Annotated in this window: 77 protein-coding genes, 5 tRNA genes, 3 rRNA genes, 2 pseudogenes and 1 other annotated feature (1 of these 88 only partly in view); of the genes and pseudogenes, 48 read left to right on the top strand and 39 right to left on the bottom strand. The window is 65.6% G+C overall.

From position 1 onward, the window contains the following. Positions 1-21: 21 nt before the first annotated feature. On the bottom strand, positions 22-1,599 hold the full coding sequence (locus tag U0177_RS06680; RefSeq protein ID WP_409569826.1) for a trehalase family glycosidase: 1,578 nt from the start codon (positions 1,597-1,599) through the stop codon (positions 22-24). 531 nt (positions 1,600-2,130) lie between these two features. On the opposite strand from U0177_RS06680, the gene U0177_RS06685 reads away from it, so the two are divergent. Beyond that, a complete protein-coding gene (locus U0177_RS06685) occupies positions 2,131-3,573 on the top strand; it encodes a hypothetical protein (RefSeq protein WP_409569827.1) in 1,443 nt (480 codons plus the stop codon). A gap of 205 nt (positions 3,574-3,778) precedes the next feature. Here the strand turns inward: U0177_RS06685 and U0177_RS06690 are convergent, their stop codons facing one another. Next, positions 3,779-4,339 carry a hypothetical protein gene (locus U0177_RS06690; RefSeq protein WP_409569828.1) on the bottom strand — a complete coding sequence of 187 codons (561 nt, stop codon included), beginning with the start codon at positions 4,337-4,339 and terminating at the stop codon, positions 3,779-3,781. A 298-nt stretch (positions 4,340-4,637) separates the two neighbouring features. Here U0177_RS06690 and U0177_RS06695 point away from each other — a divergent pair, with 298 nt between their 5' ends. The 3 genes from U0177_RS06695 (at position 4,638) to U0177_RS06705 (ending at position 7,562) form a co-directional block, all read left to right on the top strand. Beyond that, positions 4,638-5,378, top strand: coding sequence for a DUF5666 domain-containing protein (locus tag U0177_RS06695; RefSeq protein ID WP_409569829.1), 741 nt, complete (start codon positions 4,638-4,640; stop codon positions 5,376-5,378). Positions 5,379-5,580: 202 nt separating this feature from the next. Next, a complete protein-coding gene (locus U0177_RS06700; protein ID WP_409569830.1) occupies positions 5,581-6,123 on the top strand; it encodes an ECF subfamily RNA polymerase sigma factor, BldN family in 543 nt (180 codons plus the stop codon). Further along, positions 6,120-7,562: a DUF5666 domain-containing protein gene (locus tag U0177_RS06705; protein WP_409569831.1), complete on the top strand. Its 1,443-nt coding sequence runs from the start codon at positions 6,120-6,122 to the stop codon at positions 7,560-7,562. The genes U0177_RS06700 and U0177_RS06705 overlap by 4 nt, the downstream gene beginning before the upstream one ends. Before the next feature lie 243 nt (positions 7,563-7,805). Here U0177_RS06705 and U0177_RS06710 read toward each other — a convergent pair whose 3' ends face one another. From U0177_RS06710 to U0177_RS06735, 6 genes are all read right to left on the bottom strand, one after another. After that, the gene (locus U0177_RS06710) at positions 7,806-8,609 is read right to left on the bottom strand and encodes an HpcH/HpaI aldolase family protein (protein WP_409569832.1); all 804 of its coding nucleotides are present in this window, start codon (positions 8,607-8,609) and stop codon (positions 7,806-7,808) included. 109 nt (positions 8,610-8,718) lie between these two features. Further along, positions 8,719-9,702: a hydroxyacid dehydrogenase gene (locus U0177_RS06715; protein WP_409569833.1), complete on the bottom strand. Its 984-nt coding sequence runs from the start codon at positions 9,700-9,702 to the stop codon at positions 8,719-8,721. A gap of 187 nt (positions 9,703-9,889) precedes the next feature. Beyond that, positions 9,890-10,918, bottom strand: coding sequence for a hypothetical protein (locus tag U0177_RS06720; protein ID WP_409569834.1), 1,029 nt, complete (start codon positions 10,916-10,918; stop codon positions 9,890-9,892). 25 nt (positions 10,919-10,943) lie between these two features. Continuing rightward, positions 10,944-11,771: a PHP domain-containing protein gene (locus U0177_RS06725; RefSeq protein WP_409569835.1), complete on the bottom strand. Its 828-nt coding sequence runs from the start codon at positions 11,769-11,771 to the stop codon at positions 10,944-10,946. Between the two features lie 44 nt (positions 11,772-11,815). Next, positions 11,816-12,952 (bottom strand): patatin-like phospholipase family protein, encoded by a 1,137-nt coding sequence (locus tag U0177_RS06730; protein ID WP_409569836.1) that lies wholly within the window; start codon positions 12,950-12,952, stop codon positions 11,816-11,818. 200 nt (positions 12,953-13,152) lie between these two features. Further along, positions 13,153-14,106, bottom strand: a complete 954-nt coding sequence (locus U0177_RS06735) for an alpha/beta hydrolase fold domain-containing protein (RefSeq protein ID WP_409569837.1) — start codon at positions 14,104-14,106, stop codon at positions 13,153-13,155. Between the two features lie 121 nt (positions 14,107-14,227). Here U0177_RS06735 and U0177_RS06740 point away from each other — a divergent pair, with 121 nt between their 5' ends. Both U0177_RS06740 and U0177_RS06745 read left to right on the top strand, forming a co-directional pair. Further along, entirely contained in the window at positions 14,228-14,941 is a 714-nt protein-coding gene (locus tag U0177_RS06740; protein WP_409569838.1) for a response regulator, read from the top strand. Beyond that, on the top strand, positions 14,938-15,984 hold the full coding sequence (locus tag U0177_RS06745) for a sensor histidine kinase (protein WP_409569839.1): 1,047 nt from the start codon (positions 14,938-14,940) through the stop codon (positions 15,982-15,984). Before U0177_RS06740 ends, U0177_RS06745 begins: the two co-directional genes overlap by 4 nt. Positions 15,985-16,188: 204 nt before the next feature. On the opposite strand, the gene U0177_RS06750 is transcribed toward U0177_RS06745, so the two are convergent. After that, complete coding sequence (locus U0177_RS06750) at positions 16,189-18,426, bottom strand: lamin tail domain-containing protein (RefSeq protein WP_409569840.1); 2,238 nt, start codon at positions 18,424-18,426, stop codon at positions 16,189-16,191. Between the two features lie 387 nt (positions 18,427-18,813). Between U0177_RS06750 and U0177_RS06755 the strand changes: the two genes are divergently transcribed. From U0177_RS06755 to U0177_RS06770, 4 genes are all read left to right on the top strand, one after another. Next, positions 18,814-20,205 carry a glutamine synthetase family protein gene (locus U0177_RS06755; protein ID WP_409569841.1) on the top strand — a complete coding sequence of 464 codons (1,392 nt, stop codon included), beginning with the start codon at positions 18,814-18,816 and terminating at the stop codon, positions 20,203-20,205. A 173-nt stretch (positions 20,206-20,378) separates the two neighbouring features. Beyond that, positions 20,379-21,152 (top strand): glucose 1-dehydrogenase, encoded by a 774-nt coding sequence (locus tag U0177_RS06760; protein ID WP_409569842.1) that lies wholly within the window; start codon positions 20,379-20,381, stop codon positions 21,150-21,152. 56 nt (positions 21,153-21,208) lie between these two features. Next, positions 21,209-22,684: an FGGY family carbohydrate kinase gene (locus U0177_RS06765; RefSeq protein ID WP_409569843.1), complete on the top strand. Its 1,476-nt coding sequence runs from the start codon at positions 21,209-21,211 to the stop codon at positions 22,682-22,684. 53 nt (positions 22,685-22,737) lie between these two features. After that, positions 22,738-24,354: an amino acid permease gene (locus U0177_RS06770; RefSeq protein WP_409569844.1), complete on the top strand. Its 1,617-nt coding sequence runs from the start codon at positions 22,738-22,740 to the stop codon at positions 24,352-24,354. A 150-nt stretch (positions 24,355-24,504) separates the two neighbouring features. Here the strand turns inward: U0177_RS06770 and U0177_RS06775 are convergent, their stop codons facing one another. The 8 genes from U0177_RS06775 to U0177_RS06810 all read right to left on the bottom strand — a co-directional run bounded on the left by U0177_RS06775 (position 24,505) and on the right by U0177_RS06810 (position 42,694). After that, positions 24,505-25,905, bottom strand: a complete 1,401-nt coding sequence (locus U0177_RS06775; protein WP_409569845.1) for a malic enzyme-like NAD(P)-binding protein — start codon at positions 25,903-25,905, stop codon at positions 24,505-24,507. A gap of 354 nt (positions 25,906-26,259) precedes the next feature. Beyond that, positions 26,260-27,633, bottom strand: a complete 1,374-nt coding sequence (purB, locus tag U0177_RS06780) for an adenylosuccinate lyase (RefSeq protein WP_409569952.1) — start codon at positions 27,631-27,633, stop codon at positions 26,260-26,262. A gap of 215 nt (positions 27,634-27,848) precedes the next feature. Further along, positions 27,849-32,303, bottom strand: coding sequence for a hypothetical protein (locus U0177_RS06785; protein WP_409569846.1), 4,455 nt, complete (start codon positions 32,301-32,303; stop codon positions 27,849-27,851). After that, a complete protein-coding gene (locus U0177_RS06790; protein WP_409569847.1) occupies positions 32,300-34,363 on the bottom strand; it encodes a CHAT domain-containing protein in 2,064 nt (687 codons plus the stop codon). The genes U0177_RS06785 and U0177_RS06790 overlap by 4 nt, the downstream gene beginning before the upstream one ends. Before the next feature lie 143 nt (positions 34,364-34,506). Continuing rightward, positions 34,507-36,318 carry an McrB family protein gene (locus tag U0177_RS06795; RefSeq protein WP_409569848.1) on the bottom strand — a complete coding sequence of 604 codons (1,812 nt, stop codon included), beginning with the start codon at positions 36,316-36,318 and terminating at the stop codon, positions 34,507-34,509. Positions 36,319-36,325: 7 nt separating this feature from the next. After that, positions 36,326-38,980, bottom strand: coding sequence for a GAF domain-containing protein (locus tag U0177_RS06800; RefSeq protein ID WP_409569849.1), 2,655 nt, complete (start codon positions 38,978-38,980; stop codon positions 36,326-36,328). Between the two features lie 20 nt (positions 38,981-39,000). Then, positions 39,001-41,811: a CHASE3 domain-containing protein gene (locus U0177_RS06805; protein WP_409569850.1), complete on the bottom strand. Its 2,811-nt coding sequence runs from the start codon at positions 41,809-41,811 to the stop codon at positions 39,001-39,003. A gap of 187 nt (positions 41,812-41,998) precedes the next feature. Next, a complete protein-coding gene (locus U0177_RS06810; RefSeq protein ID WP_409569851.1) occupies positions 41,999-42,694 on the bottom strand; it encodes a hypothetical protein in 696 nt (231 codons plus the stop codon). A gap of 475 nt (positions 42,695-43,169) precedes the next feature. Here U0177_RS06810 and U0177_RS06815 point away from each other — a divergent pair, with 475 nt between their 5' ends. The 26 genes and pseudogenes from U0177_RS06815 (at position 43,170) to U0177_RS06940 (ending at position 75,041) form a co-directional block, all read left to right on the top strand. Further along, positions 43,170-44,192, top strand: coding sequence for a hypothetical protein (locus U0177_RS06815; protein WP_409569852.1), 1,023 nt, complete (start codon positions 43,170-43,172; stop codon positions 44,190-44,192). A 143-nt stretch (positions 44,193-44,335) separates the two neighbouring features. Further along, entirely contained in the window at positions 44,336-47,572 is a 3,237-nt protein-coding gene (gyrB, locus tag U0177_RS06820; RefSeq protein ID WP_409569853.1) for a DNA topoisomerase (ATP-hydrolyzing) subunit B, read from the top strand. A gap of 81 nt (positions 47,573-47,653) precedes the next feature. Further along, positions 47,654-48,490: a phytanoyl-CoA dioxygenase family protein gene (locus U0177_RS06825; RefSeq protein ID WP_409569854.1), complete on the top strand. Its 837-nt coding sequence runs from the start codon at positions 47,654-47,656 to the stop codon at positions 48,488-48,490. A gap of 48 nt (positions 48,491-48,538) precedes the next feature. After that, the gene (gene tnpC / locus U0177_RS06830; protein ID WP_409569855.1) at positions 48,539-49,927 is read left to right on the top strand and encodes an IS66 family transposase; all 1,389 of its coding nucleotides are present in this window, start codon (positions 48,539-48,541) and stop codon (positions 49,925-49,927) included. A 438-nt stretch (positions 49,928-50,365) separates the two neighbouring features. Further along, a 16S ribosomal RNA gene (locus U0177_RS06835) occupies positions 50,366-51,829 on the top strand. A gap of 205 nt (positions 51,830-52,034) precedes the next feature. Beyond that, positions 52,035-54,982: ribosomal RNA gene (locus U0177_RS06840) — 23S ribosomal RNA — on the top strand. Between the two features lie 68 nt (positions 54,983-55,050). Next, positions 55,051-55,166 (top strand): 5S ribosomal RNA (rrf, locus tag U0177_RS06845). Together the 16S, 23S and 5S rRNA genes with 2 tRNA genes alongside form the textbook arrangement of a ribosomal RNA operon. A gap of 5 nt (positions 55,167-55,171) precedes the next feature. Continuing rightward, a tRNA-Met gene (locus U0177_RS06850) sits at positions 55,172-55,246 on the top strand. A gap of 105 nt (positions 55,247-55,351) precedes the next feature. Next, positions 55,352-55,426: transfer RNA gene (locus U0177_RS06855), tRNA-Lys, on the top strand. 534 nt (positions 55,427-55,960) lie between these two features. Beyond that, a complete protein-coding gene (gene rho, locus U0177_RS06860) occupies positions 55,961-57,205 on the top strand; it encodes a transcription termination factor Rho (protein WP_409569953.1) in 1,245 nt (414 codons plus the stop codon). Between the two features lie 79 nt (positions 57,206-57,284). Next, a complete protein-coding gene (locus U0177_RS06865; RefSeq protein WP_409569856.1) occupies positions 57,285-58,229 on the top strand; it encodes a TIGR00266 family protein in 945 nt (314 codons plus the stop codon). 317 nt (positions 58,230-58,546) lie between these two features. Then, positions 58,547-59,278 (top strand): endonuclease III domain-containing protein, encoded by a 732-nt coding sequence (gene nth / locus U0177_RS06870; protein ID WP_409569857.1) that lies wholly within the window; start codon positions 58,547-58,549, stop codon positions 59,276-59,278. A 79-nt stretch (positions 59,279-59,357) separates the two neighbouring features. Then, positions 59,358-60,077 carry an FhaA domain-containing protein gene (locus U0177_RS06875; RefSeq protein ID WP_409569858.1) on the top strand — a complete coding sequence of 240 codons (720 nt, stop codon included), beginning with the start codon at positions 59,358-59,360 and terminating at the stop codon, positions 60,075-60,077. A gap of 20 nt (positions 60,078-60,097) precedes the next feature. Next, positions 60,098-60,556: an FHA domain-containing protein gene (locus U0177_RS06880; protein WP_409569859.1), complete on the top strand. Its 459-nt coding sequence runs from the start codon at positions 60,098-60,100 to the stop codon at positions 60,554-60,556. 467 nt (positions 60,557-61,023) lie between these two features. Further along, the gene (locus tag U0177_RS06885; RefSeq protein WP_409569860.1) at positions 61,024-61,380 is read left to right on the top strand and encodes an NADH-quinone oxidoreductase subunit A; all 357 of its coding nucleotides are present in this window, start codon (positions 61,024-61,026) and stop codon (positions 61,378-61,380) included. 66 nt (positions 61,381-61,446) lie between these two features. Continuing rightward, a complete protein-coding gene (locus U0177_RS06890) occupies positions 61,447-62,235 on the top strand; it encodes an NADH-quinone oxidoreductase subunit B (protein ID WP_409569861.1) in 789 nt (262 codons plus the stop codon). After that, positions 62,228-62,905, top strand: a complete 678-nt coding sequence (locus U0177_RS06895) for an NADH-quinone oxidoreductase subunit C (RefSeq protein ID WP_409569862.1) — start codon at positions 62,228-62,230, stop codon at positions 62,903-62,905. Before U0177_RS06890 ends, U0177_RS06895 begins: the two co-directional genes overlap by 8 nt. Continuing rightward, positions 62,899-64,013: pseudogene (locus U0177_RS06900) on the top strand (NADH-quinone oxidoreductase subunit D). Before U0177_RS06895 ends, U0177_RS06900 begins: the two are co-directional and overlap by 7 nt. A gap of 68 nt (positions 64,014-64,081) precedes the next feature. Then, positions 64,082-65,098: a 4Fe-4S dicluster domain-containing protein gene (locus U0177_RS06905; RefSeq protein WP_409569863.1), complete on the top strand. Its 1,017-nt coding sequence runs from the start codon at positions 64,082-64,084 to the stop codon at positions 65,096-65,098. Positions 65,099-65,158: 60 nt separating this feature from the next. Further along, entirely contained in the window at positions 65,159-66,496 is a 1,338-nt protein-coding gene (nuoH, locus tag U0177_RS06910; protein ID WP_409569864.1) for an NADH-quinone oxidoreductase subunit NuoH, read from the top strand. Between the two features lie 79 nt (positions 66,497-66,575). Next, positions 66,576-67,217: an NADH-quinone oxidoreductase subunit J gene (locus U0177_RS06915; protein ID WP_409569865.1), complete on the top strand. Its 642-nt coding sequence runs from the start codon at positions 66,576-66,578 to the stop codon at positions 67,215-67,217. A gap of 103 nt (positions 67,218-67,320) precedes the next feature. Continuing rightward, complete coding sequence (gene nuoK, locus U0177_RS06920) at positions 67,321-67,638, top strand: NADH-quinone oxidoreductase subunit NuoK (protein ID WP_409569954.1); 318 nt, start codon at positions 67,321-67,323, stop codon at positions 67,636-67,638. Between the two features lie 105 nt (positions 67,639-67,743). Then, a complete protein-coding gene (nuoL, locus tag U0177_RS06925) occupies positions 67,744-69,969 on the top strand; it encodes an NADH-quinone oxidoreductase subunit L (protein ID WP_409569866.1) in 2,226 nt (741 codons plus the stop codon). A gap of 52 nt (positions 69,970-70,021) precedes the next feature. Beyond that, positions 70,022-71,707: a NuoM family protein gene (locus U0177_RS06930; protein WP_409569867.1), complete on the top strand. Its 1,686-nt coding sequence runs from the start codon at positions 70,022-70,024 to the stop codon at positions 71,705-71,707. A 60-nt stretch (positions 71,708-71,767) separates the two neighbouring features. Beyond that, positions 71,768-73,288: a NuoM family protein gene (locus U0177_RS06935; protein ID WP_409569868.1), complete on the top strand. Its 1,521-nt coding sequence runs from the start codon at positions 71,768-71,770 to the stop codon at positions 73,286-73,288. Between the two features lie 169 nt (positions 73,289-73,457). Then, positions 73,458-75,041 (top strand): NADH-quinone oxidoreductase subunit N, encoded by a 1,584-nt coding sequence (locus tag U0177_RS06940; protein ID WP_409569955.1) that lies wholly within the window; start codon positions 73,458-73,460, stop codon positions 75,039-75,041. A gap of 217 nt (positions 75,042-75,258) precedes the next feature. Here U0177_RS06940 and U0177_RS06945 read toward each other — a convergent pair whose 3' ends face one another. From U0177_RS06945 to U0177_RS06960, 4 genes are all read right to left on the bottom strand, one after another. Next, positions 75,259-76,443, bottom strand: coding sequence for a M20 family metallopeptidase (locus U0177_RS06945; RefSeq protein ID WP_409569869.1), 1,185 nt, complete (start codon positions 76,441-76,443; stop codon positions 75,259-75,261). 15 nt (positions 76,444-76,458) lie between these two features. After that, complete coding sequence (locus U0177_RS06950) at positions 76,459-78,654, bottom strand: glycoside hydrolase family 2 protein (RefSeq protein WP_409569870.1); 2,196 nt, start codon at positions 78,652-78,654, stop codon at positions 76,459-76,461. 39 nt (positions 78,655-78,693) lie between these two features. After that, complete coding sequence (locus tag U0177_RS06955) at positions 78,694-79,464, bottom strand: alpha/beta fold hydrolase (RefSeq protein WP_409569871.1); 771 nt, start codon at positions 79,462-79,464, stop codon at positions 78,694-78,696. Positions 79,465-79,889: 425 nt separating this feature from the next. Beyond that, positions 79,890-81,245, bottom strand: a complete 1,356-nt coding sequence (locus U0177_RS06960; RefSeq protein WP_409569872.1) for an acetyl ornithine aminotransferase family protein — start codon at positions 81,243-81,245, stop codon at positions 79,890-79,892. A gap of 237 nt (positions 81,246-81,482) precedes the next feature. On the opposite strand from U0177_RS06960, the gene U0177_RS06965 reads away from it, so the two are divergent. From U0177_RS06965 to treZ, 5 genes are all read left to right on the top strand, one after another. Next, on the top strand, positions 81,483-82,076 hold the full coding sequence (locus U0177_RS06965; RefSeq protein WP_409569873.1) for a hypothetical protein: 594 nt from the start codon (positions 81,483-81,485) through the stop codon (positions 82,074-82,076). A 209-nt stretch (positions 82,077-82,285) separates the two neighbouring features. Further along, positions 82,286-85,351: a malto-oligosyltrehalose synthase gene (treY, locus tag U0177_RS06970; RefSeq protein ID WP_409569874.1), complete on the top strand. Its 3,066-nt coding sequence runs from the start codon at positions 82,286-82,288 to the stop codon at positions 85,349-85,351. A gap of 174 nt (positions 85,352-85,525) precedes the next feature. After that, positions 85,526-87,652 (top strand): glycogen debranching protein GlgX, encoded by a 2,127-nt coding sequence (gene glgX / locus U0177_RS06975; RefSeq protein ID WP_409569875.1) that lies wholly within the window; start codon positions 85,526-85,528, stop codon positions 87,650-87,652. Positions 87,653-87,661: 9 nt separating this feature from the next. Then, a complete protein-coding gene (locus U0177_RS06980; protein WP_409569876.1) occupies positions 87,662-88,072 on the top strand; it encodes a DUF2809 domain-containing protein in 411 nt (136 codons plus the stop codon). A 21-nt stretch (positions 88,073-88,093) separates the two neighbouring features. Further along, entirely contained in the window at positions 88,094-90,028 is a 1,935-nt protein-coding gene (treZ, locus tag U0177_RS06985; RefSeq protein WP_409569877.1) for a malto-oligosyltrehalose trehalohydrolase, read from the top strand. Between the two features lie 32 nt (positions 90,029-90,060). Here the strand turns inward: treZ and U0177_RS06990 are convergent, their stop codons facing one another. From U0177_RS06990 to U0177_RS07000, 3 genes are all read right to left on the bottom strand, one after another. Then, positions 90,061-92,769, bottom strand: a complete 2,709-nt coding sequence (locus U0177_RS06990; RefSeq protein WP_409569878.1) for a C25 family cysteine peptidase — start codon at positions 92,767-92,769, stop codon at positions 90,061-90,063. A 243-nt stretch (positions 92,770-93,012) separates the two neighbouring features. Beyond that, positions 93,013-93,088, bottom strand: a tRNA-Met gene (locus U0177_RS06995). A 69-nt stretch (positions 93,089-93,157) separates the two neighbouring features. After that, complete coding sequence (locus U0177_RS07000) at positions 93,158-94,498, bottom strand: M20/M25/M40 family metallo-hydrolase (RefSeq protein WP_409569879.1); 1,341 nt, start codon at positions 94,496-94,498, stop codon at positions 93,158-93,160. Between the two features lie 137 nt (positions 94,499-94,635). On the opposite strand from U0177_RS07000, the gene U0177_RS07005 reads away from it, so the two are divergent. The 3 genes from U0177_RS07005 (at position 94,636) to add (ending at position 98,061) form a co-directional block, all read left to right on the top strand. After that, positions 94,636-96,444, top strand: a complete 1,809-nt coding sequence (locus U0177_RS07005; protein ID WP_409569880.1) for a peptide ABC transporter substrate-binding protein — start codon at positions 94,636-94,638, stop codon at positions 96,442-96,444. 98 nt (positions 96,445-96,542) lie between these two features. Then, complete coding sequence (locus U0177_RS07010; protein ID WP_409569881.1) at positions 96,543-96,959, top strand: VanZ family protein; 417 nt, start codon at positions 96,543-96,545, stop codon at positions 96,957-96,959. A gap of 64 nt (positions 96,960-97,023) precedes the next feature. Further along, positions 97,024-98,061: an adenosine deaminase gene (add, locus tag U0177_RS07015; protein ID WP_409569882.1), complete on the top strand. Its 1,038-nt coding sequence runs from the start codon at positions 97,024-97,026 to the stop codon at positions 98,059-98,061. A gap of 18 nt (positions 98,062-98,079) precedes the next feature. Here add and U0177_RS07020 read toward each other — a convergent pair whose 3' ends face one another. Beyond that, positions 98,080-98,496 carry an OsmC family protein gene (locus U0177_RS07020; protein WP_409569883.1) on the bottom strand — a complete coding sequence of 139 codons (417 nt, stop codon included), beginning with the start codon at positions 98,494-98,496 and terminating at the stop codon, positions 98,080-98,082. A gap of 124 nt (positions 98,497-98,620) precedes the next feature. Then, complete coding sequence (locus U0177_RS07025; RefSeq protein ID WP_409569884.1) at positions 98,621-99,817, bottom strand: NAD(P)/FAD-dependent oxidoreductase; 1,197 nt, start codon at positions 99,815-99,817, stop codon at positions 98,621-98,623. A gap of 215 nt (positions 99,818-100,032) precedes the next feature. Here U0177_RS07025 and U0177_RS07030 point away from each other — a divergent pair, with 215 nt between their 5' ends. After that, positions 100,033-101,391, top strand: coding sequence for a M20/M25/M40 family metallo-hydrolase (locus U0177_RS07030; RefSeq protein WP_409569885.1), 1,359 nt, complete (start codon positions 100,033-100,035; stop codon positions 101,389-101,391). Between the two features lie 120 nt (positions 101,392-101,511). Further along, positions 101,512-102,621: a DNA-processing protein DprA gene (dprA, locus tag U0177_RS07035; protein WP_409569886.1), complete on the top strand. Its 1,110-nt coding sequence runs from the start codon at positions 101,512-101,514 to the stop codon at positions 102,619-102,621. Between the two features lie 8 nt (positions 102,622-102,629). On the opposite strand, the gene U0177_RS07040 is transcribed toward dprA, so the two are convergent. Beyond that, on the bottom strand, positions 102,630-104,039 hold the full coding sequence (locus U0177_RS07040) for a hypothetical protein (RefSeq protein ID WP_409569887.1): 1,410 nt from the start codon (positions 104,037-104,039) through the stop codon (positions 102,630-102,632). A gap of 403 nt (positions 104,040-104,442) precedes the next feature. Between U0177_RS07040 and U0177_RS07045 the strand changes: the two genes are divergently transcribed. Beyond that, positions 104,443-105,114: a hypothetical protein gene (locus tag U0177_RS07045; protein WP_409569888.1), complete on the top strand. Its 672-nt coding sequence runs from the start codon at positions 104,443-104,445 to the stop codon at positions 105,112-105,114. Between the two features lie 17 nt (positions 105,115-105,131). Here U0177_RS07045 and U0177_RS07050 read toward each other — a convergent pair whose 3' ends face one another. From U0177_RS07050 to U0177_RS07100, 11 genes and pseudogenes are all read right to left on the bottom strand, one after another. Beyond that, positions 105,132-106,418, bottom strand: a complete 1,287-nt coding sequence (locus U0177_RS07050; RefSeq protein WP_409569889.1) for a glycosyltransferase 87 family protein — start codon at positions 106,416-106,418, stop codon at positions 105,132-105,134. A gap of 195 nt (positions 106,419-106,613) precedes the next feature. Beyond that, entirely contained in the window at positions 106,614-107,021 is a 408-nt protein-coding gene (rplL, locus tag U0177_RS07055; protein WP_409569890.1) for a 50S ribosomal protein L7/L12, read from the bottom strand. Positions 107,022-107,067: 46 nt separating this feature from the next. Further along, the gene (gene rplJ, locus U0177_RS07060) at positions 107,068-107,607 is read right to left on the bottom strand and encodes a 50S ribosomal protein L10 (protein WP_409569891.1); all 540 of its coding nucleotides are present in this window, start codon (positions 107,605-107,607) and stop codon (positions 107,068-107,070) included. A 29-nt stretch (positions 107,608-107,636) separates the two neighbouring features. Beyond that, positions 107,637-107,781, bottom strand: a sequence feature (ribosomal protein L10 leader region). Positions 107,782-107,808: 27 nt separating this feature from the next. Next, a complete protein-coding gene (gene rplA, locus U0177_RS07065) occupies positions 107,809-108,540 on the bottom strand; it encodes a 50S ribosomal protein L1 (protein ID WP_409569892.1) in 732 nt (243 codons plus the stop codon). Positions 108,541-108,637: 97 nt separating this feature from the next. Beyond that, positions 108,638-109,063, bottom strand: a complete 426-nt coding sequence (gene rplK, locus U0177_RS07070) for a 50S ribosomal protein L11 (protein ID WP_409569893.1) — start codon at positions 109,061-109,063, stop codon at positions 108,638-108,640. A gap of 90 nt (positions 109,064-109,153) precedes the next feature. Next, positions 109,154-109,732, bottom strand: a complete 579-nt coding sequence (nusG, locus tag U0177_RS07075; RefSeq protein WP_409569894.1) for a transcription termination/antitermination protein NusG — start codon at positions 109,730-109,732, stop codon at positions 109,154-109,156. 18 nt (positions 109,733-109,750) lie between these two features. After that, positions 109,751-109,981: a preprotein translocase subunit SecE gene (gene secE / locus U0177_RS07080; protein WP_409569895.1), complete on the bottom strand. Its 231-nt coding sequence runs from the start codon at positions 109,979-109,981 to the stop codon at positions 109,751-109,753. 85 nt (positions 109,982-110,066) lie between these two features. Further along, positions 110,067-111,269 (bottom strand): annotated as a pseudogene (tuf, locus tag U0177_RS07085) (elongation factor Tu). Positions 111,270-111,359: 90 nt separating this feature from the next. Then, positions 111,360-111,435, bottom strand: a tRNA-Thr gene (locus tag U0177_RS07090). A 77-nt stretch (positions 111,436-111,512) separates the two neighbouring features. Beyond that, positions 111,513-111,598: transfer RNA gene (locus tag U0177_RS07095), tRNA-Tyr, on the bottom strand. A 190-nt stretch (positions 111,599-111,788) separates the two neighbouring features. Next, positions 111,789-113,234: a dihydrolipoyl dehydrogenase family protein gene (locus tag U0177_RS07100; RefSeq protein ID WP_409569896.1), complete on the bottom strand. Its 1,446-nt coding sequence runs from the start codon at positions 113,232-113,234 to the stop codon at positions 111,789-111,791. A gap of 445 nt (positions 113,235-113,679) precedes the next feature. On the opposite strand from U0177_RS07100, the gene U0177_RS07105 reads away from it, so the two are divergent. After that, positions 113,680-113,970: a DUF4258 domain-containing protein gene (locus U0177_RS07105; RefSeq protein ID WP_409569897.1), complete on the top strand. Its 291-nt coding sequence runs from the start codon at positions 113,680-113,682 to the stop codon at positions 113,968-113,970. 312 nt (positions 113,971-114,282) lie between these two features. Here the strand turns inward: U0177_RS07105 and U0177_RS07110 are convergent, their stop codons facing one another. Then, a protein-coding gene (locus U0177_RS07110) for a DUF58 domain-containing protein (protein ID WP_409569898.1) crosses the window boundary here: on the bottom strand, positions 114,283-115,343 show its 3' portion. It continues 268 nt past the right edge of the window; 1,061 of the gene's 1,329 nt are visible here — the last part of the coding sequence; its start codon lies beyond the right edge, outside the window; it ends in the stop codon at positions 114,283-114,285.

Genomic DNA, 115,343 nt, shown 5'->3' on the forward strand with positions numbered 1-115,343 from the left:
CGTAACTTCACAACAACGGCCTCAGCCCTCGGCAGCAGGTTGCGCTTCACGCAGCGATGCTGGCGCTTCGTAGTTCAGGCTCATCTCCTCAATTCGATTGGCTGGCAGCTCGGCGAGGAATTCCAGCACAACACTATTGGTCCATCCGAAGCCGACTACGTTGTACAGATAGCCAAACGTGGTGTGGCTACCGATCGACTGGTTGCTCAGGTCGTATTTTTCATAGATTGTGCCGTGGGCAAGGAAGCTCTTGATGACGAGCGAGACGAACTTGCTCGCAATCCGGTTCGCGTCCTCTTCGGCGCCGTATCGTCGCAATCCCTTGACGGCGATCATCTGAAGCGGTGCCCATCCGAAAGGCGCATCCCACTGGCATCCGCTCGTGGTGGTGCTGGTCAGCAGCCCACCCGGTGCCTCGAAGAGCTGCAGGTTCGCTACCACACGCTGTGCCTGTGATTCAGTAGCTATGCCAGCCCATAGCGGGTAGAAGGTCGTCAAGAAAGGGTACACACGCCGCGTACCATGGGTAAAGTTATAGTCGAAATACAATCCTGCATCCTCGTCCCACATGTACTGATTGATCGCTACTGCGCGCCGTGCAGCGCGTTCCTCCCACTCCGCTACCGCCGGGCGATGCCCCAAGCTATCGTGAATCGTGGCGAGGTCTCGCTCCATCAAAAACAGCAGTGTGTTGAGACACACTGGGTTCATGTCGATAACCCCAAGATTGAGGCTTCCAAAGCGATCGGATGGGTCGAAACCCGACTCGCGCATTGAACGGTCGGCGACATAGAAGAGCGGTGTCAGGCAATCTTGGGTGGCATCATAGAAGCGATCCGGCTCATAGCCATAGTCGTAGGGCGGGGCCGTGTGGGCGCGAAAGAATGCCTGCACGCGATCATAGTGCGTGCGTCCATGGGCATCACGCTCATCCGCAAGCGCTTCGGGAGCAGGGCCGAAACCATGATCATAGTAGCGCGACAGGCCGGTCGCAGGGGTATAGTGGGGCTCTGCCATCCAAAACTGGTAATACTGCTCAATAATTGGCACGGCGCTGCCGAGCCAGTCGGCGTCCTGGGTTTGCTGAAAAACTGCCAAGATCATGCCGGTGAGCAGCGGCGGATGTGAGCGTGTTAAGTAGTAGCTGCGGTTGGCGTTGAGAATCATGCCGTAGTGCGTAATCTGGTAAAGGAAGTTATCAACCATCTTTCTGGCTAACACAAGCTCGCCATCGCGTAGCAGGCCAAGCACGATCCAGTAAGAATCCCATCCGTATTGCTCGTTGAATCGCCCACCAGGCACCACATAGTCGTGCGGCAGGTAGAGTAGGCCATGCTCGGTGAGTGTGCTCAGATCCGCGGGTAGCTGGCGCAGGTCGATCTGCTCAAACTCGTCTCGTTTCATCTGCGCGATCAGCAGATTCCTCACAGCCTCCAGATTTTCTTTTGCAGACACGTACACTGGCCAGCGGTGATACTGTTTGCCAAGTTTGGGATCGATCGCCGCCGATAGTAGCTGGCGGTTGCCGCGCTCAAGTTGCCGCCATCCTTCTCGGATATACTGGCGTACGCGGTCAACTGCCTGCTCATGTGTGCTCATACCATCCTCCTTGAAAGATATGCAGATATTGCTGCGTAAGAGAAGCTGCGAATGCTCTATCAGCCTATCATGACAAGGAGCGATTAGGGAACGCAATACGAACGCAATCACGTGCCTGAAAGGAGCGCTTTTGCACTACTTGAGGATGCGTGTAATACCAAATTCGCTTGATTACTGACACTTTGGTGGGGTTTGGGGGCGGCGAAGCCGCCAAATTTCTTATTGTGTTGCACGACGTGGCGAAGCCACGTCGTGCAACACAATCGATACGTGTTCAATCGAACAGCGTGTAACACAATAAAGCGCTTGAGAGAAAGAACGCAAAAGAAACGCAACCGCCAAAGAGTTCTTGATTCCTAGAACTAGGCGATTATAATGGGTCTATCCATGTTTTTACCCGAGCAGGCTTCAAGGCACGTGTGGTCGACCTTTCTTGGAAGGTTGGTTTCCTCGATCGAACTTGATGCGTACAGGATACGATAACCCAGAGAATAGGCGAGTGAAAACTCTATAGTGCAGCGGAGGAAGGCCATGGAGAGTGGTGCAGATGATGGTGGTAATGGCGGCCTCCACACGGTTCACTTCGATCAGGCGAATCAACGGATTCGACTTGATGATGGCGGATGGCTTGATATCTCGCCGTCACAAACGAAACTCATTGCCAAATTATTGGAAGAACCAGTGCGGCTTCGAACGAAAGAAGAATTAACACAAGCCGTAAATGGGCATGTGATCATGCGCGATAAAACCGTAGATAATCACTTTTTCCACCTTAAAGAGAGGATCGATAAAGCCTACCCTGAGCTCGCTGGAACAGATACATTAATGTTCTGGAAGAATAAACCACGAGCTGGTTATATCCTTAGACCCGGATGGAAGTCTATGCCTGTTTTTGATGACTTTATCACTGATATTCTAACCGAGCATCTTAATCGAAGCCTGGCTGAAATATACTGGCGTATCAGGCAGCGGCCCGACATTAATATTCGCTCAACCTATGAAAAGCTTCAAAAGCTGGCAAAAGTCTGCCAGATGCTCATTATTCCAGATAATCTTGATGAGGCACGATGGAATTGGGTGAACTTTATCGTCAGGACGGCAATATACTTGAATGACCATGGCGTATTGCTAGATAAAAGGGAGTTTGTTGAATTGGCGCGCCAATTTGAGGAAATATATCACAGATGGCGCGGCGACCTCTGGGTCGCTGAATGGCGTGCTTTGTACCTGGAAATGATCGAGGATTTCGCAGGGGCTGGTCAGGCGTCCGAACAGGTTATTGCTCATGGCCTCAAGCACAGCTACCCAGTGGGCCTGCTCGCAGCACTGTATTCCCGTGCTGCCCAATGTTATGAGCAAGCACATGAAGGACGCAAAGCTGCTGAGTTTTTCATGAAGGCCGCCGAGATATTCGGCCGCGACGGGAGGGTTAGCCACAAAGCCCTAGAGTACTATCACAAAGCCACACGGCTCTATCCAGAGCTACTTACGGCCCAAGTAGCAGGCCAGATAACTCGGCTTCGCTGCGCTTTGGAGGCAATCAGCGCGACACATCGAGGTGTTGTTGCTATTGTCAGCAATAACTTTGACGATGATGTCGCGGATTTTCTCGTAGACCCGCTGTTTAAAGCAGGAATACAGTCCTGCTTTAAAGCATCTTCCGACGTTGAAGATCTGGCAGATCTATCTATGTATGACGCTATTGTTGTTGTCGGCAGTATTAAGGCGCGCGATACGGATTATCATGTCTATAAATACTTCTATACGATTAGCTCACAAGAAACGGGAATGACATGCCAAAATATCGATATTCATGCACTGCACCACTGTGAGACGTGGTATACCAATATTTTGGGCAAACCTACATACGTGCTCGCGGGCCTTTCTCGCGAGGATACCTGTAAAGCAGTGATGCATTTTGCCGATGGTGAGCTACTTGCCCAGCTTGGAACGAATAGTACTAAATTCGCTTGATTACTGACACTTTGGTGGGGGTTTGGGGGCGGTGAAGCCGCCCCCAAATTTATTATTGTGTTGCCCGACGGGGCGTCCCACGTCGTTCAACACAATCTATACGTGATCAAGCGAATAGCGTATCAGACGGGGTCTGACACCGCATGAAAACAATAATCTGCGGAGCGCTGCGCGTGCGGCGGCTGCACCAGCAGCGGAGAAGAGCTTAGCGGCGCCCGGGGTGGCGTATATCGGCGTCGCGCACGATCTCGAGCAGCAGCAGCACCAACATCACCACGTCGGCGCCGGCGACCCACCAGGCGATGCGGGGCGGCGCTGGCGACAGCAGGAAGAACGCGGCGAGCGCCACCAGGCCCGAGCCGACAAACAGCGCGATATTGACGGCGAGCTGCAGGATTTTGCGCCACAGGCGCCCCGGCTCGATCTGCGGCGTGAGCTCCCAGCCGAAGAATTGCGCATCCGGCGCTTGCGTGGCCGCGCGAAGGTTGCGCAGCAGCGCGCTGCGGATGTAGCGCCCGATCGACGAGATTTTGCGATCGTTGTTGAGGTATGTCCAGCCGAGCACGGCGCCCGCCAGCGGCAGCAGCAGCAGCGCGTAGATGTTGGATGGGCTGGCCAGGGCGAACGAGAGCAGGCCGCCGGTGGCCACCAGCGTGGCATAGATCAGGTTGTCGCGGAAGCCAATGCGCGCGATCTGCTCGTCCTTGAGCTTTTCGTACTCGCGCAGGTAGGCGTCGACCACCAGTGAGCGCGTGTCGTCGGGCATCGGCTATTCCTGTGTGCTGCAGGCAGAGGCAGCGCTGCGATGCGGTTGGGGGTATCTTCCTCGGGCAGCGGCGCCTATCATTGTTTTTGATGTTAGGGCTTACGCAGCCTGCTTCAAACGCCCGCTGCAATCGGCGCGAGGCGCTGACGCAAAGTATACAAACGGGTATCGATTTGTCAATTGGGCGCTGCAAAATTGCCTCAAAACTCCCCGTTACTTTTTCGGCCGCCGCGCGACTGTATCAGCGTATTCGCGATACACAACGGTTGTCCGGTTCGTAATAAAAGGAGATATATCAATGCAGCCCCGAACCAAGCCTGCTACGTCATTCGCTCGCGCAGCGCGGGCGCGGATCATTACAGCCCTCGCGCTGGCCACGCTGGCGCTCGCGGCATATGGCCAGACCGCCCACGCTGCTGTTGCCAATGTCGACCAAGGCTCGATCCACACGCTTGCTACGGCCGAGCCAACCGAGGCCGCTACGGCCGAGCCGACGGTCGAGCCAACCGAGGCCGCCACGCCCGAGCCGACCGAGGCGGCCACGCCCGAGCCGACCGAGGTGATCAGCACGACGCCCGAGCGCGAGGTGGAGTTTGCCGGCAAGGTGCTGGCGTTCAGCTCAAGCTCGATCACGATTGGCGCGCGCAGCGCGGCGATCGGGCCGAACACCGAGATCAACGGCCAGATCGTGGTAGGCGCGGTTGCGAAGGTGCACGCCCAGCTCGCCGCCGACGGCACGCTCGTCGCTCGCGAGGTGTCGCTGGTGACGGCGGCGCCCGCCGATGGCGGCAACGACGGCACCGCCGACGACCACGGCGGCGACAAGGGCAGCGAGCACCACGACGGCACCGCCGACGACCACGGTGGCGACAAGGGCAAAGACAGCGGCGGCGAGCACCACGACGGCACCACCGACGACCACGGCGGCGACAAGGGCGGCGAGCACAGCGGCGGCGGCGACCACGGCGGCGACAAGGGCGGCGAGCACAGCGGCGGTGGCGACCACAGCGGCGGTGGCAAACACGACGGCCATAAGTAAGGCTGCCAAACCGTTCGATGGTACAATGGAAAAGCGACCAGGGTTTGCCCGCCCTGGTCGCTGTTCGCCACCACATTATAGCCAAGAGCAGAGGCAGTGAAACTGTAGGGTAAACATGGAGCGCATCACGATGGCTGATTGTTCTTTGCTCTACGCTCAATTGCCCTGCGCTCTGCTTTAGCATTGCCGAAAGATCGCGAACGTGCAGGATGAAGTTGCGCTGCTGCAGCGCGCACGCCAATATGATACCGACGCGCTGGCCCAGATCCACGACACCTACTACGGGCCGCTGTTTCGCTACATCGCTTTTCGCGTGAGCGACCGCGACACCGCCGAGGATCTCACGAGCGAGGTGTTCGCTCGCTTCCTCGGCGCGCTTCGCCAGCGCAACCCGCCCGAGACCACCCTGCGTGGCTGGCTGTACGCAGTAGCGGCGAACGTCGTCAGCGACCATATGCGCAAGCGCTACCGCGCACCGCAGGTCGACCTCGACGAGGCGCTTGTCAGCCGCGACGACGGCCCGGCCGAGCTGGCGGAGGCGGCTATGACGCGCGCCGATTTGCGCCAGGCGCTGACGCACCTGACCGAAGAGCAGCAGCACGTGATTGCGCTGCGCTTTGGCCGCGAGCTGCCCATTCAAGAAGTCGCGCGGACGATCGGCAAAACCGAAGGTGCTGTGAAACAATTGCAGGCACGTGCGATCGCCGCGTTAGCGCGCAAGCTCATGCCAGGGACGGTGGAATGATGGACGCGCAGCTCGAGATAAAACTGATCGAGTGCCTGAGCTTGCTCGAAGATGGCGAGCCGATCGAGCGCGTGCTGTCGCGCTTCCCCGACGATGCGTATGCACTGCGCCCGCTGCTCGAGACCGCGCGCATGCTGCCGAGCCTGCGCCGCGAGCCCTCCGAGGCGGCGCGCCAGGCGTCGCGGCGGGCATTCTTGAACGAGGCCGCGCGGCTGCGCGAGGCTGCGCCGCGCCGCTGGGGCTGGTTCTCGCCGCGCCTCGCCGCGACATTCGCCACTGTGGTGCTGGTGTTTCTGCTGATGGGCGGGGTGGTTGCGGCCGCCCAGAGCGCGCTCCCCGACGACGCGCTCTACCCGGTGAAGCGCGCGCTTGAAGAAACGCGCCTGGCGCTGACGCCGCCCAGCGATCGCGCGACGCTTGCGACGAGCTTTAGCCAGCGCCGCCGCGACGAGATCGGCCGCCTGCTGGCTGCTCAGCGCGCCGCGAGTGTCGCCTTCGAGGGCAAGATCGAGTCGATCGCCCCCGGCCGCTGGCAGGTCGCTGGCCTGCCGGTGCAGGTTGGCCCAGCCACCGATATCAAGGGAGCGCCGTCTGTCGGCGCGCGGGCGCAGGTCGCCGGCCATACCGCTGCCGGGCAGCTATTCGCCGATACGATCACCGTCGAGGCCGGCGGCGCGCCCGCGCCAACCGCAGCGCCTACGGCCAGCGCGACGCCCAGCGCAACGCCAAGCCCATCGCCCAGCGCGACCGCGCGGCCGTCGGCTACGGCCACACCGCTGGCGACGGCGACAAACCTGCCTACGCGCACGCCGGCACCCGCCATTGCGCCGGCCGCGCCAACCGCGCGGCCCACGCGCGCGCCCCAGCCCACGCGCGCACCCGAGGCCGAACCTACGCGCGCACCCGAGGCCGAGCCAACCGAGGCGCCCCAGCCGACAGAGGCCGCCGACGCCGAGGTCGAGTTCGAGGGTGTGGTCGAGGCGATCGGCGGCGCCTGGCGTATTGGCGGCCAGAGCGTGGCGATCGACGCGGCCACCGAGATCCGCGGCCAGATCAATGTCGGCGACACAGTCCGCGTGCGCGCGCTGCGGCGCCCCGATGGCCAGCTGGTCGCCCGGCGCATCGAGCTGCGCAGCGGCGGCGGCGACAACAGTGGCGGCGGCGGTGGCGGTGACGACCACGGGGGTGGCGGCGGTGGCGGCGATGGTGGCGGCGACCACGGGGGTGGCGGCGGTGGCGGCGATGGTGGCGGCGACAACAGCGGCGGCGGCGGTGGTGGCGGCGACAGTGGCGGTGGAGGTGGGGGCGGCGACCACGGCGGCGGGGGCAGCGGCGACCACGGCGGCGAAAGCAAGCCGATCCGCCAAGAGTCGCGGGCGCAGCGGCAGGCTATGCCAGCTACGCACGCCAACGCGCGACTCCTCACAGCTCCTCGATAGCCAGGAGCAGCGTTACTGATCCTGCGGAGTGATACCAAATTCGCTTGATTACTGACACTTTGGCGGGGGTTTGGGGGCGGCTTCGCCGCCCATTCTGATTGTGTTGCCCTAAGTGGCGAAGCCACGTCGTGCAACACAATCTAACGTGATCAGGCGAACAGCGTATGACCCCCGAGCGCATCAGGAAGGCCGATTGCTCTACGCCCCGCGCTCAATCGCTGTGCGCGTGGCTATAGCGCCGCGCTAGACATTGACGCTGGCTGCGTCGCCGGGCGCCGCGCCCACACGCAGCGCCGCGACAGTCTGGCGCGCCCCGGCTCCCAGAAAGCCCATGTCGCTATTGCACGTCAGCATGGTCATGCCGCGCGCGCCCCAGCCCGCCACCTCGGCCGCGTCGTGGGTGTGGATGCCCGAGGCCACGCCGTGCCGGCGCGCCGCGTCGACGACCTGCTGAATTGCCCCCTCGACTTCCGGCGCGCGCGTGTCGTCCTCGCCGAGCGAGATCGTCAGGTCGAACGGGCCGATCAGCGCCACATCAACCCCTGGCACGCTGAGCAGCTGGTCGATATCGTCGACCGCGCGCTTGCGCTCGATCTGCAGAATCACCAGCATGTGCTCGTTCATATGCGCCACCAGCTCCTGCGGGCGCGCGCCGCCGTAGTCGGTATGGCCACGCGTGCCCGACGCGCCGCGCACGCCGGCCGGCGGGTACTTCATGAAGCTCACGAACTGCTCAACCTGGGCGCGCGTCTCGACGCGGGGCAGCATCACGCCCATCGCTCCGGCGTCGAGCACGCGCGCCACCAGGTGGTAGGCCAGGTCGGGCACGCGCACCAGCGGCACGATCCCGGCCAGCCGCGCCACCTTGATCATGTCGGCGACGACCGCCAGCTCGAAGGTGCCGTGCTCCATGTCGATGAACACAAAGTCGAACCCGGCGTTGGCCAGCAGCCACACCACCCCCGGCGAGCCGACCTCGCTGATCATTGTGCCGACGACCTGCTCGCCGCGGCGTAGCGCCTGCTTGACCCGATTAGGCTGTAGCATGTTTTTTCCTTCCGGCTGTTGTGGCTGGCTGGCAACCGCGCCTGCTCGGCAGGGCAGGCGCGGCGACGCCTCACCATTTTCCTTTGCGGCATTGCAATCGGCTGGCCGGCTACTGCGGGCCGGCCACGCGGTGGCGCCCCCACACCTGCGGGTTTACTAGCTCGGTCGGGCGCTCGCCGCGCAGCGCCAGCGCCACCTGCTGGCACGCCATCACCTGCATCTTCAGCACGCCGGCTGTGGTATACGAGGCGATGTGCGGCGTGCAGACGGTATTCGGCAGGCTGAACAGCGGGTGATCGGCGGCGGCAGGCTCGCTCTCGTACACGTCGAGGCCGGCGCCGGCCAGGTGGCCGTCGCGCAGCGCGCTCACCAGCGCGTCTTCGTCCACCACCGCGCCGCGCGCCACGTTGATCAGGTAGCTGCCTGGGCGCATGCGCGCCAGCGCCGCCGCGTCGATCAGCCGGTAGGTTTCGGGGATCGCCGGGCAGTGCAGCGATACTACGTCGGCCGAGGCCAGCAGATCCTCGAGCGAGGCGGTTGGCGTTACGCCCAGGGCCGCGGCGCGCCCGGCGGCGATGTAGGGGTCGAAGGCAAGCACGCGCATGCCCAGCGCGCGCGCGATCTCGGCCACGCGCCCGCCGATGCGCCCCAGCCCCACCAGGCCGAGCGTGGCGCCCAGCAGCTCGAGGCCGGGCGTGGGCATCTGCCACTGCCCCGCGCGCAGGCTGCGGTCGCTCGTGGCCACGCGCTTGGTCAGGCTGAGCAGCAGCGCAATGGCGTGCTGCGCGGTCGACTCGGTGGGGCCGTCGGGCGTGTTCACCACCAGCACGCCGCGCTCGGTCGCCGCCGCCAGGTCGATCCGGTCGACGCCGATGCCGGTGCGCGCCAGCACGCGCACGCGCGGCCCGATCTGGTCGAGCGTGGCCCCGTCGATCAGCGTCACGCCGTCGAGGATCAGCGCGTCGAAGCTGGCTGCTGCAGCCAGCCAGCCCGCGTCGTGGGCCGAGCCGGCCTGCACGTCGGCGATAGGCGCCAGCTCGGCCAGCGCCTCGGGCGCGAACGCCGCGTGCGCCCATACCCGGTATGGTTGCATTGCTTGTTCCTCCATGTGGCTTCACACTCCAGAAATGCCGTTGGGCAGCAGGTGCATGGTCTCAGCGCCGGCAAAATAAGGGCTTGCGCAGTCGGCGTGCTCGGCAGAGCGGTACTATACTTTATGGCCCTGACTAATTACACGGCTTGAACATCGGGCGCCTCGGATGCTTCGATGGTTGAAGCGCTCAGGGTGTAGGCTCGGATAGCGGCGTTGGGGTGTGCGCGAACTCGTCGAACGTCTGTGTCGGCGTTGGGGTGTGCGCGAACTCGTCGAACATTGTTGGCAAGGTTGGCGTTGCCGCGATAGCGTCGGGCTGGGCCGCTGATTCGGGCCGACTTCCGCAGCGCTGATTGAAGGGGCACAGCTGCAATCCCAGGTCGTAGCGCAACGTAGCGCCGCCGATACCGCCAGTATTGACAACGTAGGCATAGTACCAGCCATCCTGCTTTGGCACAAAGTAGACTGCGGAGTCCAGGCTCGGTGGGTCGGTGATATTGTCATTGAAGTCGAGCACCGACTTCATATCGCTATCGACAATATACAGAAGAGTATCAACACCGGTGACGCCCAGCGGCGACTTCTGGCTGTATGGGCGCGTGTCGGTGTAGAGGTAGTAGGTATTCACGCCTTTTGCGAAGAACCGAACCCAATCGCGATCGTTGTCGGGGCAGAAGGCGTGCTCGGTTTGAATTTCGTTTGATTTGATCAGGACTGCCTGTTCAGCGCTGTCGTCTGGCTCATAGCGATCGGCGCACGCCAACGGTGCTATGGTCGGGCTGCCAATTGGCTGAGACGACGGCGCACCTATGGCCGAAGCTGTGGCCGGGGCGGCAGCTGAGGGCGCTGTTTGGGCAGTGAGGCTTGCCAAACGCTCGCGCTGTATCACCAGCAGCGTAACCACCAGTACGATCATCGCGAGACCGATGCCGCCAATCAGCGCGAGCCGTGCAGGCCGCTGCGGCTGAGGGAAGGGTGCAATTGGCGGAGGATCGGGTATTGCGCGGTCGTAGAGCTGATCGGGCACGTCGACGCCTTTGTGCCGCAGCTCTTGCTTGATGCGCTCGATCTCCAGGCGCGCCTCCTGGATGCCCTCAAGGGTTTCGAATGAAGCCGCGCTGCCCTGCCGCGCCTGCTGCCGAAGCTCGTAGGCAAGGCGGCGGCGGTAGGTGTCGAGCAATTGCTTGAGCTGCGCGACGGCTTCGGTATCAGACATCAACAGCCTCGTATACCAGCTGCACTCATACGCCCATGCGCTCGAGAAATGCCGCGCACCACTCGGCGGGCCATTGCCCGAGCGGCTGCTCGGGGCCGTGCGAGTCCGATCCGGCGGTGACGAGCAGGTGGTGGCGCCGGGCCAGCTGGCGGTAGAACGCGCGCTGCTCGTCGCTGTGGGCTGGGTAGAATGCCTCCAGGCCGTCGAGCCCGGCCTCGGCCATCGCGGCGATGTCGGCGGTGGTGGCGGGGATGGCGTAGATGCCTTTCGAGCGGCCGGGGTGGGCCAGCACCGCCACGCCGCCCACGCGGTGCGCCGCCGCGATCACCTCGTCGACGCCGAGCGGGCGGTAGCCGCCAGGCAGCTGGGTGAGGATGTAGCGCATGCCGGCGGCCTCGTCGTCGTCGCCGGGCTGGCGGCCGGGCAGCTTGTTCTGGCGTGCCAGCGCGGCGCCCACGTCGGCAACGTTTGGCGGGCGGCCCAACTCGCCCAGGCCGCTCAGCGCGAAGCCGCGGCCGGCCAGCTCGCCGCGCAGCGCGGCGGCGTCGGCGGCGTTACGCGCGAATACCGCCTCGCACAGCGCTAGCAGCTCGGGCGCCTCGGGCGGCGCGCCGTAGATCAGCGTGTGCCACAGCTTGCCGCCAAAGCCGCTGTCGATCTCGACGCCGGGCACCACGCCGACGCCGTAGCGCGCGCCGGCCTCGAGCAGGGCGCGCACCCCGGCAGTGCTGTTGTGGTCGGTCGCGGCGATCGCGCGCATGCCCAGCCCGGCGGCGTGCCGGGCCAGCGCGGCCGGCTCCCAGCGCGAGTGGTGCGGTGTGGCCGTGGTGTGGATCTGCAAGTCGACGATCATGGCTCGGTGTATGCGGAAAGGATGCGTGATGGCGCTAGTATACATCAAGCAGAATTTTCTGGGGCGGCGCGCCGCGCAAGTGCGCGCTCGGCGTCGGCGCGGCCCTGCGCGAACAGCGCCTGGTGGTTGGCGGTCTCGTAGTCGATGATCCAGTCGAGCGGCATAAGCTCGGCTGGGGCGATCACGGTGGGCGGTGCGATCGGGCGCGGCACCGGCCCCTCCAGCTGCATGCTCGCGTCGCCGAGCTGCGCGGCGGCCTGGGCCAGCTTGGCGGCGGCCTGGGCCAGCCGGTTGCGGTGCTCGATCGCCTCAAAGGCCACCCGGTACGACGCCAGCAGCGCCCAGTCGAGCGTCAGCGACAGCGCCTGCACGAGGTCCTGCGGCATCTGGCGCGTCTGGAGCCGCATGGTGTCGGGGTCGGCATTCCAGGGCGTCATCATCACCACCAGGATGTCGACCTCGTCGGCGCCGGCCAGGTCGATCACCGGCTCGAGCGGCGTATTGGCCAGCACCGCGCCGTCCCAGTACTTCGCGTCGCCGATCGACGTCCAGGGGTAGACGATCGGGATGCTCGACGAGGCCATCAGCTGGTCGAGCGCGATCGTGTCGGCCGGGCGGCCTGCCAGCGGGCGGTTGCAGAACACGCGCAGCGTGCCGCTCTGCAGCTCGGTAGCGGCTAGCAGTAGCGCCGGGGCGGCGGCTGAGTTGATGCGGGCGAAGTCCATCCACTGCGCCAGCGTGTGGCGCCAGGGCGTGGTGTCCAGCAGGCTGCGGAACGGCCGGGCGTGAAACAGCGCGCCGAGGCGGCTGAACAACCCCTGCGCGCTCATGTTGCGCTCGGCGGGCGGCAGCTCGTCGCGCGCGCCGCCGTGCGCGTCGGATGTGAGCACGCTGCGCAGCAGGAAGCGCAGCAGCGGCCGGCTGATCGCCGGCAGGTCGGCCGAGAGCCGGTGCACCTCCTCGGTGTGCATGGCCAGCCAGCGCGCTTTCAGCTGCGCTACCGTCAGGCCCGAGGCCAGCGCCGCGGCGTTGATCGCGCCGATTGAGGTGCCGGCGATAATATCCGGCCCTTTGCCGTCTTGCATCCAGCCGGCCGCCACCAGCGCCTCGATGACGCCGATATGGTACGCGCCGCGCCCCCCGCCGCCCGAGAGCACCAGCGCTTTTTTCGTTGTTGGCATGCGCGCCTCCGCGTGTCGTTCGCTATAATTAGGACGTACGCGGCTGCCCTGTCTGGTATCCCGACGCGGCACACCTGCCTGCGGCAGCGCCGCAGGCAGAGCGCACCAACTGCGTAAGTCCTACATAAATAACGACTGGCGGCGGCGATTTGACACGGCTGCCCAACGCGGCCTGGTGGTTGGACGCCTGCGCCCGTGGCTCAGGCGGGCGCTGCCGCGAGCTTCTCTTTCAGAAACGTAAGCACGCGCTGGATGTTCGCGCTGCCCTCGAACACCAGCGTGCTGCCGCTGTCGCCGTGGCCCACGCCGGCCAGCAGGTCGTACTGCACGTCGTTCCCGGCAGCCTTGAGCGCGTCGGCCAGCATTTTGGTGTTCTCGATCGGCACGGTGCAGTCCTGGTCGCCCTTCTGGATCAGGAACGGCGGGTCGTCGGCGCTGATGTAGGTGATCGGGTTGGCCTGCTTCACCAGATCGGGCGCGCTGGGCACGGTGGCGCCGAGGTACAGCGACTCGAACGAGCTAGCGGTGTTGTGGGTCTGGTCGCTCGAGGAGCAGCCCTGGGCCTTGGCCTGCGCGTCCATCTGGCCGAAGTCGATGGGGCCGAACCAGTCGACCACCGCCTGCACGCGGCTCGAGACGCCGGCGCTGCCGAGCTTCGCGTCGTCGAACGCGGCGATGTCGCCGCTGGTGCCGAGCATGGCCGCGATGTTGCCGCCGGCCGATTGGCCAAACGCCACAATCTTGTTCGGGTCGAGGTTGTACTTGGCGGCGTTGGCGCGCAGGAAGCGCACGGCGGCCTTGGCGTCGAGCACGGCGGCCGGGAAGGTGGCCTCGCCCGACAGGCGGTAGTCGATGCTGGCGATCGCGTAGCCGGCATCCAGGAACGCCTGGCCGATCGCCGCGCCGACCATGCTCTTGTCGCCGAGCTTGAAGCCGCCGCCGTGGATGTTGATGATCACCGGGAACGGCCCGCTGCCCTGCGGCAGGTACAGATCGAGCTTCTGCGTGCCGGCGCCGCTGGCGTACGGCAGGTCCTTCTGGGCGGGCGTGACGCTGAGGTTTGCCGGCCCGCCGAGCAGCGAGCAGCCGGCCAGCGCCAGCAGCGCGGCCAGCAGCAAGGCTAGCTGCGGCCGAGCGCGCGATGTCGTGTTCATGGGTGTGTACGCTCCTTCTTGCTTTTTGTAGCTAGCATAGCGCAGCAATCTGGAGAGAATCTCGAGAAATGCTGGCGAAATTCTCGAGATTCCCTTGAGGATTGTGTGCTAGGATCGGCCTATGCCAGAGCGAATTCTGATCGTTGACGACGACGCGTCGATTGTGGCGGTGCTGCGCGGCTACCTCGAGCAGGCCGGCTACCAGGTGCTGGTGGCCCACGACGGCGACATGGCGCTGTACACAGTGCGGCTCGAGCGCCCCGACCTGCTGCTGCTCGACCTGATGATGCCGCGGCGCGACGGCTGGGATGTGACCAGGCGCGTGCGCGCCGACGCGGCGCTGGCCGCGCTGCCGATCATCCTGCTGACCGCGCGCGTCGACGACGGCGACAAGATCGTGGGGCTCGAGCTTGGCGCCGACGACTACATCACCAAGCCGTTCAACCCGCGCGAGGTGGTGGCGCGGGTTGGCGCGCTGCTGCGGCGCACGCGGCTCGATCGGCTGCCGGCTGCCGTGCCGCGCGTGCTGGTGTGCGGCGGGCTGCGGCTGGACATCGACCAGCGCGCGCTGTGGGTCGAGGGCCGGCCGGTGGCGCTGACGCGCACCGAGTTCAGCCTGCTGAAGGCGCTGCTCGAAAACCCCGGCTACACGCTGACGCGCGAGGATCTGCTCGAGCAGGCGCTGGGCTACCTGTACGGCGAGATCGGCCGCGTGCTCGACACGCACATCCGCAACCTGCGGCGCAAGATCGAGCCCGACCCCGAGAACCCGCGCTATATTCAGACGGTATACGGCGTGGGCTACCGCCTGAGCGTCGAGCGAGGCCAGCCATGAATCGACTGTGGGTGCGGCTCAGCCTGCTGATCGGTGGGGTGCTGTTCGGCGTGTTCTTTATGCAGTTTCTGGCGATCGTCGTGCCGCACATGGCCGGCTGGGATACGCCCGCGCCCGGCGGCGACATCGCCGACGACGCCGAGATCGCCCGCCGCCTGGTCGATTTCCTGGCGCTCTCGCTGCTGGTGGGGCTGGGCGCGGGCGTGCTGATCGGCCGCTGGGTGAGCGCGCCGATCAGCGCAATGGCGCGCGCCGCGCGGCGCGTCAGCGAGGGCGACCTGGCGGTGCGCGTGTCGGAGCGCGGCAGCCAGGAGATCGCCGAGCTGGGCGCGGCGTTCAACAAGATGGTGGCCGACCTGCAGGGCGCCGAGGCGCTGCGCAACAACCTGATGGCCGACGTGTCGCACGAGCTGCGCACGCCGCTGACGGTGCTGGCCGGCAATCTGCGCGCCGCGCTCGACCGCGTCGCTACGCTCGACGAGGCGGCGATCGCCAACCTGTACTCCCAGACGCGCCACCTCATTCAGCTGGTGAACGACCTGCGCGAGCTGGCGCTGGCCGAGAGCCACCAGCTGCCCCTGGCCCTGCAGCCGACCGACCTGGGCGCGCTGGTGGCCGAGACGCTGCAGGTGCTCGAGCCGCTGGCCGACGAGAAGGAGATACGCCTGGTGGCGGCAGCGCCGCCGCTGCCGGTGGTGCAGGTGGATCCGACGCGCCTGCGCCAGGTGCTGTTCAACCTGCTCTCGAACGCGCTGCGCCACACCCCGCCGGGCGGCGAGATCGAGGTGGCGCTGGCCGCCAGCGCGGCCGAGGTGCGCCTTGCGGTGCGCGACAGCGGCGAGGGCCTGGCGCCCGAGCAGGTCGCCTCGGTGTTCGACCGCTTCTACCGCGCCGATAAGTCGCGCAGCCGCGAGACTGGCGGCACTGGCCTGGGCCTGGCGATCGTCAAGGCGCTGGCCGAGGCTCACGCCGGCCGGGCCGAGGCCGCCAGCCCCGGCAAGGATCAGGGCAGCACCTTCACGGTGATCTTGCCGCTCCGCTGATAACTTACACGTTGGTGGGGGTTTGGGGCGGCAAAGCCGCCCAAACCTCCTCTCCCGCGCGCGGGAGAGGAGGGGCGAAAGACGTTGCACGAGCCCTGACGTAGTGCAACACAATCTCTATGTGATCAAGCGAACAGCGTAGAATGCAGGAGCGGTTCCGCGCGTGGCGCGGAACCTCCTGCATTCTGCTGCCCCAGGCGTAGCCTAGCGCGCCGCCACTGGCATGAACAGCTGGTGGCCCACCATCAGCGAACTGAGCTCGCTGTCGGGGTGCTCGTCGGGGCGGTCGAGGTCGGGCGGGTTGCTGCTGATCGCCGCGCTGTTGGTCAGCAGCGTGCCGATCGGCACGCCCGCGCCGATCTGCAGGTTCACCTTGATCGAGCCGGTCTCGAGGTAGGTGAGCGACGGCACCTTCCACGTCAGCACGTTGCCCTGCACGCTGGCGGGGGCTGGCTCGGCGCTCACGAAGGTAGCGCCGGCCGGCAGCGTGTCGACGATCGTAATGTCGTTGGCGTCGTTCTCGCCGGCGTTCTCGTAGATAATCGCGAAGCTGGCGGTCTGGCCGGGGCCGACGCCGCTGGCCTGCGCCCAGCTGGTGTTAAGCGTCAGGTCGGGCGGGCCGGTGGTGATCAGCGTCTGCGTGGCAACGTTGTTATGGCGCGTCGCGTCGGCCTCGGCCGGCGTGCTGATGATGCCCACGCTGTTGGTGAGCGCGGTATCGGGCGCCACCGTGCCGGCGAGCGTCACGTTCAGCGTGATCGAGCCGCTGGCCTGCGACGGCACGCTGGCGATCGTCCACGTCAGGGTCTGGCCGTTCTGGCCGGCGAACACCACGCCCGCGCTGGCCGACTGGCCGCTGAAGCTCATCTCGGCCGGCAGCGTGTCGGTGATCACTACGTTGCTGGCGGCCGACGAGCCGGCGTTGCTGAAGGGGATGACATACTGGATCGGCGTGCCTGCGGCGCCGTCGACGATGTCGGGGCCATCTTTGGCGATGCGCAGGTCGACGCCGGGCACCGTCACGCAGGGCGTGCCGGGGTTCTGGCCGGTGGTGCGCACAAAGAAGTCGATCCCGCCGTCGTTGGTGTCGCTGCCCGAGGGGCAGCGGTCGTAGCTGGCGTTGGGACCGACAGCCGTGCCGGTGAGCACGATCGGCTTGACGTCCGGGTCGAGCCCGGTTGGGCCAGTGGCGGTTTTAAAGGCGTACTGCACCAGGTCGACGATCGTGTCGCTGGGGTCGAGCAGCGCGAGGCTTTCTTTAAAGGCCGCGCCTTTGTTCTCATTCTGCAGCGAGACCTTGCCGGTGCCCCAGCTGGTGTACGCCGGCAGCGTAGCCAGGTCGATCAGCTGGGCGGCGGGCAGGTTCAGCGTCGGGTTGTTCTTCTTGAAGGTGGCGATATCATTGGCCACCACCACCGCCTGCCCGGCCGCGAGCAGCTGGTCGGGCAGCTGGGCCATGCCCTGCGAGCCGCCGCGGTAGGGCTGGTCGCCGACCTTGTAGCCCTTCAGGCTCACGTCGAAGCTGTTCGGGTTGTACAGCTCGATCCACTCGCCCTTCGGGTCGCTGCTGCCGGGAGGGTCGGGCAGGAACTCCGAGATCAGCAGCGGGGCGAACACCTCGCCGGTGGCCGTGAAGTGCAGGTCGACCGCGCTGTCGATCGTGCCGTCGCTCAGCTCGGCGCTGGCGCCTGTGCTGCTGAGCGTGTCGATCGCCAGCGAGGGGTTGCCGTTGGCGCCGCGGTGGTCGCTGTAGTAGGTCGAGACGGTGAAGCGCAGGGAGCTCTGCGACGCGGGCAGGCCGCCGATCGCACTCCACGGCACCGCTAGCTCGGCGTAGCCGCCGCCGTTGGCGCTCGAGGTGACGAGCTGGCCGCTGCCGACCGTCTGGGTGACGGTGGGGCTGGAGTAGACCCACGGCGCGGCGCTGACGGCGTAGACGCCGGTGCCGCCGGTGCCCTTGCTGAAGCGCGACTGCACCACGTACTCCCAGGCTGCGGTGGCGCCCACGTTGGTGTTCACGCCGTCGGGAAGGGCAACCTCGCCGCTGTTGGCGGCGTGGTCGCGGTCGATCGAGATCATCAGCTGGAGCGCGGGGTCGTTCTTGATGCCCGAGTAGTGCTCGACTTTGGCAAGGAAGTAGATATTGCTGGCGTCGGCCGTCACCGAGAAGCGCGTCAGGTCGGCCTCGCGCGTGATATCGCCGGTTGCGCCGATCGTGCTGGCCTGGCGCTGGTCGCCCCTGGCGTCGCTCCACACATACTCGCCGCGCCCGGCCGAGTCGCGCACGATCGCGCCGTTGTTCGGCTCGGGCGGGCCCTTGGCGAACCAGTCGGCGCGGCTGGTGTCGCCGACGACGACGGGGTGGGCGCCGGCCGGCGCGGCTAGCACCAGCATCACCAGGATCGATAGACTGATGGTTAAGCCAATAACTTTGCGGTACATTCTTGCTCCTCTTCCGGTGTCGATTTGAAATGCAAAGCTTTAGCTGCGTAAGCTCTAACATATACAGAACAGCGCGTATTCGGCAAAAGGTGCGCCCTGGCGCTCAAGATGACAATATCGCTATTTTGCGGATCGTGTCTTTTCCCACAATGTTGACAGCCCTCCGGCGTATCACCTAGAATAGTGCGCACCCCAATAGGTTTGAGACTAAACCATTTTTAGCCGGCACACCCCCGGTTCGCTTGCTCTTTCAGCGTCAGAGCGACGAGGTGAACCGCATTTCAAGAACGTTCCGCCCGCGGCAGCGCGATACGCCCTTTTCTCCTTTCCATTGGCGCAGCGCAATGGAAAGCGGGAAAGTACCTGTAATTCACAGCGAGGTGACTCATGGCACATGGTCCAGTCCCTGGCATGCTGACCCGCGCCCAGCTCGGCGAGCTGGTCGAGCGCGGCGAGATCGAGACGGTGCTGACGGTATTCCCCGACATGTACGGCCGCCTGATGGGCAAGCGTATCACCGGCCACTTCTTCATGGATCACGTGCTCGACGACGGGATGCACGCCTGCGACTACCTGCTGGCCTGCGATATGGAGATGGACGTCATTCCCGGCTACAAGTACACCAGCTGGGAGACGGGCTACGGCGATTTCCACTGCGTGCCGGACCTGGCAACGCTGCGCCGCGCCGACTGGCTGCCGAAGACGGCGATCGTGCTGTGCGACCTGTACACCCAGGACGATGCGATTGTCGAGGTGGCGCCGCGGCGCATGCTGCAGCGCCAGCTTGAGCGCGCCAAGGCCATGGGCTTCACGGTGAAGGGCGGCTCGGAGATCGAGCTGTACCTGTTCAACGAGTCGTTCGACTCGGCCAAGGCCAAGAACTACCACGACCTGCGGCCGATCGGCGACTACAACGAGGACTACCACATCCTGCAGGGCACCAAGGAAGACGACCTGGTTGGCGCGATCCGGCGGCACCTGGACAACAGCGGCGTGCCGATCGAGTTCAGCAAGGGCGAGGCCGGCCTGGGCCAGCAGGAGATCAACCTGCAGTTCTGCGGCGCGCTCGAGCAGTGCGACCGCAACATCCTCTACAAGCACGCCGCCAAAGAGATCGCCTGGCAGCAGAACAAGGCGATCACGTTTATGGCCAAGTGGGACGAGCGCCACACCGGCTCGAGCTGCCACATCCACATGAGCCTGTGGAATGCCGCCGACGACACGCCGGGCTTTGTGGGCGACAAGCAGCTGGTTGGCAAGATCACCAGCAACGACACCTTCCGCTACTTCCTGGGCGGCTGGATGCGGCGCGCGCGCGAGCTTTCGGCGTGCTACGCCCCGTATGTCGCCTCGTACAAGCGCTACCAGTCGCGATCGTGGGCGCCCACCGGCATCGCCTGGAGCTACGACAACCGCACCTCGGGCTTCCGCGTGGTTGGCCACGGCAAGTCGCTGCGCGTCGAGTGCCGGCTGCCGGGCGCCGACGCGAACCCGTACATCGCCTACGCCGCAGCGATCGCCGCCGGCCTCGACGGCGTGGCGAACAAGATCGAGCCGCCCGAGGTGTTCCAGGGCGATGTGTACGCCGCGCAGAACCTGCCGCGCGTGCCGACGACGCTGTACGAGGCGATCGGCGAGTTCGAGCGCAGCGACTTCGCGCGCGAGGCTTTTGGCGCCGACGTGGCCGAGCACTATCTGCACTTCATCCGCACTGAGCAGCGCAAGTTCGACGAGGTGGTGACGAGTTGGGAGCGGGCGCGGTACTTTGAAAGAGCCTAGCCTTGTTGCTACCCCGCCAGCGGGGAGGGGAAAAGACTCGGTGTGCTTGCGCCGGCGCCGGCACACCGAGAATCACCCCCGATCCCAGCAGGGGAGCGGGGGGCAGCGGGTGAGGGGTATCGCACACCGGCCGCACGCCCCCTGGAAGATATGACAACATCAGAGGAAAAGGAATGCGACTACAAGACAAAGTAGCCCTGATCACCGGGGCGGGTTCGGGGATTGGGCGCGAGGCCGCGCTGCTGTGGGCCAGCGAGGGCGCCGCGATCGTGGTGGCCGATGTCAACGACGACGCCGGGCAGGCGGTGGTGGCCGAGCTGCAGGCCGCCGGCGGCCGGGCGGTATACGTACACGCCGACGTATCGAAGGGCGCCGACGCCGAGGGCATGGTGCGCGCGGCCGAGGAGTCGTTCGGCAAGCTGAACGTGCTGTTCAACAACGCCGGGATCATGCACAGCGACGACGACAACGCCATGACCACCGACGAGGCGGTGTGGGATCTGACGATGAACATCAACCTCAAGGGCGTGTTCCTCGGCTGCAAGTATGGCATACCGGCGCTGCGCCGCGCCGGCGGCGGGTCGATCATCAACGTGGCGTCGTTTGTGGCGCTGCTGGGCGCCGCCACGCCGCAGATCGCCTACACGGCCAGCAAGGGCGGCGTGCTCTCGATGACGCGCGAGCTGGCGGTGATCCACGCCCGCGAGAACATCCGCGTCAACGCGCTGTGCCCCGGCCCGCTGCGCACCGAGCTGCTGATGAAGTTCCTCAACACCGAGGCGAAAAAGCAGCGCCGGCTGGTGCACATCCCGATCGGCCGCTTCGGCGAGGCCCGCGAGATCGCCCAGGCCGCGCTGTTCCTGGCCTCCGACGAGTCGTCGTATGTCACCGGCGCGACGTTTACGGTGGATGGCGGCATCACGGCGGCCTACGTGACGCCGGAGTAGGGTGGTGGCAGGGGGCGAGCACGAGGCAGGGGGCGAGCATAGCTAAGGGCAGGCCATTGAGCGACTACATCCTGGGCATCGACCAGGGTACCAGCCACACCAAGGCGCTGATCAGCGACCGCGCCGGGCGCGTGCTGGCCACCAATGCTGCGCCGGTGACCACAACCGTGATCGGCGAGACGCGCATCGAGCAGGATCCGCTCGACATCCTGCGCTCGGTCGAGCTGGCCTGCGCGCCGCTGCTCGAGCAGTACCCCGCCGCCGTGGCCGGGCTCGACAACCAGGGCGAGACGTTTCTGCTGTGGGATGCCGCCAGCGGCGCGCCGCTGACCCCGGCGATCAGCTGGCAAGACAAGCGCGGCGCGGCGATCTGCGCCGAGCTGGAGGCCGCCGGCCATGGCGCGCTGGTGCGCCAGCGCACCGGCCTGCTGCTCGACCCGTACTTCTCGGCCAGCAAGCTGGCTCAGGTGCTGCGCGACCAGCCCGAGCTGGCGCGGCGCGCGGCGGCCGGCGAGCTGCGCTTCGGCACCGTCGACACCTGGCTGATCTGGCGGCTCAGCGCCGACCGCCGGCACGTCACCGACGCCAGCACCGCCTCGCGCACGCTGTTGTACGACATCAACGCGCTCGGCTGGGACGACGAGCTGCTGGCGCTGTTCGGCGTGCCGCGCGCCATCCTTCCGCAGGTGTTGCCTTCGGCTGGCTACGCCGGCGAGATTGCGATTGGCGGGCGCACGCTGGCGCTGCACGGCCTGCTGTGCGACCAGCAGGCCGCGCTGTTTGGGCAGGGCTGCCTCGCGCCGGGCAGCGCCAAGTGCACCTTTGGCACCGGCGCGTTCTTGCTGCTGAACACCGGCGCGCGCCCGGTGCTGAGCGACCACGGGCTGCTCGGCACGGTGGCGTGGCAGACGCCCGAGGCCACTCACTACGCGCTCGACGGCGGCGTGTTCGTGGCCGGCGCCGCGGTGGAGTGGCTGCGCGACGAGCTTGGCGTCATCGGCAGTGCGGACGAGAGCGCCGCGCTGGCCGAGCAGGCCGACCCGGCAACCACGCCGCTGTACATCCCGGCGCTGGCCGGCCTGGCCGCGCCCTACTGGCGGCCGCAGGCGCGCGGCACGATCTTCGGGCTGAGCCGCGGCAGCGGCCGCGCCGAGCTGGTGCGCGCCACGCTCGAGGGCCTGGCCCAGCGCGTAGCCGACGTGGCCGAGGCCATGCAGAGCGACGCCGGGCTGGCGCTGGCCGGCCTGCGCGTCGACGGCGGCCCCGCGCGCAACCGCTTCCTCATGCAGGCCCTGGCCGACAACCTCGGCAGCGAGGTTCAAGTGGCCGCCCAGGTCGAGTCTACCGCCTCGGGCGTTGCCCATATGGCCCGCCACCACGCCTACGGCGTTCCCCTCGGCGCGATCGCCGCGTCGTGGCGGGCAGCGGAGGTATATACGCCACGGATCACCGGCGACGAACGCGAGACCCGCCGGGCACGCTGGCGACGTGCGGTCGCACTGATGCTGGAGCTGTACGCCCCCGAACCATGACGGCTGGAGGATGGCGGCTGGAGAATGACGGCTACAAGAGGAGGAACATCCGAATGTCGACCAATCGAAATCATCCGAGCGGGCACGGCCACGACCACGATGCGGATGTCAGGGAGCTGCATAGCATGGGCTATGCCCAGGAGCTGCTGCGGCGCATGAGCGGCTTCTCGAACTTCGCGATCTCGTTCGCGATCATCTGCATTGTCGCGGGCGGCCTTACCGCCTTTCAGACTGGCTTCAACGCCGCGGGCGGCGGCGCGATCGGCATCGGCTGGCCGGTTGGCGCCCTGTTCGCGCTGATTGTCGCGCTGGCGATGGCACAGATCGCCTCGGCCTACCCCACCGCAGGCGGCCTGTACCACTGGAGCTCGATCCTCGGCGGCAAGGGCTGGGGCTGGGCCACCGCCTGGTACAACCTGCTCGGCCTGGTATTCGTTGTCGCGTCGGTCGATGTGGGCCTGTTCTTCCTGCTGAACGGCCTGATCCTCGGGCCGTGGTTCGGCGTCGACCTGACCCAGGTTGGCAATATCGACCTGCTGGGCACCACGTTCAGCATCCCGCAGTTTGTGATCGTCACGCTGATCGTGGTGACCCAGGCGCTGTTCAACCACTTCGGCATCCGCGTGACGACGCTGCTTACCGATTTCAGCGGCTACCTGATCTTCGCGACGGCGATCGTGCTGACGCTGGCGCTGCTGGCGTTCGCGCCGAGCCTCGATTTCGGCCGGCTGTTCACGTTCACGAACTACACCGGCGACCCCGGCGCGGGCGTGTGGCCGGCGACCGATAGCCTGTTCAAGGCGTTTCTGCTGGGCCTGCTGCTGGTGTGCTATACGATCACCGGCTTCGACGCCTCGGCGCATACCTCGGAAGAGACGCGCGACGCGGCGCGGATCGTGCCGCGCGGCATGATCCAGGCGGTGTTCTGGTCGGGCCTGTTTGGCTATGTCATGGTCTGCGCGCTGGTGCTGGCGATGCCGAGCCTCGACGAGGGCGCGGGGCAGGGCGCGAATGTGTTCTACTGGCTGCTCGGCAACTCGGCCATGCCCGGCTTCCTGCGCGCGCTGATCAGCGTCGGCATTGTGCTCTCGAACTACCTATGCGCGCTGGCCGGCCTTACGTCGCTCTCGCGTATGACCTACGCGTTTGCGCGCGACGGCGGCCTGCCCGGCTCGAACGCGCTGAAGACGGTAAGCGCGGTGTACCGCACCCCGGTGGTGGCGATCTGGGTTGGCGCGGCGCTGACGGTGATCGGCACGCTGTACGCCCCGGCCTTCACGGTGCTGGCGGCCGGCTGCGCGGTGTTTCTGTACCTCTCGTACGCCATGCCGATCGCGGCCGGGCTGCTGGCCGAGGGCCGCAGCTGGAAGCACAAGGGGCCGTTTAACCTGGGCGCGTTCTCGCGGCCGGTGGCGCTGCTGGCGATCATCGGCGGCCTGATCCTGGCGTGGGTCGGCTTCCAGCCGCCGAACGAGAAGGTGCTGTATGTGGGCGCGGCGCTGGCGGTGGTGATGGTGGTGATCTGGTTTGCGTTCGAGCGCAGGCGCTTCGAGGGGCCGCCCACCGGCGAGAAGATCCTCGCGCGCCAGGCCGAGATCGCCGCGATCGAAGAGCGCCTGCGCCAGGGCCAGGAGTCCACGCCGCTGCGCGAGCGCGAGGCCGCCTCGTAGCCGGAGCGGAAAAACCGCTGCTTTATGCTGGGGGTTCGGGGGCGGCTTTGCCGCCCCCGAATTTCTTTTCTTGTGCGGCGCCCGGCAAAGCCGGGCGCCGCACAAGAAAACACAAGTAATCAAACGGAGTTGGTATGGCAAGGTGGCACGCTAGATCGTTTCGCGCCGCGCCACGCCCTCTTCGGTGGCGGCGTGCGCCACAGCCGCGGCGATCGCCGGCACGATCGCGCGGTTGAACACGCTGGGAATAATATACTCCTCGCTCAGCTCATCGGGCGCGATCACCGCCGCGAGCGCCTCGGCGGCGGCCAGGCGCATGCCCGGCGTGATCGCCCGCGCCCGCGCGTCGAGCGCGCCGCGAAAGATGCCGGGGAAGCTCAGCACATTGTTGATCTGGTTCGGGTAGTCCGACCGGCCGGTGGCCACGATCCGCGCCACATCGCGCAGCTGCTCAGGGTCGCCCTCGGGGATGGGGTTGGCCAGCGCGAACACGATCGAGTCGGGCGCCATCAGGCGCACCAGCTCGGGCGTGAGGATGTTGCCGGTCGAGACGCCGATAAACACGTCGGCGCCGGCTAGCGCCTCGCGCAGCCCGCCCGAGCGCAGCTCGCGGTTGGTGGCCTCGGCCACGCGCCGCTGCATGGGCGGCAGACCGGCCACGTCGTCGCGCCGCAGAATCCCGCGCAGGTCGCAGGCCAGCACCTCGCCCACGCCCGCCGCCAGCAGGTTCAGGATGATCGCGGTGCCGGCCGCGCCAACGCCGTTCACCACCACGCGCGCGGCCTCCAGGCGCTTGCCGACGATCCGCAGCGCGTTGCGCAGCGCCGCTAGCGCCACCACGGCGGTGCCGTGCTGGTCGTCGTGCATCACCGGGATGTCCAGGCTGGCGCGCAGCCGATCCTCGACCACGAAGCACTTCGGCGCGGCGATGTCTTCGAGGTTGATCGCGCCGAACACCGGCGCGATCTGCTCGACGGTGGCGACGATTGTGTCGGCGTCCTGGCCGGCCAGGCACAGCGGGAAGGCGTCGATATCGGCCAGCTCTTTGAACAGGATAGCCTTGCCCTCCATCACCGGCAGCGCCGCGGCCGCGCCCAGGTTGCCCAGCCCGAGCACCGCGCTGCCGTCGCTCACCACCGCCAGGCTGTTGCGCTTGATCGTGAGTGAGTGCGCCGCCTCGGGCTGCTCGGCGATGCGCTGGCACACGCGCGCCACGCCGGGCGTGTATACCATCGAGAGGTCGTCGCGCGTCTTGAGCGGCACGCGGCTCTGGATCGCCAGCTTGCCGCCCAGGTGCGCCAGAAACACCCGGTCGCTCGACTGCAGCACCTCGACGCCGGGCAGCTGGTTGATTGCCGCCACCAGCCGGTCGCCGTGCTCGTCGTTCTGCACGCGCACCGAAATATCGCGCACGATCACGTCGCGCTCGGCGCGCACAATGTCGATGGCGCCGATGTCGCCGCCGTTCTCGCCGATCGCGGTGGTGAGCCGCCCGAGCATCCCGGTGCGGTTGGCGATGCGGCAGCGCAGGGTGATGGTGTAGGCGATCATGGCATGACCTCGACTTCTTCTGATGGCGGTTCTTCTGGCTAGCGTACCGCGAGCGGGTTACATTCCGGTGGGCCTGCCAACGAGCCACGCCCTGGCTAGAAGGGTGGGTGGCCGACCATCACGTGCTGGTGGTGACCACAACTCTTCAGACCAGGGCGCCACGAATACTGTAGCATGGGCCTGGCAGGATGGGAATAGGCCATAAGAGTAGACTGGCACCGGTACCAGTGTGCTGCCGTATATAGTTCTGAAGTCCTATTCGCGGCCATGCACGGGCGCGATTTTTTTGGCCCAGTTGATCCCCGAAGGCATACGGGCGCGCCCCGTGGCGCCCGAGTGGTGATCGCGCCGGTGCTAACGTTTGATGATCGATCGCGCGAGCTTATCGGCCAGGCCGGTGTAGCTCTCGGGCGCCAGCGCGCGCAGCTCGTCCTTCACGGCGTCGGCGATGTCGAGCGTCTCGACAAAGGCGCGCAGGTCGGCGAGGGTGAGCGCGCGGCCGCGCGTAAGCCGCTTGAGCAGCTCGTATGGCTCGGGGTAGCCCTCGCGGCGCAGGATCGTCTGCACGGCCTCGGCCAGCACCTCGGGGTGCGATTGCAGCTCGGCCAGCATGCGCTCGCGGTCGGGGGCGAGCTTGCCGAGGCCGCGGCCGAGCCGGCGGTAGGCGAACAGGCTGTGGCCGAGCGCAACGCCGATATTGCGCAGCACCGTGCTGTCGGAAAGGTCGCGCTGCAGGCGCGACACCGGCAGCTTGCGGCTGAAGAATTCGAGCAGCGCGTTCGCCAGGCCCAGGTTGCCCTCGGCGTTCTCGAAGTCGATCGGGTTGACCTTGTGCGGCATAGTCGACGACCCTACCTCGCCGGGCTTGGGCGCCTGCACCAGGTAGCCATCGCTGATATAGCGCCACAGATCCTGCGATAGATCGATCAGCACCGTGTTCAGGCGCTTGAGCGCGTCGAACAGCTCGGCCAGGCTGTCGTGCGGCTCGATCTGCGTCGTCAGCAGCAGCGGCTCGAGGTCGAGCGTGCGCACAAAGGCGCGGCTGAACGCCAGCCAGTCGAGCTTTGGAAGCGCGGCGGCTTGGGCGGCCAGCGTGCCGGTAGCGCCGTTGAGCTTGCCGGTGAGCTGAACGTGCGCCAGCGTGGTGTGGGCGCGGCGCAGCCGGGCCACGAACACGGCCAGCTCTTTGCCGAGCGTAGTTGGCGTGGCGGGCTGGCCGTGGGTGCGCGCGGGCATGGGCGTGGCCGCCTCGGCCAGCGCAAGGTCGTGCAGCTGCGCGCCCAGGTCGTTCAGCGCCGGCAGCAGCACCAGGTCGCGCGCCTCGCGCAGCATGAGCGCGTAGGCCAGGTTATTCACGTCTTCCGACGTCAGCGCGAAGTGCACTGCCTCTTTCCACTCGGCCAGGCCGAGCTTCTCCATCTGGGCGCGCAGCCAGTATTCCACGGCCTTGACATCGTGGTTGACCTTGCGATCCCACTCGGCCACGGCGGCGGCATCGTCGGGGCTGAATGCGCGGTACAGGCCGCGCAGCTCGCCGACCGCCTGGGCGCCTAGCTTGGGCACGAACGTCACGTCGCGCGCTTTGGTGAGGAAGATCAGGTATTCGATCTCGACGCGCGCGCGGTAGCGGAACAGCGCCGCCTCGCTGAAATATGCCTCGAGCGCGGCCACGTCGGGCTGGTAGCGCCCGTCGAGCGGCGAAAGGGTCGTTAGTCGATCCACGGTGATATGCTCCCGCTAAGCTGGCTTCGGCCTATGATACCAAATTCGGCTGATCGCGTGCTGTATGGCAGGGGTTCGGGGGTGGCATTGCCGCCCCCGAAATTTCTTTTTGGTATGCCCTGCCCGGCTTTGCCGGGCAGGGCATACCAAAAAGACAGTGATCAAACCGAGTTGTCATGATAGCACATGCCGCGCGGCAGGTGCGCGCGCTGGCGTGGCGCCTACGGCGACGCGGCCCGCCAAATGCGCACCGTGCCGTCGAGGCTGGCGCTCGCGAGTATGCTGCCGTCGTCGCTGAACTCGGCCGACACCACCGGATCGGTGTGGCCGCGCATGTCGGCCACCAGCTGGCCTTTCTGGGCGTCCCATAGGCGGACGCTCCGGTCGGCGCTGGCGGTGACGACATAGCGGCCATCGTTGCTGAAGCGCGCCGAGGATACCTCGGCGTCGTGCCTGAGCACGGCCAGCGACGAGCCGTCGGCAACCCGCCAGATCCGCGCCGTACCATCGTCGCTGGCGGTGAGCGCCAGGCTGCCGTCGGGGCTGAACGAGGGCTTGCGCACCCAGCCGGTGTGGCCGCGCAGCACGACCAGCTGCTGGCCAGTGTGGGCATTCCAGATCCGCGCGGTGGTGTCGACGCTGGCGGTGATCAAGAACTGGCCGTCGGCGCTGAAGCGCGCGCTCAGCACCGAGTCGCCGTGGCCGCTGAGCGTGATCGCCGGCTGTGTGTCGCAGCCATTCGCGCTGACTTGCCAGATCCGCGCCGTGCCGTCTCCAACCGCCGTCACCACTCGGCTGCCGTCGGGGCTGAACAGCGCGGTGAACACCTGGCGGGCGTGCGGCAGCGTGCATACCAGCGCGCCGTCGCTCGCGCGCCACACTTTGGCGGTGTTGTCGCGGCTGGCGGTGACGAGCATGTCGCCGGCGGGGTTGAACTCGGCGTTGTTGGCGCGCTCGTCGTGGGGCAGCTCCGCGATCAGGTGGCCGTCGCGCATGCTCCACAGCCGGCCCTTCTGGTCGTCGCTGGTGGTTGCGAGAAGGCTGCCGTCGCGGTTGAAGGCCACGCTGTTTACGCGCGCGCCGTGGCGTAGCACATACTTCACCGTGCCATCGGCCAGGTTCCACACCATAGCGGTGCCATCTTTGCTGGCCGAGGCGAGCAGCTCGCCATCGGGGCTGAATCGTGCCTCGAGCACGAAGTCGGCGTGCCCGCGTAGCTCGCGCAGCAGCGTGCCGGGCACGGCCGCCGCCACCGGCGACGCAGGTGTCGCGCTTGGCAGCAGCGTCGGCTCGGGCGCCGGTTCCGTAGCAATGGGCGGCTCGGGCGCCGGTTGCGTAGCAGTGGTCGGCGCAGAAGTGGGCGGCGCCGGTACCTGGGTATGCATAGCCAGCTGCGTGCTGCTGCCGGTATGGGTCGGCGGGCCGATTGTGCCGGCGGTTGGCATAGGCAGGCTGGTAGCGGTTGGGATAGGCAGGTTGGTAGACGTGTCGCGCGGCGTGAGGCCGGTAGCGCTGGCCACCTGGCCGGCCGACCGCTGGGCCTCCTGAGCCATTGCCTCGATCAGGGCTTCCTCTTCGGAGTCGAGCAGCTTTTGCGAGGCGGTGGGCGGCGCCTGGCGCTGCGCGATCTGCAGCACCTCGTCGAAGTGGTCGACGAAGTAGGCGCGCGCCTGGGCGTCGGTTTCGCCGGTGATGTCGGACACACGCTTTTCGGCGCCGGCCACCAGCAGCGCCTGGCTATCGGGGCGCCACGCCACGCCGATCAGCTGCTCCCACTCGCCGCGCAGCTCGGAGATCTGGCGGATCGAGATCGCCGTGCCCTGGTCGCTCGCCTGCGATTGCAGCGCCGCTACGTCCCATACGCGCACCGTCCGGTCGGCGCCCATGGAAACGACGCTCTTGCCGTCGGGCGACCAAGCCAGCGCGCCGATGGTGTCGGTGTGGCCGATCAGCAGCGCGGCCGGCTGCGCGTCGAGCACGCCGTCGCGCACGCGCAAGATCCGCGCCTGGCGGTTCACCGCCAGCAGCAGCCAGTCGCCGTTGGGGCTCCAGGCCGCCGCGCGCACCGGGCCGTCGAGCGTTTGGCGCTGTTTGAGCTGGCACTCGGCGTTGGCCCAGTACACTTCTAGCTTTTCCTGCGCGGCGATCAGCACCAGCGTCGCGTCGGGCGACCAGGCCAGCGCCGAGATCGGCTCGTTGTAGCTGTTCCAGGTGCAGAGCGGCCGGCCGGCCGGCTGAGCGCCGGCCTGATCGCGCCGCGCGTCCCACAGCTTCACGGTGTCCTGGTCGCGCGGCGGCTGGTTGTCGGCCACGCGCGCCCGGTCGACGCCGCCGGTGAGCAGCATGCGCTCGTCGGGGCTCCAGGCCAGCAGGCGGATCGGGTTGCGGCCGGCGGTGTCGTGCTGAAATGCGGCCAGCGTCGCGCCGGTGGCGCGGCTGAGCAGCCGCGCGCTGCCGTCGCTGTCGGCGGCGAGAAGCTGCTCCGGGTCGCGCTGGCCCCACAGGAGCTGCGTGCTTGTGACGGCCCGGGTGAGCGCCAGCAGCGGTTTGGGCTGCCATAGGTCGGCAGCATCCCAGAAGCGCACGAGGCGGTCGCCGCCGGTTGTGGCGATCTGGCGGCCGTCGGGGCTCCAGGCCACCGCTTGAAGGCCGCTGTGCGGCATGCCGGGGACGTACAGCTGCACGGCCTGCTGCAGCAGATCCTGGTAGGCCAGCCGGGCGCTATCGTCGGCGGCGGCCTGCCCGGTGTCGCCCTGCTCGTGCTCGGCCAGCCAGATCGCCGCGCGCAGAAACAAGTTGCGGCTGCTGCGGAACGACTGCATCTTCAGCACCAGCGCCTGCGCCGCTACCTGCTGGCGTGCGCGGTCGGCCTGCTCGCGGCGGCGCTCGGCCAGAATGTACTGCTGGATCGCCACAGCTGCGGCGAACACCGCCAGCAGCACGGCGGCCACCAGCAGGCCCTGCTGGCGGCGCAGCCGCCGGTTGGTTTGCGCGCGCTCCTCGGCCAGCTGGCGGGCCTCCTCAAGCTCGCGCCGGCTGCCCTCTTCTCTGGCGGCGATCGCCGCCTCGCTCGCGGCGATGAACTCCTGCTCAAGCGGGCTGAGGTCGGCGTAGCCGCGCGTGGTCTGCAGCAGATCGCGGCTGACCCACAGCGCGCCCTCGTCGCGGCGGTTCAGCTTTTTCCACTGCTCGGCGGCCGAGGTCAGGCGCTGGCGCTCGCGCAGGCGGTCACGCTCTTCTTCGAGCCAATCGCGCAGCCGCTGCCAGTTGCGGATCAGCGCCTCGTGAGCAAGCTCGACCTGGTCGTCGGCGGGGGTGCGGCCGTGCGCCAGGCGCACCAGGCCGGCGCCGACGAGCGCCGCCAGCATCCGGTCGACCCGGCCGCGGTCGTGCGGGAGGCTGTAGAGCGTGTCGCGGCGGATGCGGCGGCTGGTGATCTCGCCGAGCTGGCGCACCTCGACCAGGCGCAGCAGGATGCGCTTGATCGTTTCGCGGTTCTGCTCAAGCGCCTGGCCTTCGTAAAAGGCGTCGGCGGCCTGCTCAAGCGCTTTTCCGCTTTCGCCAATCTGGTGGTACACCTCCATGGCGATGCGGTTGCGGCGGCGGTGCTTCCACAGCTGCAGCAGCGTGAACTGGAGCAGCGGCAGCACGGCCGGGTCGCCGGCCAGGTCGTCGACGAGCCGGTCGACCACGCCGGCGTCGAAGACCAGGCCAACCTGGCGGGCGGGGTTGACGATCGCCTCGCGCAGCTCGGCGCGCAGCAGGCCCGTCACCTGCACGCGGCCGGCCGGGAACAGGCTTTCGAGCTGCGGAACCTCGCCGATCCGCGCCACGAACTCTTCGCGCATGGTTACGATCACGCTGTGGCGCGGGCCGGGGGCTTCGGCCAGCCGGGCCAGGTTCGCGGCAAAGGCGCGGATTTCGCGCCGGTCGTCCACCAGCGTAAACAGCTCTTCGAACTGGTCGATCACCAGGATGGTTGGGATGGGCCGCAGCCGGCCGATCAGCGCGGCCAGGTGCCCGTCGTCGCGCAGGAAGTCGTTCACGCGCCGCTGCTCCCAGCTGTTTGTGTCGGCGCGCGGCGGGCAAAGCAGGTGCGCCAGGCTGGCGAGCGGGCTCGATCCGGGCACGATCGGCGGGAGGTAGCGCCAGCCGGCGCTGCCGGGCAGGGCCCCGGCGCGCAGCGCGGGCAGCAGGCCAGCGCGCACCAGCGACGATTTGCCGCTGCCCGACGCGCCTACCACCGCCACGAACCGGCGCTGGCCGAGGCGCTGGGCCAGCTCGGCCACCAGCGCCTGGCGGCCGAAAAAGCGATCTTTCTGGCGCTCGTCGAATGGCTCAAGGCCAATGTACGGGCACAGCGCGTCGTCGAGGGTTGGCGCCAGGCGCTCGTCGAACAGCGCAAGCAGCGCGCCGGGCGGCTCGCGGCCGGCACGATACAGCAGGTTCGACCAGTAGGTCAGCAGGCTTTGGGCGGTGCGGCGGTCGGCGGTATCGTACAGCAGCTGCCCGGTGCGGGCGGCGCACTCGATAAACGCGGCCACGGCGTCGAGAAACGCCGGGCTTCCGGCCTGAGCTTCGCGCTGCGCGAGCAGAACCGCGTGGGCCGCGCGCAGCTGGTCGAGCGTCGCAAAGCGCGCCGGGCCGGGTGTGGGTGATAGCTGGGGTGTGCTCATTGGGTTATCTGCTCCAGCAGGCGGTCGATCTCGCGACCGATATCGGTCAGGCGCTGGCAGATATCGTTGATGTCTTTGTCGGTGCGGTTGAAGATCTGGTCGATCTGCGAGCGCTGCCGCTCGAACATAATCGTGATCAGGTAGCTGTCGCCGCCGGCGAGCGCCTGGTCGAGGTCGTCGGTGCAGCCGCGCAGCTCGGGCGCCCAGGGCGCGGCGCGGCCGGCGCACACTTCGCAGCTCATGGCGCGAAGGCGCTCATTCCAGCTGGCGGCCAGCGCGGCCAGGTCGCGGCGCGCCTCGGCCTCGGCGCGGCGCAGCTCCAGGTCGAGCTCTTGAAACATGTCGTGGTCGTGCACCAGCTCGGCCAGTCGCGCGTCGATCTGGGTGAGCTCGGCGAGGCCATGTTGAAACTCGTCGAGCAGCCGGCCGCCGGCCGCGTCGAGCGATAGCTCGGAGCGGTGCTGGCCGATCGCCGCCAGCGCGTCGGTGAGCTGCCCAAGCACGAGTCCGCGCGCCTGCTGCACCAGGCTGATGTTGATGCGGTAGGGCTCGCTTTCCAGCAGCGCGCGTATGCTCTCGGTGGCCTGTTCGAAGCGCGGCTGGTTGCGCTCGCGGATGGCCGCGCGCAGCAGGCTGCGCGCTTCGCCCAGCCGCGCCAGCCGTGGCGCGCGCCCGCGCGCCGCAATGCCGCGGGCCACGGCGTCGGTGATCGCGCCGATGCGGCTGTACAGGTCGGGCTCATTGCGCGCCAGCTCGGCCCAGGCGTGCGGATCGGTGCCTAGCCGGTCGCGGTCGGCGGCGATGGTGTTGAAGCTGTCCTGCATTTCGTGCAGCAGGTCGTGCAGCTTCTTATACTCGGCCAGCTCGCCGATCTGCCGCCGCACCAGCTGCACGGTACTGCGCGAGCTGAATACGGCCGTGGCGATCGCGCGCACCCTGGCGTCGCCGAGCAGCTCGACCAGCGCGCGAAACCCGCGCGCCACCGGGTCGGCCGGGCGCCCGACGCCGGCCGCGGGGGTGGCCTGCTCGCCGCGCGTATACACCACCGGGATGCCCCAGTCGGGCTGGAGCGAGCGTGTCTGGAGCACCAGCGCGCGCCGGCCGGCATTGACGCAGGCCTCAACAACCTGGCCGCTGGCAAGCTCTTTGTAAAACTCGGCGGCAAACGCCTGCGCGGCCTCGGCCGCCACCGGCAGCTGCATGGCCACCACGGCCGGCACGGCCTCGTAGGCCAGCGCCGGGGCCATGCTCCAGATCGGGTGCTCGGCCACGATCCGGCCGCTTTCGCAGGCCTCAAGCACCACCAGCGCGGGCCGCGCCGCCGCCAGCGCCGTCATGAGCCAGTGCGCCGGGATGGGCTCGGCCTGGCCGGGGCTGGTAGCATCTTCAAACAGCAGCTGCCCGCCGTCGGCGGCCACGCCGCCGTGCCCCACAAAGTGCCAGATGTGCACGTCGTGGCGGAGGTGGTCGAGCAGGCGCTCTTTGGTCAGGTGCGGGTCGATCGTCAGGCCGACCTGGCCGTCCAGGTCGCGCAGCGCCTCGGCGATCGCCGCCAGCTCGCGCTCGGCGCGGGTGGCGGGCTGAACATTCGTGGCGGCGCTGAGCAGCACGCGCAGCGGGCGGGCCGGCGGCAGGCCGGGCTCGGCCGGCTGGCGCACGCAGCGCACGATCGGGATGTCTTTCAGCACCAGCGGTAGCGGGTCGTCGGGCGCGAACAGAAATTCCCACGGCACGGCGGCCAGCGTGGGCGCGCGCTCGACATCCATGTGCAGGCGCAGGCACAGCCGCTCGGCGGCGGGCAGCTGCGCGCGGCACACCAGCAGCGCCTCGCCGATCTGGCCGGCGAACAGCGCCTTGTATAACCGCGTCCCCAGACGCGCCAGGTCGTCGCGGCCGGCCGAGTCGTCGGCCAGGCGCGACAGCAGCTGGCGATACTCGTCGTCGGCCGGCAGCTGCAAATCGCTGGTGGCGCTCCGGCCGCCCGGCGCCGTCAGCGTAACGCTGTAGCGCGCCGCGTCGATGGGGTGAAAATACAGATCGATCGGGCGGTAGATCTTCATGCTCGAGCCATCCGTCTGGTGTGGTCATCCAACTAAACGCTCGAGCCTGATGTTTTTGTTTGGCGGATTGTGAGGCTGTGGCGGGTGGCGGCGAAGCTGCCACCGAACCCCACCAGGCGGGATGATCTGGACTTTCCGGGCCCCTAACCGTAGAAGTCGGTGAAGCCTTCGGCGTCGAGGCGCTCGAGCATGCGCCGCACTTTCTCGGCCGACTCGGGGAACGGCGCCTCGGCCAGCGCCTCGGGCTCGACGGCGGCGGCCTTGCCCCAGGCAGCCTGCGGCTGGCCCAGCAGCAGCTCGAGCAGCGCGCTGAGCGCGCGGCGCAGGCGCGGCGTATCGTCGCCGCGCAGCTTCGGCAAGATCTTCTGCTTGATCTGCTGGTCGAGCGCGGTGGCCGGCGGCAAGATGCCGCGCGCCTGGTCGACATAGCGCAGCATCTCGGCGATCGTGCGGTAGCCGAAGGGCTGGCCGGCGCGCGCGACGATCGGGTGGATCTGGGCGATCGCCGCCCAGGCCGCTTCGTCCACGGGCTCGCGGTACGAGCGCCGGAACGCCGCCAGGTCGACATCGGTCAGCTCGATCACGTTCGCGCGGTCGATCAGCTTGTCCGAGAGCGTGTGGCTGCTCTCGTCGACATTCACCGTGCCGGTGAGGCGCACGTTCAGCGGCAGCCGGAACGGGTTGGGCAGCAGCTCGCCGGCCACCGTCTCGACGCTCGCGCCCGGCGCGCCCAGGTCGAGCAGGTGGTCTTCGGTTTCGATCGCCGAGAGGATCGGCGCCAGGTAGTACTCGGGGCGCGCCAGGTTCATCTCGTCGAGGCACACAAAGTAGGGCGCGGCCGGGTCGGCTGCGGCGCGCATCAGGAAGCGCAGAAACGGCGTGGGGTGAAACTTGGCGGTGAGCGCGTTGTAGTAGCCCAGCAGGTCGCGCGCGTTGTGCCAGTCGGGCTGCACCGCCACTAGCAGGTAGTGATCGTTCTCGCCGCCGGGCTGCGGTGCGCCCGCCAGCACCGCGTCGGCGTACAGGCGCGTCAGGCGCGTCTTGCCGGTGCCCGAGATGCCCGGCAAGATCACCAGCGGCTTGGTCTGCAGCGCGACGTGGTAGGCGCGAATGGTCGCGTCGGCGATCGCGAAGCCGCGCTTGTGGATGTGCTCAACAATCGCCTCGATCGGCGGCAAGGCCGGCCCGGTGTAGCTGCTGCGCCGCTCGCGCAGCACGCCCGCGTCGTACAGGTCGAGCTCTTCGGCCTGCTCCATGATCGCCTCGTTCAGCGGGAACAGCGCCATTACGTCGTCGATGATCTGGCGCGCGAACTCGGGCTGGGCCACGCGCGGGTCGTCCCAGCTGTAGGCAAAGCCGGCCAGCAGGTAGGCTGCGCCGCGCGTGGCCAGGTAGCGATCCAGCCAGGTCTGGGCCGGCGCGGCGGCAGCGGGCGCCGCCGCGCCGTGCTCGCGTGGCGGAGCCGGTTTTCGCGCCTCCGCGTCGCCTTGCCTGCGCGCCTCCCTGCGCTCGGCGAAGCGCGTCTCGCGCACCTGCTCGACCAGCGGCAGCCAGATCGCGCGGCCCGACTCCCACACGCGCCGCAGGTCGTCCTTGCGCGGGCGAAACGACAGGTTCAGCGCCACAATGATCCGCCGCTCGTCGCCGCTGACCGTCACGGCGATGCCGCAGCCGCGCGGCGGCCGGTCGAGCGCGAAGTGGTATGCGTCGAGCGGCAGGGGCGGCAGCTGGCCGCGGTTGACATAGCGCAGGCTGCGGAAGCTTACCTCGTACAGCGGCCAGGCGCGCGGGAAGCGCACCGCGCCCTCGGCGTGCAGCGCCTCGGACAGCGCCAGCAGCTGCGGGTGCAGCCGCTCCTGCACGGCGGCCCAGCGCTCGTTCACGCCAGGCACCTCGAGCGCCGCCAGCACGCCGGCGCTGAAACCGGTAAATTGAGGTTGCTCGCTTTTGGCCATGCGTTTCTCAATCCAGCGGCAGCCGCACGGTGAAGGTCGCGCCGGCGCCCTCCTGGCTCTCGGCCACAATCGTGCCGCCGTGCAGCTCGACGATCCGGCGCGCGCTCCACAGGCCGATGCCCGTGCCGCCGATCCGGCCGGACACATTGCTGGCGCGGTGGAAGCGCTCGAAAATATACGGCAGGTCGGAGGCCGGAACGCCCAGCCCGTGGTCGCGCACGCTCAGCTGCGCCCAGCCGGCGTCGCGGCTCAGGCGCACCAGCACGTCGCCGCCGCCAGGGCTATACTTTACCGCATTCGAGAGCAAGTTGCCAAGCAGCCGCTCGATCCGCGGCGCGTCGATCAGCGCCACCAGCTCGGCCTGCTCGGCGTCGACGCGGATCGGGTGGGCGGGGGCAGGCGCGCGCGCGTCGACAATCTGGCGCACCAGCGCCACCAGGTTGGTTGGCCGGCGGTTCAGCTCGAGGCTTTGGCCGCTCTGGATGCGCGCCATGTCCAGCAGCTCGCCGATCAGCGTGGTCATTCTGGTGGTCTCGGCGTCGATGCGCGCCAGCCCTTCGGCCAGGTCGGCCGGCGGGCCGCTGCCCTTGCGCCGGGCGGCGCGGCCGAGCATCTGGGCCTGCAGCTTGATCGTCGCGAGCGGGTTCTGCAGGTCGTGCGAGACGATCGAGAGCAGCTCGTCGCGCGCGCGCACCGCCGCCTGGGTTTCGCGGTACAGCAGCGCGTTCTCGAGCGCAATCGCGGCGCGCGCGGCCAGCTCTTCGGCCAGCGCCTGGTCGGCCGGCCCGTGGCACCAGCTCGAGTCGGCCACCATCAGCGACAGCGCGCCCAGCGGCTGCTCGCGCACGCGCAGCGGCACTATCAGCAGCGAGCGCACGCCCAGCGCGCGCAGCAGCGCGAGCTGCTGTGGGTTGTTGGTGTTGCGCGCGAGCTGCTCGTCGTCGAAATCGGGCTCGAGCACGGCCTGGCCGGTGTGCAGCACGCGCGTCACCGGCGTGTCGCGGCCAAGCTGTGGCGCGAACTCGAGCAGCTGGTCGGTCAGCGGCCGCTTTGCGGCGATCGCGTGCGTCGCGGCCACGCGCCGCACTTCGCCCTCGTCGCTGATCAGGTCGACCACGCACCAGTCGCCCAGGGTCGGCGTCGCCAGCTGCGCCAGCGTCTCGAGCGTAATGGCGTAGTCGAGCGAGGAGGCCAGCTGGCGGCTTGCCTCGGCCAGAAACGCCAGCCGCACCTGCGCCGCCTCGGCCTGCGCGCGGGCCAGGCGCTCGGCAGCGTACAGCCGCGCCCGGTCGAGCGCCTGCGCGCATTGCTGTGCCAGCGCCAGCATGTAGGCGCGGTCGTCGTGGCTGAAGCCGCGCGCGTGCGCGAAGCTCAGGCCCATCGCGCCGAGCACGCGCCCGTCGACTTCAAGCGGGATGGCGGCCCAGGCCTGCGCGCTCGTGCTGGTTGGCGTCGCGGGCAGGTAGCGCGCGTTCCAGTGCGCGGGCGACTCGATCGCCACCAGCTCGCCGGTGCGCGCTGCGTCGGCCAGCGGCAGCTGCGCGTCGATCGCGAAGCGGCCCCAGCGCTGCAGCAGCTCGGGCGCGTAGCCAATCGCGCCCACGATCTCCAGCTCGCTCTGGCTGGCGGTCAGCAGCGCGATCGACCCGGCGTAGCCGCCCAGCGCGGCCACGCCCTGGTGCAGCACGACATCGGCCACCTGCTCGGCGGTGAGCGTCTCGGCCAGCGCGGCGGTGACGGCCTGCAGGCGCATAGTACGGTCGGCGGCTTGCTCGCTCAGGGCGCGGTGGCGCTCGGCGGTGGTGGCGATTGCTGCGCCGATCGCTGCGGCCACCTGGCTGGCCAGCAGCTCGAAGAAGGCGCGCTCGTCGTCGGGTGGCTGCGCTGTGCGCGTGCCGGCCACGAGCACGCCGGCCAGCCGCCGGTGCCCCGGCGCGGCCAGCGGCAGCACGGCGGCGCCGGGCGAGGCTAGGTACTCGGGCTGGCCGCTGGCGATCACCCGCTCGATCGCGTCGTGCCAGCCGTTGGCGCCCGCGCAGCCGGCGCGCGCGGCCAGCCGTGCCTGCGGCGGATCGCCCTCGAGCAGGTAGACCTCGGCGAACGCCACGTCGGCCGCGCCGGCCTGCAGCACCGCTGCGGCATTGGCGCACGCGCCCTCGGCGCTGTCGGCCGCGCCGATCTGCATGGCCAGCGCGTGCAGGATGCGCAGCCGGCGCGCGCCTACCACGCGCGCGGTTGTGTCGGCGGCGGTGCCGAGCACCCCGGCCACCGCGCCGCGCTCGTCGCGGATGGGCGTGTACGCGAACGAGGCAAAGCGCGGCGCGGGCGCCCCGCCGGGCAGCGGCTGGTCGTCGAGCCGCGCGGCGGTGCCGCTCTGCAGCACACCCGCCAGCGTCGCCGCCAGCGGCGTGGCGCTCAGGCTCTGCCCGATTGCCAGGCTCGCGTCCAGCAGCGGCCGGTAGGCGTCGTTGCACAGCAGCACCAGCGCGGCGCCCCAGAAGATCGCGATCGGCTCCTGCGCCGCCAGGCAGATGCTCAGCGCACTGCGCAGGCTCGGCGGCCAGCTCTCGGGCGCGCCCAATGGCGTAGCAGCCCAATCGAGCGCGCGCATCTGCGCGCCCGCCGCCCCGCCGCCTGCAAACAGTCGCTCGGCTTCGTGCATGGTCGGTTCCATCCTCGCTGCTAGCCCGGTTCCGCCGCGTGCCCGCCCGGCTGCGCGCCATTCTGGCCATCGGCCTGGCTATGCTCGGCCATGAGCGGCAGGCAGACGGTAAACGTGCTGCCCTGGCCCTCGGCGCTCTCCACGCCGATCGTGCCGCCGTGCAGCTGCACGATCTCGCGCACCACAAACAGCCCTACGCCCATGCCGCTGATATGCTGCTGTTCGACGTTCGGCGCGCGGTAGAAACGGCGGAACAGGTTCGGCATCGCCGATGCCGGGATGCCGATGCCCTGGTCGCGCACGCTCAGGCAGGCGTGGTCGCCGCGCTGCGCGAGCTCGATCGCCACGCTGCCGCCGTCGGGGCTGTATTTAATTGCGTTCTGGATCAAGTTCTGGATCACCTGCTCGAGCCGTAGCTCGTCGCCAAATACGATCAGCGGGGCCGGGCTGGGCGCGAATGTGATCGTGTGGATCGGCTGCTGGCTTTGCTGAAATTCCTGGATCAGCCGCTGCGTGAGCGTATTCAGCTCCACCGCGCCGCGCTCGATGCTGAGCTGGCCGGTCTCGATGCGCGACAGATCGAGCAGCGCCACGATCAGGCGGTTCAGCCGCCCGGCCTGCTCGCCGATGATCCGCACGGCCCGCTCGTCGCGCTCCGAGAGGCTGCCGTCGCGGCGGGCGCGGCGCAGCAGCAGGTCGGTGTAGCCGATCAGCGAGGTGATCGGCGTTTTCAGCTCGTGCGAGGCGATCGACAGAAACTGGTCGCGCGCGCGTATCGCCTCGCGCGCCTCGCGGTACAGCCGGGCGTTGTCGATCGCGATCGCCGCGCGCGCCGCCAGCTGCTCGGCCATGTCCAGGTCGTTGGCGTCGTAGTGGCGATCGGCGTCGGCCAGCACCATTGTGATCGTGCCAAGCATGCGGTCGCGCGCCGTCAGCGGCACGCACATATACGCGCTGAACCCCAGGCTGCGCAGCAGCGCCAGGTGCTCGCCATCGCGCGCCGCGGCAACCAGCACGTCGTCGGGAACGCTGGCGAACAGCTCGGGCTTGCCGGTGCGCAGTACGTTTGCCACCATGTGCCGCGCGTCGCGGTCGAGCGGGTAGCGGTCGGGGCGCTGGCGCGCCAGCTCGGCCTTGGCCGGGTCGCGGTGGGCAATCGCCAGCCGCCGCACCGTGTCGTCGGCGTCGAGCAGGTGCACGGCGCACCAGTCGGCGACCTGCGGCACCACCAGCTGCGCCAGCCGGTCAAGCGTCAGCTCGTACTCGAGCGAGCTCGCCAGCAGTGCGCCAGCGTCGAGCAGAAAGCGCTGCTGGCCGGCCGCGCGCGCGCGCTCGGCCTCGGCATGCTTGCGCGCGCTGATGTCGAGCGTCACGCCGCGCATGCCCGCCGGGCGGCCGGCGTCGTCGCGGATCGTGACCGAGTGCGTCTCGACCCACAGCACCCGGCCGTCGCGCGCGACCCAGCGGAACTGGTTGATGCCCGGCTCGCCGCGCTGAAATGTTTCGGTGGCGCGGCGCGCGGCCCCCTCGCGGTCGGCCGGATGCACGATCGTAAGCCAGAAGTTCGCCGTCGAAAGCCACGCCTCGCGGCTGTAGCCGAGCATGCGCTCGACATAATCGCTCACGAAGTCGATGCGCTGGTTGGCTGCGTCGGGCTGCCCCCACGACTCCCACACCACGCCGGGCACATTGGCGATCACGTTGTCGAGCCGGCGGCGCTCGTTTTCCACCTGGCGCGTCAGCGCGGTGGTGGCCTCGGCGGCGCGCTTCTGCTCGCTGATATCGCGGAATACCAGCACCACGCCGATCACCTGGCCGGCCCGGTCTTTCACCGGCGCGGCGCTGTCGTCGATCGGTATCTCGCTGCCGTCGGGGCGCACCAGCAGGGTGTGGTTGGCCAGCCCCACCACCACGCCCTCGCGCACAACGCGGTCGAATGGGTTGAAGGCCGGCGCGCGCGTTTCCTCGTTGATGATCGTGAACACCTGGCCGAGCGGCTGGCCCGTGGCGTGCTCGGCCGGCCGGCCGGTGAGCTGCTGCGCCACCTGGTTGATGAACGTGACGGTGCCATCCGGGTCGGCCACGATCACGGCGTCGCCAATGCTGGCAAGCGTGACGCTCAAGCGCTCGCGCTGCTCGTCGAGCGCGGCGCTGTGCGCGTTGGCTTCGGCGAGCGCGCGGTGGTAGCTGCCGTCCAGCTCAAGCAGCTGGCGGCGCGTCAGCAGCGCCAGCGCCAGCGCCAGCAGCAGCGCCAGGCCGATGCAGGTGCCCACCACGATCTGCGCCGAGCGCTGGGCCAGCGCCGAGCGCTGGTCGCGTAGCTGCTTTTCGGTGCCAATAAAGCTGGCGAGGTCGCTGCGCAGGCCGTCCATCAGCGATTTGCCGCTGCGCGAGCGCACTGCGGCCATGTAGTCGCCGCCGCTGTTGCGCAGCGCGATGATGTTGGCCGCGAATGCGCGCCAGCCGTCGATGCGCGGCCGCATCTGCGCCAGCCGCTCGCTCTGCGCCGGGTTGTCGGCCACCAGCTGCGCCAGGTCGCCGAGCTGGCCGTCGAGCGCGGGCGCGGCCTGGTCGTAGGGCGCGCGGAAATCGGCCTCGCCGGTGAGCAGAAAGCCGCGCACGCCCGTCTCCATATCGATCAGCAGGCGCTGCGTCGTCTGGGCCTGCGCGATCACCTGGTCGGTATGGTCGACCCAGCGCGTGTCGATCAGCAGCGCGTTGAGCTGCCAGATCAGCACCGCCGTCAGCAGCGCCAGCGCCAGCACTGGTAGCGCGAACGCGCGCGTGAGCGCGCGCCGGAACTGAATTTGGCCAACCTGCGGCTGTGTCATAGGTCGTTCCGCTTATGTGGCATGCTGGTCGCCTGCGGCCAAGTGGCCGCCCAGCAATAGCCTTCGGCCGCCCCCGAATAATGCCGGCTGGCGGGCAGAAGAGGTATGATCTGTCGGTAGGTTTTGATGGCTCGCGCGCCGCTGATTATGCGCGGCGCAGCCAGGCGGGCGCAGAGTGGGCCGGCGCTCAGGCGGCCGGCGGCTTGAGGTAGCGCCGCTCGGCGACGCTCTCATCGGTTTCGGGTGCGGGCGGTTGCGCTTCGCGCTCGTCGGTCAGGTACACCTCGGCCAGCGCGTCGAGCACGTCGCGCAGCTCGCTGCACAGATCCTCGAAGATCTCGGTGAGCAGGTCGGCGTCGAACAGCGCGTCGCCGATCGGCCAGCTCTGGTGGATGGTCATGGCTTTGACGCGCGGCCCCTGCGCCGGCAGGAACGACATCGCCAGGTCGACGCGGATCGGGTTTTCGCTGGTAGGCGCGGCGCTGGCGTACAGCTCGTGTACGGCGTGGGCGATCTGCGGCAGCGCCGCTAGGTCGCTCAGCGGCTCGGTGACCAGCGGCAGCGTGTAGGTCACCTCGATCTCGAGCCCGACCCCGGCCGACGAGGCCAGGATGCGCTCGTCGACAATGCCGTCGAACGAGTCGGGCAGGCCGCCGCGCAGCGAAAATACCGTAAACTCAGGCGACCAGCGGAACGAGATCGCCGCGCGCAAGGGCGGCTCATCCGGCGCGCGGTCGTCTTCAATGCCGCGCGGCAGGCAGGTGATGCTCAGGCTGCGGCCCAGCGCGTGTGTGTCGAGCAGCTCTTGGGTGTAGGCAATATTCAGCTCGGTCTGTTCGATCGCCGTGAGCAGCACCGCCACAAAATTCTCGTAGGTGAGCATGCCGTCGTGTCCCTCGCGCTAACAGTGAGTACGGCAGTGCATTATAACACTCCTCGCGGCTGGCTGGGGTTTGGATGCTCGTTGGGGGTCGCAGGCCCGCCAAAACCCCCGCGCGCAGGCGCCTGGAGCGGATAGGAGTTACGCAGTTGGCGTGCTCATACTAACTCCGTTTGATTACTTTCTTTTTCTTGTGCGGCGCCCGGCATGCCGGGCGCCGCACAAGAAAGTTCGGGCGGCGAAGCCGCCCCGAACCCCTTTTGGATGTGTGCATTTTCTGCGCGGAGCGCGGAAAATGCACATACGATGAATCAAAAAGTACCGTGCTGCCGCAGGCAACAGGCACGGATTCGCGAAGCTGAACAGCGCAACTGCGTAAGTTCTTGCGTAAATGCTGCCAAACAACGAACATATGTTCGTAATCTTGCCCGGAGCAGGCCAAAATATGGTATAATAAGCCAGTTAAAGGAGAAGCGCTTTGACGATTACGAAGCCTCAAAATGCATCGCTGATCGACTCGCTCAGCGAAGGCTATGCCGCGATCAATCGCCGTCCCTGGATCGTGCTCATCCCGATTCTGCTGAACCTGTTTTTCTGGTTCGGCCCGCAGCTCTCGCTCGGCCCGCTGATCAGCAGCAGCGTAAACGCGCTGAAGCAGCTGCAGCCGGCGCTCTCCGAGCAGGAAGATGTCCAGCTGATGTACGACCAGCTGCTCGCGACTGGCGGCGTCGACTTGCGGCAGCAGCTGGCGCTGCTGAACTATGTGCCGGTGCTGCACCAGTATGTCGTCGGCTCGGCTGAGGCGACGGGCGGGATGCCGGCGGTGCCCGAGGTGCTGCGGCCGATCGATACGCAGCGCACCGACACCTTCGAGGTTGGCAGCATTGGCGGGGCGCTGCTGGCGTTTGTGCTGCTGAACGCCGCTGGGCTCGCGCTGAGCGCGCTGTTCTTCGGCCAGGTCGGCGCCGCGCTTCGGCGCGACTGGTCGCCGCTGATGGCGCTGCGCCGCGCGCCCAAGATCGGCCTGGGGATGCTGGCGGCGCTGGCGATTGTCGCCGGCGTGGGCCTGGCGCTCGGCCTGCCGCTGCTGTTCTTCGTGACGCTGCTGCTCTACCTGAACCAGACGCTCGGGCTGCTGGCGCTGTTTGTGTTCTACTGGCTGGCCGTGTGGGTCAGCATCTACATCGGCTTCATGCGCGAGGCGATCGTCATCAGCGGGCTTGGCCCGCTGCGCGCGATCTACACCAGCTTCAACGTGGTGCGGCGCAACCTGTGGGCCACGCTCGGCTTTCTGCTGATCACGCTTGTGATCAGCCTGGGCAGCGGCGTGATCTGGCACGCGCTGGTGAACTCCACCGCCGGCGTGCTGATCGCGATTGTCGGCAGCGCATATATCGGCAGTGGCCTGATCGCCGCGCGCATGGCGTTCTACCGCGAGCGGCTGCGGCGCTGGCAGGCCGCGCCCGCCAAGCCGACGGGCATTCGCGCCGAGAATTCCTAGCTGCCTGAAAGGCTGGCCTGGCGGGAGAAGCCGTTCCACCCTTTTCAAACGGGCTGTATTTCTTTGGTTTTACGAGTGTGCCGGTAGCTCGCGGCCGCCGCTGTGGCGCCGCCAGCTGCCAGCTGAGCGAAGAGTGAAACGACATGACCACTGACACCACCAAGGCGAACCTTAACAACGACTACACCGCCAGCCGCATTCAGGTGCTGGAGGGGCTCGAGGCGGTGCGCAAACGGCCGGGCATGTACATCGGCCCGACCGATATCAATGGCCTGCACCACATGATCCGCGAAGTCGTCGACAATTCGGTCGACGAGGCGCTGGCCGGCTACGCCGACCGCATCGATATCGTGCTCCACCCCGACAGCTCGGTGACTGTCGCGGACAATGGGCGCGGCATCCCGGTCGACCTCCACCCGGTCAAGAAGGTGTCGGGCCTTGAGCTGGCCGCGACAGTGCTGCACGCCGGCGGCAAGTTCGACTCGAACTCGTACAAGGTTTCGTCGGGCCTGCACGGCGTGGGCCTCAGCGTGGTGAACGCGCTTTCGACGTGGATGCGGATCGACGTGCGCACCGGCGGCAAGCTGCACATGCAAGAGTACCGGGCCGGCAAGCCGCTCGGCCCGGTGAAGCCGATCGGCGCGGCCGAGGGCAGCGGCACCAGCGTCAACTTTCTGCCCGACGTCACGATCTTCAAAGATGGCCTCGACTACAACTTCCGCGCGCTGGTGCAGCGCTTCCGCGAGATGGCCTACCTCACCAAGGGCCTGCGCTTCCATATCGCCGACGAGCGCGATGGCAACGAGGTCAACTTCTACTTCGAGGGCGGCATCCGCTCGTACGTGCGCCACCTCAACAAAGAAAAGAACGTGCTGCACAAAACGCCGTTCTATGTCGAGCGCGAAGTTAATGGCGTGGCCGTCGAGGTGGCGCTGCAGTACACCGAGGCCTACGATACCGACTCGATCTACACATTTGCCAATAACATCAACAACACCGACGGCGGCGCGCACCTCACGGGCTTCCGCAACGCGCTCACCCGCGTGGTCAATAACTATGCCCGCAGCAAAAACCTGCTAAAGGAGAACGAGGCCAACCTCACCGGCGACGACGTGCGCGAGGGCCTGACGGCGGTGATCAGCGTCAAGCTGCAGGATCCGCAGTTCAGCTCGCAGACCAAAGAGAAGCTCGTGAGCCCCGAGGCTACCAGCGCGGTGTCGTCGGTGTTCGGCGACGCGTTCAACACCTGGCTCGAAGAAAACCCCGGCGATGCCAAGCGGATCATCGAGAAGACGATCTCGGCCGCGCGCACGCGCCTGGCCGTGCAGAAGGTGCGCGAGACCGCGCGCAAGAGCGCCATGGAGGGCTTCTCGCTGCCCGGCAAGCTCGCCGACTGCTCGGATACCAACCCGGCGCGCTGCGAGATCTACATCGTCGAGGGCGACTCGGCCGGCGGATGCTTTGCGGGCGACACCAAGGTTGCGCTGGCCGATGGCCGCGCGCTGAGCTTCGAGCAGCTGGTGGCCGAGCAGGCTGCCGGCATTGAGCACTTTGGCTATACCATTCGCCACGATGGCACGATCGGCATTGAGCGGATCATCAATGCGCGTATCACCAAGCAGAACGCCGAGGTCGTGCGCGTAACACTTGATAATGGCGAGGCACTGGTCTGCACGCCGGATCACCGCTTTATGCTGCGTGATGGCAGCTACAAGCCGGCCGCCGAGCTGACAAGCGCCGATTCGCTCATGCCGCTGTATCGCAAGCAGTCGGATAAGCGCGCGCCGGGCATTACGATCGATGGCTACGAGATGGCCTGGGATCCGCGCTCGGAGGCGTGGCTATTTACGCATCAGCTTGCCGACTGGTACAACCGCTGGCATGGCGTCTACGCCGAGTCGGACGGCGATCACTGCCACCATATTGACTTCAACAAGCACAACAATAACCCGACGAACCTGCGCCGCATGCCGGCCGATGCGCACCTTGCGCTGCACCGCGAGCACGCCAGCCGTACGCTACACCGCCCCGATAGCATCGAGAAGTGCCGCGCGGCCAAGCAGAGCGATACGTTCCGTAGCGCAATGAGCGAGCGCATGCGCCAGCCCGCTACGCGCCAGCTCTTATCGGAGCAGGCCACCGCGCAGTGGAACAGCGCTGAGTATAAAGCTTTTATGGGCGAGCGTTGGCGCGCATTCTACGCTAGTAGCGCTGAGTATCGCCAGCAGAATGCCGCTCAGCTCGGCCAGGCCCAACGTGCCTACTGGGCGGAAGAGGCCAATCGGCAGGTTCAGGCCGAGCGCGTACGCGCGCACTTCGCCAACAATCCGCAGGCTCGCGAGGCCCTGGCGCAGCAGGCCGAGGCTCAGTGGCAGAACGCCGAGCTGCGTGAGTGGCGGCGCGAGCAGACCCGCGAGCAGTGGACGCCGGAGTTCCGCGCGCAGCGCCGGGCCGCGCTGGCGCAGACCTACTACCGCAAGACGCTGGCCGCGCTCAAGAGCTGTGAACAGCAGGGTCGGATCGATCTCGACGCGTACCAGGCGCATCGGCGGGAAACCAACGATAAGTCGCTGCTGCGCTTCGATACGTTCTGCGAGCGCTACTTTGGCGGCGATGCCTCGCTCGCACGCGATGCGGTGGCGAACTACAACCATAAGATCGTCTCGGTCGAGTGCCTGAATGAGCGGATCGATGTCTACGATATCGAGGTGCCGCACACGCACAATTTCGCGCTGGCCTCGGGCGTATTTGTGCACAACAGCGCCAAACAGGGCCGCGACCGGCGCTTCCAGGCGATCCTGCCGCTGCGCGGCAAGATCCTCAACGTCGAGAAGAGCCGCCTCGATAAGATGCTCTCGAATAACGAGGTGAAAACGCTGATCACCGCGATCGGCGCCAGCGTCGGCGAGCAGTTCGACCCGGCCAAGCTGCGCTACCACCGCATTGTGATCATGACCGACGCCGATGTCGACGGCAGCCACATCCGCACGCTGCTGCTGACGTTCTTCTTCCGCTACATGCGCCCGATCATCACCAACGGCCACCTGTATATCGCCCAGCCGCCGCTGTTTAGCATCAAGCACGGCAAGGAGATGAAGTACGTCTACTCCGACAACGAGCGCGACGCGTACCTCAATTCGCTGCCGAAGGAGACGCGCGAAAAGGTGCATATCCAGCGCTACAAGGGCCTGGGCGAGATGAACGCCGAGCAGCTGTGGGAGACAACCATGAACCCGCTGAATCGCACCATGGGCCAGGTGACGCTCGAAGACGCCCAGCAGGCCGATGAGACGTTCACCATGCTGATGGGCGATATGGTGCCGCCGCGCAAGCGCTTCATCCAGACCCACGCGCTCGAGGTGCGCAACCTCGATATCTAGGCACGCTGTGTGGCTCGGGGGCGGCGCGGCCGCCCCCGAGTTTCTGTTTCCGGCATCCAAACCGCCACGAGGAGGGCGCCAATGCTGACGGCAGAGCACAAATACTTCTACCAGGAACACGGCTATGTCGTGGTTGCCGGGCTGTTCGCGCCGGCCGAGGCGGCGCGCTATCGCGAGCACTACATGGCGCTGCGGCGCCACGGCGCCTACCCCGGCGACCTGGTTGGCGCCGACCCGGCCAGCAACGATCCGCTCAGGCGCTTCCCGCGCATGATCCACATGCACCGCTGGGACGACGTGTCGTTGCGCTGGGTGCTCGACGCGCGCCTCAACGCCTGCATGAGCGGGCTGCTCGGCCGCGAGCCGTTCGCGGTTCAGACAATGCTGTACTTCAAGCCGCCGGGGGCGCGCGGCCAGGCGCTGCACCAGGATAACTTCTACCTGAAGGCGCAGCCCGGCACCTGCATGGCCGCCTGGATGGCGCTCGACGACTGCGACGAGGCCAACGGCTGTATGCAGATCGTGCCCGGCAGCCACACCTGGCCTTTGCTGTGCACCACCAAGGCCGATACCAGCGTGAGTTTCACCGATGTCACGGTGCCGCTGCCGCCGGGCGTGCAGGCCCAGCCGGTGCGCATGGCCGCCGGCGACGTGCTGTTCTTTAACGGCGCGCTGGTGCACGGCAGCTACCCCAACGCCACCGCCGATCGCTTCCGCCGCGCGCTGATTGGCCACTACATCGAGGGCGCCGCCGAGCAGGTCGCGCAGTTCTACCACCCGGCGCTGCGCATGGACGGCCGGCCGCTCGAGCTGGCGGTGAGCCAGGGCGGCGGCGCGTGCGGCGTGTGGGTCGAGCGCGATGGCCAGCCGGCGATCGAACTCGCCGGCGAGGAGCTGGTTGTGCGTAAGCACGAGTAGCGCCGTAACTGTTCACAGTTATCCTAAGCTTATGCTATACTCGGCTGCATGACGCTTGAAGACGAAGTTGAGCGCCTGCGCGCAGTCAATAGCGATTTGCACGCTCGCGTCGGCGAGCTAGAGCAGGCCTTAGCGGCTGCTCTGGCTCGGATTGCCGAACTGGAACAGCACCACGACGAGCCACCACCCTTCGTCAAACCTAATCGACCCAAACCAGCCTCGCCAAAATCGCCGCGCAAGAAGCGAGCACCTCAGCACAATCACAACCGCAAGCGAATGACCCCGACCCGCTCGGTCGAGCATGCGCTTGAGCGCTGTCCCGACTGCCTCTACCGCTTACAAGGCGATAGCCTCGATTATTCGCGTGAGGTGATTGAACTGCCTCAACCGCAGCCGGTCGAGGTCGTCGAACATCGGGTAATCAAACGCTTCTGTCCGCACTGCCAGCGCTGGCACAGCCCCAAGCTCGATCTGAGTGGTCAGGTGCTGGGGCAAGGGCGTATCGGCGTGCGCATCATCAGCCTGCTCGGCTACTTGCGTACCACGCTGCGCTTGCCCATCCGCCGCATCCAGGCGTATCTGCACAGCGTTCATCAATTGCTGCTCAGCACAGGCGAAATCGTGGAATTACTCCATCAGTTGCGGCAGAGGTTGCAAGCCGAGCTCGAGGCGCTCAAGGCACAGGCGCGTGCCAGTCCGATCCTGCACGGCGACGAAACGTCGTGGCGCGAGGATGGAATGAACGGCTACATCTGGGCGTTTTCAACCCCAGGCGAGCAAGCTGTGCGCTACTACGACTACGACCACTCACGTGGACAGGCCGTTGTGAAACGCATGCTGGCTGGTCAGTTTGAGGGCCACCTGGTGAGCGATTTCTACTGCGGCTACAACATCTATGCCGGCAAGCATCAGCGCTGCTGGGTTCATCTGCTGCGCGCGCTGCGGGAGCTGAAGCAGCAGCACGCCGACGATGCGGGGGTACTGCAGTGGGCGCAGCAGGTACGAGCGCTCTACGACGATGCCCAAAGCTGGCTGCGTGAGCACGAGCAGCCGATACGCGAGCAGCGCGAGCAGCAGTACGTGCAACTGACGGCACGGGCGCACGCACTCGGGTTCGCCTATGCGCGGGTCAAAAAGCATGCCTGCCAGGCGCTGGCGAAACGGTTGCTGCGGCACGAGGAAGAGTTGTTCCAGTTTGTGCTGATCGATGGCTTGAGTGCGGATAACAATCTGGCCGAACGCAGCATCCGGCCGCTGGTTGTCATGCGCAAGATCAGCGGCGGCTCGCGCAGCCAGCAGGGAACCAAGACTCGGCTGGGCTTGGCAAGTCTGTTCGAGACCTGGCAGGCACGCAAGTGCAACCCGTTTGAGGAATGCGTCAAGCTGTTGAGCCAAGGCGCAACCTCTTCGACCGAATGTTCTTTACCCCAACAGTGAACAGTTACCGCTCAAGTACGATTTGACAAGTACGGGGAGGGTGGTATACTCCGCCACGTTGCGAGTGCGGGTGGTCACCGCCGCACGGCTCTTCCGTTGACAACCACGCGCTGCTCACTCGCCGCTGCGCCGCTGCTCTTGACAGCCCGCCGCACCTGTGCTATACTGCGCCTCGTTGGTCGCCGTCGTCTCACCGCTTCGCGGTGAACCCAACAATCCGGGCTTTGGGCTTCTCCCTCCCTCGCGAACCGCGCCGCTGCCCTCCGCAGCGGAGACGTCACCAGGTGGCTCGCACGCCTCCGCGTCGATGCCCTGGTTTTGTTCGCCTTCCGTCTCGCCCGCCCGGCTGCGCCCCACAACTGGATCGGTGATGATGACCACATCGCGTCTGGCGATCGGCTGGTGGTCCGTCGGGCTCGCTCCGACCCCTCCAGCCATTCTATGAAGAGTTTGATCCTGGCTCAGGACGAACGCTGGCGGCGTGCCTAATGCATGCAAGTCGCACGCAGAGGCTTCGGCTTCTGAGTGGCGCACGGCTGAGGAACACGTGGGAACCTGCCCGACCGTGGGGGATAACGCGCCGAAAGGCACGCTAATCCCGCATACGCTCGCAGAGGAAAGCGGCAACGCGCGGTCGGAGGGGCCTGCGGCCCATCAGGTCGTTGGCGGGGTAACGGCCCACCAAGCCACGATGACGGTGGCTTCGTTCTTGAGGGACGGGCAGCAGGGCTGGGACGGACACGGCGGCCCCGGACTCCTACGGGAGGCAGCAGCAAGGAGATTTTCGTCAATGGGCGCAAGCCTGAACGAGCAACGCCGCGTGGAGGACGACGGCCTTCGGGTTGTAAACTCCTTTTGCGGGGGATGACATCGACCGTACCCCGCAGATCAGGCTCGGCTAACTCTGTGCCACAGCGGCCGCGGTAAGACAGAGGAGCCGACGTTGTCCGGATTGACTGGGCGTAAAGCGCAGGCGGTCGTGCACGTGGGGTGTGAAAGCCTGGCGGCTTAACCGCCAGACGCCACCGCATACGGCGCGACTTGAGACTGGCAGAGGTTCGTGGAATTGCCGGTGTAGTGGTGAAATGCGTAGAGATCGGCAGGAACACCAAAGGGAAACCAGCGAACTGGGCCAGTTCTGACTCAGGTGCGAAAGCGTGGGGCGAACCGGATTAGATACCCGGGTAGTCCACGCCGTAAACGATGGACACTCGGCATCTGGCGGCCGATCTTCGGCGGCCAGGTGCTAACTAACGCGGTAAGTGTCCCGCCTGGGAACTACGAGCGCAAGCTTAAAACTCAAAGGAATTGACGGGGGCCCGCACAAACGGCGGAGCGTGTGGTTTAATTCGACGCAACGCGCAGAACCTTGCCAGGTTTGACATGGCGCAAAGCCGCGAAAGCGGTCGCGCTGGTGTGCCACAGATGCTGCATGGCTGTCGTCAGCTCGTGTCGTGAGATGTTGGGTTAAGTCCCGCAACGAGCGCAACCCCTACGGTCAGTTACTTGTGTCTGGCCGGACTGCCCTTTTCGGGAGGAAGGCGGGGATGACGTCAAGTCCGCATGGCTCTTACGCCTGGGGCGACACACACGCTACAATGCCGGTGACAGTGCGCCGCGACCCCGCGAGGGGCAGCAAATCGCCAACCACCGGCCCAGTGCAGATTGGGGGCTGCAACTCGCCCCCATGAAGGCGGAGTTGCTAGTAACCGCGTATCAGCCATGGCGCGGTGAATACGTACCCGGGCCTTGTACACACCGCCCGTCACGTCATGGGAGTTGTCAATGCTTGAAGTCCGTGGGCCAACCTTCGGGAGGCAGCGGCCGAGGGCAGGGGCAGCGACTGGGACGAAGTCGTAACAAGGTAGCCGTACCGGAAGGTGCGGCTGGATCACCTCCTTTCTAGGGAGCTCGCACCCCTCGGGGTGCGCATCCCATCAGCCAAGGCGCGGCGCCGTGGCCATCATCACGATTCAGGGGTGAAGGCCCTGCGTGGTGGAAGCTCGCTTCCGCCACGTTGTACCTTACCAAGTGCAGAGGCAAGGTTATGTCAGCTCTGGCGTTCTGCCAGAGCGCGTTCGAGATCGTCCACCAGAGGTCTTCCTTCAGGGAAGACATTAGGAGCAGAGGGTGGATGCCTCGGCGCTGCGTGCCGATGAAGGACGTGGCATTGCTGCGATAAGCGGGGGGGAGCCGCGAGCGGGCATTGATCCTCCGATTTCCGAATGGGGCAACCCGGCTACCTGCGGGTAGTCACCGCCATTGGCGGAGGGCACCGGGGGAACTGAAACATCTCACGTACCCCGAGGAACAGAGAGTATCCCCGTAGTAGCGGCGAGCGAACCGGGGGCAGCCTAAACCGTTTCCGTGTCAAGCCGGCAGGCGTTGCGGAGGCGGGGTTGGAAGACTGAGCAGGGTGCGCTGCCGTGCATCGCTGGAGTAGCTACGACCCATTCGAAGACGTCTGGAAAGCGTCGCCAGAGACCGTGACAGCCGGGTAGGAGACTGGTTTGTAGCTCCAGGCTTGGTTCTTGAGTAGCGCCGGACACGAGTAATCCGGCGTGAAGCTGGGGGGCCCACCTCCCAAGGCTACATACACGCAGTGACCGATAGCGCACAGTACCGTGAGGGAACGGTGAAAAGTACCCCGGCGAGGGGAGTGAAAGAGATCCTGAAACCGTCTGCTTACGTGCAGTCGAAGGGGATGAGCGCAAGCTTCCCTGACGGCGTGCCTTTTGGAGTATGATCCGGCGAGTTACCCTCCGTGGCCGGTTAAGCCAGTCATAGGCGGAGCCACAGCGAAAGCGAGTCTGAATAGGGCGCGCGTCGCGGGGGGTAGACCCGAAACCGCTTGAGCTATCCATGGTCAGGCTGAAGCGTCCGTAACAGGACGTGGAGGGCCGCACCGGTGTAGGTTACAAACTGCTCGGATGAACTGTGGATAGGGGTGAAATGCCAATCGAAAGCGGAGATAGCTGGTTCTCCCCGAAATGCATTGAGGTGCAGCCCGGGTGTCGGGGCTGCCTGAGGTAGAGCACTGTTGTTGTGCGGGGGCTTCACCGCCTACCAAGCGACGGCAAACTCCGAATGCAGGCAGCTTACCCCCGGAGTGAGACAGTGGGCGCAAACGTTCATTGTCAAAAGGGAAACAACCCAGACCTGCAGCTAAGGTCCCGAAATCTCTGCTGAGTGGTAAAGGATGTGTCGTTGCACAAACAACCAGGAGGTTGGCTTAGAAGCAGCCACCCTTCAAAGAGTGCGTAACAGCTCACTGGTCGAGTGACGGCGCGCCGATAATCCAACGGGGCAAAGCATGGTACCGAAGCTCAGGATGCAGGATAATCCCTGCGTGGTAGGGGAGCGTCGGCAGGCCGGCGAAGCGGCAGCGGAAGCCAGCCGTGGAGGCCTGTCGAGTGCGAATGCCGGAACGAGTAACAGAGAAGGGGCGTGCGAACCGCCCCCACCGAAAGCCTGAGGGTTCCGCCGCAAGGGTGATCCGCGGCGGGTTAGTCGGGCCTAAGGGGCGCCTCCGCAGGCGACCACCGATGGACAACGGGTAGATATTCCCGTACTATGGTTCGTTCGTTTGACCAATGCCGGATGCTGATGGGGAGCTGCCGCGGCGAGACGTGCGCCGTCCAAGCTGGTAGGGAGGCGCGGGTTAGTCCCCGCGTCGATGACCGAGAGGTGAGTGCGAGTGGGGGTAGCAATACCCACCGCAAGGGCAGGGCACCTAGGCAGTCAAGAAAGGCCGGCTCGGGAGAACGACCATACCCGTACCGCAAACCGACACAGGTAGGCTGGCTGAGCAAGCTAAGGTGGACGAGTGATCCCGGGTTAAGGAACTCGGCAAATTACCCCCGTACCTTCGGTAGAAGGGGGGCTCCTGGCGGTGACCCGCCTTGCGCGGTGAGCGGCTGGGAGCGACACAAACCAGGCCCAGGCGACTGGATAACAGAACCACAGGTCCCTGCTGAAGTCGTAAGACGACGTATAGGGGCTGATGCCTGCCCAGTGCTGGAAGGTTAAGGGGAGGCGTGCAAGCGCCGAACCGAAGCCCCAGTGAACGGCGGCTGTAACTATAACAGTCCTAAGGTAGCGAAATTCCTTGTCGGGTAAGTTCCGACCCGCACGAAAGGCATCACGATCTGGGCAGTGTCTCAACCCGGGGCTCGGTGAAACTGCGATCACGGTTAGGACGCCGTGAACCCGTAGCAGGACAAAAAGACCCCATGGAGCTTTACTACAGCTTGCCATTGGATGCGGTCCACGGCTGCGTAGCATAGGTGGGAGCCGGTGATCCGGCCCTTGCGGGGGTCGGGGAGGCAGCAGTGAAATACCACTCTGTCGTGGATTGCGTCCTCACGCGCGTCACGTGCGGACCGTGGCTGGTGGGTAGTTTGTCTGGGGCGGACGCCTCCCAAAAGGTAACGGAGGCGCGCAATGGTTCCCTCACGCGGGATGGCAACCCGCGGTTGAGTGCAAAGGCACAAGGGAGCTTGACTGCAAGGCAAACCGGCCGCGCAGAGACGAAAGTCGGCCTTAGTGATCCTACGGCCCCGCGTGGAAGGGCCGTAGCTTATCGGATAAAAGCTACCCTGGGGATAACAGGCTGATCCTGCCCAAGAGTTCACATCGACGGCAGGGTTTGGCACCTCGATGTCGGCTCGTCGCATCCTGGGGCTGGAGTCGGTCCCAAGGGTTGGGCTGTTCGCCCATTAAAGCGGCACGCGAGCTGGGTTCAGAACGTCGTGAGACAGTTCGGTCTCTATCCGCTACGGGCGGTTAGTGTATTGCGCGGAGCTGATCTTAGTACGAGAGGACCGGATTGGACGGACCGCTGGTGGAGGAGTTGTGGGACGACCTGCAGGCTCCGTAGCTATGTCCGGAAGCAAGAACCGCTGAAAGCATCTAAGTGGGAAATGCACCGCAAGATGAGTACACTCGCGGCTTTAGGCCGGTAAGTCCCCCAGGAGATGACTGGGAACGCGACCCGAGCTGGAGGCGTGGCAACACGTGGAGGCGACGGGGGCGCATGGACGAGGGCTTCCCTGGGGGAAGACGTCGGGTGGACGAGTAGGACGCACAGACAGACCTTGCCTCGGCACTGGCCCCTGAGCCAGTGGTGTGCGTGAAGCGCCGTGGTCCCACCCCGTCCCATCCCGAACCGGGTCGTGAAACGCGGCAGCGCCGAAGGTACTGGCGGGATGCCCGCTGGGAGAGTAGGTCCGTGCACCCTTTCATCGCGGCGTGGAGCAGTGGCAGCTCGTCGGGCTCATAACCCGAAGGTCGCAGGTTCGAATCCTGCCGCCGCTACCAGGGAAAACCTCCAGCACAGCAGCTACGATAGCTACGGTGCTGGGGGTTTTTTAATGCCTGCTTACAGTTGCAAGACGCACGAACTTAGATATAATATCGACACGTGGGCTGGTAGCTCAGTGGTAGAGCAACGGTCTTTTAAACCGATGGTCGTGGGTTCGATCCCCACCCGGCCCACCATATTTTTTCGGTTCTGGGGGCGCCAGCGGCGCCCTATTTTTATACCTGCTGTGCCGACTTGCGCGTAATAATAACTCTTGGCTGGCATATACTTGACAGCCATGCTATAATGATCATTGCAGGTGAAGCGTTGCGTTAGCATCCTCGGTACCTGCGGCGATAGTGCTACCCCGTACTATCTCATTTGGCTCTATCCCCCTGGATGTATTCTGAGCGTATTCTGCCGCACATGCGTGGTTTGCATGCACGATGCAGCCAGCGCAAACCTCAACAATAATGTTTCATATTCATCCACAATCGCCCTTAATCAGCATACCCTAGCATCTAGGCGTTACTGCTTTCGCGCGCGATATGAGCAAAACTCAAAAATATTTCCTAAATCGGCGAGAAAGACCTTTTTTCTCAACATGAAGTTGGTCATGTATACCGGCGAGCGAATAGGCCGGTGAGGAGTTGTGTGTGCCACGCATACGAACGAAGAATAATCACGAGGCGCCGGCTGAATTAGTCGAATCGAGGGAAAGAACGCCGGTAGTGAACGTTGCGGAGCTCGAGAACAAAACGCTGAACGACTTGCGCGAGATGGCGCGTACCAGCGGAATCAGCGGCGTGAGTGGCTTAAAAAAGCAAGATCTGATCTTCAAGCTGCTGCAAGCCCAAACCGAAGAAGCGGGGCACAGCCTCAGCGACGGTGTGCTCGATATCGTCTCCGATGGTTTTGGCTTCCTCCGCGGCCCCCGCTTGCTGCCTGGCCCCGATGATGTGTATGTCTCCCAATCGCAGATTCGCCGCTTTGGTCTGCGCACTGGCGATCGCGTATGGGGCCAGATCCGGCCGCCAAAGGAGAGCGAGCGCTACTTCTCGCTGCTGCGCGTCGAGCTCGTCAATAATATGGATCCGGAGACGGCGCGCAAGCGGCCGTCCTTCGATCAGCTTACGCCGATCTTCCCCAACGAGCAGCTGCACCTCGAAACCGAGCCGAATATCTTGGCGACGCGTTTGGTCGACCTAATCGCCCCGATTGGCCGTGGCCAGCGTGGCCTGATTGTGTCGCCGCCGAAGGCTGGAAAGACGCTGCTGCTCAAGGCGATCGCCAATGGCATTACCGCGAACCACCCCGATATCCACCTCATGGTGCTGCTGATCGGCGAGCGCCCGGAAGAAGTGACCGACATGAAACGCTCGGTCAAGGGCGAGGTGATCTCGTCCACGTTCGATGAGCCGGTTGAGGATCACACGAAGGTCGCTGAGATGACGCTTGACCGGGCTAAGCGCCTGGTTGAGGGTGGGCAGGACGTTGTGATTTTGATGGACTCGATCACGCGTTTGGCCCGCGCCTATAACCTCGATATGCCGCCAAGCGGCCGTACACTATCTGGTGGTATCGACCCGGTGGCGCTTTATCCGCCGAAGCGCTTCTTCGGCGCCGCACGTAATATTGAGAACGGCGGCTCGCTTACGATCATCGCGACGTGCCTGGTGGACACCGGCAGCCGTATGGATGACGTGATCTACGAGGAGTTCAAGGGCACCGGCAATATGGAGCTGCACCTCGACCGCAAGCTGGCCGAGAAGCGCGTGTTCCCGGCGATCGATATTACCCGCAGCGGCACGCGGCGTGAAGAGCTGCTGTTGGGTGATAGCCTGCGCCAGGTGTGGACACTGCGCCGCATGGTGAGTATGCTGGGCGAGAACGAAGGCACCGAGCTGGTGTTGACGCGTATGTCGAAGACAAGGAATAATACCGATTTCCTGGCTACGTTGACCAAGGCGAACTAGACGTATTGCCGATGCCCTGGCTACCCCGCACTAGCTTAGCGGGGTGCAGGTCGCCGCACGCTGATCCCAGGAGATTTGTATGCGATGCACAAACTGTGATGCCGAGCTCGCGGCAAACGCGCGTTTCTGCACGAAGTGTGGCACCCCCGTCGCTGCTGCACCGCCGCCTGCGCCAGTAGCAATGGGAGGCACTTCTATGAGTAATTCGGCGGAATATACTAACCAGCCGGGGCAGCGGCTCGACTTGCCCGAGCCGAATGTAGTTATGCGCGGCAAGGGCACCACCGGCATGGAGTACCAGATCATCGGCACTACGCTCCAGGCAGTGATCCTGGAACTCGACCCCGGCGAGATGGTGTATTCCGAGAGCGGCGGTATGGCCTGGATGAGCGCGAACATCGGCATGCAGACGACCGGGCGCGGCGGCGGGCTGGGCGGCATGTTCAAGCGCGCAATCTCGGGCGAGTCGATGTTCCTGGTGGAATACACCAGCCAGGGCGGGAAGGGCATTGTGGCCTTCGCCTCGGACTTTCCCGGCAAGATTGTTCCGGTGAACCTGGGGGCCGGCCAGCAGATAATCGCGCAGAAGCAAGCGTTCCTGTGCGCCGAGAAGACGGTGCAGATGGATATTCACTTCCGCAAAAAATTAGGCGCGGGCTTTTTCGGTGGCGAAGGCTTTATTATGCAGAAGCTTACCGGCCCTGGGGTTGCGTTCGTATGCCTTGACGGCGAGATAATGGAATATACCCTTGGGCCTGGCCAGATGCTGAAGGTGGACACTGGCCATGTTGCGATGTACGAGCCAACGGTGACGTTCGACATCGAGATGATGAAGGGCTTCCGCAATATTCTGTTCGGCGGTGAGGGGCTGTTCCTGGCGACACTTCAAGGCCCTGGCCGGGTGTGGCTCCAGACGATGCCGACAATGAACCTGGCCAAAGCAATCGCCGAGTATTTGCCGCGCACCGGCGGCGAGAACCGCGGCCCAAGTATCGATATTGGTAACCTGCTGGGCGGAAGCTAGCCTGGTAGATCCGGCGGCTTACGCCGTCAGCATTCAGCACACAGAGCGCAAAGGCTTGCACGGCGACGAAGTCGCTACGGCCTTTGCGCTCTTGGAATTCTAGCGCCGAAACAGCGGCATAGTTGTTGCCCTGTGTGCGATGTTCCGTGTGCAGCTACCGCATACAGCTGATTACTCACACTTTGGTTGGGGTTTGGGGGGCGGCGAAGCCGCCCCAAATTTCTTATTGTGTTGCACTACGTGGCGAAGCCACGTAGTGCAACACAATCTATACGTGATCAAGCGAACAGCGTAATTAGAGAGTAAGCGAGCTTGATATGACTGAGCAGGAAGCGATCGGGCGTGTTTCGCCTGCTGATGAAGAGCTGCGCTTGCTCGCGCAGCTGATCTACCGGCTGCTGGGCGAGGTATATGGCATCAGGCCGTGGGCACCGCGCCGCGAGCCGCTGCGCGAGCTGATCTCGACCATGCTATCGCACCGCACCACCGAGGCCAACGAGGCCAAAGCCTTCGCCCAGCTCTGGGAGCGCTTTGGCAGCTGGGAAGCCATCGCCGCCGCGCCGCCGGCCGAGCTCGTAGCGGCGATTGCTCCGGCGAACTTTGCCGAGGCCAAGGCGCCGCGCATCAAGGCGGCGCTCGCGCAGATCATAGCTGAGTGCGGCACACCGTCGATCAACCTCCTGGCTGATCTGCCGGCCGAGCAGGGGCTGGCCTGGCTTGAAGCGCTGCCGGGCGTTGGGCCAAAAACTGCGTCGCTGGTGCTGCTGTTCTGCTTCCATAAGCCAGTACTACCAGTCGATACGCACGTGCACCGGGTGAGCGGGCGGATTGGCTTGATCAGCGCAAAAACCACTGCTGAGCAGGCGCACGTGTTGCTAGCCGCGCTGCTGCCGCGTGATGCCGACGTGCTGTGGAATTTCCACCTGAATATGCTGCGCCACGGCCAGCGCATCTGTGTGTGGGAGCGGCCGCGCTGCGCGAAGTGCGCGCTACGCGAGCATTGCGCGTATGGCCGGGCGCAGGCGCGAAATGAACAAATCATCAGCTAGTCAACACAATCGGCTTAAAGTGGTTGTGGTACAATAGTGCGGCATTTTGCGCTACGATCACGTGTGGGAGCTGTGCACTATGTCGGCCCTGGCTCGCTTCGAATCGTTCATGGAAAACATGGTCGAAGGTTCGGTCGCGCGGCTGTTTCGCAGCCCGATTCAGCCGGCCGAGATCGCCAAACGCTTGGAGCGGGCGATGGAGACCCAGCAGACCATCAGCGTACGCCGCGTGATCGTGCCCAACTTCTACCGCGCATTTCTTAACCCACAGGATTTTGCCGCATTCAACCCGATTCGCGCCGAAATGGAGCGCGAGATGGCGACGTACCTGGCCGATCTGGCGCAGGAGCGCGGCTTCACCATGCTTGAGCACCCGCGCGTCGAGCTGAACGCCGAGGCCAGCGTGGCACGCCATACCATCCAAGTTGTGGCCGAGACGCTTAGCACCCCGCCCGACCCGGCGGCGGCACATACGCAGATCTTTCAGCCGGCCCCGGCGCCGGCCGCGCATCCGCGCACTCGGCTGCTGCTGAATTCGCCGAATGGCCGGCACGTCATCCCGCTCGAGAGCACGCAGATGAGCGTTGGGCGCGGGCTGAATAACGACATTATTCTAGAAGATACCCGTGTCTCGCGGCACCACGCGCAGCTGCGCTACCGTGCGCGGCGCTTCTGGATCAGCGACCTGGGCTCGACCAACGGTACGTTTGTCAATGGCGAGCAGATCGAGGAGAAGGCGCTTCGCGACGGCGATGTGATCTCGCTGGGCGGGCTCGAACTGACGTTCAAAGAAGCATAAGCAGGATCGGCTGATCAGCGATGTTCGACTTCACCAACTTCTCGATCGATATTCTGGTGCTGCTGCTGCGCGTTGCTGTTGTACTGCTGCTGTATTTCTTTCTCTGGCAGGTGCTGCGCTTTGTCATGCGCGATTTGCGCAGCGGCGGAGCGCCTGGCGGTGCTGCGGCTGCCAGCCCGTATGGGCAGCTCATGGTGCTGCGCGCTGGTGCTACCGGCGTGCCTGCCGGTAAAACGTTCGCGCTCGGCCCCAGCAATATCATTGGCCGCAGCATGGAAAATTGCGAGATCGCGCTGAATGACTCATTTCTGTCGGCCCAGCACGCGCGGCTCGAGCTGCAGGGCGATGTCTGGGTGCTCGAAGACCTGAATAGCACGAACGGTACGTTTGTGAACGAGATCGAGGTTCGCGACGCCGCTAGTGTCGAAGAAGGCGATGTTATTCGGGTAGGTCGCGTTGAGATGCGTATTATTCGCTGATGTGGCCTGCTTTTCTTGCCGCCAACCTCGTTTGACTGCGCCTGGCCTCTGTTGCGGCGCCGAACAATGGCAGGCGCCGCAATAGCGAAAAGATAGCCGTGGCCGCTCGGCTACTCGCGGGCGCCGCCCCCAACTCCTCCATCGCGAAAACCTTCAGCGAGACTGCGTGCGAGCCTATTGGCATGGCGCAAGGCAGCTGCGCCAGCAGGCGTGCGTTTGCACGCCTTTTTCATCTGTGATATACTTATCAAAGTCGTGGGATCCTAACCATTTTGTAACCTCCAGCTAGGATACTAGAGACCTGGGCTGTGAGTGGACAAGAGCCAGCTTGCCGATTATGGCAAGTGTGTCGGTTAATCGACGCCTGAAAACAGCTTGCCGGCGTAATGCCAGCAGCGCTGCCAGGTAGTGACCATCGAGCAGCCGCCAGGTTATGGCGTGTTGCTGATCAGCAAAGGAGCGCAGCCGTGCTAGCGAACTATGCATTCATAGGCCTTTTCTTTGTCGCCGCTGCGTCGTTTCCCATTCTCCCGCTTATCGGCGCCTATTTTCTGCGGCCCTCGCGCCCTACCGAGATCAAGCTCGACACATACGAGTGCGGCCTCGAGGCGATCGGCGATATTTGGGTGCAATTCAAGGTGCAGTATTACCTATACGCCCTGGCATTTGTCGTCTTCGACATCGAGGTCGTATTCTTGTACCCGTGGGCGGTTGCGTTCAACCAGCTTGGCCTGTTCGCGCTGGTCGAGATGGCAATCTTTCTGGTGATTTTGATCGGCGGCCTGGTATATGCCTGGCGCAAAGGCGCGCTGGAGTGGGTGTAAGCTGTGGCAGGTTCTAAGCTCGAAGGTTCGCACCTCTATCATATCAAGGTCTAGCAAGGTGGAAGCATGGCGAACGAGAACGATACTCAGCTTGAGCTTGAAAAGCAAGGCGTTTTTCTCTCTACGATCAATCGCTTTTATAACTGGGGCCGGCGCTCGTCGGTATGGCCGATGGCGTTTGGGCTGGCCTGCTGCGCGATCGAGATGATGGCGACCGGGCTTTCGCGCTACGACCTGGCGCGTTTCGGCGCCGAGATGTTCCGGGCTTCGCCGCGCCAGGCCGACCTGATGATTGTGGCAGGTACCGTCACGAAGAAGATGGCGCCGCAAGTGGTACGGCTGTACAACCAGATGCCCGAGCCACGCTACGTCATCTCGATGGGCGCATGTGCTACTTCCGGTGGCCCATTCCGCGACGGTTATAATGTACTGCGCGGCATCGACTTATTTCTGCCGGTCGATGTCTATATTCCGGGGTGCCCGCCGCGCCCCGAGGCGCTGCTCCACGCGCTGATGACGCTGCAGGCTCAGATCGACGACCAGAAGCTCAGCCGCGTGCGCTGGTATGGTAAGCGCGAAGTCAGCGACTTCCCGGTGCCTACGTTTGGCAAGCAAGGCCTCGAAATCGACGGCAAGCTTGTCGATCCGGTTGGCGGCCTGCCGCTGGTGAGCCCGTATAGCTCGCCGTTGCTCGGCGAAACGCGCACCGGCGCGATTGAGCACCCTGAGCTGGTGCGTCAGTTCCCGATCATGGACGATAGCGTCGAGCTTGAGGGGCCAAACAAAGCCGTGGGCGTGGCTCCCGAGATTGCGATCGACGACCTGAAGCGCAAGGTGGAGGTGACCCGTGCCTGATATCAGCGCCACCGAGCTGAAGGAACGTTTGATCCGCGATCTCCCCGGCGCGCTGGCGCCCGAGCGGCCAAAAGATCAGCACGCCGGCAATGGCCACGTCGCCGAGGCATCGGCCAAGGGCAAGAAAGAAGAGGGGCCGGTCGACTTGCTGGCGACGAGCGATGCGGTGGTGTTGGCCGAGCGCATCCCCGAAGTTGCCACGTATGTTCGCGACACATTAGGCTACGAATTGCTCTCCGATCTTACGGCCGTCGACTATTTGGCCGACGGCCTGATCGAAGTGATCTATCGCTTCCAGCATCTCGATGGCGGGCCGACGCTGCCGGTCAAGACGCGCGTGTCGCGCGATCGGGCGGTAGTGCCGTCGATCACGCCGATCTGGCCCGGCGCCGATCTGCAAGAGCGCGAGGCGTTCGACCTGTATGGCGTCGATTTTCCTGGCCACCCGAACTTGAAGCGCGTGTATATGCCAACCACTGTTGGGATGAGTTCAGAAGGCTTCCCCATGTTCCCAAGCAGGGCGATAAATATCTTGGCGATGGAGAGGAGTAGCCAGTATGTAGTAACCAGCCAGCAGTATGCAGTAGCTAGAGCGCAGCATAGAGCTGCCGCCCGCCGACTGCCGACTGCCAGCTGCCGACTGCCGACTGCCGACGAGCAGCTATGCTAAAAACAGAAGAGCTCCAGATCAATGTCGGCCCACAACATCCATCGACGCACGGCGTGTTCCGGCTGGTCTGGCGAAGGTCGACGGCGAGACGATCATCGATCTCAAGCCGGTATTCGGCTACCTGCATCGTAATCACGAACAGCTTGGCGAGGTCTCGACCTATATTCAGATGATGCCGATTTAAGCCGGCTCGACTACTTCAACTCCATATTGCTTCAACTTCGGTGCCAGCTGGCGGTCGAGAAGCTGTCTGGCATCGCTGTGCCGCAGCGCGCAAACTATATTCGCGTGCTGATGGCCGAACTGAGCCGCATCCTCAACCATGCCACCGCCGTCGCCTTCATGATCAACGACATGGGCGCCTGGCAGACGCCGCTGGCGTTTGGCATGCGCGAGCGCGAAAAGATCCTCGACCTGTTCGAGATGGTCAGCGGCGCGCATGATGTGCAACTACTTCCGCTTTGGCGGGGTTGTGCGCGACCTGCCGCCCGAGTTTATGCCGCTGCTGAAAGATTTGATGAAGGGCCTGCCGACGTTCTTCGATGAGTTCGAGCGGCTGCTGCGCGAGAACGAGATCTTGCGGCTGCGCTCCGAAAGGCGTAGGCATTTTGCCGAAAGAGCTGGCTGCCTCGTATAGCGTCACCGGGGCGGTCGCCTCGGGCGTACCCTACGACGTGCGCAAAGCCGTACAGCGTATACGGCGGTTTGTTCGACGTCCCGGTCGGCTCGGTCGGCGATATCTACGACCGCTTTCTGGTGCGGATCGAAGAGATGCGCCAGAGCTACCGCATTGTGCAGCAGGTGATCGAGCGCCTGCCGGACACGACCGGCGGCCATATCAACCCCTCGATGGCCCAGCATTGGCAAGCAGAAGGCGCTCAAGCCGCCGGCAACAGCGTGTGTATGGCCGCGTTGAGACGCCGGCAAGGGCGAGCTGGGGTTCTACCTGGTGAGCGACGGCTCGGCCCGGCCGTACCGCTATAAGGTTCGCGCTCCATCGTTTATTAACCTCACGCCGTTGGGCGATATGTGCCGTGGGCATAAAGTCGCCGACGTAGTGGTCATCCTGGGAAGCATCGACATTGTGTTGGGCGAGGTAGATCGCTAGAGATTGCAAATTGCAAATTGCAGGTGTGCGCAATTTGCAATTTACAATTTGCAATTCAGGAATGTAATATGACGGTTGAGTTCACACGCGGCAAAGCCTATGTAGTCGATCGCGGCAAGCCCAAGCTGCGCGCCGGCCAGGGCATGCTTGCCGGGCTTGATGTAGTCATTCGGCACTTCTTCAGCGCATTCGGCAACAAGATCGAGACGCCCGCGGAAACCTCGGGCGTCTTCACTGTGCAGTACCCTGAAGAGCGACTCGAGCTGGCCGAGGCCTTTCGCAACTTCCCGATCCTGCTCTACGACGATGCGACAGGGCACGAGCTGTGCACCTCGTGCTTTCAGTGCGAGCGCATCTGCCCGCCACAAGTCATCCACATGACTCAGGCGGTCGACCCGACGACTGGGAAGCCGGTGCCGGCGGTGCGCGAGTTCATGATCGAATACGACGCGTGCATGAGCTGTGGCCTGTGCGCCGAGGTGTGCCCATTCGACGCGATCAAGATGGATCACGAGTTCGAGCTGTCGACGGCCGATCATAGCAAGATGACCGTGGCCAAAGCTGACCTGGATCGGCCGGTATCGTACTACGAGGCGATCGCGCCGACCATGTGGGCTGGAGTCAAAGATGGCGCGTACAAAAAGCTCCAGGGCAACATGAAGCGCCGTAGCGGCGCGATCGGCATCTCGCCGCGCGCTACTGTGACGGCCAAAAAGGCAGCTCCGGCTGCGGCGCGCCCGGCTGCAGCGGCACGGCCAGCTGCAGCAGCTGGCAAGCCGATCGCCGCGCCCGGCAAGAATATGCCGGAAGAGAAGCTGGCGCGCTTGCTGTCGATCCGTGCGGCAAACGCCGCCAAGGCTGGTGGCGCCGCCCCGGCCGAAGCCGATGAGGCAGTTGCCACGGCCGACGCAACCGAGGAGCTTGCGCCCGTGACGGCCGGTGCCGCCCGACCTGTGTCGGCGGGGGGAATACCGTTCAGTGCCGACAACCTGCTGGGCGGCGTGCCAGAGAATACCATCATGGCCGAAGATAAAATCGAGCGCCTGAAGGCGATTCGCTCGGGGAACCTGGCCAAGCGCGGGTAACTCGCGGCGCGCCGACGCGCCAAGCGCCTGCGGCTGTATGTGCGAACTAGAGGTTCTGCAATGATCGACATCTTACTATCTCTGCTTGGCGGTGTTTTGCCCAGCTGGCTGATCTATGTTATCAGCTTTCTTGTGAATACCACGATCATCCTCATCGTCACCCCAGTGACGTTTATGATGATGACGTGGTTTGAGCGCCGCATGGTGGCGCGCATGCAGGATCGTCTGGGGCCGAACCGCGTGGGGCCGGCAGGCCTGCTGCAAGCGGTGGCCGACGGCGTGAAGATGTTCACCAAAGAGAACATCACGCCGCGCGCGGCCGACAAATGGGTGCACCTGATCGCGCCCGTGGTGGCGACAGCGCCGGTGATGTTTCTGTTCGCTGTTATTCCGTGGGGCCGCGGCCTCGAACCGTCGAATGTGAATGTCAGCGTGCTATTTGTCGTGGCGATCTCGTCGATATCGGCGGTGGGCCTGATGATGGGCGGCTGGGGCTCGAACAACAAATTTGCGCTGCTGGGCGCGATGCGCGCGGTGGCCCAGATGGTGTCGTACGAGATCCCGGCGGTGATCGCGCTGCTTGGGATGGTGCTGTTCACCGGCACCATGAACCTCAACAACTACTCGGCACTTCAGGGCGGTATTCCGCTGCTGGGAAGCACGCTCCAAGAGCTTGGCGTGCCAGATCTGGGGCTCGGCTGGTTTGTGTTCACGCCGATTGGCTTGCTGGGCTTTGGCATCTTCTTCACCTGTGTGCTCTCCGAGGGCGAGCGCACGCCGTTCGACATCCCCGAAGCCGACTCCGAAATTGTCGCGGGCTATATGACCGAGTATAGCGGCATGAAGTTCGCGGTATTCTACATGGGCCAGTTCCTGTTCAACTACGCGCTTTCGATGGTCGCATCGATCGTATTTTTGGGCGGGTGGAATGGCCCGGGCGTGGGGCTGCTGGCCGACGCAGGGCTGCCGTTTCTGGCCGGGCTGCTCTCGGTTGTGTACCTGTTTGTGAAGACTTGGTTCCTGTTCTTCGTCATGATCTGGCTGCGCGGCGCGTTCCCGCGGCTGCGCATGGATCAGCTGATGAGCTTCGCCTGGAAGTTCCTGCTGCCGCTTGCGCTGATCAATATCCTGAGCGCGGCGCTGTGGCTCACATTGATGCTGTGGTGCACTGGCCCGAGCTGCGACCAGAGCCTGTGGGTCGTGCATATTGCTGGAGTCAACCCGCTTGACTGGATGGGCTCGGCCGCATGGGTGCGCCAGCTGGTAGGGCTGGTGGTCAGCGGCGCGATCAACGTAGGCGCGTTCTTCTGGCTGTTGAGTATCAACCGGCGCCCCGGCGGCGAGACGCCAGCCGAGTTGGCGCAGGATCAGGTGTTTGGCGTGGCGTCGCTGCCGTAGCAAGAGCGAGCGGCTGGTTCGGCTGGCCTGTGTTGTGCAAGGCGTTGCTCGGCGAGAGCGGCGCGCAGAAGGATATTCTATGAATATTCTGATCCTGGTCATATTTTTCGGTCTGTCGGCATTTACGCTGGCGGCCGGCGTGATGGTGGTGACCGTCAAGAATATTATCCACGCGGCGCTGTGGCTAATCGCCTCGTTTTTTAGCGTTGCCGCACTATACCTGCTGATGGAAGCCGAGTTCATCGCGATCGTGCAAGTGCTGGTGTATGTCGGCGCGATCTCGATCCTGGTGCTGTTCGCGATCATGCTGACGCGCCACGTGACCGGCGAAGGCGTTCGGCAGCTGTACCAGCGCTGGTGGGTTGCGCTGATTGTCGCCGCAGCGCTGTTCGGCGTACTGATCGTGCCAACCGTGTTCAACTTCCAGTGGTCGGTGCCGACGGCGCCCGACCAGAGCGCGGGGCTTTCGTCGGCGGTACAGATCGGCACGGCGTTTATGCGCGAGTACTTGCTGCCGTTCGAGATCGCCTCGGTGCTGCTGCTGGTAGCGCTGATCGGGGCGATTGTGATCGCGTTCGAGGAGCGCGCATCGCGGCGGCGCGTGCTGACGCTGGCCGAGGAAGTTGAACTGCGCCGCCAGCGCGGCGAGTCGCTCCGCTTGGCGGCAACGCCGACCGTGCCTGAAGCGCAGAATACCGGCAGCGCGCCAAGCCAGCCGTAAGATCTTGGCTGGCATCTTCGATTGTAACTACTAGCCATACACTTTTAGCTGGGCGCGCTCAACTCTTAACGCGTAACGTCTTGAGTGGGGTTGTTCTATGAACATGGTTGAAGCTGTACCGCTGCCATGGGTTTTGGTGGTGGCTGCGGGCCTCTTCTGCATCGGCCTATTCGGATCGCTCTCGCGGCGCAACACCGTCGGCATTCTGCTGGGCGTCGAGCTGATGCTGAATGCGGTGAACCTTAACTTGATCGCGTTCTGGCGCTACCTGGAGCCGAACCTGGTGGCTGGTCAGGTGTTCGCGCTGTTTATTATCACTGTGGCGGCTGCCGAGGCGGCTGTGGGCTTGGCGATGATCATTGCGATCTACCGCTCGCGGCTGACGGTGAACGCCGACGAAGTTGACACCTTGAAGGGGTAAGAATTCAGCGGTCAGAATTCAGGAGTCAGAAGCGCATCGCGATGACTTCGTGCTCATTCTGAATTCTGGCTCCTGACTCCTGAATTCTCAGACGAGGCACACAGTATGGGCTTTTTCCTTCAGAATGCCTGGCTGATTCCGCTGCTGCCGCTGCTTGGATTTGCGATCATCACGCTGACGCCGGTGCGTATGAGCAAGATGCTCAGCGGCTGGATCGCGATTGGCCTGATGGTAGTAGCCACAGTGGTGGCGCTGGGCGTCGGCGCCGAAGTGTATCAGGGCGTGCACGTGAGCGCCGATGGCGCCGCCGAGGTTGTGGCGGCCGGCGAGCAGCACGCCGCCGAGGGCGAGGGCGCGTTTGCGTTCCCCGAGGCCAATATTGTACGCACGGTGCGCTGGGCGCCGGCCGGCGGCGATGCTGCGTTTAGCATGGGGTTCTATATCGACCCTGCGGTCGCGGCGATGCTGGTGATGGTGACGATCGCCTCGACCTGCATCCACCTGTTCTCGCTCGGCTATATGTCGCACGACGAGCGGCAGTCGCGCTTCTTCTCGTTTATCTCGCTGTTCACGGCCTCGATGCTGCTGATGCTGCTTTCGAGCAACCTGCTGCTCTTCTTTATGGCCTGGGAGCTCATGGGCCTGTGCTCGTACCTGCTGATTGGCTTCTGGTACGACAAAGTGTACCCCAACCCGAACCAGATAACGCCGCGCCAGGCAGCGATGAAGGCATTCATTACCACGCGTATTGGCGACGTGCTGTTCATGGTTGGCATGGCCTATCTGTGGACGCAGGCCGGCTCGCTTGATTTCGGTACGGCCGCAGGCCAGATCTTCAACCCCGAGTTTCTGGCGCGGATCGGCGGCGCGACGAATGTGCTTGGCATCAGCGTGGCCACCGGCATCGCGCTGCTGCTGTTCGCCGGCACTGTAGGTAAGTCGGCGCAATTCCCGCTGCACGTGTGGCTGCCCGACGCGATGGAAGGGCCGACACCGGTGTCGGCGCTCATCCACGCCGCCACGATGGTTGCGGCTGGTGTGTTTCTGGTGGGCCGCACCTACCCGATCTTCAAGGCCGACGGCGGCACGGCGCTGCTGGTGGTGTCGATCATTGGCTCGTTCACCGCGCTGTTCGCCGCGCTGATTGCAGTAGGCCAGTTCGATATCAAGCGCATCCTGGCCTACTCGACGCTGTCGCAGCTTGGCTTTATGGTGGCGGCGTTGGGCATTGGCGGCTGGGTGGCAGGCATCTTTCACCTGCTGACGCACGCCTTTTTTAAGGCGCTGCTGTTTCTCGGCTCGGGCTCGGTGATCCACGGCATGGAGGCGACGGTCGGTCACGACTCGAATACCGCGCAGGATATCCGCAATATGGGAAATCTGCGCAAGTACATGCCAACCACATTTCTGGCGTATATGGCCGGCTACCTTGCGCTCGCCGGCATCCCGCCGTTCGCCGGTTTCTGGAGCAAAGACGAGATCCTCGCCGACGCGTTTGGCCACGGCCATTTCGTGGTCTGGATTGTGTTGACGCTCGCCGCGTTCCTGACGGCGTTCTACATGACCCGCCAGATTGTGGTGGTGTTCTTCGGTAACTTCCGCGGCCACAAGCCGCGCGTCGCCACCGCGCCAAGCGAGCCGACGGCGGTTGATCACGCGCATGACACGCACGGCCACGGCGCACACGATGCGCACAGCCACGACGCGCATGGCCATGGCGGGCACGACCCGCACGAGAGCCCGTGGACGATGACCGTGCCGCTGATCATTCTGGCGGTGTTTGCGGTGATCGCCGGCTTTGCGAACTTGCCAGGCTTCCACTGGCTGAGCACATTCTTCGGGCAGGAAGCTGCCGATTTTAATGTGCTGACAGCCGGGATCGCGACGGTGCTGGCGCTTGCCGGCATTGGCCTGGGCTACGCGCTCTATCGTAATGCCTACGCCACCGCCGAGGATGCTGACCCGCTGCAGCAGATGATGCCGGGCGTGTTCGAGGTGCTGAATCGCAAGTTCTATTTCGACGAGATCTACGCTAGCACCTTTGGCAGGCTCTCGTATGCGCTGGCGGTGGCGTGGAGCTGGATCGACCGCACGATCCTCGACGGCTTTATCAACGGTACCGGCTTTTTCACGATGTTCCTGGGCAGGCTGAACTTCATTATCGACGACACCGTGCTGAACGACGGCATGGACGCCGTGTCGGACGGCACGAATTTCGCCGGCGATGTGACCCGCCAGAGCGAGACCGGCAAGATCCAGGACTATGTGTCGCTGATCTTCGGCGGCGTGGTTATTCTGGGCATTATCTATTTGTATGCCGTGCGCCGCTAGTGCGCGCGGGCCGGCATGCGGAAGCACAACCTGTTGAAACAGGGATAAACGAATGAACTATCTCCAGATGAGTGATGGTCCCTGGCTGACCTTCCTGGTGCTCTCGCCAATCGTCGGGCTGCTGCTGGTGGCGCTCAGCGGTGCGCTGCGGCTGGATGACCGGCTGGTGAAGATCGGCGCCACGGCGTGGTCGCTCACGTCGCTTGGGCTCGCGATCTTTCTGTGGGCCGGCTACAACCCTGGCGCGGTGGCCGATGGCCAAGCCGTGATCCAGTTTGCCGAGAAGATTCCCTGGATCGACGCGATCAAGGTCGACTACTTCCTGGGCGTCGATGGCATCAGCTTGCCGCTGGTGATTTTGACGACGGTTATGACGCCGATCGCGATGCTGGCCTCGTTCAATGTCGAATCGCGGGTGAAGATGCACTACGCGCTGCTGTTCCTGCTGGAAGCGGCGATGCTAGGCTACTTTGTGGCGCTGAACTTCTTCTTCTTCTTCATCTTCTGGGAGTTCAGCCTGGTGCCGGCGTTCTTTATCATTCAGAACTGGGGCCGCGACCCGGAAGACAAGCGCCGCTACGCCGCGTTTAAGTTCTTTGTCTACACGATGGGCGGCTCGGTCGGCATGCTGCTGCTGTTCCAGTTCTTCTACGTGGCCACGCGCGCGGCCGGCATGCCCACCTTCGACCTTGTGACGCTGGGTCGGCTAGGCCAGGGATTGCCGGTTGAGGGCGTGCAGGGCAGCTTGCAAGATATCGTCTTCCGCTATGTCGACAGCGTGGGCATCACCGCCTACCTAGGCCGCTACCCGCTGCTGTATACCTCGGTGGCGTTCTGGGCGATCTTCATCGCCTTCGCGATCAAACTGGCGGTGTGGCCGTTCCACACCTGGCTGCCCGATGCCTACTCCGAGGCGCCAACGGCCGGATCGATCCTGCTCTCGGCGGTGATGTCGAAGATGGGCGCGTATGGCATGCTGCGGATCATGCTGCCACTGGTGCCCGATGCCGCGCAGTTTTTCGGCCCGGTGATCGGCGCGCTGGCACTGGTGGGGATTGTGGCCGGCGCATTTGGCGCGCTCTCGTACACGGGCGGCGACATCAAGCGGCTTATCGGCTATACCTCGATCAACCACATGGGCTATGTGGCGCTGGCGATCGCCGCTGCGGCTACGCTGAACAGCGCCGCCGACGGGCAGAGCCGGGCGATTGCGGTCAACGGCGCGATGATGCAGATGGTGGCGCACGGCCTTTCGACCGGCGCGCTGTTCTTGCTGGTCGGCTACCTGTACCAGCGCACCGGCACCTACTCGCTGCGCGACTGGGGCGGCCTGCGCAAGGTCATGCCGATGTTCTCGGGCGTGATGGGCGTGGCGATGTTCGCTAACCTGGGCCTGCCAGGGCTAGCCGGTTTTGTCGGCGAGTTCTTTATCTTCCGTGGAACGTGGGCGTCGCTGCCGTTCTTTACCCTGCTGGCCACGATCGGCCTGATCGTGTCGGCGCTGGCGCTGCTGCAGATGTATGCGCGTATTTTCAATGGGCCACTGAACCCACGCTGGGACAGCGGCCACGGCGGGCAGACGCCGGCGGATATGCGTGTTGCCAGCCGTGAGTTCCTGGCTGCCGCGCCGCTGCTGGTGCTGCTGCTGATCCTGGGCGTATACCCTGCCCCGATCATGGATCTGGCCAACCAGACGGCCACGGCGCTAGTGAACGTGTTTACAAAGGCGCTTTCCTGATTTCAAATTGTAAATTGGGCGTTGTTCGGTTTACAGTTTGCAATGCTCTAAGGATGCACCATGCACCTGTATGATTTACCAAGTGGAGTTCCCTGGCTCAGCCTGATCTGGCTCAGCATGTTGATCCCGGCGATCATCATGATGTTTCTGAAGCCCGAGCAGAAATATCAAATCCGGCTGGTGGGCACGGTGTTCGCGTTCATCTCGCTGGTGCTATCGCTGCTGGTGTACTTCGGCTACGACTACAACAGCGCCCAGAAGCTGCAGTTTGTCGAAGAGCTGCCCTGGCTGCCACAGCTGGGGATCAACTACATACTAGCGGCCGATGGCATCAGCATGCCGATGCTCATCCTCAACGGGTTTGTGATCTTCACCGGCGCGCTGATGAGCTGGAACATCGCCGAGCGTACACGCGAGTACTGGATCCTGCTGCTGATCCTGACGGCCGGCGTGTACGGCGTGTTTGTATCGGTGGATCTGTTCCTGTTCTTCGTGTTCTACGAGCTGGCGGTGCTGCCGATGTACCTGCTGATCGGCATCTGGGGCAGCACGCGCAAAGAATACGGCGCAATGAAGCTGACGCTGTACCTGATGGGCGGCTCGGCGATGATTATCATCGGCATGATTGCGCTGTACTTCGGCAGCGGCCTGCGCACCTTCGACATGCGCTTGCTGTCGCAGGCGGCGCTGTTCTCGCGGAACTTTCAGATCGCCTTTTTCCCGCCGACATTTTTGGGCTTCGCGGTGCTGGCGGGCATGTTCCCGTTCCATACCTGGAGCCCAACCGGCCACGTGGCCGCGCCGACGGCGGTTTCGATGCTGCACGCTGGCGTACTGATGAAGCTGGGCGCGTATGGCTGCCTGCGCGCCGCGATGTGGCTGATGCCCGAGGGCGCGCACTACTGGCTGCTGCCGATCGCGATCGCCACGCTGATCAACGCGGTGTATGGCGCGACTATCGCGATGACCCAGCGCGACTTCAAATTCATGATCGGCTACTCGTCGGTGAGCCACATGGGCCTGGTGGTGATGGGCCTGGCGGCGGGCAACGAGATCGGGCTGATCGGCTCGGTGCTGCAGATGTTCGCGCATGGTGTGATGACCGCGCTGTTCTTCGCGGTTGTCGGGCGCATGGTGTACGAGCGCACGCACACGCGGCAGTTCCCCGAGCTTGGCGGGATGGCGAAGATTATGCCGTTCGCGGCATTCGTGTTCATCCTGGCCGGCCTCTCGTCGATGGGCATGCCGGGCTTCGCGGGCTTCTGGGCCGAGTTCAATATCTTCATGGGCATGTGGGATCGCTTCCCGCTGATCTCGGTGCTCGCGGCGATCTCGATCCCGATCACAGCGGCGTATATTCTGCGCGCCGTGTACACGGTGTTCTTCGGCGAGGTGAAAGACCCGAGCTTTTTCAAGCTGCCCAAGCTGACGTGGCAGGAGTATGCCGGCGCGTCGATCCTCGCCGCGGTGATCTTGATCACCGGGCTCTACCCAAGTATTCTTACCGAAATGATTGGCAGCGGCGTGCGGCCAGTGGCCGAGGCGATCCAGCAGGCAGGCGCTCTGTCGCTGGGGCGCTGACGTTTAGAATTCAGGAGCCAGAATTCAGGGGTCAGAACGGTGCATTGCTTCTCTCGCCGTGCAATGAAGACATCGCTTGATTTTGAATTCTGTCTCCTGACTCCTGAATTCTAGGAGTAACAAGGTGAGCTTTCAAATCACAGACATCCCACGGCTGCTGCCCGAGCTGATGCTGCTGGCGCTGGCGCTGCTGGTGCTGGGCACCGACGTGCTTGAGCGCTGGGGCAGCGACGCGGAGTCGCAGATTGAGCGCGGCAAGGCGGCCGGCCAGCTTACGGCGATCGGCCTGGTATTCGTATTTGTGGTCGGCCTGATCCAGAGCAAATACCTGTTTGCCTTTCCTGAGCCGACGGCCAACACGAATGGGCTGGTAGCCTACCTGCTGGCGCTCGGGCGCAACTTGCAAGCCGGCGGGCCGGGCGGCGATCCGATCCTGGGCGCGTTCGCCACCGATAACCTCACGATGATCGCCCGGCTGACGTTCGTGGCGGCCGCGTTTCTGACGACGCTGCTGGCCTTGGACTACCGGCCGTCGGGAAACCCTGGCGAGTTTTACGCGCTGATCCTGTTCTCGACGGCGGGCATGAACTTCATGGCCTCGGCGTCGGAGCTGATCATGGCGTACCTGTCGCTCGAGCTGTCGTCGATCTCGCTGTATATTCTCGCGGGCTACTTCCGCAACGAGCGCACCTCGGCTGAAGCCGGCATTAAATACTTCCTGTTTGGCGCGCTGTCGTCGGGGATCCTGCTGTATGGCATGAGCCTGGCGTACGGCTTCACCGCCAGCGTCAATCGCTCGGGCGGCGGCCAGCCGATTATCGCGACGCTGTTCTCGGAGATCGCCAAGGCGGGGGCCACTAGCCCGAACAGCGCGCTGCTGACGCTGGCGATGATCTTCGTGCTGGCGGGCATTGGCTATAAGGTGGCAGTGGTGCCGTTCCACAGCTGGTCGCCGGATGTGTACCAGGGCGCGCCCACGCCGATCACCGCGTTTATCTCGACGGCCTCGAAGTCGGCCGGGTTTATTCTGCTGTACCGCGTGCTTGTCACAGCATTCCCCTCGATCGCCGGCTCGCCATCGCTCAGCGCGTTTGGCGGCTGGACGAGCTTGCTGGCGATTATTGCGCTGGTGACGGTGGTGTTTGGCAACCTGTCGGCGCTGCCGCAGAAGAACGCCAAGCGCCTGCTCGCCTACTCGAGCATCGGCCACGCCGGCTTTGTGCTGCTGGCGATCCTGGTGTGGTCGTCGAGCTCGCAGACCGATCGGACGTTTGGCAGCGCCTCGCTGATATACTACCTGATCGTCTATACCGTGACGAACCTTGGCGCGTTTGGCGCGCTGGCAGTGATCCGCGAAGCGGTAGGCGGCGACGACCTAAGCGACCTGAACGGCCTGTGGCGCCGCAATATCAGCCTGGCGCTGATGCTGACCGTGCTGGTGCTGTCGTTGGCCGGCGTGCCGCCGCTGTCGGGCTTCTGGGCGAAGTTCTTCGTGTTTATGGCCGGCTACCAGGGCGGCGCGCTGCTGGTGGTAGCGGTAGCAGTGGCAATGACAATCGTCAGCCTGTATTACTACCTGGGCTTCCTGAAGGCGATGTGGATGAATCCGGCGAAGTCGACCGAGCCGGTGCGCACGCCGCGCAATATGAATGTCACGCTGATCGCCGCCACCGTGCTGGTACTGCTGCTGGGCCTATTCCCGAATGTGGTGTGGAATATTCTCAGCCAGGCGACGCTGGTTGCTGGGCGGTAGGCAAGCACTCGGCCAACTGGCTGAAGCGCGGCCCGGGCAATCTGCCCGGGCCGCGCTGCTACGTTGTTCGCTTGATCGCGTATAGATTGTGTTGCACGACGTGGCTTCGCCACGTCGTGCAACACAAAGAATTGGGGGCGGCGAAGCCGCCAAACCCCACCAAAGTGTCAGTAATCAAGCGATTTCGGAAGAGTGTCGGGGCTTGGCGATGCGCTGGCTACAGCTTGATTTCGCCGGCCAGGAAGCGCCGGGCTGTTTCGGCCAGAATGGCGGCGCCTACAGGCAAGCAGCGCTCGTCGATATCGAACACCGGAGTATGGTGAGCACGCGGGATATCGCCCACGGCCGCGCCGAGGTGGAACATGGCGCCGGGGACTTTGGCGGTCATATAGGCGAAATCTTCGGCGCCCATTCCCGGCGGGGTCGGGTCGAGCGCGTCGGCGCCAAGCAAATCGGTGGCGGTGCGCGCCAGCCAGCCGCTGACGAGCGGGCTATTTTTGCCGGCCGGGTAGCCGCGCGAAACTTCCATGCGGTAGTCGCCGCCGAGCGAGCGCACGATACTGATCGCGCGTTCGACCTCGGCCTCGAGCAGGGCGCGCGTGTCGTCGTCGTAGCTGCGCATGGTGCCGTGCAGGAACACCTCGGGCGGGATGACATTCGAGGCGGTGCCGCCGTGGATCTGCCCGACCGTCACCACTGCCGGCTTTTGCGGGTCGACGCGGCGCGACACAATGCCGTGCAGCGCGGTGAGCACCGGGGCGAGCATCCAGAGTGGGTCGGTCGCCTCGTGCGGGTAAGCGCCGTGGCCGCCGGTGCCGGTGATCCAGGCTTTGAACTGGTCGGCCGCAGCCGAGTCCCAGCCGTCGCGCATGGTCACCTTACCGAATGGCTGCATCGAGTCGACGTGCAGGGCGATCACGGCGTCGACGCCGTCGAGGGCGCCGTCGCGCAGCATCATTGGGGCGCCGCTCATTGGCTGGCCGCCCTCGTCTTCTTCGGCCGGCTGGAACAGCAGCCGCACCCGGCCGCGCAGCCCGCCGGTGGCGAACTCGTGCTTGAGCAGGTGGGCCACACCCAGCAGCATGGCCGTGTGGCCGTCGTGGCCGCAGGCGTGCATCTGGCCGTCGTGGGTCGAGCGATAGTCGGTGGCGTTGGCCTCGAGGATCGGCAGCGCGTCCATATCGGCGCGGATGGCGATCGTCGGCCCGTCGCCGCTGCCGAGGTCGCCGACGACGCCGGTGATGCCAACGCCAGTGCGAACGCTGAAGCCGCCAATCTCGCGCAGCGTATCGGCCACGAGCGCGGCGGTACGCACCTCGCGGAAGGCCAGCTCGGGATGGCGGTGGATATCGCGCCGGAGCCGAGCCAGCTCGTCGGCCAGGGCCTGGGCTTTGTCTAGCATGGTGAACTATTCCCCCTATGTCACTTTGAGTAGATACTCGTGCTCGAGCAGCAGCTCGGCGCCATTCGCCAGCGCGAGCGCCAGGCGATATTCGCCGGGGCGCTCGGGAGTGAGCCGCAGCCGGTCGACCTCGGTGGCCATGCAGTCGGGCGGCAGCGTGATCTGGCGCTCGACGCGCGCGACCTCGCCGTCGGGGCCAAGCACCCGCGCGGTGATCGCGACCGGCGCCGGCTGGTGGGCATCGTTGACCGCGTAGAGCGGCAGGTCGATTGGCCGGCCGGCGGGGTGGGTGTCGGCGTTCAGCAGGGTAAACAGGTACTGCGGGCTGAAAGCCTGGCGCATCGCGTAGTACGAGCGCTTGGGCACGCGCCAGTAATCGATGATCGACCACTGGACGGCGGGGTTCGAGTCGTTGAACATAAACGGCAGGATGCCGCCGGTGGGCCGATACTTGTGAAAGCGCAGCCGATCGATATAGAAGCGGTTGATCGAGCTCTGGTATTCCTGCGTCAGCTCGACCAGGTCGGCGAGCGAAGCCGAGGTGCGCCAGGCCAGCCAGTAGTCGAACATATTTGGCTGCATATGGTGGCGCGCGGCCACCTGCTCCCAGTCGATCTTCGAGATGTCGTGGTGCAGAAATTTCGCGCAGCTCTCGATGTTCGGGAAGCTCTGCGCGCCGAACTCAGTGACAAAGCGAATGTTGTCGGGGAAGCTGCGGACAATGCGCTCGAACGCGCGCAGCGGGCCGTACACGCCGCCGTACCAGCCGAAGTAGAAGTGGGTGTCGGTGCCGCGCCGGAAGAACGGCACGGCATATTCGCCCGACGAGCGCACCACCGGGCGAGTGGTGTCGTGCTCGCGCGCGGCCTGGCGCAGCTGGCGATCCATCACGTCGCGGTTCCAATTCCAGATGAACACCGAGACATACGCGCGCGCGATGGTGTAGATCGTCTCGTCTTTGGTGTCGAGCGCGTAGAGCGGCTCGTTGTGCATGCACCAGATCGCCACGGAAGGGTGCTGGCCAAGCAGGTCGATCATCTCGCGCACCTGGCGCAGCGCCTCGGGCAGCACCTCGCGGTGATACATCCACTGAAGCGGGAAATCCTGCCACAGCAGCAGGCCAGCCAAGTCGGCGGCCTCGTAGAACGCCGGGTGCTCGACGTGGGCGTGCACGCGCAGCATGTTCATATGGCAGTCGATCGCCAGCTGGATATCCTGGGCGTAGCGCTCGGGCGTCATGGTGGCGATGCGGGTGTCGCCGGGGGCGTAGTTGTTGCCCTTGATGAACAAGCGCTTGCCATTGAGGTACGCCACCCATTTGCGCATCTCGAAGCGGCGCAGGCCGAACGTACAGCTGTGCGAGTCCGAACGTTCGCCGCCGTGCAATACCTCGAGCGTGATCGTATAGCAGCTCGGGTGGCCAAGGTCGTGCGTCCACCAGAGCTGCGGGTCGCGCACATCGAAGGTGCCGGCAAGCTCCTGCTGGCCCTGGGCGAGCGCGCGGCGCTGCTCGACCACCTGAACCGCGCCGGCGAAATTTTTCGGCGCGATCGTCCAGCGCAGCGTTGCGTCGCCTGCGGCTGCCGCGTCGAGCGTGGCGCGGAAGCGCACCTCGGCGATGTCGGCGCCGATCGCCTCGGGGTGCAGCCGCAGCTGGCGGATGCGCGTCGGGCCGCTGGCGATCAGCTCGATCGGCAGCCAGACGCCGCCGGGGTTAGTGGCGGGGTCGATGCAATCCCAGTGCGAGAACACGCCGGTGATCATGCGCTTGCCGAGCTTGTTGTGCTCGTCGGGGCACTCGACCTCGACCACGAGTGTGTTCTCGGGCGCGAGCCAGGCGGTGACCTCGTGCTCCTGGGGAGTGAAGTAGCCTTCGTGGCGGCCCAGGTCGACGCCGTTGAAGTAGGGCTGCGACCAGTAGAAGATGCCGTTGAGCCGGAGCCAGTAGCGAGCGCTGGGGGCGAGGGGTTGGGCCTGATCTGGTGTCTGCGGTGGTGGCCAGCTGTCGAGCGCCAGATCGTGCGCGGCAAAGCGCTTGCGATAGACCAATTTGCCAGCGTAGCGCTCGAGCAGCGGCTGCTGCTGCCAGTGCGCGGGCAGCGCCTGCGTGAGCCAGGCGTCGTCGTCGAGCGGGTAGAAGCCCTGGCGGAACGCATCGATTGGCAGGAGCTGCCACTCGCCGTCGAGTGTGCGCGATAGAGGAAACGTCATAATCATTCCAGCAATAAGAAGCCGCGAGCCTGGTATGTGCTAGGCGGGTGGGCTCATCCGACGAAGAAAATCGAGCACAGCGAGCTGGAACAGCGCGGGCTGGTCGTTCATTACGGCGTGCCCGGCAGCCGGAAGGATGCATAATTCGGCGCGCGGGATGGCGCGGCGCATTGCCACCTGCTGATCAATATGGCCGAACTGGTCGCGCTCGCCGGCGATCAGCAGGGTTGGCGCGGCGATGCCGGCCAGCTGCTCGGGCGCGAGATCGGGCTGCACCGGCCAGAGCGGCAGCATCTGGCGCATAAGCGCCTGCCAGTAGCCATGCTCGTGGTGGGCGTCGTGCAGCTCGGCCAGGCGAGCGGCCCAGGCGGGCAGGCGCTCGGCGATGCGCTCGGGCGTCATCTTGGCAAGCTGCGCGAGAGTGCGCTCGTCGTTGGTATACTGCGCACCCGCCAGCACCAGCGCCTGGACGCGCTCGGGCCAGCGCAGCGCGAAGTACAGCATGGTGATGCCGCCGTCGCTAAAGCCGCAGAAGCTCGCGCGCGCAATGCCGAGCGTATCGAGCAGCGCGGCCAGATCGGCGGCGAGCTGGCCGTAGCCGGCGAACGGCCCTGGCGATGCACTGGTGCGGCCGTGGCCGCGATGGTCGTAGGCCAGCACGCGGTGCTGCTGAGCCAGCGCAGGCAGCAGGGCGCCCCAATCGGACTCGATCGTGTCGAGCGCGCCGTTGAGCAACACCAGCGGCGTGGCGCCGAGCGGGCCGTGTAGCTCGTAGTAGACGCGCAGGTCGTTGATTTCGGCAAAAGGCATAGGCAACCGTCGGTACTCTCTGGTGTATTCTAGGCGATGCCGCAGGCGAAAGCAAATAGCGAGTTGTTCATCGCGAGCAAACGACAGGCAGTAGTATGAATCGGCGCCTGGCGGTATCTGACGATGTTGTATAGTACTATGGCATTTATGTGAATAAATTGTCAAACATGCTGGCCAACTATCTGCTAAAGTAGAGTTGTCTAATCCACCACCACCCATCATTCGAACGAGAGGAGGTGATCGGTCGCTATGCAGTACGTTCGCCCAGAGATCCTGGAGACCTACACCGAGGAGGAGTTGGTCGAGGAGGCTGCCGTGTGCGTCGTTTATGGCGGGGGCCCGATCCCTTAAGCGCCAGGACACACCGTAGTATCAAGGGTCGCCGTTCATAACGGCGACCCTTGATGCATGTTGGCGTCCTGGTGCTATCCCTGGCTTAGCACGGCCTTTAGCGTATCTTCGAACAGCTCGAGCCCCTCGTCGGCCTGGGCTTCGGTGAGCACCAGCGGCGGGCAGAAACGGATGGTCGAGGCGCCGCATGTGAGCAGCAGCAGACCGCGCCTGAAGGCCTCTTCCATCACGTCGTGGGCCAGCTTGCGCGCCGGCTCGCGCGTGCGGCGGTCTTTCACCAGCTCGAGGCCAATCATGAGGCCACGGCCGCGCACGTCGCCGAACTGCTCGTAGCGGCCGGCCAGCTCGTTCAGGCCGCGCATGAAGTAGCTGCCGACGCGGGCGGCATTGGCGGCCAGCTCGCTTTCGACGAGCGAGAGCACCTCGTAGGCGGCGGCGCAGGCCAGCGCGTTGCCGCCGTAGGTATTGCCGTGCGAGCCCGGCTCCCAGCGCTCGGTCAGCTCGCGGCGGGCCACCATCGCGCCGATCGGCATGCCGCTGCCCAGGCCCTTGGCCGAGGCGACGATATCGGGCGCGATGCCCTCGTGCTCGAACGCCCACATCTTGCCGGTGCGGCCCACGCCGCTCTGAACCTCGTCGGCAATCAGCAGGATGCCGTACTGATCGCAGATCTGGCGCAGCCCCTTCAGGAAGCCGGCCGCCGGCACGACATAGCCGCCCTCGCCCTGGATCGGCTCGATGATGATCGCGGCCACATCGCGCGGCGGGGCGATCGTGTGGAACAGCGTCTGCTCGATATAGTTGAGGCACACCTCGCTCACCCGTGCCGGGTCGACGTCGAACGGCGGGCGGTAGGGGTTGGGGTAAAGTGCGTGGAATGTGCCGGGCACCAGCGGGTAGTAGCCGCGGCGCTGCACCGGCTTCGAGGCCGTGAGCGAGAGCGAGCCGTACGAGCGGCCGTGGAACGCGCCCAGAAAGGCAATAATGCCCTGTCGGCCAGTGACGTAGCGCGCCAGCTTGATCGACGCCTCGACCGCCTCGGTGCCTGAGTTGCACGGGAACAGCTGCCACTGGTGCTCGGGCGGCATGAGCGATGTCAGCTTCTCGCCGAACTTGACCATCGGCTCGCTGTAAAAGTCGGTGCCGGCCATGTGGATGAAGCGGGCGGCCTGGTCTTGCACCGCGCGCACAACCTGCGGGTGGGCGTGGCCGGCCGACACCACCGCGATGCCAGCGTTCAGATCGAGGTAGCGGTTGCCGTCGACATCCCAGACATAGCAGCCATCGCCGCGCTCGATCACGAATGGGTAGACGCGCCCGGCGCATGGCGCGTACACCTGGTTATCGCGCTCGACCAGCGCGCGCGCCCGTGGCCCGGGGATTGCGGCGGTGTCGAGGGGTGGCGTCATTGTTTCGATTGATGCAGTCACATGTGCCTCCTTGCGACGCGCCAGAACGGCGCTGTTCTGGCGCGCTTCTCCAAACCAAAAAAAGCCCCTCGCGCCTCTCTCCAATCGGGCATTGTAGCCGAGGGGGCCAGGGGCGTCAAGGCGTGGCTAGCACGACACGCCGATGGCACGAGTCTTGCGCCACCAGCGCTGAAGTGAGCAGCGGCGCTAGGGCCGCTGCGTGTATTCGACATTTGGCTAGATTCAGGTAGGCAGCATATGCACAACACAGAGGCGCCCGAGCTGTATGCGGCGGTATTCGGCGATCTGGCCGCCGCCGAGTCCACGCTGCATGATCTGCAGGCCGCGGGCGTGCCATACCCGGCCATACGCATGGGCACGCACACCGCCGAAGAGCTTGCCGGCACACCCCTGGCCGAGCGTGTGGCGAGCGCCGGCCAGGCTGGCCGCGCGCTCTGGTCGCTGACGCTGACGCTCGACCCGCAGTGGCGCGAGCAGGCGCTCACGACGCTGCACGCCGCCGGGGCGCTGGCGCTGGGGCGGCTGCCCGCGCCCGACAACCGCGCCAACGACACCGAGCGTGGCGCGATCGCCTGGCGCCACTATGTGTTCGAGACCGACGCGGCCACCGATGCGGTAGGCGAAGGCGCCGGCACCACCGGCACCACTGGCGTGATCAGCAGTGGCGTATTCGCCGACGGCGCGCTGGCGAGCGGCAACCCGCCGGTGCGATCGCAGCCTGCCGGCGACCATCGGCCCTCGGATGCCGGCCAGGCGCCCACCAGCGACACCAGGCGGCCCGATACCAGCAAGGATCGCTCGCGCCCGCAGACCGAGCTGAAAGAGCCGTAACGTACAGCTCGCCACAGTGTAATGCGGCGATCATCTAGAGATTGTACAGGGTACGACCGCGCCTACGCCGGCTCGTGGCGTGGATTGCGCGACCGGTATCTGATCGCTCGATAAAACGAAGACCGGCATTGGAACGCGAAGACGTGTACATGCACGCGGCGGCGGGGCGCTGCCCGTGCATGTTTGTATGTTTGGGGGAAGAGGGAGATATGACCAGCGACCTGACCACGCCGGTGGCGGCGGCTGCGCAGCAGCAGCTGGCGCCGCGCATCCCAGTGGCGACCTACCGCTTGCAGTTTAATCGGCAGTTTACATTCGCGCATGCCCGGCACTGGCTGCGCTACCTCGACCAGCTGGGCGTGAGCGATTGCTATGCCTCGCCATACCTGAAAGCCCGCGCCGAGAGCACGCACGGCTACGATATTGCCGACCACAGCGCGCTCAACCCGTCGATCGGCAGCGAGGCCGAGCTGCAAGCATTTGTGGCCGAGCTGCACGCGCGCGGTATGGGCCAGGTGCTGGATATTGTGCCGAACCACATGGGCATCGGCGAGAGCAGCAACCTGTGGTGGATGGACGTGCTCGAGAATGGCCCCAGCTCGCCCTTCGCGCCGTACTTCGATATCGACTGGCACCCGTTCAAGGCCGAGCTTGCGAACAAGGTGCTGCTGCCGATCCTCGGCCAGCAGTACGGCCGCATTCTCGAGGCCGGCGAGCTGCAGCTGCGCTACGGCGCCGGCGCGTTTACGCTGCACTATTGGGGGACCGAGCTGCCGGTGAACCCACGCACCTACACGCTGATCCTGGATGAACCGCTCGGCCAGATCAGCGCGGCGCTTGGCGCCGAGCACGACCATGTGCTTGAGTACCAGAGCATCATGACTGGCCTGACCAACCTGCCGCTGCGCACCGAAACCGACCGCGCCAAGGTGGCCGAGCGCCACCGCGAGAAAGAGATCCTCAAGCGCCGCCTCGACGCGCTGGCCCAGGCCTCGGCTGAGGTGCGCGCGGCAATCGAGGCCGCCGTGGCGCGCTTCAACGGCACGCCCGGCGAGCCGCGCAGCTTCGACGTGCTCGACGCGCTGATCGATCGCCAGGCCTACCGCCTGAGCTACTGGCGCGTCGCGGCCGAAGAGATCAACTACCGGCGCTTCTTCGATGTGAACGACCTGGCGGCCATTCGCGTCGAGCTGCCCGAGGTGTTCGACGCCACTCACCAGCTGATCATACGGCTGCTGGGCGCGGGTATCGTGCAGGGCTTGCGCGTCGACCACCCCGACGGCCTGTGGGACCCGGCGGGCTACTTCCGGCGCCTGCAGGAGCGCTACCTCGCGACCTGCGAGCAGCAGCCGGCTACCAACGGCCAGCTGCCGGCTGACGCAGACGATGGCGCGCACGACGACGCGCCGGCTGGCCGCCCGCTCTATATCCTCGCCGAGAAGATCCTGGCGCCGGGCGAGCATTTGCCCGCCGACTGGCCGGTGCACGGAACTAGCGGCTACGACTTCCTGAACGCGCTGAATGGCATCTTCGTCGACGCCGCGAACGAGAAACGCTTCAACGCGCTCTACGCCGACTTCACCGGCCTGCGGCTGCGCTTCGATACGCTGACCTACGACACACGCAAGCAGATCATGCGCAATGCGCTGGCCAGCGAAGTGTATGTGCTGGCGCACCAGCTCAGCCGCGTTGCCGAACATAACCGCTACTACCGCGACTTCACGCTGAACAGCTTGCGCGATGCCCTGCGCGAGGTGGTCGCCTGCTTTCCGGTATACCGCAGCTATATTGTCGCTGCTACCGACACGGTGAGCGAGCGCGACCGCGCGGTGATCGAGCAGGCTGTGAGCCGCGCGCGCCGCCGCAACCCGACGCTCGACCCCTCGATCTTCGACTTTCTGCGCGACATTCTGCTGCTGCGCTACCCCGACACGCTCGACCCGGCGGCGCGCGAGGAGCAGCGCACCTTTGTGATGAAGTTCCAGCAGCTCACCGGCCCGGTGATGGCCAAAGGGCTGGAAGACACTGCATTCTACATCTTCAACCGGCTGACCTCGCTGAACGAGGTTGGCGGCGATCCACAGCGCTTTGGCACGAGCGTGAGCGCGTTCCACCGCCAGAACCAGGAGCGCCTGCGCGACTGGCCCGGTGCGCTGCTGGCTTCTTCGACCCACGATACCAAGCGCAGCGAGGATGTGCGGGCGCGGATCAATGTGCTTTCCGAGCTGCCCGACGAGTGGCGCAGGGCGCTGGGCCGCTGGAGCCGCCTGAATCGCCGCAAGAAAAGCACCGTCGACGGCGCGCCCGCGCCCGACCGCAACGAAGAGTATCTGCTCTACCAGACGCTGCTGGGGGCGTGGCCATTCGATCTTGGTATTCCAGAACACCAGGCGAGCAGGCAAGCAGGCCACGCTGAGACCAACGGGTTTTCCGGATCGGCCGCACCCCCGGCTGCCGCATCGCCAGAGTGGCTCGAGTTTGCCGCGCGCATCCAGGAGTACATGATCAAGGCGGTGCGCGAGGCCAAGGTGCACACCAGCTGGCTGAACCCGAACACGCAGTATGATGAAGCCGTGCGCGCGTTTGTCGCCGCAGTGCTCGACCCGGCGCCGGCCAATCGCTTTCTGGCCGACTTCCGCGCCTTTGCCGAGCGGATCGCTCACTTCGGCGCGTTTAACTCGCTGTCGCAGACGCTGCTGAAGCTCGCCGCGCCGGGCGTGCCCGACATCTACCAGGGCACCGAGCTGTGGGATTTCAGCCTGGTCGACCCCGACAACCGCCGGCCGGTCGATTTCGATCTGCGCGCGTGGTGGCTGGGCGAGCTGGCCGACGTGCGCGGCGACCGCGCCGCGCTGGCGCGCGCGCTGGTTGAGCGCAAGGCCGATGGCCGGATCAAGCTGTACCTGGTGCACCGCGCGCTGCAGTTTCGCCGCGCCAACCCCGAGCTGTTCCGCGCCGGCAGCTACACGCCGCTGCTGGCCGGCGGCGCCGAGGAGCACGTCGTGGCGTTCGCGCGCGCCAATGCCGGCGCCGAGGCGCTGGCCGTGGCCCCGCGGCTGCTGGCGCGCATGCTCGGCGATAGCGGCGCGGCGCCACTTGGCCCGGCCTGGGGCGACGCGACCCTGCTGCTGCCGGCCGCGCACGCGGGCCGGCGCTACCGCGACGTATTCACCGGCACGGCGCATAGTGTGGCACTCTATAGCGGAGCGCCCGGCCTGCCGCTAGCTAGCCTCCTGGCCGACTTCCCAGTGGCCCTGCTTGAGCGAATTGCGTAACATTCACAAGAATTGCTCGGTATATGGGGGCGGAACCCACTCATGGCGGGCCGCTCTTCGGGTACAATACAGTACCCGCGCTGCTCAGGCGATACGTGCCACCGGCTGCGAAATTCGCGCAGCCGCTCGCGAGAAGAAAACCCGACCGACAAGACAGGCCAGGAGAATTCGACCATGACATTAATATGGCCCGGCAAGCCGTACCCGCTGGGTGCCACCTGGGATGGCCAGGGCGTGAACTTTGCCCTGTTCTCGCAGCATGCCACCGGAGTCGAGCTGTGCCTGTTCGATACGCCCGGCGCGCCGCACGAGCGCCAGCGCATCGCCATGCCCGAGCAGACCGATAACGTATGGCACGTATACCTGCCGGGCCTCCAGCCTGGGCAGGTGTATGGCTACCGCGTGTACGGCCCGTACGATCCCGAGGCCGGGCACCGCTTCACTCCGGCCAAGCTGCTCGTCGACCCGTATGCCAAAGCGATCGCCGGCGAGCTGACCTACCACGACGCGGTGTATGGCTTCACCGTGGGCAACCCCTATGAAGACCTAGCCCCCGACACGCGCAACAGCGCGCCGTACGTGCCGCGCAGCGTGGTGATCGACCCGGCCTTCGACTGGGGCGACGACCGCCCGCCGGCCACACCGCTGTACAAGTCGGTGATCTACGAGATGCATGTCAAGGGCTTCACCAAGCTGCACCCCGAGCTTCCTGAAGCGCTGCGCGGCACCTATGCCGGCCTGGCCATGCCGCCGGTGATCGAGTACCTGAAATCGCTTGGCGTTACCGCCGTCGAGCTGCTGCCCATCCACCACCACGTCGACGAGCGCTTTTTGTTCGACAAAGGCAAGACGAACTACTGGGGCTACAACACGCTGGGCTACTTCGCGCCCGACTCACGCTTCAGCAGCGCGGGCGACGACGGCGGCCAGGTGCGCGAGTTCAAGTCGATGGTCAAGGCGCTGCACGCCGCCGGCATTGAGGTGATCCTCGACGTGGTGTACAACCATACCTGCGAGGCCGACCGGCTCGGGCCGACGCTGGCGTTTCGCGGCATCGACAACCTGGTGTACTACCGCCAGATGCCGGGCTACCCGCGCGAGTATATCGACTACACCGGCTGCGGCAATAGCCTGAGCATGCTGCATCCGCGCACCCTGCAGCTGATCATGGACAGCCTGCGCTACTGGGTGACCGAGATGCACGTCGACGGCTTTCGCTTCGACCTGGCGGCCACGCTGGCGCGCGGCCTGCACGCCGACGCGCGGCTGACCACGTTCTTCGACATGATCCACCAGGATCCGATCCTGTCGCAGACCAAGCTGATCGCCGAGCCGTGGGATATCGGCCCCGGCGGCTACCAGGTGGGCAACTTCCCGGTGCTGTGGGCCGAGTGGAATGGCAAATACCGCGACGTGATCCGGCGCTACTGGAAAGGCGACGCGATCGGCACCGCCGAGCTGGCCTACCGGCTCACCGGCTCGAGCGACCTGTATGAGCACAACGGCCGCAAGCCCTACGCCAGCATCAACTTCATCACCGCGCACGATGGCTTCACCCTGCGCGATCTGGTGAGCTACAACCACAAGCACAACGAGGCCAACGGCGAAGATAACCGCGACGGCGAGAACCACAACAACTCGTGGAATCACGGCGCCGAGGGGCCTACGGCCGACCCGCAGATCAACGAGCTGCGCGCGCGCCAGCAGCGCAACATGCTCGCCACCATGCTGCTCTCGCAGGGCGTGCCGATGCTGCTGGCCGGCGACGAGCGCAACCGCACCCAGCACGGCAACAACAATACCTACTGCCAAGACAACGAGCTGAACTGGATCGACTGGAAGCTCGACGACGCCGGGAGCGCGCTGCTCGAATTCACCCGCACGCTGATCCGCATCCGCAACGAGCATCCCGCGCTGCACCGGCGCAAGTTCTTCCAGGGGCGCAGCATCCAGGGCGCGAATGTGCAGGATATCGAGTGGTTCCGCCCCGATGGCCACGAGATGGGCAACCACGAGTGGAGCGAGACGATCGCCGGATGCCTGGGGATGCAGCTGAACGGCCGCATGATCAATGAGTGGGACGAGCGCGGGAACGTGATCCAGGACGACGTCCTGCTGCTGCTGCTGAACGCCTACGCCGACGATGTCGCCTTTAAGCTGCCGGGCGGCGCGCGCGACGGCGAGTGGGAGGTGCTGGTCGATACTGCCACGCCCGAGGCGCCGCTGCCCACGGTGCGCACCGGCAAGCCCTACACGCTGCACGGGCGCTCGCTGGCGCTGCTGCGGCGCACCAGCCGCTAGCCCCCGGCAATGCGACGACTCCGCGCCGCCTACCTGGCCGCCGCGCTGGCTGTGGTGCTGGCTGGCGTGCTTTCGCGCGTGCTGCACAGCGGCCAGCCACTGGTCGATAAATACCTCGGCGACGCGCTCTACGCCGCGCTGGTTTACCTGCTCCTACGGGCCTGGCGGCCCGGCGACGCGCTCGCCGGCCACGCGCTGGCATCACTTGTGCTACTGATCGCGATCGAAACCTTTCAGCGCACAGGCATCCCCGCACGCATGGCCCGCAGCGGCAATCTCGCCGCCCGGCTGCTGGCGATCGCGCTTGGCACCGGCTTCAGCTGGTACGACCTGCTGGCCTACGCGATTGGCATCCTGGCGCTGCTGCTCGCCGATTGCGCGCTTGTGCGCCGGGCGGCCCGCGCCGACCCAGGCAGCTAGCACGCCGATACACCGGAGCATATGAACCAACAATCAACCTGGAGCTTGCCGATTGGCGCGCAGCCCGACGCCAACGGCGTGCATTTTCGCGTCTGGGCGAACGACGCCAGCCACGTCGAGGTGGTGCTGTACCACGACGGCTACGAGAGTGGCATGGTGCCGCTCGAGCCGCAGGCAGGCGGGTACTTCGCCAGCTATGTGCCGCAGGTTCGGCCGGGCGCGCGCTATATGTACCGCGTCGACGGCCGCGCCCCACGGCCCGACCCGGCCGCCCGCTACCAGCCCGACGGCGTCCACGGCGCGTCGCAGGTGATCGACCCGGCGGCGTTTGTGTGGGCCGACGACGGCTGGCGCGGCCGGCCGCTGGACGATCTGGTGCTCTACGAGCTGCACGTAGGCACCGCCACCGATGCAGGCACGTTCGACGCGCTGATTGCGCGGCTCGACGACCTGCGCGATCTGGGCGTCACGGCGATCGAGCTTATGCCGGTGGCCGACTTCCCTGGCGAGCGCAACTGGGGCTACGACGGCGTGAGCCTGTTCGCGCCCTCGCGTACCTACGGCGGCCCCGACGCCCTGCGGCGGCTGGTCGAGGCCGCGCATGCCCGTGGGCTGGCGGTGCTGCTCGACGTGGTGTACAACCATCTTGGCCCCGACGGCAACTACCTGCGCGAGTTCAGCCGCGACTACTTCACCGAACGCCACAGCACGCCCTGGGGCGACGCGTTCAACCTCGACGGGCCGAACAGCGCCCCGGTGCGCGCGTTTTTTATCGCGAATGCCTGCTACTGGGCGCACGAGTATCACCTCGACGGGCTGCGGCTCGACGCGACCCACGCGCTGCGCGACGATAGCGCCACGCACTTGCTGCAAGAAATGGCGGCGGCGGTGCGTGCTACATTGCCAGCCGGCCGCAACTTCGTGCTGATCGCCGAGAACGAAGCGAACGACCCGACCCTGGTGCGCCCGGCTGCGGTGGAGCCAGCAGCCGGCCAACAGGCGGAGCATACCGCAGGCCAGCCCCCTGAAGCCGCGGCGGGCTATGGCTTCGACGCGGTGTGGGCCGACGATTTCCACCACCAGGTGCGCGTGGCGCTGACTGGCGAGCGCGAGGGCTACTATGCCGATTACAGCGGCAGCGCCGCCGATCTGGCGGCGACGATCCGCCAGGGCTGGTTCTACATTGGCCAGCAGCCGGCCGATGGTGGCGCGCCGCGCGGCCAGCCCACCGGCGGGACGCAGCCGCCGCAGTTCGTATTCTGCATCCAGAACCACGATCAGGTAGGTAACCGCGCGCTGGGCGAGCGCCTGAGCCACCAGATCGGGCTCGATGCCTACCGCGCCGCTTCGCTGCTGCTGCTGCTGAGCCCGTACACGCCACTGCTGTTCATGGGCCAGGAGTGGGCCGCCAGCACGCCGTTCCAGTATTTTACCGATCATCACGAGGAGCTTGGCCGCCTGGTGACGCAGGGCCGCCGCGCCGAGTTCGCGCGCTTTGTGGGCTTCGCGAGCGAGACGGTGCCCGACCCACAGGCGCGCGATACGTTTGTGCGCTCGAAGCTGCGCTGGGATGAGCGCGCGCGCGCGCCGCACGCCGGCATGCTGCGGCTGTACTACGATGCGCTGCGGCTGCGCGCCGGCCTGCCGGCGCTGCGCCAGCGCAGCCGCGATGCCTTTGAGGTAGCGCCGCTGGCCGAGGCCGCGCTGGCCTTGCGCCGCGAAGGGCCGGCGCCTGGCACTACGCTGCTGCTGGTGGTAAACCTGCGCGGCGCGCGCGAGCTGGCGCTCGGCGACGATCGCCGCACCGCCGCGCCGGGCGGCCAGCGTTGGGAGATCGTGCTCGATAGCGAGGATGCGGTGTATGGCGGCCGGGGCGCGGCGCCCTTCGACCGGCAGCGCCAGGTGCTGGCATTTTCTGGGCCGGGCGCGGTGCTGCTCGCGGCGGTAGGCGCGTAAACCGCCGGCCAATGCGTTCGCCCAGAAACGGGCTATGGAGTGCGCCGGGCCACCGGCAGAAAGAGCTGGCGCGCCGGTAGCACCCGCGCGGTCATCAGCGCGTCGCCGAGCAGCCCGTAGGTCGAGATCGCATCCTGGCAGCAGCTGCCGTTGGCGAATAGCTCGGTATAGCCCGCCAGCGTCAAGTCGCCAACGCGCGCCGTCAGCGGCGGCGCCGCCCATAGCGCGGAGTAGAAGCCGCGCTGCAGCGCGTCGTGGCCGTGCGATACGCCCTGCCCCGCCGAAGACCAGATCGCAATCGCGCCGCCCTTCGGGTTCAGCAGCATGCGCTCGTCGATCGTGCCGCCGTACGAGGGCGTCTGAAACGCGCCGGTCAGGCAGGTCATCTCCAGCAGAATCGGCTGGCGCGAGCCGTTGGCGAGGTCGTCGGGATCGTACTGGCCCAGCAGGTATGGCGGGTTGGCGGTGTAGTCCGTCACCGCCCACTGGTAGAGGCTGCCGTGGCCAATGTAGTTCGCGAGCCCCGCGCCCGCGCCGAGCAGCGCAAGCGTGCGCTGGTATGCTTTCAGCGCGTCGCGCTCGCGCCAGGGCTGCCCGGCCGGCGCCTGAGGATCATAGTACATCCGGCTAATCCGTATGTCGGCGGGCTGCTGCGCGATACTGGCATCGGCGAATGCCGTGAAGTCGCCGGCGCTGTCGGGCTTGCCCTGGCTGTCGCGGTAGTTGTCGGCAATGTAGATGCTGCGCGAGCGCCAGGTCAGGTCGAGCGGGCTGGTCTCGTAGGCGACAATTTTGTTTACCATTCCCACAAGCTCCGCTGGGCTGCGCGCCGGCAGCCGCCCGATCGCCAGGTCGGGGAGTGGGTCGGCCAGTGGGTCGTCGTCTTGCAGCCGCACGAAGCACGTCTCGCAGGCGGTCTCGCCAACCCACGGGTCGACATTCGCCAGAAATGGCGGGATGTAGTTGGTGTTGTTGCGGTGGGTGTAGTTCATGGGGTCGGAGGTGCCGTCGCCCACGAGCGTAACGCCGTCGGGCGGTGTGGGCCAGCTGGCGGCGGTGTAGCGCAGAAAATCGCGAATCGCCTGTGGCGACACCTGGCCGTAGCTCCACGTGTCGTAGATCGACTGGACGTCGACGATGCGTGTGGTGTAGCCCTGCGCCTGGCGCAGCTTTACCAGCGGGGCTAGCGCATCGTGCAGCGCTGCCGGGGCGATATACACGGCTCGCGCGGGCGTGGCGAAGTCGAACGCCTGGCTGCGGCTGATGGCCGGCGCCGGCAGGCCAGTGGTGCCGGCCAGCACGTAGCTGCGTTGATCCGGGCCATCCTGAAATTCGCTGGTTGTCGCGTCGAGGGCCTGGAGACCGCTTAAGATCTGCGGTGCAGCCGGGTCGCTCACATCGTACAGCACGCCACCGGCCGGCGGGTTGTATAGCCGGTAGCGCCAGGCGCCGGCGCGCCCCACGAACGCCGCGCCGCGCCCGCCCAGGTCGAGACTGACGGGCACCTCCCACGCCACATGGTCGATCTCATAGCCGTCGGCGCTGGCGGTGGACGGCAGCACGAGCTTGATCTGCTTGGACGGCTGGTCGAATATCTGCGCCTGCTCCCAATCGCCCGCGCCACTCCACGTGCTGGTGGCGGCCGCGCCGCCCATGCCGATCTGCAGAGTGTGGTTGGTGGCAAGGTAGCTGCTGCCGGCGGCGGCCACTGTTGCCTGGCTGAGCACCATGGTGAGCGCTGGGGTGATGGTGATACTGGTGACGACCGGCGGCACTTGCGGCTGGCCGGGCGGCGCCGGGTCGATGCGCATATCGGCGGCGAACCAGTGGTCGGCGTCGGGCCCCGGCAGAAGCGAATCGTAGAGCTTGTTGTCGCGCCAGACGCCGCGCTCAAGCGCGAACAAACTCAGTTCGGCATTGCCCGGCGCCACCGAGCGCGTTGCCATACGCGCGCCTGGCGTGTCTTCGAGCGTCAGCCAGTAGGTGCTGGCGCCATTCCAGCGGTCGCCGGGCGTGGCGGCGTAGAAGCGCAGCTCGAGGCTGCCGCCGCTGCCGCGTTGGTCGATCGCCAGCTCGGCGCCGTTCAGCCGTAGGTGCAGGTTCTCGGGGGTGGCAAGCGGCACGCCTGCGGCGGCCAGCGCCGAGGCGCTGAGGCGCTGAATACCAGCCTGGGTTACGCGCACTTTCCAGCCCGTGCCGGCCGCCGGGTTGCCGGCTGGCGCCTCGGCGAGAAATGGCCCCGCCGCCGCCAGCAGCCGCGCCGTGCCGGAATCGAGCAGCGTGGCGCTCGCGACGCTCGCCCTGATCGATGCGACCGCGCGCGGGCCGCCGGGCGCCTCGAAAAGCGGGCTAAGCGCCAGCACCGCGATGCGCGCGCCGCGCAGGTAGCCTTCGCGCAGCAGCAGCACCGGCGCCTCCGGCAGCGCGCGGCCCGGCGCGGCGGCGAGGTCGGGCCGCGCCGGGCCTCCGGGCAGCTGTGGCACCGGCCGCTCGGCCGGCGCGAGCGCACTGCTCCAGGGCGCGCTGCTCAGGTGATCGATGTGGATGGCGATCGGGGCGTTGCCGGCCACGCGCAGTGCCACAAGCTGGGCTGGCAGGCGCGAGCCGCCAATGGCGACGAGTGTGGCGGCCGGGTTTTTAAGCGCGGCGGGCGCGCCATTCCATTCGAGCTGTACCCCGCCGCCCTGCTGGAGCACGCGTGGCGTGTCGGCTGGGGCGGCGCGCGAGGTTGCTGGCAGCAAAAGCCCAAGCAGGAGAAGTGCCAGAATGAGTGGGTTGCGACGTATCATGGTATGTGTTGCGCTATCGCGCGCTGGCTGGCGGTTGCGAGCATCGTCGTGCGGCCGCTTCGGGCCGCCACACGTCGAGTATATCACGCGCTTCGGGCCGGCAATCGTAACAAACCAATGACAAAATCTGCAGCGACAGACAGCAAAAAGCCCGCCTGGTAGTGCCAGGCAGGCTTGTGCTGCGCTTTACCGGGTTGGTGCCGGTGACTGGACTTGAACCAGTGACCTAGCGATTATGAGTCGCTCGCTCTAACCACTGAGCTACACCGGCATTTCGGCATAAAAGAAACGCAATCACATAATTGCGCGGGGTGTATGCTACCATAAGTGCCTGCGGATGTCAAACCGGCGGGGCGGCGCAGGCGTACATCAGCTCGATCAGCAGCTGGCCGTGGCGAATGAGATCGGGCAGCGGGATGTGCTCGTTTGGTGCGTTGGTGGCGCTGTCGGGGCGGGCACAGCCGACTGCAGCCACAGGCACGCCGAGCGCCTCGGCGAAAAAAAACAGCGGCTGATGAAATGGGCCTTGTGGCAGAAGCGGCAGCGGCGCGCTGTACAGGTTCTCGCCGACCAGCCGCAGGCGCTCGATGAACGGGTGCTCGAAGGCGGTATGTACGCCGGGGTAGCCGCCGGGCAGCCGTTCGACCTCGATATCGGCCATGGATTTGGCGTCCAGGTGGGCGCGCAGCATGTCGGCGATCGCCTGGGGGTGCTGGCGCGGCACCAGCTGAAAATCGAGCCGCGCCGCCGCCGCCACTGGAATGATCGGCAGGTCGCTGGCCGGCTCGACGCTCAGGTCGGCCACGTTGCAGGTTGGCAGGGTGGCCTCGGTGCGCACAAGCGCGGCGCCTTCCAGCTCGAACAGAAACTGGTCGAGCTGCCAGGCACGCTTGCGGGCGGCCTCGTCCATCTGCAGCTGGCGCATGGTCTGGTTCTCGCTGCGGCTTGGCCCCTCGACATCGTCGTAGAAACCGTCGATCAGCACTTCTTCCTGGTCGCTCTTCAGCTGGCCGAGCGCCCACAGCAGCCGCCAGAGCGGGTTGGCGACGCTGGTGGCCAGGCCGGGCGGCAGCGCCTGGTTGGTGCCGCGCGCGCGCATCCGCACCTGCAGCAGCCCCTTGGCGCCGGTGTAGCAGAACGGCCGGTCGTCGGCGTCACGCTCGCCACCGGTCGACAGGCAGGCGTCGGCCTTGAACAGCGCGTGCGCTTCGGCCACCGCCGCGCCTAGGCTCGGGCTGCCGCTGAGCGCTTCGCCCTCGGCCAGCACCACCACGCCGCACGGCAGCTCGCCTTCGGTGGCCAGCAGGGTGGCGAGCGCGCTGAGGTGCGCCGCCAGCGGGCCTTTGCCATCGGCCACGCCGCGGCCGTAGAGCGTGCCCTCGCGCTCGGCTAGCTGGAAGGGCTCGTGGTTCCAGGCGCGCCACGGGCCGGCCGGCGCGACGTCGTAGTGGTGGTACAGCAGCAGTGTGAAAGGCGTACGGCCGGGGCGGCGGCCGACGACGATCGGGGCGCCGGGGCTCGCCAGCGTCGTCACGTGAAGCTGGTGCGCGCGCATCACGGCGGCCACCCGCGCGGCTGCGGCGGCCAGCCCCTCGGGCTGGCCAGGGCTGCCCGGCACGTTGATCAGCTGCGCCAGATCGCTCAGCAGGCGATCGGTCGAGATGCGGGCAGGTTCTGTCACATGCCGCTCCAGTATGGCGAGAATGCGGTCATTATAACACAGTGCCTTCGGCCGGCTGGTTGGACAAATTCGCCCAAACAGGGTAGACTCGGTCGGCTGAGTATGGCATTGTTCTACGACATATGGTAACAAACGCTGTGATCCGATATCGACATATGCTCCGCTGGCTCGGTATTGTGGTTGTGCTGGCGCTGCTGCCGGCAGGCTGCGCGATCGAAGGCGGGGTTCCGAATAGCGCGGCCACGCCCAGCCCTGCGCCGATTGGCCAGGCGCCCACGCGCGCGGCCGCTGCCACCGCCACCCCGCCGGCCGAAACCTGGACGGTGGGCCTGCTTGACCAGCCACGCACGCTGCTGCCCTACCAGGCGTCGATCAGCAGCGCGCGCACCGCCGCGCCGGTCGCCGAGCTGCTGTTCCCCTCCCCGGTGCTGTCGTTCAACTACGGCTACACCGGCACCGGCGTGCTCGAACGCATTCCGTCGTTTGAGAATGGCGACGCTGCGGCGCGCAAAGCCGACGTGTACCTCGACGACGCCGGCAGCATCACCACGACGGTCACGCAGATCATCACCCAGGTCGATCAGCTGGTGGTCACCTTCCACTGGAACCCCAAGCTGCGCTGGTCGGACGGCCAGCCCGTCACCGCGGACGACTCGGTGTTTGCCTACGAGAGCGCCAAAGCCGCGCCGCTCAGCGCCGAGATCAGCGACAGGCTCAGCCAGGTGGTGGCGTACGAGCGCGTCGATGACCACACCACGCGCGCGACGCTGCGGCCCGATTTCACCAGCCCGACGTATTTTCTCAGCTACTGGACGCCGCTGCCGCGCCACTTGCTGGCCAGCACGCCGCCTGAACAGCGCTTCGGCGGTGAGTTCGCGCGTAAGCCGGTTGGCTATGGCCCATACGCGCTTGAGAGCCGCGACGAGCGCCAGATCGTGCTGCGGCGCAACCCGTACTACTTCGGGCCGCCCCCGCCAGCCGAGCGCGCCGTGCTGGCGTTCTCGCCGAATATCGAGCTGATGCGCGCTGGCTTGCTGAACGGCAACATCGACGTCGCTGCCGCCGATCGCCCGACGGCCGAACTTATGCCGGCGCTCGATCAAGATCAGTCGGCCGGGCACCTGCGGGCGATCTACCTGCCCAACCCGAACTGGGAGCATATCGACTTCAACCTCGACGTGCCGGATCTGCAGGATGTACGCATCCGCCACGCGATCGCGCTCGGCACCAACCGCGCGGCGATGGCCCAGGCGCTGTTCGCCGGCCACGTGCCGGTGCTGCAGAGCTGGGTGCTGCCTGGCCAGCCCGAGGCCGCGCCCGCCGACCAGCTGGCGCGCTACGAGTATAACCCCGACGAGGCACGCAAATTGCTCGACGACGCTGGCTACAAGGCGACGGATACGGGGATGCGCGCCTCGGCCGATGGCATCACGCTCACCTTTACGCTGCTCACCACCGAAAGCACTCCCGTGCGCCAGCAGATCAGCCAGCTGTTTCAAAACGATATGAAGGCGATCGGCATCGATGTACAGGTTCAGGCGTTGCCCCCCGACGAGCTATTCAGCCCGGATGGCCCACTGTTTCAGCGTCAGTTCGACCTGGTGCTGTTTGGCTGGAGCGCCAGCTCGGATCCGGGCGGCCTGCTGCTATGGAGCTGCACGGCCATCCCGAGCCCCGATAATAATTTTACTGGCGATAACTTTTCCGGCTGGTGCAAGCGCGACGCCAACCGCGCTATACGCGAGGCAGTAACCTCGCTCGACGCCGAGAAGCGCGCGGCCGCGTACCTGCGCCAGCAGCAGCTATGGACGCAAGATCTGCCGGTGCTGCCGCTGTTCCAGCGCCTCAGCGTGGTGCTGGTGGCGCCGGGCGTGCAGGGCCCGCAGCCCGACGCATTGGCGCCGATCACCTGGAATATTGGCGCGTGGAAGCACACGCGGCCCTGACATGCCGATCGGGTGACGCGCGGCCCGCCGCAGCGTTATCTATACAGTGCCGCGCTTGGCGCGGCGCCTGTAGCCGATCAGCTATGGCAGAGGAGCACATGGAAACACAAGCAAACTCGCGGCCCTGGGGGCTGCTCGATACGCTCGCGGCGCGCTGGCTGGCAGTGGCCGCATGGATGGGCCTGATCTTTTTTCTGTCGTCACAGTCGAGCTTGCCGTCGCCCGACGACCCGTGGCTTGATTTTCTGTTGAAGAAGACGGCGCACGCAACCGTGTTTGGCATCCTGGCGCTGCTGTGGTGGCGCGCCCTGCCGGGGATGCGGCTGCGCTGGGGCTGGGCCTGGCTGCTGACGGTGCTGTATGCCGTCAGCGATGAGTTTCATCAATCGTTTGTGGCCAATCGCCACCCTGCGGCACGTGATGTGCTGATCGATGCCTGTGGCGCGGCTGTGATGCTGGCGCTGCTGTGGTGGCGTTTGCGGCGCGGCGCATCCCAGGCGGCTGCCGGGCCGTAGGAAATGGTGCAGCGGCTGTTCGTTTCGCGCGCCGTGCTGCGCGCCGGAAAAGGTTTCAACCCGTATGTCCCTGACGACATATATCGCGGCCATGCCCAAGGTTGAGCTCCATGTGCATCTCGAGGGCTCGGTGCGCCCCGAGACGCTGCTTGAGCTTGCCAGGCGCCACGGCATGCCCCTGCCGGCTCAGACGGTCGCCGGCCTGCGGGAGTGGTACACATTCACCGATTTCGGCCACTTCATCCAGGTGTATCGCCTTCTGTCGGCCTGCATCCGCACGACCGACGACATCGAGCTGGTTGCGCGCGAGTTTCTGGCCGGCCAGGCGGCGCAGAATGTGCGCTACAGCGAGGTGACATACACGGCATATACGCATTATGCCCAGAAGGGCCTGCCGTTTGCCGACCAGCTGGCGGCGCTCAACCGCGCTCGCGCCTGGGCCGTGCGCGAGCTGGGCGTCGATATGGGCCTGATCGTAGATATCGACCGCTCGATGCCCGCCGAGGATAGCCTGCTGGTGGCGGATTGGGCGATCGGCGCGGCAGGCAATGGCGTGGTGGCGCTGGGCCTGGGCGGCCCCGAGGTTGGCCACCCGCCCGAGAAGCACCGCGCCGCGTTTGCGCGCGCGCGCGCCGCCGGCCTGCCGAGCGTGCCGCACGCCGGCGAGACGGAGGGGCCAGCCAGCGTGTGGGGCGCGCTGCGCGCGCTTGGCGCCGTGCGCATAGGCCATGGCGTGCGCTGCCTCGAAGATCCGGCGCTCGTGGCCGAGCTGCGCGACCGCCAGATCCCGCTGGAGGTCTGCCCTTCGAGCAACGTTTGCCTGGGCGTCGCGCCGAGCATGGCCGAGCACCCGCTGCCGCGCCTGCTCGACGCCGGGCTGTATGTGACGCTCAACTCCGACGATCCGCCGATGTTCAATACTACGCTCACCGGCGAGTATCAGGCTGCAGCTGAGACATTCGGCATGGGTGCGGCGGCGCTCGATCGGCTGGCGCTGAATGGCCTCCACGCCGCGCTGCTGCCGCCCGCCGCGCGCCACGCCCTCGAGCGTGAGTTTATCGCCGAATTCGCACGCCTGCGCGCCCAGCACCTCGCGCCGTAGGTGCGTGTAGCTGCCGCGCTACTGCTCGGCCGGCGCGTCGCTCAGCAGCTCGGCGGCGAAGGTTACCACTACATCGGGCGAGAGCGACGCGCGTACCGAGCAGTACTTGTTCAGCGACAGGTCGATCGCCCGCTCGATCCGCTCGAGGCTACTCGCCGCAGTGGCCTGGAATAGCAGGTGGATGCGCCGGTATGGCCATGGCGGATCGGCCGCCTGCTCGCCCGACACCACCACCTTCAGCTGCTTGAGGCCGGCGCGCTGCTTATGCAGGATCTCGACGACATCGTGCGCCGCGCAGGCTGCTAATGCGATCAGCAGCGTCTCCGATGGCTTCACGCCGACGTCGGTGGGCGGCGAGAGCACCACGCTGTGCCCGGCGCTGTCGACTCCAAGAAAGCGCTGCTTCTCAACCCAGGTAAGCTCAATCTGTGCCACTGGTGTGCCTTTCATGCCTTTTCTGGCTGGCGCGGCCGTAAACATGGCGCCGCCCAGAAGGAAGTGCGCGAGGAGCGCCGCTCCTCGCGCTCACTGCTCTTCAGATGCCCGCTTGCAGCTGCGATTAAATATGCCCGTGCTTGCGGGTGTACATAAAGTATTTCTCGAACGCCAGCTTGGCCCAGTGCGCCTGCGGCCCAGGAATAATGAACTCGAGATGCCGCGCGCCGACCATATGGTCGCCGAGGATCAGCATGCCCATGTTGCCGGTGTCCATGATACAGTACGCGTGGATCATCGAGAACGGCATGGTCTTGCGCTCGCCGCCGTTGATGTCGGCCGCGATATTGGCCGCCGCAGTCTTGGCCATCACCTCCGAGGGGTAGCCGGTCTTTGGTACGCCGCAGGGCACCTCGGTCTCGCCCGCAGGCGGCACAAACACCGCCACGCCGGCGGCGTAGATCTCGGGGCGCTGTGTATGGCGGTAGCCGTCGTCGGTCTCGATAAAGCCGTTGGCGTTGCCCAGGCCGGGCGTGTTGCGGATTGCGTCGATGCCGAGGAAGCGCGGGATGATCATGGTGAAGGCTGATGGTAGCACCTCGCCGCTGGCCAGCGCCACGCTGTCGGGCCGCACCTCCTGCACCACCGCGCTGGTTCGCCAGCTGATGTGCTGCATATTGAAGAACATCTCCGACATCGCCTTGGCGTTGCCAAACCCGCCAATGCCGAAGTGCCCCAGAAATGGCTCGGCCGTGACGAATGTGAGCGGCGCTTTGTCGAGCAGGTGGTGCTTTTTCAGCTGGTAGCGCACGTTGAAGATAAACTCGTACGCCGCGCCGAAGCACGCCGCGCCCTGCGATGCGCCGATCACGATTGGCCCGGGGTTCTGCAAAAACTGCTCCCAGGCGTGGCGCGTCTCCTCGGCATGCTCGACATTGCAGATCGACCACGAGTTCTGGCGCGGCCCGAGGCCCGGTACGCTCGCGAAATCGACCTTCGGCCCCGTTGCGATCAGCAGGTAGTCGTACGGCAGATCCCCGCTGGTGCTCTTCACCAGCCGCTGGTCGAGATCGAAGCCGGTGACGCCGGCCTCGACGAAGTTGATCTGGTGCTCGGCGTAGACCGGCCGCACGTCAAAGCTAATGTCTTGCTTGCTGCGTAGGCCGAATGGGTACCAGATCAGCGAGGGGATAAAGACAAAATCGTGGGTGTTGGCGACGACGGTGATGTCGTGGGCGTCGCCAAGGAGCTCGCGCAGCTCGAGCGCGCCGGTGTAGCCGGCAAAGCTGGTGCCAACGACGACGATTCGTTTGCGTGCCATGATGTTCCTCCTCTGGACGTGGCAGACGGCATTGTCTGCGTTGATGCTATGAGTCGGAGTGAGCCCCACCTATTTGATGCGCGCCATGCCCCGAACGTTACATCGTGGGCATTTGCCATGGCTCGCGCCAAAACGCTCGATCGGCGTCGCTCGCCGGGCGATTCGTGTGTACAATACCTGTCGTTCCGAGGAGCCGTTTTCAGAAAGAGGAAGCCATGGATCAGGCAATCGAACAGTATCTCGCCGCCAATGCCGGCGAGGCTCAGGCGCTGCTCGAGCGGCTGTGCCGCCAGCCCAGCATCGCCGCGCAGGGCGTGGGTATCGACGCTATGGCCGCGCTTGTCGAGGGCCTTCTCGGCGAGGCTGGCTTCGCCACCCGGCGGCTGCTGGCCGATGGCGCGCCGCCGGCGATCTTCGCCGAGCTGAAAGGCCGCAGCCCGTATACGCTGCTGCTCTACAACCACTACGACGTGCAGCCGGCCGAGCCGCTCGAGCTGTGGCACTCGCCGGCGTTCGAGCCAACCGTGCGCGACGGCAAGCTGTTCGCGCGCGGCTCGTCCGACAACAAGGGCGAGATCGCCGCGCGCCTGGCGGCCATTCGCGCGCTGCGCGTAGCCTACGGCGAGCTGCCGATCGGCATCAAGTGGATCATCGAGGGCGAGGAAGAGATCGGCAGCCCGCACTTCGCGGCGATCGCCGAGCCGTACGCCGAGCTGCTCAAGGCCGACGGCTGCCTGTGGGAAGGTTCGGGCTTTGCCGCGAATGGCCAGCCCGAGCTGCTGCTTGGCACCAAGGGCCTGCTATATGTGCAGCTCGACGTGGCCTGCCTGAGCGGCGACGCGCACTCGGGCAATGCGCCTATTCTGCCGAGCGCGGCCTGGCGGCTGGTGCAGGCGCTGGCCACGCTGCGCTCGCCAGAGGGGCGCGTGCTGATCCCGGGCTTCTACGATGCCGTGCGCCCGCCCTCGGCCGCCGCGCTGGCCGCGCTGGCCGATCAGCCCGACACCACCGAGCAGCTGCGCGAAACCTATGGCGTCGGCCAGTTTGTCGACGCCCTCAGCGGCCAGGCGCTGCGCGAGCGCCAGGCATTCAGCCCTACCTGCAACATTGCCGGCCTGGGCAGCGGCTATACCGGCGAGGGCTCGAAGACGGTGCTGCCTGCCCGTGCAATGGCGAAGATCGACTTCCGCCTCGTGCCCGATCAAGACCCCGACGCGATCTTGGCCGCGCTGCGCGCGCACCTCGATGCGCAGGGCTACGCCGATATCGCGATCAGCACGTTTGGCGCGTGCGAGGCGGTCGTCACGCCGATCGACGACCCGTTCGTGCGCCGCATCGCCACCATCGCCGCCGGCTACAACGGCCAGCCGCCGGTTATCACGCCGCTGATCGGCGGCACGCTGCCATTGCTGAGCGCGCTGCGCCGCTTTGTGGGCTTGCCCGGCCTGTGCGCGCCCGGCAACCCGGTGTACTGGGCGAACGGTATGCACGCGCCCGACGAGCATATTCGCCTGGCTGATCTCGACGAAGCCGTGCGCTTCAACTGCCATATGTTCCAGGCGCTCGGCGCGTAGGCATACGACGCACGCTGGTAATGTGTGCTGGCTATACTGTTACCAAACTGCGGCCTGCAAGGGGGGCGGTGTATCTGCTGCCCCTCTATGCATTCTGGAACTTGGAGTCGGCGGCACACGATGGACAACACGCGCTTCTACCTGGGCTTCAACTTGGTGAATGGCATTGGCCCGGCCCGCCTCGATCGGCTGATCGAGCGCTGTGGCTCGCTCGAGGCGGCCTGGCACGCGACTCCGGCCGAGCTGCAGGCCGCCGGCCTCGATGCGCGGAGCGCCGGGGCGCTGCTGGCGGCGCGGCGCACGCTCGACATCGACGCCGAGATCGAGCGCGCCGACCAGGCTGGCGTGGCGCTCGTCAGCCGCGAGCACGCCAGCTACCCCGCAGCGCTGCGCCAGATCCCCTCTGCGCCGCCGCTGCTGTATGTGCGCGGCCGGCTGGCTCCCTCCGATGGATGGAGCGTCGCGGTGGTTGGCACTCGCTCGCCGACTTCGTATGGCAAAGAGGCGGCGCGGCGGCTGGCCGGCGACCTGGCCGGCGCAGGCGTGACGATCGTAAGCGGCTTGGCGATTGGCGTCGACACAATCGCGCACACCGCTGCGCTCGAGAGCGGCGGGCGCAGCATCGCAGTGCTGGCTTGTGGCGCCGATATGGTGTACCCCGAGCGCAATGCGCGCCTGGCCGAGCAGCTCTGCCAGGCTGGCGCGATCGTCTCGGAATTTCCGCTTGGCGCCAGGCCTACGCCGCAGATGTTCCCGGTGCGTAACCGCCTGATCAGCGGCCTTTCGCTCGGCACGCTGGTTGTCGAGGCCGGCATTGGCAGCGGCGCGCTGATTACGGTTGAGTACGCGCTTGAGCAGGGCCGCGACGTGTTCGCGGTGCCCGGCTCGATATTTTCGAAGGTCAGCCAGGGCACCCACCAGCTCATTCGCAATGGCGCCGCGCTTGTCGGCAGCGCGAACGATATCCTCGAGGCGCTGAACCTGAACACCATCGCGGTGCAGCAGGAAATTCAGCAGGCATTCCCCGACGACCCGGCCGAGGCCGCGCTGCTCGAGCTGGTGTCGTTCGAGCCGCAGCACATCGACGAGCTGCACCGCGCCAGTGGCGCCTCCGTCGCCGAGGTTGCGGCCATGCTGGCGCTGCTGGAGCTGAAGGGCCTGGTGCGCCAGGCCGGCGTGATGCAGTATGTGCGCGTGCGCGAGCTGCCGGCGGCGTACCTCGCGAGCTGAGCCTCGTTCTACTTCGCTACCACCATATAGCTTGGGCCGGGCTGCGCGCTGAGTGCCACCGCGCCGTTCTGGTTGGCGCACGCCAGCGGCGCGCCATCCCACGCGCTGCACGTCACGCTGGCGCCTGGTGTGGCCGCAATGCTTACCGGCTGCGCTTTCGCCGACCAGAACACCGCGATTGTGGCGCCGTCCGGCCGTGCTAGCCAGTAGCCCTCGACGCCGTCCGGCTGGCCTTCCAGCGGCCCCAGGTAGCTCGCGCCGCTCAGCAGCGCGGCCGCGTGGCGGTAGGCGGCGTAGGCTGGTCGCTTGCTCTGCACATTCGCCGGGTCGACCAGCGCGGTATGATAGAAGCTGTCGGTATCGTAGATGTACCATAGGTCGCCGATCAGGCCGTAGCGCAGCGCGCGCGCGTAGTATCGCCCAACCGCGTACGCCTGGGCCTGCTGGCAGCCTGGCGTCGTGCTGCGGCACAGCAGGCCGGTTTCGGTGATCAGCATTGGCTTGCGCGGCACGTTGTAGGCGCTCTGCAGGTCGATCAGGTATTGGGCTTTCCAATCGCGCGCGGTCGATGGCTCGTCGAGCGACCACCAGTACGCGTTGAATGGCAAAATATCGAATGCGTCGGCTGCACCAGCGAGGAAGACGCCTTCGAGAAAACGCGCCGAAGCGCCACTGCCGTTCGCGGGGTTGTACGGGCGGTCGAGCAGCAGGCTGCCATGCAGCACGTAGGCCTGCGGATCGGCGCTCTTGATGGCGGGGTACACTGCCTTCAGCATGGCGCCGTAGGCCCTGCCGCCATAGTATGGGTCGCTTTTCACGCCCCAGCAGCCATAGCCCGAGTCCGACGTAAAGATATACGCGTCGGGCTCGTTGCCGATCTGCCAGAACCGCACATTGTAGGGCGGCTGGCTATAGCGCGCCACTGCAGCGGCCATAAATTCGGCGAAGCGCTGGTACTTGGCCGGGTTGATCGGCGCGCAGTCGGCTCTGTAGGGCGCGGTGGCCCAGCGCGGGCTCGATCGGACGATCAGCAGCAGCGCGCGACCGCGCTGGCTGGCGGCGATCATGTCTGCCTCGGCGAGCTTGACGCTTGGCGCATTCCAGTTGTAGCCGCCGCCCTCGATCGGCTCGACATCGCGCCACAGTAGGTTGTTATCGCTGCGCAGCCAGCTTGCGCCAGCCGCGAGTGCGTCGTCGAAGCCGCGCTCGGGTGTGAAGCTGCTCAGCACCATGCCGAAGACCGACGGCGGGAAGCCGGGCAGCTGGCTGCCTTGCGCGAAGGTGACGAGTGGCATGTAGATCGGGTTGGCCGTGTGGTTCTGGCCGGTGGCGGTGGTGATGCGGAGCAGCGCTGCTACGCAGGCCAGCGCGGCGCCGAGCGCAGCCAGGCGACGGAGACGGAAGGTGCGCGCGATCATGCGAACCTCTCCTGACTTGTATGCAGCGATTACGTCGTGTGATACCAAATTCGCTTGATGACTTAGACTTTGGTGGGGGTTTGGGGGCGGCGAAGCCGCCCTCAAATTTCGTATTGTGTTGCACTCCGTGGCGAAGCCACGTAGGGCAATCTATACGTGATCAAGCGAACAGCGTATGAAACGTGCCGGCGCTGATCCGCCACCCGTTCCGAAACCGCGACCGTACAAGCGCCGACGCGCCCGGCGTGGCAGGGGCAAGTTTTGTGCCGCAGCTCATGTGCGCCTGCTGGCTGGCTCATCCAGCGCCGTGCGCATATTCGAACAGTTTAGTAGCGGCCAGTAGTAGCACGGGAAGATGTAACGCGCATGCCGGGTGCGTGCGCGCTAGCAGGGGTAAGTGAGTATGAGCGATCGATGGGTGCTTTATCATGCCGAGCGTGGCGGCACGCCCGACAGCCAAGGGCAGCTGCTGTATCGCAGCTCGCCCGAGGCGCAGGCTACGCAAACGTTCGTCGGCGGTGCGACTGTGCTCGATACCAGCGCGAATATCCACGACGCCGCCGGGTATTTTTTGCACCCGCGCGTGGCGCCGGTTCTCGATCGCCGGGCTGGCTATGCGCTGCACTTTACGGTGCAGCTGCTGGCCGAGGATCACGCGCCGAGCGACAAGAATGGCGATGGATCTGGCGACCGGGCCGGCTTCAGCGTGATCGCGCTGAGCAGCGACACGCGCGGCATCGAGCTGGGGTTCTGGCTCGACCAGGTGTGGGCTCAGGAGCAAGGAGCCGCCGAGCCGCCCGCCGGCACGCTGTTTACCCACGCCGAGCACGCCCGGTTTGATACAAGCCGCATGGCCAGCTACACGCTGATGGTACGCGACGACGCGTATGCTTTGTCCAGCAATGGGCAGGTGCTGCTAACGGGCCGGCTGCGCGACTACACGGCGTTTGAAGGCCCGGTAAACCCGTACCGCACTCCCAATTTCATCTTTTTGGGCGACGACAGCGGCTCGGCCAGCGCGCTAGTGCGCCTGGCGTATGCCGCGCTTGAGATCGAAGGTGGCGCCAGCAGCTGATGCCGCGCTGCTGTGCGCTAGCTGGAGCGCGCGGCGCTGCGCCAGGGCGCGGCGGCCAGGCGCATTCGAAACCAGGCTGGCGCGCGCTCGAACAGCATCCAGCCAAGCAGCAGCAGCGCCAGCGCATTACGCAGGTTCAGCAGCAGTACGGGCAGCCGGCGCATCTTGATCAGATTGCCGTAGTCAAATGGGAATAGCAGGGTGGTGAGCGCGGCGATCAGCACAATCAGCAGCGCGTGCCGCCGCCGCAGCAGCGGGGCGAATGGCAGCAGCCAGATCAGGTATTGCGGCGAGAACACCTTGTTGGTGATGATGAACGCGAGTAGCGCTGCCGTGGCGTACACCACCAGCGTCTCGATCGCCCCTTCGCTGGGCCGCTCGCCTGGTGTGGTGCGCGGTTGCTGGCGGAAGCTTTGCCACGCGGCTGCGCACACCAGCGCAAATAGCCCCACAAACGCCATAGGCAGCCAGCGCAGCGCCGCAGCCGATGCCGGCGACACCAGGTGCAGCGCGCCGTAGTTGAACTCAAGCTTGGCGGCGGTGAGCCCTAGCACGTGCGCCAGCACGATCGCGCCAGCAGGCAGGCTTTCGAGCTGCAGGCCGCGCAGCTGGTGGTATGTCACGAACGAGCCGATCTGGTGCGGAGCTGCCAGCACAAACGGCAGCGTGGGCGCCAGCGCCCCAACCACGCCGCCGAACGCGAGCTGCGCGAGCCCGCGACGGTTGCCCTGGGCCAGGTAAAACAGCCCGCAGATTGGCAGCAGCACGATCGGGTAGAGCTTGGCAGCCAGGCCTAGGCCCAGCCACACCCCCGCCCACATTGGGCGCGCGCGGGCAACACTCAGCAGCGCCAGCGCCGTCAGCAGCGCCGGAAATAGGTCATAGCGCCAGGGTAGCAGCGGCGCGCCAACGCCCACCAGCGCGGCGTAGATCACGAGCGTTGGCAGGGCGTCGCGCGGGCCGCTGAGGGCCAAAACCACTAGCCCGATCAGCACACTAAAGAATGTATTTTCCAGCAAGAACAGCGCGACATAATCGGTGAACAGCAGGTGGCTGCCGGGCACCAGCAGCCACGGCAGCGCGAATGGCGCCAGCGCCAGCGGCGGGTACTCGATCGCGAAATCGCGGTAGGGGAGCTGGCCGCCCAGCAGCTTCCGCGAATCGTTGAAGTAGAGCAGCAGATCGCCGGTGTGCCACTTGCCCACCACGGGCAGCGTAAACAGCGCCACAACCATCAGCAGCGCCGCCGAGAGGGCCACCAGCACCAGCGCTGGCGCGTTGCGAAACGGGCTTGTCTTGTGCATACTTCTCCTGCAGAGCCTGCCGTGTGGCGGACGAGTACGCCCCAGGCTGCAAGCAAAAAGCGATCCGCAGGCGCCGCCAACTGCGCAGCGCGTAGCGCCGCACAGCGGAGTGCCTACGAATCGCCAGTGATGATCAACAAAAAAGGCGCGGCGTCGCTTACGCGACACCGCGCCCGAGCCTGAGAAGCGACGACGTTACTTGATATCGACGCTCGCGCCGGCCTCGACCAGCTTGGCCTTGGTGGCCTCGGCCTCTTCCTTGGTCACGCCTTCCTTCACCGGCTTAGGCGCGCCCTCGACCAGATCCTTGGCCTCTTTCAGGCCCAGGCCGCTCACCAGCTCGCGCACGACCTTGATCACCTGGATCTTGTTGGCGCCAGCGGCGGTGAGGATCACGTCGAACTCGGTCTTCTCCTCGACCGGGGCCGGGGCCGCAGCCGCGCCATCGCCGCCAGCCGCCGCCGGAGCAGCGCCGGCCGCGAACACCGGCGCCGCCGCCGTGACGCCCCACTTCTCTTCCATCGTCTTCTTCAGCTCGACCAGCTCGAGCACATTCAGCGTCTCGATGCTCTCGATAATGCCGTTAACCTTGTCGCTCGCCATGATAGATCATCTCCTTACGGTGAGTATAACTGTCTAAATGACTGATTTAGGCTGCCGCGGCCTCGTCGGCGGGCTGCAGCTGATCGATGCGCGCTTGCAGAACGTAGAGCACATTGGTGATCGCGGCGTTGAGCACGCCGACCACGCCGGAGACCGGCGCGGACACGCCGCCGACGATCTGGGCCAGCACCTGCTCGCGAGTGGGCAGTGTTGCGACCTGCTCGAGCACATTCGGCCCCATCAGGGTATTGCCGAGCATGCCGCCGCGCACCACAAGCTTCTTCGGGCCTTTATTGAAATCGTTGATCGCCTTGGCGGTCTTCGAGGCGTCTTTAAAGGCGAACGCCAGCGCAGTAGGGCCAGACAGCAGTGGCTCGATCGCTGTATGGCCAGTCTCCTTGGCTGCGCGCAGCGTCAGCGTATTCTTCGCGACGATCAGCTCGGCGCCGGTCTCGCGCAGCCGCCTGCGCAGATCGGTGATCTCGGCGACGGTAAGGCCGCGGTAGTCGGTCACAACTGTGAGCTGAGTGCGTTCCAGCTTATCGGTCAGATCGGCAACCGACTCGATTTTGCGCTGTGTAGCCATTCTGTTCACCTCCCTCCGGTGTATCGTTGATTGTGCAAGAAAAAGGGCCGCCGTGCCCAGACACAGCAGCCCACCAACGGCCACAGGCCGTTATGCTCGGGTTCTGCCTCGGCGGGCGGCGCAGTGCCATTAAGCTCGTGCACCCGCTGTCTAGGGCACTATTCAGTTTGTTGGGCTGCGCCGCAGCACAACGCGGTGTGGTTACGCTGCCTCGCTTGCCGCGCTCATAGCCTGCGCCGCCGCCGGGTCGACGCGAATGCCCGGGCCCATTGTGCTGGTGAAGGTAACGCTGCGCACGAACACGCCCTTGGTGGCGGCCGGCTTTGCAGCGCGCACCGCGTCCATCAGCGCCGCGATATTATCCTGGATCTGCTGCTCGCTGAAGCTGACCTTGCCGACAGCCACATGCAGCAGGCCGGTGCGGTCGTTGCGGAACTCGACGCGGCCGCCGCGCACCTCGCGGATGGTGCGGGGTAGGTCGTCGGGCTGCACGATCGTGCCGCTCTTGGGGTTGGGCATCAGGCCACGCGGCCCAAGCTTGCGGCCGACGCGGCCGACCTTACCCATCATATCGGGCGTGGCGATCGCGATATCGAAGTCGAAGAAGTTCTCTTTGTCGATCCGGCCGATCAGGTCGTCGGCGCCCACGAAATCGGCGCCGGCATCGCGGGCGGCTTGGGCCGCCTCGCCTTGGGCGAACACCAGCACGCGCACGCTTTTACCAGTGCCGTGCGGCAGCGCCACAGTGGTGCGGATGTTCTGGTCGGCGTGGCGTGGGTCGATGCCAAGCCGCAGATGCACTTCGACGGTCGCGTCGAACTTGGTGTACGAGGTGGATTTGATCAGCGCGACTGCCTCTTTTGGATCGTAGAGGCGGGTGCGATCGACCTTTTTCAGCGCGTCGACATACTTCTTGCCATGGTCGCGGGTCATGTCATGCTCCTTGTGGTCAAGCGGGCGCCTGGCCCTCCCACATACAAGTGTTGTGTGTTGAGTTTGATGGTAGCCTGGGGTAGCTCAACACTCAAAGCTACTCTTTGATCGTGATGCCCATGCTGCGGGCGGTGCCGGCCAGGATCTTTTCGGCGCCTTCGACGTCGATAGCATTAAGATCCGACATCTTCTGCTCGGCGAGCTTGCGCAGCTGTTCGCGCGAGATCGAGCCGACCTTCGAGCGGTTCGGCGTGCCCGAGCCTTTGGGGACGCCCGCAGCCTTGCGCAGCAGGTCGGCGGCGGGCGGTGTTTTCAGCACAATCGTAAACGAGCGATCGGAGTACACCGTGATCTCGACCGGAATAACGCTGCCGGCCTGCGACGCGGTCTTCTCGTTATACTCTTTGACGAAGGCCATGATGTTGATGCCATAACCGCCGAGCGCCGGGCCAACCGGCGGGGCCGGAGTGGCCTTGCCGGCCGGAAGCTGCAGCTTCACGACACCAGTGACTTTCTTTGCCACGCTATACTCCTTCGTGATTCGTGTATCGAGCGGCGAAGGACGAAAGACCACCAAAGCTCGTCCTTCGCTCTTCGGTTTTCATCAGAGTGATTAATCGACAAGCCTGGTAACTTGGAGGAAATCGAGCTCGACCGGCGCCTCGCGGCCGAAGAACGACACCAGCACGCGCACGCGGCCGCGCTCGTGATCGATTGCGTCGACCACGCCCTCGAAGTCGGTGAACGGGCCATCGGTGATCTTCACGGCCTGGCCAACCTGGTAGCTGACGCGAACCTTGGGCGCCTCTTCCTCCATCTGCTTGAGGATGGCCTTGACCTCGTTGTCGTCGAGCGGGGTTGGGCGGTTGCCGTGGCCAACGAAGCTCGTGACGCCAGGCGTATTCCGCACGACGTACCACGAGTTGTCGTTCATGCGCATTTGCACAAGCACGTAACCGGGAAACACTTTTTTATGAACAGTGCGACGCTGGCCGTTTTTGATCTCGATCTCTTCCTCGGTTGGCACGATCACGCGAAAGATCTGATCCTGCATCTCCATTGTCTCGATGCGGTGCATCAGATTCTGCCGCACCTTGTTCTCGTAGCCCGAGTAGGTGTGGATCACATACCAGTGGCGGCCGTCGTCGGCCTGGAACTCCGACTCAGCTTGCTTATCGTTTCGATCGGTCACGTCGTCCCTCAGGCCGCGCTACTTCACTGCGTTTTGCAGGCCAATGATCATCAATTGGAACAGTGAGTCGGCGGCGAACAAGACCACACTAATAACAGCAGAAAGCGCAACAACAACTACCGTCAGCCGCACCGTTTCTTCGCGGGTGGGCCAGACGACTTTTTTCATCTCGGAGCGCACTTCGCGGAAGGTGCGAACGAGCGCGTTTTCGTTTTGATCTTTTTCTTTGTCGGTTTTTACGACCGCCATAGAGGTTCCTTTAGCGTACTAGTACGTGCGAAGGTGAGGGCGCGGAGGTAAACGCACCTCGACGACGCCCTCACCCTCGGCGTAGCTACTCGACGATCTTGGTGACGACGCCCGCGCCGACGGTGCGCCCGCCTTCGCGGATCGCGAACCGCAAGCCTTCTTCGATCGCCACCGGCACGATCAGCTCCACGCCCATCTCCACGTTATCCCCCGGCATCACCATCTCCATCCCCTCCGGCAGCGAGATCGACCCCGTCACGTCCGTCGTCCGGATGTAGAACTGTGGCCGGTAACCTGGGAAGAATGGCGTGTGCCGCCCGCCCTCTTCCTTCTTCAGCACGTACACGTTCGCCTTCACCTTCGTGTGCGGCTTGATCGACGTCGGCGCCGCCAGCACCTGCCCGCGCTCCACGTCCGTCCGCTCGATGCCGCGCAGCAGCACCCCCACGTTGTCCCCGGCGATCCCCTCGTCCAGCGTCTTCTGGAACATCTCCACGCCCGTCACCACCGTCTTGCGCGGCGCTTCCTCGCTCATCCCGATGATCTCGATCGTGTCGCCCATCTTCACCTTGCCGCGCTCGATCCGCCCCGTCACCACCGTGCCGCGCCCCTTGATGCCGAACACATCTTCGATCGGCATCAGGTACGGCTGGTCGACCGCGCGCTCGGGTGTGGGGATGTAGCCGTCGACCGCGTCCATCAGCTCGAGGATGCTCTGGTACTCCGGCGCGTTCGGGTCGGTCGAGGCCGACGACAGCGCCGCGAGCGCCTGCCGCGCACGATCGGGATGTCGTCGCCGGGGAAGCTGTTCTTGGTGAGCAGCTCGCGCAGTTCAAGCTCGACGAGCTCAAGCAGCTCGGGGTCGTCCATCATGTCGACCTTGTTGAGGTAGACGACCATGGCGGGCACCTGCACCTGGCGGGCGAGCAGGATGTGCTCGCGGGTTCAGCATGGGGCCGTCGGGGGCGGAGACGACCAGGATGGCGCCGTCCATCTGCGCGGCGCCGGTGATCATGTTTTTGATATAGTCGGCGTGGCCGGGGCAGTCGACGTGGGCATAGTGGCGCTTGTCGGTCTGATATTCGACGTGGCGGATGGCGATGGTAATGCCACGGGCGCGCTCTTCGGGCGCGTTATCGATCTGGTCGTAGGAGGTATACTTGGCAGCGCCCTTCATGGCCAGCACCTTGGTGATGGCGGCGGTGAGGGTGGTTTTGCCGTGGTCGACGTGGCCGATTGTGCCAATGTTGACGTGCGGCTTGGTGCGCTCGAACTTCTGCTTGCCCATTGTTGTTCAAATGCCTCCGTTGCTTCTGCCGCGCTGAAAACAGCGCAAACAAAATAGGAATGATCCGCGCGGCGCGGATCGTCTGAGATCTGGAGCCCATGTCGGGACTCGAACCCGAGACCTCGTCTTTACCAAAGACGTGCTCTACCAACTGAGCTACATGGGCAAAGAAAAGTTTTGAGTGCTGAGTGTTGAATTTTGAATGAGCAACTCAAAACTCAACATTCAAAACTCAAAACTCGTTGGTGGGCCGGGCTGGATTCGAACCAGCGAAGGCGTAAGCCAGCAGATTTACAGTCTGCCCCGGTTGGCCACTTCGGTACCGACCCATATTGAAGCTACCGCACGCGGCAACGGGACGCATTATACGCTACCCGCGCGGTGATGTCAAATGCGTGCGCAACGGCGCAAAGTGGCCTAGTTTTTTCGCAAGCGAGGCCCGCGCAAGGCGGCTTTCTCATGCGTTTGGCCCCTCTCCCGCAAGCAGGAGAGGGGGATGCGGTTGGTGTTGTGGTGCGATCAGGCCGCGCTGCGCTCCCACTCGGCGATGTGCAGGCGCCCAAGCGCGCGCCACGAAGGCGCTAGCGGCACCATGCCCAGCTCGCGCACCACCTGGCGGGCGGTCAGCCCGACGATCGCGGTGTAGGTTGGGTAGGCCAGCTCGAGATCGGCCAGCCGCTCGACGCGCATGTTCGCGGCCATACAGGCGGCGACGATCTGCACGATTTCGACAGCCTGCTCGCCGAACACGTGCGCGCCGACGATCTTGTGCGACTGGCGCGAGACGATCAGCTTGCAGCTGCCCTGCGGCCGGCCGTCGATCACCGCGCGGTCGAGGTCGGCGTAGGGCACTTCGGCCACCACGCAGTCGTAGCGGGCGCGCGCGGCCTGCTCGGTGAGCCCCACGCTGGCGTACTCCGGGTCGGTGAAGCCGCCGTGTGGCACGATCTGGTGGCTGGCGACCCGATCGACACCCAGTATGGCATTTTCGGCGGCGATGCGCCCCTGCTGGCTGCCGCTCTGCACCAGCGGCATGCGCCCGGTGATGTCGCCGGCGGCGTAGATGTGCGCCGCGCTGGTGCGCAGCGTGTTGTCGACCACGACCGCGCCGCGCTCGTGCTGCACCCCGGCTGCCTCCAGGTTAAGCTCCTCGATATTGCCGGTGGTACCGATCGCCAGCACCACCGCCTCGGCTGCGATAGCTGTTGGGCCTTGGCCGGTCGAGAACTGCAGCTCCAGCTCGCCGGCGTGGCGCTCGAGCTGCGTGATGCCGCCGATGCCGGTAATGACTTCGATCCCGCGCTGTGCGAACGCTTCGGCGACCCCGCGCGACACCATCTCGTCTTCGGCCATAAGCAGCCGCGGAGCGATATCGAGCAGCGTCACGCAGGCGCCAAACGCGGCAAACACCGAGGCGAGCTGGCAGCCGGTGGCCGCGCCGCCGATCACCACCAGCGAGCGCGGCAGGCGCTCGAGCGACCAGACATCGGCATAGCTGAGCGTGTGCTCGCCGCCAGGGAAGCCCGGCGAGCGGGCGCGGGCGCCGGCGCAGATAATAAATTTCTCGGCGCTGAGCTGTGTGCCGTCGGCAAGCTCGATCGTGTGCGGGCCGACAAAGCGCGCCTTGCCGGCGCCGACATAGGTGGCCACGCCGCTGTCGCGCAGGTGATCGAGGATCTGCTTCTTGGCATGAACCTCGCCGATGATCTCGCGCGTGCGCCCGATCAGCTGCGCGAAGTCGACCTCGGGGCGGTGCTCGGTGATGCCGTAGTCGCCCAGCTGCTCGGCTTCGCGCATCAGCCGTGCGGCCTTGGCGAGCACGCGCGCCGGCACGCAGCTCTCGTTGGTGCAGTTCCCGCCCAGCCGGCCACGCTCGACCAGCGCCACCTCGACACCCAGCTCGCGCCCGCGCAGCGCGGCCGTGACCCCGGCCGGCCCCCCGCCAATCACAATCAGGTCGAACATTCTGCGCTCCTTCTGTGCACTCGCAGGTGCGATGATGATCGGTCGTATGAATGTTTGTATGAAATTCAAAACACGATATTCATTTCGTGATAAATATAACATTGAGGGCCGCGCGCGTGAAACCGCTTTTGGATGAGGGTTGGAGCCTGACCGGATAGTGAGGCTCCCCGCCATATGGCGGGGTAATATCAACTCCGTTTGATCACTTTCTTTTGGTATGCCTTGCCGAGCAAGGCATACCAAAAGAAATTTCGAGAGCGGCATTGCTGCCCCGAACCCCCAGCATAAAGCGGCGGAAGTATTGCGATACTGCGATCTTTTCTGCCGCGTTTTGTGCGCCGCAGTTAGGCAGCGTGGGGCTATACTCAGCGCAGGGCGGCGCAAGCCGCTGGAGCAGAATGGGGTAGAACGGCGCCTAGCCGGGAGCGGCACCATGGAACCAGCAATGCATCACACCAAGCATGCCGTAGTACGGCGCGCCCAGCGCAACCTTACCGAGCAGGATATTGAGTTTGTCTTTGAGTACGGCCGGTTCATCCGCTGTGCCGGCGCGCTGCACGTATTTTTATGCCGGCGCGATATTCCGAGCGAAAAGGAGCTGTACCAGCGCTATGCGCGGCTGGAAGGCACCACGCTGGTAGTGAACGACACTGGCAGGGTGCCGGTGCTGATCACCACCTATCGCAACCGGCGAGCCTACAAAGGAATCCGCTCGAAAGCCAAGTATCGCCGCTAGTGCGGGCGGGGCCGATGGCATACCAAAAGCAAATTCGGGGGCGGCAATGCCGCCCCCGAATTTGCTTTTGGTGTTGCGCTGCGTGGCCAAGCCACGCAGTGTGTTGCACTACGGAGCGCGGAAAAACCGCACACAGATCAAGTGCGTAACTCCTAATACCAACTCCGTTTGATTACTTGTGTTTTCTGGCGGCGCCCGGCAAGCCGGGCGCCGCACAAGAAAAGAATTGGGGCGGCGAAGCCGCCCCCAAACCCCCACCAAAGTGTAAGTCATCAAGCGAACTTGGTATAAAGTGATCAAGCGAAGGGCGTATCAGAGCGCGCCGCGGGCTTTCAGCTCAAGGTAGGTATTGATGACGCCGACGGTGAGCTTGTCGGCGGGCACGTCGAGCGTCAGCACGCCGCTGCGGTTGAGGGTGTCGAGCACCACCCGGCGCTCGTCGAGCAGCATCTCGGCTACGGCGCGCTGGTATACCGCGCCGGAGTCGCGCGGTGGCTGCGCGGCCATGCTGGTGATGTTCGGGTCCGAGATCACCACGCATAGCGGCAGGTGGCGCTTCGCCAGGTGGGCCATCTGCGCGATCAGCGGCCGGGCCGCCTCGAGCGTCACCAGGTCGGTGAACACCACCACCAGCGATCGGCGCTTGTGCTTCAGCCCAAGGTAGGCCAGCGCGCGGCCGTAGTCGGCCTCGACGGGCTCGATCTGCACGTTGTAGAGCGCCTCGAGCATGCGGTAGAACTGGCCCTTGCCGCGCTTGGGCGCCAGGTAGGTGCGCACATCGTCGGCGAACGTCAGCAGGCCCACATGGTCGCCCTTGAGTGTGGCGACATACGAGAGCAGCAGGGCGGTGTTGATCGCGTAGTCGAGCTTGGCCAGGCCAGGCGCATCGCTCTCGTCGCCCACCGGCGGGCGCATCAGCCGGCCAGTGTCGAGCACGCTGAGCACATACTGGCTGCGCTCGTTTTCGTACTCAGCGGCAATCGGCTTGCCGCGCCGGGCGGTAGCCTTCCAATCGATTCGGCGGAACTCGTCGTCGGTGTTGTACTCGCGCAGCCGCTCGAACTCGCTGCCCTGGCCATACTGCCGGGCGGCGCGCAGCCCCAGCTCGAGCAGCAGCCCTTTGCGCGCCAGCAGATCGTACTTACGCACGTCGAGCACATTGGGGTAGACTTTCACCGGCGCGGCGGCGGGGTAGCGCGCCTGGCGCACGAACGTCTTCAGCGTGCTCAGGTAGCGCACGTTGATGTCGCCGAAGGCGTACTGGCCGCGCCGCTGTGGCCGCAGGTGGTAGCGCAGCTCGGCCAGGCCGTAGGGCGCGACATCTGCCGTGGCGATCACGGTGTCGCTGGTGAGCTCGTACGGGTACTCGTCGC

The organism is Kouleothrix sp. (genome assembly GCF_046328425.1).
GTDB lineage: Bacteria > Chloroflexota > Chloroflexia > Chloroflexales > Roseiflexaceae > Kouleothrix.

What these genes read in the sequence shown, in the direction of transcription:
- U0177_RS07030 (WP_409569885.1), top strand. Translation starts at nt 100,033, where the DNA reads ATGGATCAGGCAATCGAACAGTATCTCGCCGCCAATGCCGGCGAGGCT.
- nuoK (WP_409569954.1), top strand. Translation starts at nt 67,321, where the DNA reads ATGGTTGAAGCTGTACCGCTGCCATGGGTTTTGGTGGTGGCTGCGGGC.
- U0177_RS06940 (WP_409569955.1), top strand. Translation starts at nt 73,458, where the DNA reads ATGCTGCTGGCGCTGGCGCTGCTGGTGCTGGGCACCGACGTGCTTGAG.
- U0177_RS07100 (WP_409569896.1), bottom strand. Translation starts at nt 113,234, where the DNA reads ATGTTCGACCTGATTGTGATTGGCGGGGGGCCGGCCGGGGTCACGGCC.
- U0177_RS06880 (WP_409569859.1), top strand. Translation starts at nt 60,098, where the DNA reads ATGTTCGACTTCACCAACTTCTCGATCGATATTCTGGTGCTGCTGCTG.
- U0177_RS06740 (WP_409569838.1), top strand. Translation starts at nt 14,228, where the DNA reads ATGCCAGAGCGAATTCTGATCGTTGACGACGACGCGTCGATTGTGGCG.
- U0177_RS06950 (WP_409569870.1), bottom strand. Translation starts at nt 78,654, where the DNA reads ATGACGTTTCCTCTATCGCGCACACTCGACGGCGAGTGGCAGCTCCTG.
- U0177_RS06795 (WP_409569848.1), bottom strand. Translation starts at nt 36,318, where the DNA reads ATGGCCAAAAGCGAGCAACCTCAATTTACCGGTTTCAGCGCCGGCGTG.
- U0177_RS06800 (WP_409569849.1), bottom strand. Translation starts at nt 38,980, where the DNA reads ATGCACGAAGCCGAGCGACTGTTTGCAGGCGGCGGGGCGGCGGGCGCG.
- U0177_RS06875 (WP_409569858.1), top strand. Translation starts at nt 59,358, where the DNA reads ATGTCGGCCCTGGCTCGCTTCGAATCGTTCATGGAAAACATGGTCGAA.
- gyrB (WP_409569853.1), top strand. Translation starts at nt 44,336, where the DNA reads ATGACCACTGACACCACCAAGGCGAACCTTAACAACGACTACACCGCC.
- U0177_RS06965 (WP_409569873.1), top strand. Translation starts at nt 81,483, where the DNA reads ATGCACAACACAGAGGCGCCCGAGCTGTATGCGGCGGTATTCGGCGAT.
- U0177_RS06720 (WP_409569834.1), bottom strand. Translation starts at nt 10,918, where the DNA reads ATGTCTGATACCGAAGCCGTCGCGCAGCTCAAGCAATTGCTCGACACC.
- nuoH (WP_409569864.1), top strand. Translation starts at nt 65,159, where the DNA reads ATGATCGACATCTTACTATCTCTGCTTGGCGGTGTTTTGCCCAGCTGG.
- U0177_RS06945 (WP_409569869.1), bottom strand. Translation starts at nt 76,443, where the DNA reads ATGCTAGACAAAGCCCAGGCCCTGGCCGACGAGCTGGCTCGGCTCCGG.
- rplJ (WP_409569891.1), bottom strand. Translation starts at nt 107,607, where the DNA reads ATGGCTACACAGCGCAAAATCGAGTCGGTTGCCGATCTGACCGATAAG.
- U0177_RS06730 (WP_409569836.1), bottom strand. Translation starts at nt 12,952, where the DNA reads ATGCCAACAACGAAAAAAGCGCTGGTGCTCTCGGGCGGCGGGGGGCGC.
- U0177_RS07045 (WP_409569888.1), top strand. Translation starts at nt 104,443, where the DNA reads ATGAGCGATCGATGGGTGCTTTATCATGCCGAGCGTGGCGGCACGCCC.
- U0177_RS06905 (WP_409569863.1), top strand. Translation starts at nt 64,082, where the DNA reads ATGACGGTTGAGTTCACACGCGGCAAAGCCTATGTAGTCGATCGCGGC.
- U0177_RS06705 (WP_409569831.1), top strand. Translation starts at nt 6,120, where the DNA reads ATGATGGACGCGCAGCTCGAGATAAAACTGATCGAGTGCCTGAGCTTG.
- U0177_RS07025 (WP_409569884.1), bottom strand. Translation starts at nt 99,817, where the DNA reads ATGGCACGCAAACGAATCGTCGTCGTTGGCACCAGCTTTGCCGGCTAC.
- tnpC (WP_409569855.1), top strand. Translation starts at nt 48,539, where the DNA reads ATGACGCTTGAAGACGAAGTTGAGCGCCTGCGCGCAGTCAATAGCGAT.
- treY (WP_409569874.1), top strand. Translation starts at nt 82,286, where the DNA reads ATGACCAGCGACCTGACCACGCCGGTGGCGGCGGCTGCGCAGCAGCAG.
- U0177_RS06825 (WP_409569854.1), top strand. Translation starts at nt 47,654, where the DNA reads ATGCTGACGGCAGAGCACAAATACTTCTACCAGGAACACGGCTATGTC.
- rplL (WP_409569890.1), bottom strand. Translation starts at nt 107,021, where the DNA reads ATGGCGAGCGACAAGGTTAACGGCATTATCGAGAGCATCGAGACGCTG.
- U0177_RS06980 (WP_409569876.1), top strand. Translation starts at nt 87,662, where the DNA reads ATGCGACGACTCCGCGCCGCCTACCTGGCCGCCGCGCTGGCTGTGGTG.
- U0177_RS06710 (WP_409569832.1), bottom strand. Translation starts at nt 8,609, where the DNA reads ATGCTACAGCCTAATCGGGTCAAGCAGGCGCTACGCCGCGGCGAGCAG.
- U0177_RS06935 (WP_409569868.1), top strand. Translation starts at nt 71,768, where the DNA reads ATGCACCTGTATGATTTACCAAGTGGAGTTCCCTGGCTCAGCCTGATC.
- U0177_RS07050 (WP_409569889.1), bottom strand. Translation starts at nt 106,418, where the DNA reads ATGCACAAGACAAGCCCGTTTCGCAACGCGCCAGCGCTGGTGCTGGTG.
- U0177_RS06680 (WP_409569826.1), bottom strand. Translation starts at nt 1,599, where the DNA reads ATGAGCACACATGAGCAGGCAGTTGACCGCGTACGCCAGTATATCCGA.
- U0177_RS07010 (WP_409569881.1), top strand. Translation starts at nt 96,543, where the DNA reads ATGGAAACACAAGCAAACTCGCGGCCCTGGGGGCTGCTCGATACGCTC.
- secE (WP_409569895.1), bottom strand. Translation starts at nt 109,981, where the DNA reads ATGGCGGTCGTAAAAACCGACAAAGAAAAAGATCAAAACGAAAACGCG.
- U0177_RS06685 (WP_409569827.1), top strand. Translation starts at nt 2,131, where the DNA reads ATGGAGAGTGGTGCAGATGATGGTGGTAATGGCGGCCTCCACACGGTT.
- rplA (WP_409569892.1), bottom strand. Translation starts at nt 108,540, where the DNA reads ATGACCCGCGACCATGGCAAGAAGTATGTCGACGCGCTGAAAAAGGTC.
- U0177_RS06735 (WP_409569837.1), bottom strand. Translation starts at nt 14,106, where the DNA reads ATGAACACGACATCGCGCGCTCGGCCGCAGCTAGCCTTGCTGCTGGCC.
- U0177_RS06810 (WP_409569851.1), bottom strand. Translation starts at nt 42,694, where the DNA reads ATGCTCACCTACGAGAATTTTGTGGCGGTGCTGCTCACGGCGATCGAA.
- treZ (WP_409569877.1), top strand. Translation starts at nt 88,094, where the DNA reads ATGAACCAACAATCAACCTGGAGCTTGCCGATTGGCGCGCAGCCCGAC.
- U0177_RS06745 (WP_409569839.1), top strand. Translation starts at nt 14,938, where the DNA reads ATGAATCGACTGTGGGTGCGGCTCAGCCTGCTGATCGGTGGGGTGCTG.
- U0177_RS06715 (WP_409569833.1), bottom strand. Translation starts at nt 9,702, where the DNA reads ATGCAACCATACCGGGTATGGGCGCACGCGGCGTTCGCGCCCGAGGCG.
- U0177_RS07040 (WP_409569887.1), bottom strand. Translation starts at nt 104,039, where the DNA reads ATGATCGCGCGCACCTTCCGTCTCCGTCGCCTGGCTGCGCTCGGCGCC.
- U0177_RS06865 (WP_409569856.1), top strand. Translation starts at nt 57,285, where the DNA reads ATGCGATGCACAAACTGTGATGCCGAGCTCGCGGCAAACGCGCGTTTC.
- add (WP_409569882.1), top strand. Translation starts at nt 97,024, where the DNA reads ATGTCCCTGACGACATATATCGCGGCCATGCCCAAGGTTGAGCTCCAT.
- U0177_RS06805 (WP_409569850.1), bottom strand. Translation starts at nt 41,811, where the DNA reads ATGACACAGCCGCAGGTTGGCCAAATTCAGTTCCGGCGCGCGCTCACG.
- U0177_RS06890 (WP_409569861.1), top strand. Translation starts at nt 61,447, where the DNA reads ATGGCGAACGAGAACGATACTCAGCTTGAGCTTGAAAAGCAAGGCGTT.
- U0177_RS06775 (WP_409569845.1), bottom strand. Translation starts at nt 25,905, where the DNA reads ATGATCGCCTACACCATCACCCTGCGCTGCCGCATCGCCAACCGCACC.
- U0177_RS06690 (WP_409569828.1), bottom strand. Translation starts at nt 4,339, where the DNA reads ATGCCCGACGACACGCGCTCACTGGTGGTCGACGCCTACCTGCGCGAG.
- nth (WP_409569857.1), top strand. Translation starts at nt 58,547, where the DNA reads ATGACTGAGCAGGAAGCGATCGGGCGTGTTTCGCCTGCTGATGAAGAG.
- dprA (WP_409569886.1), top strand. Translation starts at nt 101,512, where the DNA reads ATGGACAACACGCGCTTCTACCTGGGCTTCAACTTGGTGAATGGCATT.
- U0177_RS06915 (WP_409569865.1), top strand. Translation starts at nt 66,576, where the DNA reads ATGAATATTCTGATCCTGGTCATATTTTTCGGTCTGTCGGCATTTACG.
- U0177_RS06930 (WP_409569867.1), top strand. Translation starts at nt 70,022, where the DNA reads ATGAACTATCTCCAGATGAGTGATGGTCCCTGGCTGACCTTCCTGGTG.
- U0177_RS06695 (WP_409569829.1), top strand. Translation starts at nt 4,638, where the DNA reads ATGCAGCCCCGAACCAAGCCTGCTACGTCATTCGCTCGCGCAGCGCGG.
- U0177_RS06725 (WP_409569835.1), bottom strand. Translation starts at nt 11,771, where the DNA reads ATGATCGTCGACTTGCAGATCCACACCACGGCCACACCGCACCACTCG.
- glgX (WP_409569875.1), top strand. Translation starts at nt 85,526, where the DNA reads ATGACATTAATATGGCCCGGCAAGCCGTACCCGCTGGGTGCCACCTGG.
- U0177_RS07105 (WP_409569897.1), top strand. Translation starts at nt 113,680, where the DNA reads ATGCATCACACCAAGCATGCCGTAGTACGGCGCGCCCAGCGCAACCTT.
- U0177_RS06760 (WP_409569842.1), top strand. Translation starts at nt 20,379, where the DNA reads ATGCGACTACAAGACAAAGTAGCCCTGATCACCGGGGCGGGTTCGGGG.
- nuoL (WP_409569866.1), top strand. Translation starts at nt 67,744, where the DNA reads ATGGGCTTTTTCCTTCAGAATGCCTGGCTGATTCCGCTGCTGCCGCTG.
- U0177_RS06770 (WP_409569844.1), top strand. Translation starts at nt 22,738, where the DNA reads ATGTCGACCAATCGAAATCATCCGAGCGGGCACGGCCACGACCACGAT.
- U0177_RS06785 (WP_409569846.1), bottom strand. Translation starts at nt 32,303, where the DNA reads ATGAGCACACCCCAGCTATCACCCACACCCGGCCCGGCGCGCTTTGCG.
- U0177_RS06790 (WP_409569847.1), bottom strand. Translation starts at nt 34,363, where the DNA reads ATGAAGATCTACCGCCCGATCGATCTGTATTTTCACCCCATCGACGCG.
- U0177_RS06955 (WP_409569871.1), bottom strand. Translation starts at nt 79,464, where the DNA reads ATGCCTTTTGCCGAAATCAACGACCTGCGCGTCTACTACGAGCTACAC.
- U0177_RS06755 (WP_409569841.1), top strand. Translation starts at nt 18,814, where the DNA reads ATGGCACATGGTCCAGTCCCTGGCATGCTGACCCGCGCCCAGCTCGGC.
- U0177_RS06750 (WP_409569840.1), bottom strand. Translation starts at nt 18,426, where the DNA reads ATGTACCGCAAAGTTATTGGCTTAACCATCAGTCTATCGATCCTGGTG.